This window comes from Streptomyces sp. NPDC048269 (assembly GCF_040652395.1).
Classification (GTDB): Bacteria; Actinomycetota; Actinomycetes; order Streptomycetales; family Streptomycetaceae; genus Streptomyces.
In genome coordinates this window covers 1-85,665 of the sequence record NZ_JBEZLW010000029.1, presented here as the reverse complement: position 1 = coordinate 85,665, position 85,665 = coordinate 1, and the positions used below count along the sequence as shown (strand labels likewise).

Below are 85,665 nucleotides of genomic sequence, written 5' to 3'. Positions count from 1 at the left end.
GGGGCACCGGACAGCGGCTACGGTGCCTGCGCCCGGTTTCCCGCGTACGAAGGTGCCCCCGGGGCCCGGCCTCCTGCGAGAGGGGTCAACCGCCGGGCACGTGGGGGTCATTCGCCGGGGGGAGCGATCCTGCGGGCCGTGCTGGCGCGCACGATGAGCTCGGGCGCCACCACCAGGTGGGTCGACTCGTCGGTCCTGCCCTCGATGTGGTCCAGGAGCAGCCCGATGCTGTCGCGGCCGAGCGAGGCGAAGTCCTGGCGGATCGTCGTCAGCGGGGGCGGGAAGAACTCCGCCTCGGGGATGTCGTCGAAGCCGGCGACCGCCACGTCCTCGGGCGTCCGCAGGCCCGCTTCCCGCAGGGCCCGTAGGACACCGAGGGCCATCTGGTCGTTGGCGACGAACACCGCGGTGAGGCCGGCTCCCTGCCCTCGTGATGCCAGGACCCGCCCCGCCAGCTGCTGGCCGGCCTGGTATCCCGACAGTGGACTCCAGTCGCCTCGCAGCACGGGCGGCACCTCGGCGCCGGCATCGCGCAGCGCGTCTTCCCACCCCTGTGTGCGGGCCTCGCTCTCGAGCCACTCGGGGGGGCCCGCCACGTGCCACACCGTGGCGTGGCCCGACGCGAGAAGGTGCTCCGTGATCATGCGGGCGCCGAGGTTCTGGTCCAGCGACACCCCCGGCAGGTCGAGGGTGTGGCCGCCTTCCACGGTGACCACGGGGCACGGTGCCTCCAATGCCGCCAGGGCGCGCACCGCGGCGCGTTGCGGAGTGACGGCGACGATGCCCTCCACGCCCCATCCGGCGAGGTGCTGCATGGCTTCGGCGAGAGCCGTCTGCGTGGCGGTCCGAAGCGTGACGGCGGACGTCAGGTAGCCCCGGTCCCGAGCGGCCTCCTGCACTCCCGCCACGGTGCTGGCGGGGCCGTGCAGAGTGGTGTTCACCGTGATGACGCCCAGCGTGTGGGTCCGGCGGGTGGCCAGAGCCCTGGCCGCCGAATTGCGGCGGTACCCCAGCTGCTCGATGACCTGAGTCACCGCGGCCCGGGTCTTGGCGCTGACGTTCGGGTGGTCGCTGAGCACCCGCGAAACGGTCTGATGGGACACGCCGGCGACGCGCGCGACGTCCGTCATCGTGGGCGCTCGCGAGACGTCTGGGAGCTGGGTCAACTCTCTTCCTTTCCTCATCGAGCGGCCTTCCCTCAAGGTACCGAACCAGCCGCGGCCCGCACACATCTCGGACCGACCGGAGGATTGTCGACCAGGTGTGATGTTTGCGTTCACATTATGCAGCGTTGATCGCATGCTGTGGGCAGGAATCTCCTCGTACCTCTTGAGATTGCTGCTTGTTAGCGCTCACAATCTGATCGGGGCGGCCGAGGTGGGCCAGCCGCGATGTGCTGCGGCCCCGATCAGTCCAGTCCACTCATGCGCGACCGCGGGGGCCTGCCGGGCAGCGGTCCCGGAGAAACCCGCCGCGCATGCCGGAGAGATGGTGAGAGCGTAGTGAGCGAGACCTTCCTGGGGGACCTCCGTCGTGAGGTCCTCGCGGCCAACCTGCGCATCCCGGAGGCCGGTCTGGCCACCCTCACCTGGGGAAACGTCAGCGGAGTGGACCGAGACGCGGGCGTCTTCGTCATCAAGCCGTCCGGCGTCTCCTACGCCGACCTCACCGAGGAGGACCTGGTGGTGGTGGCGCTGGAGGACGGGCGGGTCGTCGGGGGACGCCTCAGGCCGTCCACCGACACCGAAACCCATCGGTGCCTCTACCGGGCCTTCCCCTCCATCGGCGGCGTCACCCACACGCACTCGACGCACGCCGTCGCCTTCGCTCAGGCGCGCCGCCCGATCCCCGTACTCGGCACGACGCACGCCGACACCTTCAACGGGCCCGTTCCCGTGACGGAGGACCTCACCGCCGAGCAGTGCGCGCGGGACTACGAGTACAACACCGGACAGGTGATCGTCGCCCGGCTCGACGGGGACCCCCGGCTGGCCGACGAGGTCCCCGGAGCACTCGTTTCACGACACGGACCCTTCACCTGGGGTGCCACCGCGAAGGCGGCGCTGGAGAACGCCATCGTCTGCGAGGCCGTGGCGGAGATGGCGCTGCACACGCTGGCGCTGGGGTCCCGCCTCGGGGAAGCCTCCGAACCGCCGAAGCATCTGCTGGAGCGGCACTTCACCCGTAAGCACGGACCGGACGCCTACTACGGCAACGTCCCGCACACCCCGAGCGTCTGAAGCCGCGCACCGTCTCGCCGTTACCCGCTGCGGCGGCGCGGGACGGATCGCTTGCGTCGACCCTGTGCCGGGGCGCGACTTTGCCCGGGAGCCGGCAGCCTGGCCGGCGCCGCCTCTGATCGGCGATTTCGCGCCACCGGTTCAACGTGCGCCGACGCTGTGGTGGTAGTTGGCCTGTTCTCGGATGAAGAACTGTCAACCGGCGTCCCAGGCAGGTGACTTGACGTCCTCGTCAGGCGCCTGGCTTGATTGGGAGCGCTCCCACTCCGAGCCCCCCGAGGAAGGCTTCACCGTGCCTCCTGTCACCTCCGCCCGCGGCGTGCCACGTCGCGCGGCCGCTGCGCTCGCCGGCCTCGCGCTGGCCGTCGGCGGCCTGTCCACGACCGCCCTGACCGTTCCGGTCGCGGCTGCCGCCACCGTGGCGGCCGCTGCCGACACGCCTGTACGGGTCAACCAGCTCGGCTACCTGCCCGACGGCCCCAAGCGGGCCACCGTGGCCAGCTCCGCGACCGCCCCGCTCGCCTGGCAACTGCGCGACGTCTCCGGCACGGTGGTCGCCTCGGGTGCCACAGCGGTGCGCGGGGCCGATCAGGCGTCCGGCCAGTCCACGCACCTGGTGGACTTCGGTGCGCACACCGGCACAGGGGCTGGCTTCACCCTGGTCGTCGACGGCCGGACCAGCCACCCCTTCGACATCTCCGCATCGCTGTACGACGGACTGCGCGCCGACAGCATGTCGTTCTTCTACCAGCAACGCAGCGGTATCGCGATCGACGCGGCCCTGGCGGGCGGCAGCGCCTACGCCCGCCCCGCCGGGCACCTGGGCGTCGCCCCGAACAAGGGCGACACCAGCGTCCCCTGCCAGGCCGGGGTGTGCGACTACCAACTGGACGTGCGCGGCGGCTGGTACGACGCGGGCGATCAAGGCAAGTACGTGGTCAACGGGGCCATTTCCGTCTGGGAAATGGTCAACTCCTTCGAACGCGCCAGCCGTTCGGGCGGCGACGCGGCGCTCGGAGACGCGACGCTGCGGGTGCCGGAGCGTGGCAACGGGACGCCCGACGTGCTGGACGAGGCCCGCTGGGAGCTGGAGTTCCTGCTGCGGATGCAGGTTCCGGCCGGGAAGTCGATGGCCGGGATGGCCTTCCACAAGATGCACGACGCCAAGTGGACCGCTCTGCCGACCCGGCCCGAACTTGATGCCGAGCAGCGTGAGTTGCACAAGCCGTCGACCGCCGCGACGCTGAACCTGGCGGCCTCGGCCGCGCAGTGTGCACGGGTGTACGCGCCGTACGACGCCGCGTTCGCCGCGCGCTGCCTGGACGCGGCCCGCCGCGCCTGGACGGCCGCCAAGGCCAACCCGAACGTGCTTGCTCTCGCGACCGACAGCACCGGCGGTGGTGCGTACGAGGACGCAGACGTCTCCGACGAGTTCTACTGGGCGGCGGCGGAACTCCTGGCCACCACCGGCGAGTCACAGTACCGGGACTCCGTCACCTCCTCTGCGCACCACACCAAGCCCGTCGACGGGTTCTGGTGGGGCGGCACCGCGACGCTCGGCCGGATCACCCTCGCCACCGTCCCCGGGGCGGCCCTGCCCGCCGACGACGTGGCCCGGCTGCGCGGCCTGCTGACCACGGCCGCCGATGGCCACCTGACCACCATGGCCGGACAGGGCTACGCGGTGCCGCTTCCCGCCACCGCGTACGTCTGGGGCTCCAACAGCTCCGTCACCAACAACGCGATGGTGCTGGCCGTCGCATACGAGCTCACCGGGCAACAACGCTACCGGGCCGGAGCGTTGGAGTCCCTGGACTACCTGCTCGGCCGGAACGCACTCGACCTCTCCTACGTCACCGGGTACGGGGACCGCTACTCCGAGAACCAGCACCACCGGTTCTGGGCGCATCAGAACGACGCCTCGCTGCCGCACCCGCCGGCCGGTTCCTTCGCGGGCGGGCCGAACGCGGGGCTGGAGGACCCGGTGGCCAAGGAGAAGCTCGCGGGCTGCGCACCGGCGGCGTGCTACGTGGACGACATCGGCTCGTACTCCACCAACGAGGTGGCCATCAACTGGAACGCCTCGCTGGCCTGGCTGGCGGCCTTCGCGGCTGAGCGGCGCAGCGCTCCGGTGGTGCCCGTGGTCCAGGTCGCACCGGCGGCCGTGACGGTCCCGGAGGGCGGCTCGGCGCCGGTGGGCGTGCGGCTCTCGGCCGCGCCCGCGCAGAACGTGACGGTGACGGTGGCCCGGAACTCGGGCGACGAGGATCTGTCGGCAGCCGCGACCTTGGTGTTCACCCCGGCCGACTGGGCGACGGCGCAGCGGGTTTCGGTCCTCGCCGCGCAGGACCCCGACGCGTCGTCGGGCAGCGCGACGTTCGCTGTCGGTGGTCCTGGCGTGCAGTCGGCGACGTTCACGGCGACGGAGGCGGACGACGACGCTTCGGCGGCCTCCTGCGCGGTGGCGTACCGGATCGACAACGCCTGGGGCAACGGCTTCACGGCGACGGTGACGGTGAAGAACACCGGAACCTCGGCGGTATCCGGGTGGACCATCGGCTGGAGCTTCGCAGGTGACCAGCGGATCACCAACGCCTGGAACGCCACGGTGAGCCAGTCGGGCAGCGCGGTCACCGCCCGGGACACCGGATGGAACGGAACACTGGCACCCGGCGGCAGCGTGAGCTTCGGCTTCCAGGCGACGTATTCGGGTACCAACGCGATGCCGGCGCGCTACACGCTCAACGGTGCACTCTGCTCCTGAACGATCGTCACGCCCCGCCCACCCGGCGATGGACGACGGAGTGGAGCCAGGATCGTCCTGGCTCCACTCCATGGCAGGTCGTCAGGTACGGGTCCAGCGCTGGTTGCTGCCGCCCGAGCAGGAGTAGAGCTGGATCAGGGTGCCGTTGGCGGTGTTGTTGCCGGTGGCGTCGAGACAGAGGCCGGACTGGACTCCGACGATGGATCCGTCGGAGTTGAGGCGCCACTTCTGGTTGTCGCCACCCCAGCAGCTGTAGATCTGGACCTTGGTGCCGTTGCCGGTGCCGGCGGCGTCCAGGCACTTGTCGCCGTAGACCCTGAGCTCGCCTGCGGCGGTGTACGACCACTGCTGGTTGGTGCGGTTGTTGCAGTCCCACAGGTTGACCTGGGTGCCGTCGGTGGTGCCGGCACCGGGCACGTCCAGGCAGCGTCCTGAACCGACGCCCTTGATCTGCCCGGACCCGGGCGTGGGGGTCGGAGTGGGGGTGGAGGAACCGGCGTTGAGTGCGTTGAGCACGGAGGTGTAGGCGGGCTTCTTGTTGCCGTTGCCGTCGAACAGCAGCGGCGTTTGCTCCGATCGCCAGGAGTCGGTGTCGCGCACGCCCCAGACGGTGATGCCGAGGCAGCGCGGGACGGCCAGGCAGTCTTTGGTCACGTTGGCGTAGGTCGTGCCCGAGGCGCCCTGGATGTCGAGTTCGGTGACGGCAACGTCGACGCCGAGGGCTGCAAAACTCTGCAGGGTGGTGCGGAAGTTGCTGTTGTAGGGGCTGTCGCTGTTGAAGTGCGACTGGAAGCCGACGCAGTCGATCGGCACGCCGCGCTGCTTGAAGTCCCGGACCATGGCGTACATGGCCTGGGTCTTGGCCCAGGTCCAGTTCTCGACGTTGTAGTCGTTGTAGCAGAGCTTGGCGGCCGGGTCGGCGGCGCGCGCGGTGCGGAAGGCGGCCTCGATCCAGTCGTTGCCGGTGCGCTGCAGGTTGGAGTTGCGCCGGGCTCCCGAAGTACCGTCCTCGAAGGCCTCGTTCACGACGTCCCACTGGACGATCTTGCCCTTGTAGTGGGCCATCACGCCGTTGATGTGGTTGGTCATCGCCTGCCGCAGCGTGCTGCCGCTGAGGTTCTGCATCCAGCCGGGCTGCTGGGAGTGCCAGGCCAGGGTGTGGCCGCGCACCTGCTTGCCGTTCTGCACCGCCCAGTTGTAGACGCGGTCACCGGCGGCGAAGTTGAACTGGCCCTGCTGGGGTTCGGTGGCGTCGATCTTCATCTCGTTCTCGGGCGTCACCGAGTTGAACTCGCGGCCGGCGATCGTCGTGTACGCCGAGTCGCCCAGCCTGCCCGAGGCGATGGCGGTTCCGAAGTACCGGCCGCTCTGCGCCGCCGCGCCGCCGAGCGTGCTCTCGGCGGCGTGTGAGGCCGGCGGCGCCACCAGCGCGGCGGCCGTACCGAGGACGCCGACGACCAGGGCCGCACACAGGCCGCCTATTTTCCGGCGGACGGTGGATGGGGGAATGGCTTGTGAGCCCATGAATGAGCCTCCAGAAATAAATCACGGAAGGGTTGAATCGCGGCATTGTGAATCCGCGTGAACGACGCCCGCGTCCATGGGAAAGGGACGCTCATGAGCGCGTAATGATCCGAGGATGGTGCCCGGAACCGGACACGGACGGGCCACACCGCCTCGACCATCAGTCTGGAAACCCCGCCGAAACAAGTCAAGAGTTTCGAAATCATTTCGGGAATCTGTCTCGTGTTTGCTTGGTAGTCCTTTTCATTGAGTGGTCCCTCATCGAAAGTATTTCGATGAGGGACCACTCAAGCGGGATCTGTAGCGGAAAGCCGTAAACGAGCATTTCCTTCAGTCGGCATCGCCGGGAATGGCAGCCTGGTCACGGCGGCCTCGGTCAGTGCCCGACCGTGTTGAACCCCAGTGCGGGGTTTGCGTTCCGGACGAGGGACTTGGCCTGCTCCGGCCACCACGCGCCGGCCGCGGGATCGACGATGCCGTACTCCGGGTCGATGGTGCCGCCCGGGATGCCGCGGTTGCACTGGCCGTCGGACTGGCCGACGGTCTTGATCCACAGGTAGGCGTCGACGAGCGGGACGCTGGTGTTCGCGGTCGGCCGGGCGCCGATGCCGCGCCCGGGAGCGTTGCACCAGGTCTGAGGGTCGCCGCTGTACTTGCCTGCGGGCGGGGTCCAGGCGCCCCGGCCGTTGCGGCTGGTGTCGACGACCAGGTGGGTGAGCTCCTGCGCGGGCGGGGTACCGACGTTCTGCTGGAACCAGCGGTCGGTCCAGTGCCACGTGGACGGATCGTCCACGTTCACGGAGTTTCCCGGCTGCCCGTCGTTCGGTGCTGCGGGTGAGTAGTACTGGCTCGCGCACCAGTCGGCGTGCCCCCTGGCCCAGTCCGGGCCCTTGGTGGCGAACCACAGACACTGGGAGACCCAGGTGCCGTAGTGGGTGGACAGGTCGGTGGCCAGTTGGAGACGTTCAGCGAGAAGCCCTGGGTGCGGGTGACGCCGGCCTGGAGGAGGCGTTGTGCGATGTCGCCGACGCTGCGCCAATGGCTGTTGCCGGCGTCCAGGTAGACGACGCTGTTCGGCTGCCGCTCCAGGGCGTCGATCGCATGGTTGAGGTCGGCGAAGCGTCCTGTGGTGATCGCGCCGGTGGGGTCGCTGTCGGGACCGCAGTCGGAGGGGAGGTTGGCCAGCCCGTCCGGTTCGAGGATGACGACGGCCTTGTTCCGGCCGAGCCCCCGGGCGAAGGCGCTGATCCAGGCCTGGTACTCGGCGTCCGACTGCGCACCGCCGGAGGAGTACTGGGAGCAGTCGCGCAGCGGGATGTTGTAGGCCACCAGGACGGGAACCGTCCGGGTTCGCTCGGCTCGGCGCACCAGGTCGCGTACCCGGGACTCGACCTGCTCCGGGGTGCCGTCGGTGAACCAGGCGGCTTCCGGCCAACTGGCCAGCTTCGCCATGGACTTGGCGCCCTCGAGGTCCCGGTGGAGGAGGTCGGTGACGGCCTGGTGGGCTGCGTCGCCGTCGGGGTCGACGTAGAAGCGGGTGTTCGTCGGAAGCGTGTGGGAGACCGGCGCGGAGCTCGCCTCGGCAGTGATCCTGCTGCTGGCCAACACCCCGCGCGGCCGGGAGAGGTTCGAGCGGTTGCTCCGCTCCCGCCGGGCCGACGGCGTCATGCTGATGGCGCTGCGGGGCGACGATCCGCTGGGACGCCTGGGAGAGGAGGTCGATCTCCCCGTCGTCTTCGGCGGGCTCCCGCTCACCGGCGAGCCCACGTGGTACGTGGACGCCGACAACCGGGGCGGTGCCCGACTGGCCGCCGAGCACTTCGCGCGCACGGGCCGCCGACGGCCCGTCATGATCACCGGCCAGGTGGACGCCAGGGCCGCAGCCGCGCGGGAGCAGGGGTTCACCGAGGGTCTGGTCTTGTCCGGCCTGCCGCTTCTCGGGGTCGAGCCCGGGCAGTTCACCGAGGACGGCGGCGCGGAAGCGATGGAGCGACTGCTCCGGGCGCACCCCGATCCCGACGCGGTGTTCGCGGCCTCCGACGCGATGGCCATCGGCGCTCTGCGCACCTTGCGGGAACGGGGGCTGCGGGTGCCCGAGGACGTCGCGGTGATCGGCTTCAACGACCTGGCGAGCGCCCGGCACACCAGCCCGCCGCTGACCACGGTCCATCAGCCGGTGCGGGCGCTGGGCCAGGAGATGGCCAGGATGCTGGTCAGTGCCATCGAAGGACACCGCCCCACCCCGCTGATCCTCCCGACCCGCCTGACCGTGCGCGAGTCCGCCCCCGATCTGCCGACGGCCTAGTGTCCAGGCGGTTCCAGCCGGCCCGGGTACGTGATGTCGAACCACGTGAAGTGGGCTTGGCTGGTGGAGGGGCGGCCGTTGGAGGTGGCGTAGAGGCCCAGCTGGATACTGGTGAACAGCGGGGTGAGGAAGGTGGCTTCGATGGTGGCCAGATCCTCCCAGACACCGTTCGGAGCCGCGTGGGCGAAGGTGTGGCTGAAGCCGCGGATGCGGACCCCCAGACGAACGGGGCCCGGGGGGACGGGAACGCCGGCCAGGACCTCGGGCCCGTGGCGGAGGCTGAGTCCCTCCGCGGTGCGAAGGAAGAGGAGATGGGCGTCGTCGTCGAGGACTACGGCGAGGCCTGCCTCTTCGTCCGGTGCGGCGGGGGCGAAGTGCAGTTCGGTGGAGACGTCGCAGTCGGGCTGTTCCTGTGGGCGGGCCAGAAGGGACGGGGTGGTGCGTTCGCCGAGGCGGTCGGGGCGGAGCTGGAGTCGGAGCCCGTCACCGGTGGCCCAGAACCGTGCGGGTGGGGTGCGCAGGGTGCTCCAGTCGGCGGAGAGGGTGGCGAAGCCGTCGTGGAGGGGGCGGCGAAGGTCGGTGTGGACGACGGGGGAGAAGACCGGCCAGCCCTCTTCCCAGGTGATCCGGCTGAGGAAGGTCTCGCGGCCGAGGGCGGAGCCCGGGCGGACGCCCAGGAGGACGGCCCGCCAGTCGCCGTACGGGGTTTGCACGAGGTCGGCGTGCCCGGTGCAGGTGACCGGCCCCTCGGCGGGTGGGAGCACCGGGTTGCCGGGGGCGCCCTCGTAGGGGCCGGTCACGCGGTCGGCGCGGGCGGCCACCACGCTGTGGTCCACATCGGTGCCGCCCTCGGCGGTGAGGAGCAGATAGCTGCCGCCGGTCTTGTAGAGGTGCGGGGCTTCCGACCAGCGGGCGCCCGGGTGGCTTCCCGACCACAGGACGTGCTCGGGTCCCGTCAGCCGTCGTTCCTGGGGAAGGTATTCGCGCATCCAGATCTCGGTGTGGCCCGCGGCTTCGTCCACGACTCGTGCGGCGGTGAACCAGGCCCGGCCGTTGCGGTTGCCGTTGCCGTTGCCGTTGCCGTCCCCGTTGCCGTCCCCGTGCGCATCCCCGTCGTCCGGCCCGTCGTCGAAGAACAGCGACGGGTCGAAGCCCTCGCCGTCCAGCCAGTTCGGCTGCGACCACGGCCCCGCCGGGTCGGTCGCCGTGACGACGAAATGGCCGGGGCCGTCCATCAGCGTGCAGACGAGATGGAAGACCCCGTCATGGTGCCGGATCGTCGGTGCGAACAGCCCCCGTGAGGGCTCGCACCCGTCGAGATCGAGCTGAGAAGCCCGGTCGAGCGCGGAGCCGATGCGCCGCCAGTTCACGAGATCGCGGCTGTGGAACACGGGAAGGCCCGGGAACCATTCGAAGCTGGACGTCACCAGGTAGTAGTCCGCGCCCACTCGGCAGACGGACGGGTCGGGCCGGAACCCGGGCAGCACGGGATCACCGAAGACGGGATCATCGAACGACGTGGTCATGGAACCGGGACGATCTGGACCGGCACGGACAGCACCCGGTCGGCCGCCGGGTGGCGTACGGGGCCCTCCAGAGTGAAGGAGCCCTGGAGCGGAAGATCGGCGCTGGACCGTCCGACGGCCACGCCGATCTCCCCGGGCTCCACTCTTCTGCGCAGGTCGAGCCCGGTGAACGAGGTCCGGTCGGCGTGGACGGAGAAGGTGATCCGGGCGGCCGCGCCCGGCTGCAGCTCGACCCTGCCGAATCCCGCGAGCCACCGCTGCGGCCGGACGACGGACGCCACGGGGTCCGAGAGGTACAGCTGCACCACCTCCGTCCCCGCCACCTCGCCGACGTTGCGTACGGTGACCGAGACGGAGACGGCCCCGTCCGTCGCGGCCACGGGATCCACCGACAGTTCCGAGCAGCCGAAGCTGGTCCAGCTCAGCCCGTGTCCGAAGGGGAACAGCGGGGTCGGGTCCACCGAGCTCCAGTCGGTGTGCCCGCCGAGCCTCGCGTGCAGGTAGGTGCCGGGCTGGCCGCCGACCTGGCGGGGGATGGAGACGGGCAGCCGCCCGGACGGTTCCGCGGCCCCGCTGATGATCCGGGCCAGCGCCGTCCCGCCCTCCTCGCCTGGGAAGAAGGCCTGCACCACGGCCGATGCGCGCTCGGCCAGCGTTCCGAACGCGTAGGGCCGTCCGGAGACGAGGACCAGGACGGTCGGTACCCCGGAGTCCAGAACGGCGGAGGCGAGTGCGGCCTGGTCGCCGGGCAGGTCGAGGGTCTCGGCGTCGCAGCCTTCTCCGGAGGTGCCCCGGCCGAACATGCCGGCCCGGTCCCCGAGCACCGTGACGTTCACGTCCGGATCGTCCGCGGTGACCGTGAACCCGGCAGCGGTGAGCGCCTCGCCGAGCGTCGGGATGTGCAGTCCGAGGTCGCCGGGCAGCGCGACGTGGTTGGGGAAGGAGTAGCAGCCGAGGAAGGACTGGGGGTCGTCGGCGTACGGCCCGCTGATCGCCACGCGGCACGGCCGCAGCGGCAGGATGCCGTCGTTGGCGAGCAGCACGGTGGACCGTTCGGCAAGGAGCCCGGCCAGTGCCCGGTTCTCCGGCGGGTCGAGGTCGACCTGCTCGGCCTTGACGGGTTCCCAGTCGGGGTCGAGCAGGCCGAGTTCGGCTTTCTGCAGCAGGACCCGTTCCGCGGCCCGGTCGATGAGCTCCTCGGGCACGGCTGCCGACCGGACGAGTTCGGTCAGCGGTTCGCCGTAGCAGCGGGCCGTGGGCAGCTCGACGTCGATTCCGGCGGTCAGCGCCAGCGCGCCGGCCGCGCCCCGCGATCCGGTGACGCCGTGCCGGGTCTCCAGGAAGGAGACGGCGTAGTAGTCGGCGACGACCACACCGCTGAAGCCGAGTTCACCCCTGAGCAGCTCGGTCAGCACCCGTTCGTCGGCGGCCACCGGGACGCCGTCCACGTCGGTGTAGCTGTTCATCACCGACCGGGCCCCTCCCTCGCGCAGCGCCCGTACGAAGGGCTCGACCAGTACGTCGGCGAATTCGCGCGGCCCCGAGGAGACGGGGGCCATGTTCCGGCCGCCGCGCGAGGCCGAGTACCCGGCGAAGTGCTTGAGCGTCGCCACGATCCCGGCGCCTTCCAAGCCCTGCACGTAGGCGGTGCCGATCGCTCCGACGAGATAGGGGTCCTCGCCGATGCACTCCTCGGTCCTGCCCCACCGGTAGTCGCGGACCACGTCGAGCACCGGAGCCAGCCCTTGGTGTACGCCGACCCGCCGCATCCCCGCGCCGATGGCGGCGGCCATCTGGCGCACGAGTCCGGGATCGAAGGATGCTCCCCAGGCCAGCGGCCCGGGGAAGACCGTTGCCCCGAACGTCATGAACCCGGTCAGGCACTCCTCGTGAGCGACCGCCGGGATCCCGAACCGGCCGGATCCGGTCACCTGCCGCTGGAGCGAGGCGAGCCGCTCCATCCCGGCCTCCGCGGTGATCGGCGCGGTGCCGTACACCCGGGTGAGCTGGCCGAGCCCGTGGGCGACGATGTCGTCGAGGCCGGGCGCGGTCTCGCCGGAATCGTCCTCCATCGGCGCGACCGGTGTGCCCGGATTCGAGGGCAGCGCCCAGAAGCCGGTGAGCTGACCCGCCTTCTCTTCCAGCGTCATCCGTTTCAGCAGATCGGCGACTCGTACGGACGCGGGTATGAGGGGGTCACGCCAGGGCTCGGTCAAGGAGTTCTCCTAGAGACGGGGCGGGGCGGTGGAGAGCCGGACCTTGAGCTCGGTCGAGAGCTCCATCCGGGGGCTGACCAGGGGCTGTCCGTCCAGGAGCTGGAAAAGTGTGCGGGCGGCGAGCCGGCCCATCTCCTCCAGCGGCTGGCGCACCGTCGTCAGCGGCGGTGACAGCCACTCGCACATCGGCAGGTCGTCGAAGCCGACCACGCTGAGGTCCTGGGGGATGCTCCGCCCGCCCTGCCGGGCGGCTTCGTAGACGCCCATCGCCTGCTGGTCGCTACCGGCGAAGACGGCGGTCGGCGGCTCGGGGAGGGCGAGCAGTTCCCGGGCGCGCTGGAACCCGTCCTCGTGCTGGAAGTCGCCGAACCGGATCAGGTCGCGGTCGACCTCGATCCCGGCCCGCTCCAGCGCGGCGCGGTACCCGTCGATGCGGGCCTGACTGCAGAGCATCTCCTTGCGCCCGCCGATCGCGGCGATCCGGCGGTGCCCCAGCTCCAGCAGGTGCTCCGTGGCGGCGAGGCCGCCCGCCCAGTTGGTCGCGCCGATGCTCGGCACACCGTTGCCCGGCAGGTCGATCGGGTCGATGACCACCAGCGCCACCCCGGCCTGTTCGACCTGGGCACGCTGGGCTTGGGTGACCGAGGCGGTGACGAGGATGACGCCGTCGCTGTGGTGCAGGACCGGCAGCGCGGCCCAGCTCGACGGCGTGGCCTCGCCCGGCGGGACGAGCGACACGACGGTGCCGACGCTCCGCTGGGCGCACTCGGCCTCGACGCCGCGCAGTATCTCCACCGCCCACGCGCTGTCCAGACCGCCGATGATCAGGTCGACCAGGCCTGACCTGCGGGCCCTGGCCTGCCCACCGGGGTGGAGGTAGTTGTGGGAGCGCAGCAGGCCCTCGATCCGTTCGCGTGTCGAGGGTGCTACATCGGAGCGGCCGTTGACCACTTTCGACACGGTGGCCTGGGAGACCCCTGCCTCCGCGGCGATGAGGGCCAGGGTCGGACGCTGCTCGCTCAACTTCTCTCCTCTGCGCGAACGTCTTGGGCTGACGACAGGTATCGCAAACTTTCGAAGAGTTTCCGGTCGGCGCGACCAGGTTGTCAAGCTCCAAGTGCGATGAGGCATAGGGGAATTCAGTAAGAAGGCTTGACCGGGGGGCCGCGCGTTCCTAGTTTGTGGCAGCACCGAATCGAGGATGTTGCGAAACAGTTTCGAAATCGAACCGCATTCCCCACCCCGGAGGTCCCATGGCCAGCACACCCCCGAGCCGACGAAGCTTTCTCGCGCTCTCGGGCCTGACCGCTCTGTCCGTCTCGCTGACCGCGGCCTGTGGCGGCGGGGACTCCGGCTCGAGGCCGACGGCCGGCGGCAAGGTGACCTTCGCGTGGTGGAACATCGCCACGACGGAACCGGGAAAGTCCCTCTTCCCGCAGATCTCCTCGGCGTTCACGGCCGCCCACCCCAACATCACGATCAACACGACCTCGTTGGAGAACGAGGCTTTCAAGTCCAAGCTGACCGCCACCACCTCTTCGGGCAAGCTCCCCGACGTCTTCCAGACCTGGGGCGGCGGCGTGCTGCAGCAGCAGGTCGACGCGGGGCTGGTCGAGGACCTCACCGACGTGCTCGGCTGGTCTTCCGAGCTCACGCCCGTCTCGCTGCAGGCCTATCAGTTCGAGGGCCGGACCTACGGGGTGCCCTACGACGTCGGCATGGTCGGCTTCTGGTACAACAAGAAGCTCTTCGCCCATGCCGGGATCACCGCTCCGCCGGCCACCTGGGCCGAGCTCCTGGAAGACGTCAAGAAGCTCAAGGCGGCGGGCGTCACTCCGATCGCCCTCGCGGGCAAGGAGAAATGGCCCGGCCACTACTACTGGGCCTACCTCGCGATGCGCGTCGCAGGCCTCCCCGCGCTGGAGCGGGCCGCGACCACCAAGGACTTCACCGGCGCGGGCTTCGTCCAGGCAGGCACCCACCTCAAGGAGCTGGTCGACCTCCAGCCGTTCCAGACGGCCTTCCTCGGCGCCGGCTACGCCACACCCGGAGGCCAGGCCGCGACCATGGGCAACGGCAAGGCCGCCATGGAGCTGATGGGGCAGTGGGGGCCATCGGTGCAGAAGGACGCGGGCGCCGATCTCGGAGCGGACCTGGGCTTCTTCCCCTTCCCGACGGTCGACGGCGGGGTCGGTCAAGCCACCGACGTGTTCGGCGGTGGCGGTGGCTTCGCGCTGCGCAAGGGCGCGCCGAAGGAGGCGCTGGACTTCCTGAAGTTCTTCGTTCTGGAGAACGAGTCCAAGCTACTGGCCTCCAACGGCTACCTGCCGGTGGTCAAGGGCGCGGAGAGCCAGCTCACCGACCCCAACAGGAAGGTGGTGGCCGACAGCCTGGTCAAGGCGACGGGCTTCCAGCTCTTCCTCGACCAGGCCTACCCGCCGGCGGTCGGCCAGGAGGTCAACGACAGCGTCGCCGACCTCATCGCGGGCAAGAAGACACCCGAGCAGGTCACCCGGTCGATCACCGAGGCTGCGAAGGGTGCCTAGCTCCGTGTCCACCCTGACCAAGGAGCGGACGCAGGACGCCGGGCCGGTGCGCCCGCCCGCCCCGGCACGCTCGCTCCCGCGCCGGCTGGGAAGCTGGGCGTCGGTCGCCTGGTTCCTCGTCCCGGCTCTGGTCCTCTTCCTCGTCTTCGTCCTCGCCCCCATCGCGGTCGCCGTCTACACCGGCTTCTTCAAGTGGGGCGGGGTCGGCCCCCTGGAGGACTTCGTCGGCTTCGGGAACTACGCCAACCTCTTCCGGGACCAGGTCTTCCTCGGCGATCTGGAGCGCGGGCTGTACCTGATCGCGCTGTCGGTCACGGTCCAGTTGCCGTTCGCGCTGTTCACCGCTGTCCTGCTCAACCAGAGGCTGCGCGGCCGGGCCGTCTACCGGATGCTGTTCTTCGCGCCGTACATCCTGTCCGAAGTGGTCACGGCGGTCCTCTTCACGATGATCTTCCTTCCCGGTGGCGGCATGGCAGACCATCTCGCGGGCGCCCTCGGCCTGGAGGGGCTGCAGGGCAAATGGCTCGCGGACCCCTCGACGGTCATGCCGACCCTGTTCGTGGTCATGACCTGGAAGTACTTCGGGTTCCACATGATGCTCTTCCTCGCCGGGCTGCAAAGCATCCCGGGCGAGATCCTCGAGGCCGCCTCCATCGACGGCGCCGGCGCCTGGCAGCGCTTCCGGCACGTGACGCTGCCGTTGCTCGGCCCGACGATCCGGATCAGCGTCTTCCTTTCGGTCATCGGTGCCATCCAGCTCTTCGACCTCGTCTGGGTCATGACCGCGGGCGGGCCCAACCACTCCTCCGAGACGATGGCGATCTCGATGTTCCAGTTCGGGTTCAAGCGCTACCAGGTCGGCTACGCCAGTGCGATCAGCGTGGTGCTGTTCATGATCAGTCTGGTCTTCTCCCTCTTCTACCAGCGCTACGTACTGCGCCGTGACCTGAGCGGGGCCGTCACCTCGGGAGGTGGCCGATGAACGCACGCAGAACGGCACGCGGCCTGTCGCTGCACGCCGTGGTCTGGCTGATCGGCGCGTTCGTCGTCGTGCCGCTGGTCTACGCGGTGATCTCCGGGTTCAAGAGCACCGGCGAGCTGACGACCAACCCGTTCGGGCTGCCGGAGCACTGGAAGACCGGCAACTACGCCGGCATTCTCGGCGACGGAATGTTCTGGCGGCAGATCGCCAACAGCGCGGGCATCGCGATCGGCACGACGTGCTGCACGGTGGCGGCGTCCGCGATGGGGGCGTTCGTACTGGCCCGTTACGCCTTCCGGGGCAGGGAGCTGTTCTACACGCTGTTCACGATCGGGCTGATGTTCCCGTTCGCGGTGGCCGTCCTGCCGCTGTTCCTGCTGCTGCGCAACTTCGACCTGCTCGACAACCCGCTCGGAGTGATTCTCCCGCAGGCGGCCTTCGGGCTCCCCATGACGATCATCATTCTGCGCGGGTTCTTCCGGACCATCCCGGCAGAGGTCGAGGAGGCGGCCGTCATGGACGGCTGCGGCAAGTTCCGTTTCTTCTGGAAGATCCTGCTGCCGATGGCACGTCCGGCGCTCGGCACGGTCTCGGTGCTCGCGATCGTCGCGAGCTGGAACAACTTCTTCCTGCCGCTGCTGGTGTTCAACGACCCTCAATGGCAGACGATCCCGGTCGGCGTCCAGCAGTTCCAGGGTCAGTACTCGACCGACTACGCGCTCGTCCTCGCCTACATCGTGCTCGCGATGGTCCCCGCCCTCGCCTTCTATGCCGTCGCCGAACGGCAGTTGATCGGCGGACTCGCAGCGGGCGCCACCAAGGGCTGAACCGTCCCGCATGACCTCCACCCCCGAGGAGACGTCGTGAAACGCCTGAACGCATTGACAGCAATATTGTTAGCGCTAACAACACAGGCCGTGGCCGCCCCCGCGCGCACCGGCATCGACTTCCGCGCCGAGCTCCAGCCCATAGACGGATTCGGCTTCTCGATGGCCTTCCAGCGGGCCGACCTGCTCCACGGCGCACGCGGCCTCAGCCCGGCCAAGCAGCGCGAGGTGCTCGACCTGCTGCTCAGCAGGGACAAGGGCGCGGGCCTTTCGATCCTGCGCCTGGGCATCGGGTCGTCGACCGACAGGGTCTACGACCACATGCCCACGATCCTGCCGGCCGATCCCGGCGGGCCTGAGGCCACGCCGAAGTACGCATGGGACGGCTGGGACGGCGGCCAGGTCTGGCTCGCCAAGGAGGCCAAGCATTACGGCGTCACGCGGTTCTTCGCCGACGCCTGGAGTGCCCCGGCCTTCATGAAGACCAACGGAAGCGAGAACGACGGCGGCGAGCTGCGGCCCGAATGGCGTCAGGCCTACGCGAACTACCTCGTCCAGTACGCGAAGTTCTACCGGCAGGAAGGCATCGGGATCACCGACTTGGGGTTCACCAACGAACCCGACTGGACGGCGACCTACGCCTCGATGCGGTTCACCCCGCAGCAGGCCGTCGACTTCCTCAAGGTGCTCGGGCCGACCGTCCGCGCGTCCGGACTGAAGACCGGGGTGGTCTGCTGCGACGCCGCGGGCTGGGACCGACAGGTCGCCTACACCGAAGCCATCGAGGCGGACCCCGCGGCCGGCAAGGCCGTGCGGACCATCACCGGCCACCGCTACAGCGGTCCGACCGAGGTGGCACAGCCGACCGACAAGCGCGTGTGGATGTCGGAATGGTCGCCGGACGGCGCCACCTGGAACGAGAACTGGGACGACGGCAGCGGCTACGACGGTCTCACCGTCGCGGCCGACATCCAGAACACCTTGACCGTCGGAAACGCCAATGCCTACGTCTACTGGACCGGCGCGTCCCTCGGCGCGACCCGGGGGCTCATCCAGCTCGCCAACCCCGGTGACGGCTACCGGGTGTCCAAGCGGTACTGGGCGCTGGCCGCCTTCAGCCGGTTCATCCGCCCCGGCGCCGTCCGCGTGCCGGTCACGAACGCCGGCCCGGCACTGCAGATCACGGCCTTCCGTAACACCGACGGCAGCCGCGTGATCGAGATCCTCAACACCGCGACCACCGAAAGCTCCGCCGAGTTCTCCCTCCGCGGCGGGCACGACCGCCGCCCCGACGGTTACGTCACCGACGAGACCCGCTCGATTACCCCGGCCGACATCGTCTCCACGCACGGCACGACCCTCAAGGCGACGCTCGCCCCACGCGCGCTGACCACGATCGTCCTCGACTGAACCGCTCGTAGCCGGAGGAGTAGTCCGTCATGCCCATTCCCAGGTCCACGTCCCGGATTCTCACCGCTCTGTCCGCCGCCGTCTGCCTGGCGGCCGGTCTCGCCGCCGCGCCCGCAGCCGCCGAGCCCCGTCCCAGGACGCTCGGCGAACTGGCCAAGAAGCACCACAAGTACTTCGGCTCCGCCACCGACAACCCCGAGTTCACCGACACCGCCTATCTGAAGCTCCTCGGCAGCGAATGCATCCCGTACGCACGCTCGCCGGCGACGTGGTCACCGGGTACCGGCCGCACGACCACCGCTGGCACAAGGGCATCCAGATCACGGCGTCGTGGGTGTCGGGGCAGAACTTCTGGGGTGGCGGCACCTACCTGCGCGGCCAGGGCTACGTGGACCTGCCGAACCTCGGCACGATGCGCAGCCTCACCGTCTCCGCCGAAACGGGCCAAGGCCGCGCCGTGATCACCGAAGCCCTGGCCTGGCAGACGATGGCGGGGGAGCACTGGATCGACGAGCGCCGCACGCTGACCGCACACGACGTCGGGGCCGATTCCTGGACCCTGGACGTCACCACCTCGCTGACCAACGTCCGCGACACCGAGCTGATGTTCGGCAGCCCCGGCACGCAGGGCAGAAAGCTCGCCGGATACTCCGGCCTGTTCTGGCGCGGCCCGCGCGACTTCACCGGCGGCGAAGTGATCGGTCCCGCGATGGGCGAGCAGGGCGACTGGCTGGCCTTCACCGGGACGCACGACGAGGTCGACCGCTCCTCCACGCTCCTGTTCCTGGACGATCCCGACGCCCCCTGCCGCTGGTTCGTCCGCAGTGAGCCCATCCCCGCCGTCAACCCGTCCCTGGCGTTCGGCAAAGAACTGTCGCTGGCCCCGGGTGACACCCTGGCGCGCCGCTACCGGATCGTCGTGGCCGACGGAGCATGGACCCCCGGGCGACTGTCCCGCCACATCGCGGAATACCCGTGGTGACCCTGCTCCCCGGCGGCGTGGGGATCTCCGGGTTGACCGTGTACGACTGGGAGGCGGCCGACGGGCTGTGCGGCGGCACGCCCCACATGCACCTCGTCTGCTCCGAGGCCTATGTCGTCACCGGCGGCGCGGGCAGTGTCCAGACCCTCACCACCTCCGGCTTCGCCGACACCCCGCTGCTCCCCGGCGACGTCGTCTGGTTCACCCCCGGCACGATCCACCGCCTCGTCAACGACGGCGGCCTGCGCCTCGTGGTGCTCATGCAGAACAGCGGACTCCCCGAGGCGGGCGACGCCGTCTTCACCTTCCCTGCTCCGGTGCTGGCCGATCCCCACGCCTACCGGAAGGCGGCCGCCCTGACCGGCGACCATTCCGCGGCAGCGCGCCGCCGCCGTGACCTGGCACTCGAGGGTTTCCTGGCCTTGCGCGAAGGCGGGCTGCAGGAGTTCCACATCGCGGCCCACCGCCTGAAGAGCGCGCTCCTGGACGCCTGGTGGATCCGCTGGCGGGACGGCCCCCTGGCCGCAGCCGTCACGACAGGCCGTCAGCTGGAACGGCTGAAAGCCGGAGACCTCTCTCATCTGGACCACGGCGAAGTCTCACGCCTGGAGTGCCCGGAGCACCAACGCTTCGGCATGTGCGGCCGCCTTCACACCTATCCCGTCCCAGACCCCCTGACGCGGCCGCTCGGCGGTTCGTCGGGGTCACCTCACCCCCGCCCCCCAAAGGAGCTCTTCTGATGTGGTTTCGCCATCCGTCACGGGTCCTGAGACTCGTACTCGCGGTCCTTTCGTCCTTGCTGCTCGGGGCTGCTCTCCTCGGTACCCAGCCCGCCGTCGCCGCCGCCGCGGCGACCGTCGACCCCAACGCCTCGTACGCGCTGGTCAACCGCAGCAGCGGTAAGGCCCTGGACGTCTACAACCTGGCGACCAACGACGGTGCGCGCATCACCCAGTGGACCAGGAACGACCAGAACCAGCAGCTGTGGCAGTTCGTCGACTCCGGAGACGGTTACTACCGCATCACGTCCCGCCACTCCGGCAAGGTGCTGGACGTCTCCGGCCGGTCCACCGCCAACGGCGCCTCGATCGTCCAGTGGAGCGACGTGAACGGTACCAACCAGCAGTGGCGGCTGGCCGACAGCTCGGACGGCTACGTGAGGTTCATCGCGCGCCACAGCAACAAGGCCCTCGAAGTCCAGGGCGCCTCCACCGCCGACAACGCGAACATCGTCCAGTACGACGACTGGGGCGGCACCAACCAGCAGTGGCAGCTCGTCAAGGTCGGTGCCGGCAACCCCGGCCCGTGCGGTCTTCCGTCGACATACCGCTGGACCTCGACGGGCGCGCTGGCGCAGCCCAAGGCCGGGTGGGCCTCACTCAAGGACTTCACCGTCGCCCCCTACAACGGCAAGCAGCTCGTCTATGCGACGACGCACGGCGCGGGACCGGGAACGGGCTGGGGTTCGATGAACTTCGGCCTGTTCACCAACTGGCCGGAGATGGCCTCGGCCAGCCAGAACACGATGTCGAACTCCGTTGTCGCGCCCACGCTCTTCTACTTCGCGCCGAAGAACATCTGGGTGCTCGCCTACCAGTGGGGAGGTGGGAGCGCCTTCTCCTACCGGACGTCCAGCGACCCCTCCAACCCCAACGGCTGGTCGTCACAGCAGGTGCTCTTCTCCGGAAGCATCACCGGCTCCGGAACAGGACCCATCGACCAGACGCTCATCGGTGACGGCACGAACATGTACCTGTTCTTCGCCGGTGACAACGGCAAGATCTACCGTGCCAGCATGCCGATCGGGAACTTCCCGGGCAGTTTCGGATCGGCGTACACGACGGTCATGAGCGATACGACGAACAACCTGTTCGAAGCCCCGCAGGTCTACAAGCTTCAGGGCCAGGACCGCTACCTCATGATCGTCGAGGCGATCGGCTCGCAGGGGCGCTACTTCCGCTCGTTCACGGCCACCAGCCTGGACGGCTCATGGACACCCCAGGCCGCGACCGAGAGCGACCCCTTCGCCGGCAAGGCCAACAGTGGCGCCACCTGGACCAACGACATCAGCCATGGCGAACTGATCCGCACCAGCGCCGATCAGACCTTCACCGTCGATCCCTGCAACCTGCAGTTCCTCTACCAGGGACGCGACCCCAACTCCGGTGGTGACTACGGCCAATGGCCCTACCGGCCGGCTCTACTGACACGGCAGCGCTGACAACGTGACACCGCTCCGGCTCCGATGAGGAGCCGACCCTGAGCACCGGGTTCACGGGGTGGCCGGCCCACCCCGTGAACCCGTTCTTCGATTCACCAAGGAGCGATCTTCATGCGCAGGAAACGCAACCGCACGCTGCTGACCATGGCGGCCCTGGCCCTGGCCGTGGCCTCCACGCTCACCTCCGCCCCCCAAGCTCAAGCGCTCGACAACGGCGTGGGCCGCACCCCGCCGATGGGGTGGAACACCTGGAACACCTTCGGCTGCAACATCAACGAGACGCTGATCCGCCAGACTGCCGACTCGATGATCAGCTCCGGCATGCGTGACCTCGGATATCAGTACGTCGTCGTCGACGACTGCTGGTTCGACCCGACCCGCGACTCCGCCGGCAACCTGCAGGCCAATCCGTCGAGATTCCCCAGCGGCATGAAGGCGCTCGGCGACTACCTGCACACCCGGGGCCTGAAGTTCGGCCTCTACCAAGCACCCCTGGACCGGACCTGCGCCCAGTACTTCGGGTCCTATCCGGGCGCCACCGGCAGTCTCAACCACGAGGTCCAGGACGCCCGGCAGTTCGCCGCCTGGGGCGTCGACTATCTCAAGTACGACTGGTGTTCCCCCACCGGCACCATCGACGACCAGGTCCGCACCTTCGCGAAGATGCGCGACGCCCTGGCGGCCACCGGCCGGCCGATCCTCTACAGCATCAACTCCAACAGCATCCACGAGAAGACCGGCCCGCAGCGCAACTGGGGCGACGTCGCCAACATCTGGCGCACGACCGAGGACATCACCAACGTCTGGAACTCAGGTCAGACCAACGGCTATCCGATGGGCGTCCAGAACATCGTCAACGTCAACGCGCCGCTGTCGGGCTACGCCAAGCCGGGGCAGTTCAACGACCCCGACATGATGGTGGTCGGCCGGGGCGGCATGACGGACACCGAGATGCGCAGCCACTTCGCCCTCTGGGCGATGATGGCCGCTCCACTGATCGCGGGCAACGACATGCGGAACATGGACGCCACGACCGCCACGATCATGAAGAACCAGAACCTGGTCGCCCTCAACCAGGACCCGCTCGGCCTCCAGGCCACCCAGGTCAGCAACGACGGCACCCGCCGCATCCTGGCCAAACGGCTGAGCAACGGCGACGTCGCGGTCGCGCTGTTCAACCAGGGCGGCAGCGCGACGACGATCAGCACCACCGCCTCGGCGATCGGCATGTCCGGAAACTCCTTCAGCCTGCGGGAGAGCTGGACGAACGCCGTCACCTCGACCACCGGAGCCATCTCGGCGAGCGTGCCGGCCCACGGCACCGTGGTGTTCCGGGTCAGTGGCGCAATGCCCAACCCCGTGTCCACGATCCAGGGCGTGGGGTCGGGAAGATGCCTCGATGTCGCCGGAGCCTCCCCAACGAACGGAACCCGGGTGGACATCTGGGACTGCCACGGTCAGAGCAACCAGCAGTGGACCTCCACGGCAGCCGGTGAACTGCGGGTCTACGGAAACAAATGCCTCGACGTGAACCACAACGGCACCGCCGACGGCACCAGCGTGCTCATTTGGGACTGCAACGGCCAGACCAATCAGACGTGGCGTTTCAACACCGACGGAAGCATCACAGCCCTCGGCGCGAACAAGTGCCTGGACGTACCCAGCAACTCCACGGCAAACGGCGTCTACATCCAGATCTGGACGTGCCACACGGCCGCCAACCAACGGTGGAGCCGAGTCGCCGGGGCCCCGCACCACACCGTGCTGTCGAGCGCCGTGGGAACCGAGGAACTGGGAGACCTCGCCGACATGCTCGGCACGGAGCTATTGGTCATCGACGGGGACACCGGCATCCGCCGGTTCACGCAGGAGATGCGCTGGAACCAGGCCTACCACCGGCTGGCGCAGGGATTCTGACGCCTGCCACCACCGCGCCCGCCGTTCAGAAGGGACACACGTGATCCACTTCCGCTCGCGCCGCACCGCGTTACGCCGTACTGCCGCCCCCCGCCCCCGCCCCCGCCCTGGCGGGCCAGCATGCTCCGGCCGCCTACACCAACCCGCTGGCCGTGGAGCAGGCGGCCACCACCGAAGCCAGGGCCGACGCCACCTTCCGCGTGGAGTAGCCGCAGTACGGCCCGCGCCCACCCCGTCCGGAGGCGCGCCGTCAACCGCCACCGTCCAGCGGCTGTTCCGTCCAGATGGTCTTCCCGGCCGCCGTGTACCGGCTGCCCCAGCGGTGGGTGAGCTGCGCGACGAGGAACAGGCCGCGGCCGCCCTCGTCGGTGAGCTGCGCCCGGCGCAGATGAGGCTGCGTCTGGCTCGGGTCGGAGACCTCGCAGATCAGCACCTGGTCCTTGATCAGCCGTAGGCCGACCGGGCCGCCCGCGTACCGGATGGAGTTCGTGACCAGCTCGCTGACGATCAGCTCCGTGGTGAAGACGAGATCCTCCAGTCCCCACGCGGTCAGCTGGTCCGCAACGAGCGTGCGGGCCCGTCCCACGAGGGAGGGGTCGGCAGCCAGCTCCCACGCGGCGGTGGCGTCCCCGGGCACCTCCCTGACCCGCACCACGAGCAGTGCGAGGTCGTCCTGTGTCGGCTCGCCGGCCAGGTCACCCAGGAGGCCGCGCCCGATCTGGGTGACCGGCAGCCCGCTGTCGGCGCCCTTCCGGGCCCCCGCCCCGATCACCTCCCGCTGCCGCTCGGAGCGGTCGGTGCCCTTGGCGAGCGCGCCACCGCAGAAGACGAGCACGTCGCCGGGGCCCAGGCGCAGTTCCACCCGTTCGAACGGCTGCCCGCCCGTGCCCAGGACGGGACCCGGCCGGTAGGTCACCGTGCCGCTCCCGGCGCCTCCCCGGGCGGCCAGCACGGGCGGAGCGTGGCCGGCACCTGCGAGCGCGCAGGTGCGGGACACCGGATCGTAAGTGGCGTAGAGGCACGTGGCACCGGTCAGCGCGCTGGGCGCGCCCGTAGCCGGATCCTGGCGGTCGTCGTCCTCGATGAAGCGCACGACGAGGTCGTCCAGGTGGGCCAGCAGTTCGTCCGGACTGAGATCGAGATCGGCCAGGGTCTGCACCGCCGACCGCAGCCGTCCCATGGCGGCCGTGGCGTCGAGGCCGCGCCCTTCGACCGTGCCCATGACGAACGCGAGTCGCGTGGAGGGGAGTTGGATGACGTCGAACCAGCTGCTGCCGACGGCCGCGGTCGTGGCGCCGGCCACGTGGACGCCGGAGGTCTCGGCGCCGGTGACGTCCATGACCGGCCTGGGCAGGAGACTGCGCTGCAGGGCTTCCGAGGTACGGCGCTCACGGGTGTACCGGCGGGCATTGTCCATGCTGAGCGAGGCCCTGGAACCGATCTCCTCCGCGAGGACCGCGTCCTCCTGGTCGAAGGTGCGGCGCTCCGCGGTACGCCACAGGACCAGGGCGCCGAGCACCGCACCGCGTGCTCTCAACGGGACCAGCATGAGGGAGGCGGCCCGGGGCGGGAGGAGCAGCCGTACGCGCTCCTCCTCTCCGGCGAGCACCGCGCGCAGCTCGGTCAGGTCGGGGAGGAAGAACGCCGAGCCCCCGCGCAGGTGGGCGCTCTCGACGTTTCCGAGACGGATGGTGTCGCCCACGTGGTGGCTCTCGGTCGGCCACCGCCCGTCAGCGGCCCGCACGGCGACGCGACGCATCGGCGCTCCGGCGACCAGCTCTCCCGGCTCCTCGCCGTCCAGTACGGGTTCGGTGAGGTCGACGACCGCGAGGTCGGCGAAAGCGGGGATGAGCACGTCCGTCAGCTGCTCGGCGTCGCGCACCATGTCGAGGGAGCTGCCGATCTCCGCCGCGGCCGTGTTGAGCAGCGCCTGCCGTTCAGCGGAGCGCTGGTCCGCGGGGGGCGCGGGGGGCGACCGGCGGACGTCTCCGGCGACGGCGACCGGTACGGAGTCGGCCGGATCCGCGGGCCGCAGGCGCAGCAGGAACCGCGCCGACGAGCCCTCCATCAGGGTGATGATGTCGACGTCGGCATCCAGGTGCCCGGCGTCCGCCCGCCGCAGTCGCGCGCGTGCGCTGCGCCGGGCACCTCCGACAGCTCCGGCGATGAGCCGGGCCCACAGGTCAGCATCCTCGAAGAGCGCGTCCGCGCCGAGCTGATCGGTTTGGCGACCGCCGACCTGAGGAGCGCCCAGGAGCGCCGCCGCCGCACGTGTGCCGGTCAGGACCCTGCCGGCGGCGTCGAGTACCAGTACGGCCGTGGGGAAGTCACCTGATGTGACGGGCTCTCCGGGGCGGTCGCTCACTGGTTCTCACTCCGACAGGGATCGACGACACCCCTGCTCTCATTGAACACCTTGCACGCAGCGTGGGCGCGGCGGCCGAGGCGTTGGTTTCCGTCCGTCGTCGCGCGCGTCCCTCAGGAGCCGGCCTTGCGCTTGTTCCACACGTCGAAGCCGACCGCCGCCAGCAGCACGAGGCCCTTGATGACCTGCTGGTAGTCCGTGCCTATACCGACGAGCGACATTCCGTTGTTCAGTACGCCCAACACGAGACCACCGATGATCGCGCCGAGTACCGTGCCGACACCGCCGGACGCCGAAGCGCCGCCGATGAAGGCCGCCGCGATCGCCTCCAGCTCGAAATTGATGCCCGCTTGTGGCGTACCCGCGTTGAGGCGGGCCGCGAAGACCAGCCCGGCCAGCGCTGCCAGGACGCCCATGTTGACGAAGGCGAGGAAGACGATCCGCTTGCTCTTGACGCCGGACAGCCTGGCGGCGGGCTCGTTGCCGCCGATGGCGTACGTGTGACGGCCCAGGACGGAGTTGCGCATCACGTAGCCGAAGGCGACCAAGAGCACGCCGAGGATGAGCAGCACGATCGGGAAGCCGTGGTAGCTGGCGAGCAGCAGGGTGAAGACGGTCACCGCGGTGGCGATCGCCGCCAGCTTGACGAGGAAGAAGCCCATCGGCAACAGTCGCAGTCCGTAGGCGGCGGCCTGGCGGCGGCCTCGCACCTCCTGTACGACGGCCACCGCGAGCACGCCGAGCCCGAGCAGCAGGGTGAGGTTGTGGTAGTTCGTGTGCGGGCCGGCCTCCGGCAGGAAGCCGCTGCTGATCTGGCGGAAACCCTGGGGGAAGGGGGCCACCGACTGGCCCTGGAGCAGGATCTGCGTCCCGCCCCGGAAGAGCAGCATCCCCGCGAGGGTCACGATGAACGACGGGATGCCCACGTAGGCGATCCAGAAGCCCTGCCATGCTCCTGCCGCGGCCCCGATGAGGAGCGCGGCGCCGGCGGCCACTGGCCAGGGGATGTCGTGGTGCACCATCATCACCGCGGCCGCGGCGCCGACGAAGGCCGCCAGGGACCCCACCGACAGGTCGATGTGGCCGGCGATGATGACGATCATCATCCCGATGGCCAGGATGAGGATGTAGCCGTTCTGCTGGATCAGGTTGGTGACGTTGAGCGGTTTGAGCAGTGTTCCGTCGGTCCAGATCTGGAACAGCACGATGATCAGCGCCAGGGCGACCAGCATGCCGTACTGCCGGATGTTGCCGCGCAGGAGGTGCACGAGGAGGACGCGCGGACCTTCCGGCGCACCGGTGCCCTTGTTCCCGCCGGGGGCGGTACCCGCGGCATCGAAGGCGGGGCTCTGGATCTGGGTCATGCGTCACACCTGCTCGTTCTGGATTGCGGCGCCCACGGTCATCAGGCGCATGAGGGATTCCTGGGTCGCGTCCGCTCGAGTCGTCTCGCCGGTGATGCGCCCCTCGGCCATGGTGTAAATGCGGTCGCACAGGCCGAGCAGCTCCGGCAGTTCCGAAGAGATCACCAGGACGGCCTTGCCCTGGGCCGCGAGCTCGGCGATCACCGCGTAGATCTCGGCTTTCGCACCGATGTCGATGCCCCGGGTGGGCTCGTCGAGGATGAGCACTTCCGGCTCTGAGAAGATCCACTTGCTGAGGACGACCTTCTGCTGGTTTCCGCCGCTGAGCTTGCCGGTCTCCGCGAACACCGAGGGAGCCTTGATGTTCATGGTGCGGCGGTACCTCTCCGCGACGCGGGTCTCTTCGTGCTGGTTCACCCAGCCCCCGCGGGAGACCTTGCCGAGCGCGCTCAGCGATATGTTGCGGCGGATGTCCTCCGAGAGGTTGAGCCCGAGGTGCTTGCGGTCCTCGGTCACGTAGGCGAGGCCGTGGGAGATCGCCTCGGGGACCGTGCGCGTACGGATCTCCTTGCCGTCGAGCAGGACCCGGCCGCTGGTGTGGCGTCCGTAGGAGCGCCCGAAGACGCTCATCGCGAGCTCGGTCCGGCCTGCGCCCATCAGGCCCGCCATGCCGACGATCTCACCGCGCCGTACCGTGATCGACGCTCCGTCGACCACCTTGCGGTGCACGTCGATCGGGTGCAGGACGGTCCAGTCCTCGACGGTCAGCGCGACCTCGCCGATGTCCGGGGTGCGCTCGGGATAGCGGTGCTCCAGGTCGCGGCCGACCATCCCGCGGATGATGCGCTCCTCGGAGATCCCCTCGGCTTCGACCGAGATGGTCTCTATGGTCCGGCCGTCGCGCAGGATGGTCACGGCGTCGGCGACGTGCGCGATCTCGTTCAGCTTGTGCGAGATGACGATGCAGGCGATGCCCTGGGCTTTGAGCTCGAGGATGAGGTCGAGCAGCTTGCGGCTGTCCTCGTCGTTGAGCGCGGCCGTGGGTTCGTCCAGGATCAGCAGCTTGACCTCCTTCGCGAGCGCCTTGGCGATCTCGACGAGCTGCTGCTTGCCCACGCCGATGTCCGCGACGCGGGTCTGCGGGTTGTCCGGCAAGCCTACGCGTTCGAGCAGGGCCCGGGCGTGGGTGAGCGTCCGGTGCCAGCTGATGAAGCCGTGCGAGGCGTGCTCGTTGCCGAGGAAGATGTTTTCGGCGATGGACAAGTAGGGGATGAGCGCCAGTTCCTGATGGATGATCACGATGCCGCGGCGCTCGCTGGCCCGGATGTCGCCGAAGGCGCACGGTTCGCCCAGGAACCGGATCTCGCCTTCGTAGGAACCGTGTGGGTGCACGCCGCTAAGCACCTTCATCAGGGTGGACTTGCCTGCCCCGTTCTCGCCGCAGACGGCGTGGACCTCGCCGGCGGCGACGGTCAGGTTGACGTCCGACAGCGCCTTGACGCCGGGGAAGGACTTGCTGATCGAACGCATCTCGAGGACGGGTCCGGCCATGGTGGTGAGTCCGTTCGACTGGGGTGATGCGGCGGGCCGGTCGGGGCGGCGCCGCATCACCGGCTCTTCGGCCCCGGTGGGTGGGCCTGGTGGCGACTACTTCAGCTGGTCAGCGGTGTACTGCCCGGAGTCGACGAGCACCTTCTGGTAGTTCTCCTTGTCGACGCTGACCGGCTGCAACAGGTAGGAGGGCACGACCTTCACGCCGTTGTCGTACTGCTTGGTGTCGTTGACCTCGGGCTGGTGGCCGGTGAGCAGTGCGTCACCCATCTGCACGGCCACCTTGGCGAGTTCGCGGGTGTCCTTGTACACGGTCTGGGTCTGTTCGCCGGCGATGATGGACTTCACGGAGGCGAGTTCGGCGTCCTGGCCGGTGACGATGGGCAGCGGCTTGCCCGCGCCGCCGTAGCCGACTCCCTTGAGGGACGAGACGACGCCGATCGAGATGCCGTCGTAGGGCGAGAGCACCGCGTCGACGGTGGCGGACGTGTAGGCCTTGCTGAGCAGGTTGTCCATCCGGGACTGGGCGACGCCGCCGTCCCAGCGCAGGGTGGCTGCCTGGGTGAATTCGGTCTGGCCGCTCTTGACCACGAGCTTCTTGGCATCGAGGTGGGGCCGCAGGACGCTCATGGCGCCCTGGTAGAAGAACGCGGCGTTGTTGTCGTCCGGTGATCCGGCGAAGAGCTCGATGTTGAAGGGGCCCTTGCCGGCCTGGAGACCGAGCCGGTCGGCGATGTACGTGGCCTGCAGGACGCCGACCTTGTAGTTGTCGAAGGTCGCGTAGTAGTCGACGTTCCCGGTGCCGCGGATCAGGCGGTCGTAGGAGATGACCCGGATCTTCGCGTCGGCGGCCTTCTGCAGTACGTCGCTGAGCGACGAGCCGTCGATCGGAGCGATCACCAGGAGCTTGGCCCCCTTGGTGATCATGTTCTCGACCTGGGCGACCTGGTTCTCGACGACGTTGTCGCCGAACTGCAGATCCGTCTTGTAGCCCTTGGCCTGGAACTGCTTGACCATGTTGGCGCCGTCATTGATCCAGCGCTCGGAGGACTTCGTCGGCATGGCGATCCCGACCAGACCCCCCACGGCGTCGCCCGCGTCCGCCTCGCTCCCGACGCCGTTCGCGCTCTGCCCGCAGGCCGCCAGGGTCAGGCCGAGCACTGTCACGACCACGCCTGTCGAAATTCTTCGCACGTTTCCTCCAGTGGAGCGCCGGGACGCGGCGCGATGAGGGGCCCGGCTCGGGGCGGCCCGGCGGTTTCCCGGGCGGCGGGGCTGGCGCCGGCCGCTGGGGTGCACTGCCCGACCGCGCTGTTCCGGCCTGGCGTGAGACGAGTGTTAACGCTCACAACTGTGCCGTCAAGCCCCCTGGGGTCACCTTTGCGAACCCATCGCAACGACCTCTCCGGGGCCCCTGCGCGCCAGGCCCGGGCCGCCCCGCCGCCGCTCCCGGCTCCCCGATCGGTCGTACGCACTGCGCCGGCGTCCAGGCGTTCCTCGTTCGTGCAGGAGGGTCCCGGTCACGGCCGTGTGACGCACATCGCACGACTTCCTTCCCGTTCCCCGGCAACTCCGGCGGCTGCGGCGGCAACTGAAGGGCGACAGAGCAGTACTCCGCTCCCCTCCGCACAAGGAACGCCACCCGATGCCCCCTTCCTCTCATCGCCGCTTCCCCGCCCGTCGCCGTCTCGCCCTGGTCACCACGGGACTCGTCACCGCGGCGGGTCTCGCCGTCCTGCCGTTCGCCACGCGTGCCGACGCGGGTGCCGTCGATCTCGCGCACGCCGCCCTGGCCGCCCAGGACGGCTGGGCGTCGAGCGGCTCCGGCACCACCGGCGGACAGGCTGCCGACGCCAAGCACGACGTCACCGTCACCACGCGGGCAGAACTGGTCAAGGCGCTCCGCGCGGGCCCGTCCGGCGCCCCGCGGATCATCCGGGTGAAAGGCCGGATCGACGCCAACACCGATGACCAGGGCCGCCCGCTGACCTGCGCCGACTACGCCAAGGGCACGGGATACACGCTCGCCGCCTACCTCAAGGCCTACGACCCCGCGGTCTGGGGACGGTCCAAGGTGCCGTCCGGCGCGCAGGAGTCCGCGCGGGCGGCGGCGCAGGCGAAGCAGGCCGAGCGGGTGGGCATCACCGTGCCGTCGAACACCACCGTCATCGGCGTGCCCGGCACCGACGCGGGCATCAACGGAGGCAGTCTTCTGGTGCAGAAGGCGGACAACGTCATCATCCGCAACCTGACCTTCGCCGACACCCGTGACTGCTTCCCCCAGTGGGACCCCACGGACGGATCCGAGGGCAACTGGAACTCCGCGTACGATGCCGTCACCCTGCGGGGGGCGACCCACGTGTGGGCCGACCACAACTCGTTCACCGACAGCCCCCACTTCGACGCCTCGAACCCGCGCCATTTCGACCGCGAGTACCAGGTCCACGACGGAGCCCTCGACATCACCAACGCCTCGGACCTGGTCACCGTTTCGTACAACCGGTTCGCCGACCACGACAAGACCATGCTCATCGGCAGCAGTGACAAGGACACGAAACTCCGTGTCACGCTGCACCACAACGTCTTCCAAGGCATCGTGCAGCGCGCACCGCTCGCCCGGGTCGGACAGATCCACCTCTACAACAACCACTTCGACACCACCCCGCGCAACGGATACACCCACAGTTACAGCGTGAACGCGCGTGCCGGCGCCCAGATCGTGGCGCAGAACAACCATTGGACGCTCTCCTCCGACCGCAAGGCGTCCCAACTCCTGTCGGGTGACGGCACGGGCGCCTTCGCAGGCAGCGGGAACATGGTCAACGGCTCGGTCACCGACCTCGTCGCCGCCCACAACGCCGCGAACAAGAAGAAGATCAAGCCCGAGGCGGCGTGGAAGCCCGCCCTCGCCAGGGGACTGGAGTCCTCTGCTGCGAGCCTGCCCACGTCCCTCGTCCGCCGTGCGGGCGCGGGCGTCCTGAAGTGATCCACCGCCCCGATGCCCGGGCGGGCGCGCCTGTCCCGCCCGGGCATTGCGGCGCGCCGCCGAAGACGCAACGACCACCCCGCCCCACCAGGAATGAGCTGACCGAACGGTTGGTGTGCTCGCCGCCCCCGTCCCGACCGGCGCGCACGGACACCGGCACTGACTGGGGCAGGAGCACGGACAGACCACACGGAGACTCCGCAATGGCCCTCGACGACGCGTCCGCGGAGTTCCACGACTTCTTCGAACGTCACCACGCCGAACTGGCGCGCCTGGCCCACCTGCTGACCGGTGAGGCGGACACCGCCGACGACCTGGCCGCCGACGCCTTCGTGGCGCTCTGGCACCGCTGGGACCGCGTCCAGCGCGCCGACCACCCGGTGGCCTACGCCCGCGGCGTGGTCACCAACATGGCCCGCGCCCGCATCCGTTCTCTCACCCGCGAACGACGCCGCATTCATCTCTTCTGGACGGCCCTCCCGGGCCGCGCGCAGCACCCCGACGTGGATGCGGTCATGGACGTGCGCCGCGCGCTGGCGCGGCTGCCGTTCCGCAAACGCGCGTGCGTCGTGCTGCGCCACGCACTGGACCTGTCGGAGAAGGACACCGCCCTCGCCCTCGGGACATCCGTCGGTACGGTGAAGAGCCAGACCTCCAAGGCCGTGGCCGAACTGCAGCGCCTCCTCGGTGCGCAGGCCGCCGAAGAACTGACCGGAACGAGGAACTGATGGAGGACCTGAAGCGCCGGCTCCGGGATGCGGCGGCGGCTCACGCGCCCGACAGGGACCAGATGCTCGAGCGGGTCCGGCACGGCATGTCCCGCACCCCCGGGCCCGACCGCCGTGCGGACCGGCCCCTGTCCTGGCCCCGCGTCACGCTCGCCACCCTTGCCTCGACGGCAGCGCTCGTGGCGGGCGGATACACGATCGCCACCACCGTCCATACGAACAACCCCGGACGAGCAGCCGCCACGGCCCCCGCAGCGCCGCCGCCCCCGTCCGCACCACCCCGCACACAGGACGGGCCGCTCCGCTCCGACGGCTCCGTCGACCCCCACCTCAACGCCTACTGGTCCCAGAGCAACATCACCCTCCAGGCCGGTGCGCCCCTGGATGCGCTCACGCTGGAGGTCCGCATCGCCCAGACGGGCGGCGTGGCGTCCACCGGCGCCTGGCGGACCCTGCCCGAGGGCGATTTCACGCTGACCACCATCGACGAGGGCGGCGCCCTCATCTACCGGTGGACCCTCAAGCCGGGCCGGACCGTGCCCCCGGGACAGCACGTCTTCGCCGTCCAGTACAACCATGCCCCGGGCTCGCGAGCCGCGACCGGCGATGCCTACGCCGCGACGGCCACCACGACGAGGGGACAGCAGCACATCGTCACCGGAACGTTCCGCCCGGCGGCGGGCGCAACGGGCTGACGGGGCCTCGGGTCACGCCGGGCACCGCGTCGGACGGGCGCGTCCCGGCGGCCGAGGACCCAGTGCGGGGCGTCGAGGGGCCGCCATCTGCCCGCCGTTGAGGGGGCCCGGGAGTCACGCGATGACGCGTCTGCCGGGCCCCCTTCTCCCACCGGGCTACGGGGTCCAGCCACCCAGCCAGTCCGAGACCTCCTGGGACGCGGCCTGGGGGTCGGTCAGGTGCGGCCGGTCGGTGCTCTTCGGACCGGCACCCGGACCGACGTTCATGTACTCGGCGAAGCGGTCGTCCTTCCAGGAGAAGCCGCCCATGTCGGTCCAGGGAGTGCGCTTGATCGCGCCGCTGAGGGTGGAGTTGCGTACGGTGGCCTGCGGGTCGACGGTCTTGTCGCCGCCGGGGTGCCAGTTCCGGCCGAGATGGAAGGAGGACGCGTCCACGTCACCGTTGACCGTGGAGCGGTTGATGAGGATGCCGTTGCGGCCCGCCGGGGTGCTCGGGGCGGTGACGTAACCGGCCGAGGTGCCGTTCCAGCGCTTCTTGAGGGTGATGACCGACTGGTCGATCACCGCGGTGGCACGGCCGAAGATGAAGTCGACGTTGCCGACGATGTAGGAGTTGGTGACGTAGACGCGGCCGGGCTCGTCCTTCGCCGCAGTTTCCAGCTCCAGGGTGTCCTGGTCGCCGGTGACGATGACGCCGTCCAGCACGATCTTGTCCGCGGTCGTGAGCAGGGCGACTGCCTGGTGGCCGTCCAGGGACTGGTTCGCGGCCTCGTCGAAGTCGTTGGAGACGGTGAGGTTGCCGAGCCGGGAGTCGTCCGACCGGATGGCGACCGTGGTGCTGCCCGGAGTGCCGTACGTGCCCGAACCGTCCGGCTTCTGCATGCCGGCCGCGTTGCCGTACACGATCACCGTGTCCTTGCGGCTCGCGCCCGAACCCTGGATGGTGACGTGCGGCTTGTTCGCCGGAACGTTCACCGTCTCACGGTACGTACCCGGCTTGACCGAGATGACCACGCGGGAGGGATTGCCGGCGGGTACGGCGTCCACCGCGGCCTGGACGGTCTTGTACTGGCCGGTGCCGTCCTTGGCGACGGTGAGGGTCCTGGTGGCGGCAGCGATGCCCTGGGCCGCCGTACCCAGGGAACTCCTCGGGCCGGCTCCGGACTTCACCAGCGCCGGAACCTTGCCGGCGGCGTCCAGGGTGTAGCCGTAGTACGTCTTCGGGTCGAAGGCCGTACCGCCGCCGCTCTCGTTGCGTCCGCTCGTGCCGGAGAAGACGTTGCCGCGCTGGACGAGGGTGGCAGTGGCGTCCCTGATCACGGGGTTGCCCATGCCCTGGAAATAGGAGTTCTCCAGCAGCATCCGCGTCCTGCCGCGTGCGTAGTTGCCGTAGGAGGACTTGACGGCCGTGCCAGGGGTGTCTTCCATGAAGTTGTTGTAGAGGTGTGCGTGGGCGGCGTTGTCCGTGGACGGGTTGCGCTGCTCGGTCTCGCGGATCCAGTTGTGATGGATCGTGATGTCGGTGACGAGGTTGTCGGTCCACCCGATGCCGAAGGCCTTGTTGGCGTTGCTCAGCCTGTTCCAGGACACCGTCACGTACGTGCTGTCCTTGCGGACGTCGATCAGTCCGTCGGCGGTGTGCCGCAGGTCGTTGTGGTCGATCCACACATGGTGGGCGCCGTCCATCTGGATGGCGTCGAAGTCGTGCTCCTTGTCGTTCCACACGCCCTGGTACGAGTCCCTGATCGTCAGGTTCCGGATGATCACGTTGTGAACGCCCTGGCCGAGGAAGAAGCCGCCGCCGACGATGTGCCCCAGGGTCCCGGAGCCGATGATCGTCTTGTCCGAAGCGACCTTGATCTCCTTGCCTACGGGGGCCATGTCGATCGTGCCGGCGACGACGATGACGTACGGCTCCGGGGCAGTGGCGTACTTCTCGAGGTCGGCGAGCGTCCTGACGGTGACGCTCCTGCCACCCCGACCGCCGTACGTACCGTTCTGTCCGAGAGCGTTGACCGAGGCGAACCCGTCGGCGGCAGCTGTTGCCCAGGCCGAGGGCTCCGCCGCTGCGGCCCTCTCACCCAGTCCGAACGCGGACCCGTACGCCACGACTCCGGAAGCGGCCAGTGCCAGCGGCACACCGATGGCCAGGACCCTTTGCGGTCTGCGATGACGGGCTGTGCGGCGGGTCGAACTCATGGGCGGTTTCCGTTCCGTGAAGAGGGGACGATCGGTGTGTGGTTGCCGCCGGGGGTCGAAAGGGTTGCCGTGCTCGTCGAGAAATCCGCAAAGGTTGCCGGCGCCGGCGCGAGCCGGCCGGAGGACCGGGTACGTGGGACCGGCCGGCCCGGCCAGGCAGGTGCCGGGCCGGGCCGGGTCGGGTCGGCCGGACGCGTCAGCGCACGGGGGTGAAGTCCTGCGAGGCGATGTACGCGGGGCGTCGCACCGGGGCGGCGAAGGGCTTCGCCGGGCGGTTCTCGACGCTGTTGAATACGAGGAACACGTTGCTGCGCGGGAAGGGCGTGATGTTGTCACCCGAGCCGTGCATCGCGTTGCAGTCGAACCAGGTGGCCGAGCCCGCATTGCCGGTGAAGAGCTCGATGCCGCAGGCCGAGGCGAACTTGGTCAGCGCTTCGTCCGACGGGGTGCCGGCATCCTGCATCTGGAGGGACTTCTTGTAGTTGTCCTTCGGGGTCGCGCCGGCACAGCCCAGGAAGCTCCGGTGGGAGCCGGGCATGATCATCAGGCCGCCGTTGGTGGTGTGGTTCGGCGTCAGGGCGATGGACACCGACACGGTGCGCATGTGCGGCAGGCCGTCCTCGGCGTGCCAGGTCTCGAAGTCGGAGTGCCAGTAGAAGCCGCTGGCGCCGAAACCGGGCTTGACGTTGATCCGGGACTGGTGCACGTACACCTCGGAGCCCAGGATCTGTCGCGCGCGCCCCACGACGCGCGGATCGGCGGCGAGGGCCGCGAACACCTCGCTGATCCGGTGGACCTCGAAGACGGAGCGCACTTCCCGGGACTTCGGCTCCACGATGGACCGGTCGTCGGCCAGCGTCGAGGGGTCACGGAGCAGCCGGTCCAACTCGGCCCGGTAGACGTCCACCTCGCCGGGCGTGATGAGCTCGTCGACGGACAGGAAGCCGTCGCGCTCGTAGGTCTCCAGCTCGTGGGCCCACATCGGGCCCGGCGTGCCGGGCTCGGACCAGACGACGGGGTCCACGCGGCCGGTGAGCACCTCCTCGGAGCCCCGGGTCGGATACAGGTCGTTCACAGTGCGTGTGGATGCGTGGGTCATGGTGGTGCCTGCCTCTCCTCTCTGTGCGATTCCGTACGTCAGCTGTGGTCTGGTTCGGTGAGCAGTGGGTACACGCCGTTCTCGTCGTGGTCCTCCCGGCCGGTCACGGGCGGGTTGAAGACGCACAGGCAGCGGAAGTCCCGCTTCACGCGCAGGGTGTGCCGCTCGTGGCCGTCGAGGAGGTACATGGTTCCCGGCGTGATCGTGTAGGTCCGGCCCGTCTCCTCGTCCGTGAGTTCGGCGGCCCCCTCCGTGCAGACCACGGCTTCCACGTGGTTCGCGTACCACATGGACGTCTCGGTGCCGGCGTACAGGACGGTTTCGTGCAGGGAGAACCCGACGCGTTCCTTGGCCAGGACGATGCGCTTGCTCTCCCAGGTGCCGGATGCCGCCCTGACGTGGCGGTCGGTTCCCTCGATGTCCCGGAACGATCGGACGATCATGGTGGTGCCCTTCGTGGTGTGTGTGGGCCGGTCAGGCGGTTTCGCGGACGGAGCGGGCGAGGACGGCGAGGCCCTCGTCGAGTTCGTCGCCGGTGACGGTGAGCGGCGGGAGCAGCTTCACGACCTCGCCCTCGGGGCCCGAGGTCTCGACGAGGAGCCCGTGCTCGAAGGCCCTGCGGCACACCTCCGCGGCACGCTCCTTGTGGGCGAACTCGATGCCCCAGACCAGTCCACGGCCCCGGTACGTCGCGCCCAGCCGGGTGTGTTCTGCACACAGCTCGCGCAGCGCGCTCTCGATGCGGCCGCCCTGGACGAGGGTCCGCTCGCGCAGGACGCCGTCGCTCCAGTACGTCTCCAGGGCCGCGGTCGCGGTGACGAAGGCCGGGTTGTTGCCGCGGAAGGTGCCGTTGTGCTCGCCCGGCTCCCAGAGGTCCAGCTCGGGCTTGAACAGGCACAGGGACATGGGGAGTCCGTAGCCGCTGATGGACTTGGACAGCGTGACGATGTCGGGGGTGATGCCCGCCTCCTCGAAGGAGAAGAACTCGCCGGTCCGGCCGCAGCCCATCTGGATGTCGTCGACGATCAGCAGCATGTCGCGGCGCCGGCACAGGTCCGCGAGGGCGCGGAGCCATTCCGCGCGGGCCACGTTGATCCCGCCCTCGCCCTGGATCGTCTCGACGATGACCGCCGCCGGGTGGTTGAGACCGGAGCCCTGGTCCTCCAGCAGGCGCTCGAACCAGAGGAAGTCGGGGACCCTGCCGCCGAGGTAGTTGTCGAAGGGCATCGGGGTGCCGTGGACCAGGGGGATGCCGGCGCCGGCCCGTTTGAAGGCGTTGCCCGTGACGGCGAGGGAGCCGAGCGACATGCCGTGGAAGGCGTTGGTGAAGGACACGACCGACTCGCGGCCCTTGGCCTTCCGCGCCAGCTTGAGCGCCGCTTCGACGGCGTTGGTCCCGGTGGGACCGGGGAACATCACTTTGTAGGGCAGTGCGCGGGGTTCGAGGACGTGGGAACGGAAGGTCTCGAGGAAGGCCCTCTTGGCGGTCGTCGACATGTCGAGCCCGTGCGTGATGCCGTCCCGCTCCAGGTAGTCGAGCAGGGCCCGCTTCAGGACGGGGTTGTTGTGGCCGTAGTTCAGGGACCCGGCGCCCGCGAAGAAGTCCAGGTAGCCGCGGCCGTGTTCGTCGTACAGCCGGCTTCCCGTGGCGCGCTCGAAGACGGCGGGCCACGCGCGGCAGTAGCTCCGCACCTCGGACTCCAGGGTCTCGAAGACGGACAGGACCGGCTCGGTCATGGTCAAGGCAACTCTCCGATGAGCGTGGGGGTGTTCGGTCTGGCGTGTTCGGTACGGGGTGTTCGGGGCGGTGGCCCGGACGGCTGCCGGCGCGGCTCGCGGACAGCGGGTGCCGGACGGAACCGGGATCAGAAGTGGAGCGGCCCGATGCGGTGCAGGACCTCCGGGGCGTGCCCGCCGTCCGGGAAGTCCTCGGCGGCGAACAACGCTTCGCGCGTGAGCGTGGCGCCGTGCCGTGCGGCGTACGAGCCGAACAGTCGCTCCGACGCGAGGTTTCCGGGGGAGATGGTGGTCTCCAGGGAGCTCAATCCGTGTTCTGCCGCCACACGGGCGGAGAGGCCGTCGAGCAGGGCCCCGGCGATTCCCAGACCGCGGACGGATTCGTCGACGGCGATCTGCCAGACGAGCAGGGTTCCGGGGCTGTCGGGACGCAGGTATCCGCTGACGAATCCGACGGCACGCCCGGACGAGTCGCGCGCCACCGCGGACGTGCCGGCGAAGTCGCGGCACCAGAGGAGATAGCTGTAGGCCGAGTTGAGGTCCAGCGTCCTGGAGTCGCGAGCGAGGCGCCACAGCTCGGGGCCGTCGCCTGGGCGGGGGCGGTCGATGTGCGTCGCCGAGTTGGCCGGAGTGGACGGCAGGGTCTTCCTGTAATGGGCGAGTTCTGCATGAGCAGTCATGCGGGCCGAAGTTACCCAGGGATGGAGCAAATTGCATGGCCCCAAGGGGTTACGGAGCTGGCGCGATCCGTGATAGGTGCAAATGCCTTCCCGGGGTCGCGAAGCGCTGATGATGTGCCCGCATCTCTACGGAAAATGCTGACATTTCCACCCCACCTGTGACTGCATAACGAGCGGATAACGTCTTTGTCCTGTCTCATATTTGCCACTTGAATGTGATGTCTTCGTCGGCAGGCCGGGGGTTTCGTTCGCAGCTGTGCGGTTATAGGCGACGGGGCGAACGTGACGCGACGGATTTCGCGGGATGCAGACCGCGGGTGATTTCGGACGGAGCGCCCCGGACGGCCGCGGACCCGCTGCGCGCCCCGCACCCCCGATCGCCCTCGGCTGTCCGGCGAAACAGGCGGTTCAGCTGAGGATCCGGCTCTTCTGGGCGGCGAATTCCTCGTCGGTCAGCACGCCCTGGGCCCGCAGGTCGCCCAGTTCCTTGAGCTGCTCGATCTTGGTGCTCATGGGGTCTTCCGGGGCGGCGGCCTGCGGAGGCGTGGGGGGAGGGGGAGGGGCCTGCTGCGGCTGCTCGTATCCCTGCTGCACTCCGGCATCTTGCTGCGCCCAGCGGCCGGCCTGGCGCCGGGACACCCGATTGGACACCGCGGTGGCGGTGCCGGCGACGACGGCAGTGCGGGCGATGCCGCGCAGTAGTCCGGGCATGGTGCTCATCTCCAGGCTGTGCGGACAGGTGCGCGTGTGGCGTCCCGTCAGGGTTGGTGTGGGGGCAGTCTGATCCGGCGCCGTCTCACCCCTCCGCGGGCGGGTCACCCATGGCGTCGAGCGATGCCAGCAGCGCCTGGACCGGAATCCGTCCCGCCGCCACCAACTGCCCGCCGCCGCGCCGCAGGGCGCGAGCCAGGGGCGCCGCCCACGTGTTCTCGTACACGATGATCCCGGCCGAGCTTCCCGGTTCCAGCGCGACTCCTGCGTCGTCGATGTCCTCCTGGTCCAGCAGGCCGGAGGAAGCCCCGTCGAACACCGACAGATCGACCTCGTCGCCGAAGTCCCGGAGCTCGACCGACCTCACGGAGCCGTCCGTTTCCTTGCGGACGAACACGAGGTCGAGAATGCGGATGATGCCCCGGTCGACGAGATCCACGAGCAGAGGCAGTCCCTCGCCCGTCATCCGGTTGCCGGGAAACTCGATCACCAGGTAGTCGACGGGGCCCATGTCCTCGACAGCCCCGGAACCGGTACTTTCCTCGACTTCGCTGCTCATGGCGTCTCCAGTCGGGCGTAAGGGAGGAGAGCGACGCTCCGCCGCGGTTGCCGTTCGCGGTTACCGCCCGGCGCGGCGCGGACGTGGGCGCCAGACGTCACTCAGACTCATTCAAACATCGCGGTCACGCCTTCGCATGTTGCGTCCTGCGGGCGCTGGCCTGCTCGCTCGGTGCCTGATGGGGCGGCCGCAGGTCGGACTTCGCGACTCCGGGAACAGCAACTCGAGAGGAACCGCCGTGCACGAGGCAGGTCGACTGATCATTTTCGCCAACTTCCTGTCCGATCTGGCGCTGGATCTCGACCAGGGGCAGGTACTGGCGCAGTGGGCGCAGCAGGCGCCGCGGAAGGCCTGGCTGCTCCGCCCGGGGGACGTGCTGGTGACCCCTGAACCCCTGAGCCGGGAGTTCCTCCGCTACGTGGGCGACCTGACGGGGGTACCCGGCGAGCAGGCGGCGGTCATCGAGGTGCCGCCCGCCGGAGTCGTCCCCCTCGCGCAGGCGGTGCGCCAGGCCGGGCTCGTCGAGCAGGTGCGGGCGCTCGCCGGCGGACCGGGTGCGGCCCTGCTGCCCACAGCGCTCGACGCGTCCGCGATCGCGTTCGCGAGGGAACTGGGGCTCACCGTGCACCCCTATCCGACGATCGAGGACGCCGCGGCCGCCCTGCGCACGACCATGCTGCTGAACACGAAGGCCGGCTTCCGCGCGGCGGCGGAGCGGGTGGGCATGAGGCTGCCGGAGGGACGGGTCTGCCGGCGCCCGGGGGTGGAAGGGGCCGTGCGCGAGCTGCTCCAGCGGTACGAGCGGGTGGTGGTCAAACCGGACCGCTCCGCGGGGGGTCATGGCCTGCGCTTCCTCGCACGCGGCGACATCAACGGAGCGGAGCTGAGGCTGGACGAGGTCGGCGGCCCCCGGGGCACGTGGGTGGTGGAGGAGTGCGTGGACGTGGCCGCATCGGTCAGCATCCAGCTGGAGAACACCGTCGCCGGAACGCGCGCCCTGTTCAGCGGTGCCATGCGCACGGTGCGGGGCTCCTTCACGGGATACGTCTCCCCCCTCCCGCCGTCCTGCGCGCACGTGGCCGCCGAGCTGGAGGAGTGGGGGATGCGGCTGGGCCGCCACCTGTCCGACCGGGGTTACCTCGGCCCGTTCGGGGTGGACGCCCTGGTCGCCGCCGACGGCGTGGCGTACGCGAGTGAGAGCAACGTCCGCCGTACGGCCACCACGACGCCCCAGGCGATGGTCACCCGGCTGACAGCGGCGTCGGCGGTCGCAGATCCGGCATGGTCGATGTCGAAGGGGTGGACCCGAAGGCCCTTCGGCTTCGAGGAAGCCCTCGACCGGCTGCGGGAACACCGCCTCGCCTTCGACCCGGCCCGAGGCGAGGGGGTCGTGCTCTACGCGGACGCGCCGCCGGACGGCCGTTCCTGGCGTTACGTCGTGATCGCCGCGCACGAGGGCGGCGTGCGGGATCGAGAAGACGGAGTGGCCGAAGCCCTGGAATTCGAGCCGCCCATCTGAGTCGGGCCGGCCACCCGATCGCCCTTCTGGGGCGACATGTCTGCCTCCTCGCAGCAGCTGGCCGGCCGGGCGTGGACTCTCCGGCGACGGGGGCGGCGCAGCGGCGCTTCGCAGCGATCGTTCGAAGATGCGCCGTGAGGCGTCTGCCCCACCGGGGGCACCACCATGCCGAACGGCGTCCCGGCCGAGAAAGCCGGTCACCGTTCCCGGTGCGGGATCACTGATCAGGAGTAGCCCGGGGGGCAGGGGGGAAGACGGCCTCCCGCAGGGACCGTGCGCGGCCTTCGCTCGCGGCCTGCCGAACCCGGAGAACGGTATGACCCAGTCCACATCGCGGCGGCCACGCGGACGTGGCACGCCCCGGCCGCCCGGCGACCAGGCGTCCGGTACGAACACCCCCGGGCCCGAGTCCGGCACGAATACCCCTTGGCCCGAGTTCATCGCAGTGACCCGCCGGATGGTGGCCCTGCTGGAGAAGGCCCCCGTGCCTGTCCGTGTCCGCCCTCGGCCGTCCGCCGCGGCTTCCGACGCGGCGGGAGGGGAAGCGGACACGCCCGGCGCGGCAACCGCCGCCGAGCGCTCATGAGGCGGGCGGCCGAGGCGGGCCGGGGCGGAGGGGCTTCGCGCATGCGTGATCCCCCGGGCTGCCGCACGGGTGAAGACGGACGCCTTCCCGGCCGCGTTCAGCCGCCCCTCCGTCGGCGACGGCCCCAGGATGGGGGGCCGCAAGGCTGATCGGACGGTCCGGGAGCCTCGGCCCCCGACGGCAGGCCCGCGGCGCCGACGGGGCCGAGGCCCCCGTCGGACGGGGTGCCTGTCCTGCTCTGCCCGTGGTACCGCAGGTCCAGGGCTTAAGGGGCAGGCGGGCGGGCAGGCGCTCCACAAGTCGATCGCCCGTCCGGCCGGGCCGCACGGCGCGGGCGGACGGGGGTACAGGAGCGAAGAATCATGGTGTACGTGGCGGGGCCCTCTGAGGTGAGGGTCGTCGAAGGACGGCGGCTTCGGCGCGGCGGCAGATCGGGAGGTGCCCCGTGTGCGGCCTGAGCGGTGAGGTGCGCTTGGACGGCGGCCGCCCCGATCTCGCCGCCGTGGAGCGCATGACGGATTCACTGGCGCAGCGCGGGCCTGACGGCCGAGGGTCGTGGTCGCTGGGGGCGGTCGCGCTGGGGCACCGGCGGTTGAAGATCATCGACCTGTCGGAGCGCGGTGCCCAGCCCATGACCGACGCGGGGCTGGGCCTGACGGCGGTCTTCAACGGCTGTGTCTACAACTACCGCGAGCTGCGCGGCCGGCTCGAAGGCATGGGACACCGCTTCGTCTCCGAGTCCGACACCGAGGTACTCGTCAAGGCTTACGCCCAGTGGGGCCGGCAGTGCGTCGAGTTCCTCGTCGGCATGTTCGCCTTCGCAGTGGTGGAGCACGGCACGGGCCGCGTCGTGCTGGGGCGTGACCGGCTGGGCATCAAGCCCTTGTACGTGACCCAGGACAGCGACCGTCTCCGCTTCGCCTCCTCCTTGCCGGCCCTGCTGGCGGGTGGGGGAGTGGACACCTCCCTCGACCCGGTGGCGCTCCACCACTACCTGAGCTGGCACGGCACCGTGCCGGCGCCCCGGACCGTACTGGCGGGCGTGCGCAAGATCCCGCCCGCCACCGTCCGTGTCGTGGAGCGGGACGGATCCCACCAGGACCACTGCTACTGGCAGCCGTCGTACACCCGCCGTCCCGAGCTCGGCGAGGACCCGGCACTGTGGCGGGAAGCGGTGCGCGACGCGCTGCGAACGGCGGTACGGCGGCGCACGGTCGCGGACGTCCCCTTGGGCGTGCTCCTGTCGGGAGGACTGGACTCCAGCCTGATCGTGGCCCTGCTGGCCGAGGAGGGGCGGGAGAACCTCGCGACCTTCGCTATGGGCTTCGAATCGGAGAACGGAGAGGACGGCGACGAATTCCGGTACTCGGACCTGGTCGCCCGCCAGTTCTCGACCGACCACCACTCCTTCATGATCCCGTCCGACCGGCTGCCGGCCGCGTTGGAGGCCGCGATCGGCGCCATGAGCGAGCCGATGATCAGCCACGACGCCGTGGCGTTCCACATGCTGTCCGAGCAGGTCGTCAAGGACGTCAAGGTGGTGCTCTGCGGCCAGGGGGCGGACGAGGTGTTCGCCGGCTACCACTGGTACCCGCCGATCGCCGCGGCCGCCCGGGAGGGAGCGGCCGACGCGTACGCCGCCGCGTACGTCGACCGGACGCACGACGATCTCACCGCCATGCTGCACCCCGACGCCGCCGCGGCCCGTGACGCCTCGATGGACTTCGTCCGTGCCCACATGGCGGCCCCCGGCGCCGAGACCGCCCTGGACGCGGCCCTCCGGATGGACGTCCACGCGCTCATGCCCGACGATCCGGTCAAGCGGGTCGACAACATGACGATGGCCTGGGGCCTGGAGGCCAGGGTGCCGTTCCTGGACCACGAGCTGGTCGAACTGGCCGCCGCCTGCCCGCCGGAGCTCAAGCTCGCGCAGGGCGGCAAAGCCGTGCTCAAGGACATCGGACGCAAGGTCCTGCCCCCGGAAATCGTGGACCGGCCCAAGGGCTACTTCCCGGTGCCGGCGGTCCGGAACATGGCCGAGCCCGTGCTGACGCGCGTACGGGAGGCCCTCACCGCCCCGGAAGCCCGCCGGCGCGGGATCTTCGACCAGCGGCACGTGGCCGAGCTGCTGGCAGCACCCGACCGTCACCGCGCCAAACGCGGGGCCAACACCCTGTGGCAGGTGGCTTCGCTGGAGATCTGGTTGCAGGTGCACGGCATCCACTGATGCACGGCATCCACTGATCGGCGACAGCCCCTGGAAGCGGAAGCCCTGGAGAGGCGGCCATGCCCCTGGATCGCACCAAGCCCACGGCACACCCGGCCGATCACGCCCGCCGGGACGGACCGGACGGCAAGGCCCTTCTGCAACCGGACGGCGTTCCGTACGGACCCCTCCCGTCCGGCGGCGTGGCGCAGGCTCCGCCGTCCGGCGGACCCGTACCGGCCCCTGCACCGGCTCCCGCGCCCGTCCAGGTGCTGGACGACCACCATGCCGATCCGCCGACCCTGCTCACCGCCCACGGGTGCTGGTACCCCTCGGCCGACCCCACGGGCGAGCACGTGGCCTTCATCTGTGACCGGGCGGGCGTCCCGCAGCTGTGGAGCGGGCCCGCCGGGAGCGCCGAGGCCCATGTCCTCGACGCCAGTCCCGACCCGGTGACGGAAGTGTCCTGGTCCCCCGACGGGCGGTGGATCGCGTACACCTCGGCGCCGGGCGGCAGCGAGCACTCCAGGGTCCTGGCGGTGCGCCCGGACGGCACCGGTCGCCGGGTACTGGGGGGCGCCGAGCAGGGCGCCTCGGCCCACCTCGGATGCTGGACCCGCGACGGTGCCGCCCTGGCCGTCACGGTCGCCCAGCCGTCCGCGGCGGGCTCGGAGCACAGCGGGTCCGGGCACCTGCCGCAGGACGCCGCCGGGGCGGGTGGCCGTGAGCCGGCATGGACCGAACGCGGCGGCCCGGCGACCCTCCTCGGCGGCGGGGTCGCGCCCCGTCCCGCCCGGGGGAAGTCCACACCGACGTCCCCGGGCGCGGCGGGCCCCGACCCGAGCACCGGACGGCCCCCGGACGCGGGCTCGGGCACCGGACTGGCCGCCTACCTGGTCGACCCGGACGGTACGAGCGCCCCGGTGCTCCTGTTCAGCGAGCCGGGCGCCGCCTCCCTGCGCGTGTGCGATGTGAGCGCGGAGGGCCGCTTCGCGCTGGTCCGCCGCGGCCCGCGCGGCCACCGGGAGGCCCTCGTGCTCGATACGTCGTCGGGCCGCACCGCTTTCTCGCTGCGCGTCGCCGACGGAGACCCGTGGATCGGCCGGTTCTCCGCCGACGGGCGCACCCTGTGGCTGCGCAGCGACTCCGGACGGGAGTTCGCGGCCCTCATGAGGGTGCGGCTGGACGAGGACGGGGCGGCCCGGGACGTGTCCGTCACCGCCGAGCGGGAGGGGTCCGCCCTCGACCTGCTGGCCCTCCCCGACCACGGCCGGTGGGCGCTCCTCGCCTGGAACGTCCACGGCGCCAGCGAGCTGGAGAGCGTCGGCCTGCCCACCACGGACGCGGACGGCGACATCGGGCCGCACCACCGCCCCGACCTGCCCCACGAGGTGGTGACCCGCATGGCGCCGGTGGGGCGGGGCGGACTGTTCGCCGCCCTGTCGGGTTCCCGACGGAGGCCCGGCATCTGGGAACTGGACGGCGGCTTCGCCCCCGTGCGCGCCGGCTGGTCGGCGCGCGACGAGGACGCCGCCCCACCCGGCCGGCCCCCCGTACGCCCGGTACCCCTGCGCTGCCACGCCCGGGACGGGCTGATGCTGGGAGGCTGGTACTACCGGGCGCCGGACCACGATCCGGGCCGGCCGGCCCCGTGCGTGATCCACCTCCACGGCGGTCCGGAGGAACAGGAACGGCCGGTGTTCAGCCCGCTGTACCACGAGCTGCTCGGCCGTGGCCTGGACGTCTTCGCCCCCGACGTCCGCGGCTCGTCAGGGTGGGGCCGGTCCTTCGTGGACGCCGACCTCGGAACCGGACGCTTCGCCGCGATCGACGACGTCGCGGACTGCGCCGCACACGTGGTGTCGCTCGGGTACGCCGACCCCCTGCGGCTCGGAGTGATGGGCCGCTCGTACGGCGGCTACCTCACCATGGCCTCGCTGGTCTGGCATCCGGAACTCTTCCGCACCGGCGTGGCCGTCTGCGGGATGTCGGATTTCGCCACGTTCTTCGCCGGGACGGAACCCTGGATCGCGCAGTCCGCCGCCGCCAAGTACGGGCATCCCGAACACGACCGCGAGCTGCTGCGCGCCCTGTCCCCGATGAGCCGCGTCGACCAGCTGCGTGCCTCAGTGCTGGCGATCCACGGCGAGCACGACACCAACGTGCCGCCGACGGAGTCGGAGCAGTTCGTCCGCGGGGCCCGTGACCGGGGGGTGCCGGCGGAGCTGCTGACGCTGCGCGACGAAGGCCATGACTTCCTGCGCGCCGACAACCGCCGCACCTACCGGCGTGCCGCCGCGGACTGGCTGGAGCGCCATCTCAACGCGAGCCCGGCCTCATGACTTGCTTCCGCGCCGCCGCCGGCCAGGCTATGGCCGGCGGCCGGGTTGTTCCGCGGGTGGCTGTCCGTGCTCGCTCGCGTCGGCAGCGCTCCGACGTCACTGACCGGGGTCACTGACCGGGCAGGTCTGTATGTCCGTCTGCCGGTGGTGTGCGCAGGGCCGACCTGCCCTGGTCCCATGCGGCGCGGATGTGTGCGGCGAGACGGTCCTCCAGCAGGATGGTCGCCGCGCAGCCGAACGCGACGTCCGGCTCCAGGCCGGGCTCGTCGGCGAGCAGGCCGCCGATGACCTCGTGGCGCACGACCTGCTCGTGGACGGCGTCGGCTTCCACGTGCTCGGCGTAGAAGTACTCGGCCGCCGGGCCGGCGCCGCACCTGCGCATAGCCTTGGCGAGGCGCCGCGAGCCGGGCGACGAGGTGACCTCCACGCACGCGAAATGGCCGACCAAGGCCCCGCGCAAGGCCCGGTGGAGGCCCAGGAGGGACATCAGGTTGACGGTGGCGAGCAAGGGTGCCGGGGCCCGGTCCAGGTAATGGCCGTAGGTGACGTCCAGGCCCAGGTCGACCATGAGGTCGGCGAAGAGCCGGGCGTGGATCCGCTCGGGATGGCCGGCGCCGAACTCGTCGTACTCGATGGCGACCATCGCGGCCTTCGCCCGGCCGGTCAGCCGGGGGATCACCCAGGCGTGCGGGTCGGCCTCCTTCAGGTGGTAGAGGGAGCGCAGCGCCGCGTACTCGCGCAACTGCCACAGCTCGCCCTCGGTCTCCAGGTGGTGGCTGAGGCTGCCGCTCAGGTCCACGGGCTCGACGAGCAGCGGCCCGAACGCTTCCGCCACGGTGTCGGGCGCGCCGGCCGTGGCCGTTCGCAGGGCGTGGAGGAAGCGGTCCTCCAGGGACCGGCGCAGCCGGAGGAGTTCCGGATTCCATTCGAGGGAGTCGTCGACGTCCGCGAAGCCGCGGTAGTGCAGTTCGTACAGCAGGTAGAGGGCGAGTTGCAGGTCCTCACCCCACGGGTCGGCCTTCAGGACCTCCGCAGTGGTGGCACGCGCGGGAGCCCGGCCGCTGCGCAGGGCGTCCACCACGGCGCGGGACAAGATCCCGCGTCCCTGAACCAGCGCGGGCTCGGCCGTGTGGGTCGGGACCGTGGGGGTGGGGGTGTGGGCGGGCGGGGTCATCGCTCGTTCCTGTCCTCGGGTGACGGGGTCGCGCGTTCGCGAGGGCGGTGGCTGGTGTCGCACCAGGGGTAGGTACGGCTGCGCCGGCAGGTGCACACGGCGACCATGAACCGGTCCGACCTGGCGATCGTCCCGTCGTCGAGGACGATCTCGACCGGGCCCTCCACCATGACCGGCCCGGAGCGGTCCACGGACACCCGCCGGGCCGCACGGCACTCCCCGGCGGTCGCCTGGCGAACCCGATCAGAGGTACTGGCCACGGATGATCACCAGCTCTTCCCGCTCGTCACCGTCTTCCGCCAGGCCCTGCTTCTGCAGCCAGTCCCTGCGGGAACGCAGTACGGGCCCCCACGGCACCGAAGCCCATGCCGTGACCTGCGCGGACAGTCCCTGCCGGGCCAAGAGCCCAAGGGTTTCCTGCGCGCCGCACATCGCCGAGTGGACCATCAGGAGGACTCCTCCGGGGCGCAGCAGAGTCGGGGCGGCAGCGCAGATCCGGTCGATGACGGCCCGCCCGTCGGTACCGGCGTCCCAGGCCCGCTGGGCCCCGCGGGTGGGCAGCCGGACGTCGGGGCAGGGGACGTACGGCGGGTTGGCCAGGACCAGGTCGAAGCGGAGCCCTCGGGTCTGGGTGGCGAAGTCGCCGTGCAGGACGCGCAGGGGAAGGCGGTGACGCCATCCGTTCAGACGGGCGGCCAGTACGGCGGGCCACGCGACGTCGACCGCGGTGACCTTGGCGCCCCTGGCCGCCGCGTGCAGCGCGAGGGCGCCGGTGCCCGTCCCGATCTCCACCACCTCCGCGTCCGTGCGCAGGGGCTCGCGTGCGAGGGCGTCGGCCAGCAGCCGGGTGTCGTCCTGCGGGCGGTACACGCCCGGAAGCGTGATCAGCCGCGGTGTGAGGTCGGCGTACGTCAAAGCGGTGTTCGGCACTGTGTACCTCCTGCTCGGCCAGGCTCGGTCGGCGGCGGGGGTCAAGGACGCCCCTGGGCGTCGGGGTCGGTTCCGGAATCGTCCGGCGTTCGCCAGGACTCCTGCCGGGCGCGTGAGGGTGGACTCTGGTCCGACGGTCGCGCGCCGGGATCCTTGCGGGTCGCGGCACGCCGGGTGCCGTACCAGAAGGCGCCGATCAGCAGCGCGACGACGACCAGGCCGACCACGATCAGGAAGAGGGACGGGAAACCGGAGGCTGCGAGGGAAACGGAGGCGATCATGGCGAGCGCCTACCCGCTATCCCGTGCTTTGCACATGCGGGGCGCACGTCCCTCCGAGTCACTCCGGCCGGCAGCGTCCGTACCGGCCGTTGCGGATCCCGGCCACCCGGACGCCCGTTCCGCGGACCCGGCGACGACGGCGTGCCACGTGGGGCGGCCCCGTCGGCGCTCCGTGCCGTTTTCGCCCGACGCCGTGGGGCAGGCGGCGAGGCATGGATCAGTCGAAGACTCCCGTACTCGACGCGTTGGCCGCGTACCACCAAGCCGGCCAGACCCCGTTCACCCCTCCGGGCCACAAACAGGGCCGCGGTGCCGACCCCCGGGTGCGGGCCGTGCTGGGCGACGCGGTGTTCCGTTCCGACGTGCTCGCCACCAGCGGCCTGGACGACCGGACGTCCTCCCAGGGCGTCATCGAGGAGGCCCAGGCACTGATGGCCGACGCCGTCGGCGCCGACCACGCCTTCTTCTCCACCTGTGGGAGCTCGCTCTCGGTGAAGTCAGCCATGCTGTCCGTCGCCGGGCCGCACGAAAAGCTGCTCGTCGGGCGGGACGCCCACAAATCCGTCGTCTCGGGCCTCATCCTCTCGGGCATCCGACCCGTGTGGGTGGACCCCCAGTGGGACGCCGGACGCCACCTGGCCCACCCGCCGTCCGCCGACACCTTCGAGGCGGCCTTTGCCAAGCATCCCGACGCCCGGGGCGCGCTGGTGACCACGCCGACCCCTTACGGAACCTGCTCGGACCTGGCCGCCATCGCCGAGGTCTGCCACACGCGGGGCAAACCCCTCATCGTCGACGAGGCGTGGGGCGCCCACCTGCCCTTCCACCCCGACCTGCCCACCTGGGCCATGGACGCCGGGGCCGACGTGTGCGTCACCTCCGTGCACAAGATGGGCTCGGGCCTGGAACAGGGTTCGGTCTTCCACCTCCAGGGCGACCTGGTGGAGCCGGGGGTGCTCAAGAGCCGCGAGGACCTGCTGGGCACCACCAGCCCCTCTGTGCTCGTGTACGCGGCACTGGACGGCTGGCGCCGGCACATGGTCGAACACGGAAAGGCCCTCTACGACGACGCGCTCGCCCTCGCCGGGCAGGTCCGCAGCCGGATCTCCCGGATCGACGGCATGCGGGTGCACGGCCGCGAGGACTTCTGCGCGCCCGGCAGGGCGGCGGACATGGACCCCCTCCAGGTCATCATCGACATCAGCGCGTGGGGGGTCACCGGCTACCGGGCCGCTGACTGGCTGCGCAGCAACCACCGGATCAACCTCCACCTCGCGGACCACCGCCGCATCAGTGCCCAGCTCACCCACGCCGACGACGCCGAGACGGCCGGCGTCCTCCTCACGGCCCTCACCGACCTGGCCGCTCACGCGCCGGAACTCCGTACGGGACAGCCCGTCCACGTCCCGTCGCCGTCCGGGCTGCGGCTGGAGCAGGCGGCGCTGCCCCGCGACGCCTTCTTCGGGCCGACGGAACAGGTGCCCTGGGCCGAGGCGGAGGGACGGATCGCCGCCGAGATGCTGACCCCCTACCCTCCGGGCATCCCGGCCGTGCTGCCCGGCGAACGGCTCAACCGTGACGTCCTGCGCTACCTCCGTTCCGGAGTCGAGGCGGGCATGGTCGTACCCGACGCGGTCGACACCCAGGTCACGAGCATCAGGGTGCTCCGCGAGGACCGGTGATGTCCGGCGGGGGTACGCCAGCCCGCCAGCCCGCCAGCCCGCCAACCCGCCGGCCCGGCCCGTCACCGCCGGAGCCGGGCGAACGCCGCGTTTCGCGCCGACGTGCAAGGAGAAAGGGTTCATTCCGGGACAGCGGGTAGGCGAACCGCAGCCGCAGCTCCAGGCAGCAGCTCGACGGCATCGGGCAGATGCCGCGAACCCCTGCCGATGAGGGTGAGGACCACCCGGACTCCGTTTGGCCCAGGTGGCTTCCCGGTCATGGCTGAGGCGCCCAGCAAACCGTCCCTTGGGAGAAACGATGACCACTGAGCACTCCGACGCGACTCCGGAGACGGGAGACGGCGGCCTGCCGGGGAAGCCCGGGCCGGTGTCCCCGTCCGTGGCCGAGCCCACGCAGCCGGCGCAGCCGCTTCCTCCGAAGCCGGACCAGACCGGCCCGGAGACCGTGAGCCCCACCGGGCAGCCCACCGGGGCGGAGCAGGCACGTACGGCGCAGAGCGGCGCGTACCTGACGACGGCCCAGGGGGCACGGCTGTACGACAGCGACCATTCCCTGAAGGCCGGAGCGCGGGGACCGGTCCTGATTCAGGACCACCATCTGCGCGAGAAGATCATGCACTTCGACCACGAGCGGATTCCGGAGCGGGTGGTGCACGCCCGTGGCGCCGCGGCACACGGCGTCTTCCAGGGGTACGGGACCGCAGGGGAGGTGTCCAAAGCCGCCTTCTTGGCGAAGGACGTGGAGACCCCCGTGTTCGTCCGCTTCTCCACCGTGCTCGGCTCCCGGGGCTCGGCGGACACGGTGCGCGACACCCGCGGGTTCGCGACCAAGTTCTACACCGACGAGGGCACCTTCGACCTGGTCGGGAACAACATCCCGGTGTTCTTCATCCAGGACGCGATCAAGTTCCCCGACATCATCCACGCGGGCAAGCCGCACCCCGACCGCGAGATCCCGCAGGCCCAGAGCGCCCACGACACCTTCTGGGACTTCGTGTCCCTGCACACCGAAGCCACCCACCACACCTTGTGGAACATGTCCGACCGCGGGATTCCCCGCTCCTTCCGGATGATGGAGGGCTTCGGCGTCCACACCTTCCGCCTCGTCAACACCGCCGGGGACACCGCGCTGGTCAAGTTCCACTGGAAGCCGAAGCTCGGCGTGCACTCCCTGGTCTGGGAGGAGGCCCAGCTGATCAACGGCATGGACCCGGACTTCCACCGACGGGACCTCTTCGACGCCATCGAATCGGGCGCCTTCCCGCAGTGGGAGCTGGGCATCCAGGTCTTCCCCGACACTCCGGAGCAGACGTTCGAGGGAATCGACCTCCTCGATCCCACCAAGATCGTCCCCGAGGAGCTCGCCCCCGTGCAGCCCATCGGCCTGATGACCCTGAACGCCAACACGAAGAACTACTTCGCCGAGACCGAACAGGTCGCCTTCCACCCCGGCCACCTGGTTCCCGGGATCGACGTCACTGACGATCCGCTGCTCGCCGGCCGGTTGTTCTCCTACCTCGACACCCAGATCAGCCGCCTCGGCGGCCCGAACTTCGGGCAGATCCCGATCAACCGGCCGCAGGCGCCCGTCAACGACATGCTCCGCGACGGCATGCACCAGACCGCCGTCCACACGGGCGTGGCTCCGTACCGGCCCAACAGCCTCGACGGCGGCTGCCCCTTCCTCGCCGGCGCCGACATGGGCGCGTACATCGAGACACCCGTGAAGGTGCCCGAGGCGAGCAAGGTCCGCGAGGCACCCGCCTCCTTCTCGGACCACTTCAGCCAGCCCCGGCTCTTCTGGCTCAGCATGAGCCCGCCGGAGCGCGAGCACATCATCGCCGCCTACACCTTCGAGCTGAACAAGTGCTTCGAGCAGGCGGTCAAGGAGCGCACCCTCAACGTGCTGGCGAACATCGATCCGCAGCTGTGCGAACACGTCGCGGCGGGCCTGGGCTTGCCGGCTCCGGCCGCCAAGGAGTCACTCGTCGCGGTCGACCCCAGCCCCGCCCTGTCCCAGCTGGGCGGGACGTGGCCGACGGACGGCCGGGTGGTCGGGATCGTCGCCGACGATGCCGCCGACCTGGCGGGCGTTCGCGCCGCCCGGCAGGCCGTCCTCGACCGCGGCATGGTGCCGCTCGTCATCGCCCCGGCCGGTGGCACGCTCGACGCAGGCGGCGATCCCATCGCCGTCCAGCGGACGTTCGCCACCGCCCGCTCCGTCGAATTCGACGCGCTCCTGTTCGCCGGCGCACCGGGTCCCGGCTCCGACGCTTACGGGGCTCGCGACGCCAAAGCCGGAGCTCCTGCACCGCAGGGGCCCGACCCCCGAGTACTGCTGCTGCTCACCGAGGCCTACCGCCACGGCAAAGCCGTCGGCGGATGGAACGAGGCCTCGGCGGTCCTCGAAGCGGCGGGCATCGGAACGGACGTGCCCGGTGTCATCGTCGGCGACAGCGCTACGGGGGCCGTGGAGGCGGCCGCCGCAGCCCTGGCCGCGCACCGTGCCTGGGACAGGTTCCCGCCCGCACTCTGACCTCCCGGAGGCGTCTGGGCACCGGCGCGGCGTGCGGGACCGGCGCTCCGCATAGCCGAGGCCAGGGAGGGCAGGCGCAGGTGGACGTGACGGGTCGATCTCGGGTGGCGACATGCGCAGCGTAGGTGTGGAAGAAGAACTGCTGTTGGTGGACGCGCGCAGCGGAGCGCCCCTCGCCGTCTCGGGGACGGTTCTGGCAGCCGCGGATCGCCGGGGGTGGCAGGAACCGGACCGCAGGGGCGGGAAGTCCCACGAGTTCGAAAAGGAGCTGCAGAAGGAGCAGTTGGAGTTCGCCACCAAGCCGGTGACCGAGATGGGCGAACTCCAGGAGGAGATCACCCGGATCCGCGGCGAGGCGGGCCGCCACGCGGCGAACGCCGGCGCGGTGGTGGCGGCCGTCGCGACCTCGCCGCTCCCGGTGAAGCCCTCGCTGAACGTGGGCAAGCGGTACCAGTGGCTGGGGGAGCAGTTCGGGCTGACGGCCCAGGAGCAGCTGACATGCGGCACGCACGTCCACGTATCGGTGGCTTCCGACGAGGAAGGCGTCGCCGTCCTGGACCGGATCCGTCCCTGGCTGGCCGTGCTGACGGCGATGAGCGCGAATTCGCCGTACTGGCAGGGCGAGGACAGCGGTTACGGCAGCTACCGCAGCAGGGTGTGGAACCGGTGGCCGTCGGCGGGGCCGGTGGATGTCTTCGGCTCTGCCGACCACTACCACGAACAGGTCCGCACCATGATCGGGACCGGGGTGCTGCGGGACGAGGGCATGATCTACTTCGACGCGCGCCTGTCGGCCACGTATCCCACCGTGGAGGTGAGGGTCGCCGACGTATGCCTGCACGCGACGACCCCCGTCCTGCTGGCCGCCCTCATCCGCGGCCTCGTGGAGACCGCCGCCCGCGCCTGGCGGGACGGCGAGCCACCGGCCAGGATCGGCACGAGCCTGTTGCGACTCGCGTCCTGGCGCGCCGGCCGCTCGGGACTGGACGGCCCCCTGCTGCACCCCGAGACGATGCGGGAGACCTCCCCCGCCCACGCCGTCGACGCCCTGTACCAGCACGTGCGCCAGGCATTGGTGGACCACGGCGACGACGAGCGGGTCCGCGAGGGAATCGCACACCTCCACGAACGCGGGAACGGCGCCCGTGTTCAGCGGCAACTCTTCCGGAGCGAAGCGAGCCTCGCCCGTGTGGTGACCGAGTGCGCACGGATGACCAACGAGGGTTGAGGCGGACCCCGTTCGCGGAGACCGGCCCCTTTCGGACCCCTTCAGGTCCGTTCCGCAGAGGCCGACGCTCCTGCGGAGATCGTTCCGACGGAGTGGCGAGGCGACCGTGCCCGGCCCGTGCCTCTCACGCGCTACTGGCTGCTGGAGCGTGCGGCACCGCGGCAGCCGCGCTCGGCACTGCCCCGTGGCGGGCCTGCTCGAAGGTCCGGAGCAGGTCTGCCGCGACGCTCACCGCGATCGTGGCGGGTTCCTTGCCAGTGATCTCGGTCAGGCCGATCGGGGTCTTGATCCGGTCGATGGTGGCGGCGTCGTGGCCGCCCTCGGCGGCCAGGCGTTGCCGGAACCGCGCCCATTTGGCGGACGAGCCGATCAATCCGACCGAGCCGAGACCGACGGTGCGCAGGGCGGCGTCGCACAGGGCCGCGTCCTCGGCGTGATCGTGGGTCATGATCAGGACGTGGGTGCCGGGCGGCAGCTCCGCGAGCACCTCCTCCGGAAGCAGGAGCGTGTGGTGCACGTGGATCTGCGCCACCGCATCCGCGAGCACACCGAGCCGTTCGTCGGCGAGCATGTCGGGGCGGGTGTCGATCAGGTGCAGATCGAGGTTGTGGCGGGCCAGGATGCGCGCCAGCTCCAGCCCCACGTGCCCGACGCCGAAGATGGCCACCGCTTCGACCACCGGAAGCGGTTCGAGAAGTACGCTGACGGCTCCGCCGCAGCACTGCACGCCGTGCCGGCCGGTGACCTTGTCGTTGAGGGCGAACTCCATCAGCTCCGCTTCCGGATCGGGCGCGCCGATCAGCTCGCGGGCCCGGTCGATGGCGACGGCCTCGATGTTGCCGCCGCCTATCGAACCCCACGTTTCGGTCTGGCCCACAACGAGTTTGGCACCGGCCTTGCGGGGCGCGTGGCCGCGCACGGTCGCGACGGTCACGAGCACGCCGGTTTCCCGGCGGGCCCGCAACCGCGCGACCGCGGCCACCCACGTCATGTCAGGCATTGCTCAAAGCGGTCGTGCCGGTGAGGATCTCGCTGCCATCGGGCTTCACGTCACCTCGGCGGGCCGCTTCGATCGCCCAGTACACCGCTTCCGGTGTCGCGGGGGCGCCGAGTTCCACGCTGACCCCGGCGGGTCCGAACGCCGCGGCGGCCTGCCGCAGCGCCTCGCGCACCGAGAACGCCAGCATCAGCGGAGGCTCACCCACCGCCTTGGACCCGAAGACCGCGCCCTCCTCGGTGGCGTTCTCCAGCAGCCTGACGTGGAACTCCTCGGGCATCTCCGAGAAGCTCGGCAGCTTGTACGTGCTCGCGGCCTGGGTCAGCAGCCGGCCGCGGTTCGGCCCGTCACCGGTGTCCCAGCGCATGTCCTCGAGCGTCAGCCAGCCCGCGCCCTGAACGAAGCCGCCCTCGACCTGCCCGATGTCGATCATCGGGGAGAGGCTGTCGCCGACGTCGTGCACGATGTCCACCCGCCGGATGCGGTACTTGCCGGTGAAGCCGTCCACTTCCACCTCGGTCGCGGCGGCGCCGTAGGAGAAGTACTTGAACGGCGAGCCCCGGAACGTCTTCGCGTCCCAGTGCAGACCCTCGGTCCGGTAGTAACCGGCCGCCGACAGCTGGACCCGCTGGAAGTACGCGGTGCGCACCAGGTCGTCCCAGGTCAGCTCCTTGTCACTGCCGAGGACACGCGCGACGCCCTCGACGATGCGCACGTCCGATGCGTTCGCACCCAGCTGGGAGGCGGCCACCTGCAGCAGCCGTACGCGCAGCTGCTCGCAGGCGTTCTTCACCGCTCCACCGTTGAGGTCCGCTCCGGAACTGGCCGCGGTGGCAGAGGTGTTGGGCACCTTGTCCGTACGCGTCGGGGCAAGCCGCACCTTGTGCAGCGGGATGCCCAGTGTGGTCGCGGCCACCTGCAGCATCTTGGTGTGCAGGCCCTGCCCCATCTCGGTGCCGCCGTGGGTGATCAGGACCGAGCCGTCCTTGTAGATCAGCACCAGCGCGCCGCCCTGGTTGAAGGCGGTGAGGTTGAACGAGATGCCGAACTTGATTCCGGTGATCGCCAGCGCCCGCTTGGTGTTCGGGTGCGCGGCGTTGAAGGCCGCGATCTCGCGCTTGCGATCGGCGATGCCGCCGTCCGCCTGCACCTGCTGCCAGATGGTGGAGATCCGTTCGGCCTGCGTGACCGGCTGTCCGTACGGCGTCGTCTGACCCTGCCCCGGCTGGTAGAAGTTGCGCTCCCGCAACTCCATCGGGTCCAGGCCGAGCAGCGGCGCGCACCGGCCCAGGATGTCCTCGATCACCAGCATGCCCTGCGGTCCGCCGAAGCCGCGGAAGGCGGTGTTGGAGACCTTGTTGGTCTTGGCGATGCGACCGGCGACGCGGGCGTTGGGAATCCAGTAGGTGTTGTCGATGTGGCACAGCGCGCGGGCGACCACCGGCTCGGACAGGTCCAGGCTCCAGCCGCCGTCCGCGGTCAGGGTGGCGTCCAGGGCCTGGATGCGGCCGTCGGCGTCGAAGCCGATCTTCCACGTGGCGTGGAACCCGTGGCGCTTGCCGGACATGGTCAGGTCCTGGGTCCGGTTGAGCCGTACCCGGACCGGCCGGCCGGTCAGCTTGGCACCGAGCGCGGCGATGGCCGCGAACCCGTGCGGCTGCATCTCCTTGCCGCCGAAGCCGCCACCCATCCGCAGGCACTGCACGGTCACCTCGTGGCTGTGCAGGCCGAGCACGTGCGCGACGATCTCCTGCGTCTCCGAAGGATGCTGGGTGCTGCTCTGGATGAAGATCTGCTCGTTCTCGTCGACAAGGGCCAGCGCCGCGTGCGTCTCGAGGTAGAAGTGCTCCTGATCGGAGAACTGGAACTCGCCGGTGAACACGTGCGCGGAGTCGGCGAAGCCGGCGTCGATGTCGCCGGTCACCATCACGGGCCGGGCGCCGTGGAAGCTCTCGGCCGCGATCGCGTCCTGCAGCGTGATCAGGGAAGGCTGTGCGTCGAGCTCCACCTCGACGGCCTCCGCACCGAGCCGGGCAGCCTCCAGGGTCTCGCCGAGCACCCAGGCGACGGCGTGGCCGTGGAACATGACCTCGTCGGGGAAGAGCGGTTCGTCGTGCTTCATTCCGGCATCGTTGACGCCGGGTACGTCGGCGACGGTCAGCACGCGGACCACGCCGGGCACGGCGAGCGCGGGCCCGGTGCGCAGTGCGGTGATCCTGCCGCGGGCCTTCATGACCTGGACCGGGTAGGCGTGCAGCACGTCCTTCGTGCGGTGGACCAGGTCGTCGGTGTAGAGCGCGGCGCCCGTGACGTGCAGGCCGGCGCTCTCGTGCGGCAGGGAAACGCCGACGACGGGCTTTTGGGGACGCTCGGACAGATGGCTCATGACGACACCGCCTCGGTGGTCTCGGCGTACAGCTTCAGCAGGCTCTGGCCGAGCATCGCGGAGCGGTACTCGGCGCTGGCGCGGTGATCGTTCATCGGCGTGCCCTGGGCCCGCAGCACCTGGGCCGCGGCCTCGACGGTCTCCGCCGCCCATGGCTTGCCCTCCAGGGCAGCCTCGGTGGCGAGGGCACGGATCGGGGTGGCGGCCACGCCGCCCAGGCCGATGCGTGCCTTGCGGACGATCCCGCCCTCGATGTCGAGCGCGAAAGCGACCGCCACGCTGGAGATGTCGTCGAAGCGCCGCTTGGCGATCTTGTGGAAGGCCGTGACCGGCGACAGTGGCAGCGGGATGCGCACCGCGCGGATGAGCTCGCCGGGACGGCGCACGCTCTGCCGGTAGCCGGTGAAGTAGTCCGCCAGCGGGACCTCGCGTTCACCGTCGGCGCCGGCGAGCACCACCGACGCCTCCAGCGCGAGCAGCACGGGCGGGCTGTCACCGATGGGGGAGCCGGTACCCAGGTTGCCGCCGAGGGTGGCACTGTTGCGGATGAGCCGGGACGCGAACTGCGGGAACAGATCCGCCAGCAGCGGGACGCTGCCGTCGAGGCGGCGTTCGATCTCGGTGAGCGTCTGTGCCGCCCCGATCTCGATGTGGTCGGATTCGACGCGCAGCTCCCGCAGTTCGGGCAGCCGGTCGATGGCGACCACGCAATTCGCCCGGCGGGAACGGATGTTCACCTCCACGCCCCAGTCGGTGCTTCCGGCCACCACCACCGCGTCGGGCCGCTCGCGGAGCAGCTCCAGCACCTCGGTCAGGGTCCCCGGCCGCAGGAACGTGCTGTCGTCCTGGGCGTATTCGGTGGCAACCGGCTCGGGCGGGGATTGCTCGCGACGCTGCGCCAGTGGGTCGTCCTCGGTGGGCGCACCGACGGCGTACGCGGCATCGCGGATCGGGCGGTAACCGGTACAGCGGCACAGGTTTCCGCTCAGCGAGTGCAGGTCGAAACCGTTCGGACCGTGCTCGGGGTCGGTGCTGTCGGCCGAGTCCGCGTCCGAGTCCGCGTGCGCGCAGCGGTCGGGTCGGTAGTACTCGGAGGCCATGCTGCAGATGAATCCCGGTGTGCAGTAACCGCATTGGGAGCCACCGCGGACGGCCATCTCCTCCTGCACCGGGTGCAACGTGGCCGGCGTGCCGGGCTCGCCGGCGGTGGCGAGACCTTCGGAGGTGATGACCTCCTGACCGTCGAGCGCCGCGACCGGGACCAGGCAGGCGTTGACCGCCACCCAGTCAGTGGGCTTGTTCACCCCGGGACGGGCCACCAGGACCGAACAGGCGCCGCATTCACCCTCGGCGCAGCCCTCCTTGGTGCCGGTGAGGCCACGCTCGCGCAGAAAATCCAGCGCAGTGGTGTGGGGTGCGGCCGGTGAAATTGGTGTTTCTTTCCCGTTGACCGTGATCCGCGCCGCTACCATGGCACGTCCTCATTTCGGCGCGTGGTCGATGTGACTATCCTAGTCGCCATTTCAGAGCTTTCTATTTCAGTGGCGCAGCTCGAGTACCCGGAGCGCAACGAATCGGCACGCAAAGAAGTGCCGTAAGCGGTGAAAGAGATGGAGAGGTGCCGGGGCCGCAATGGGGCACGCCGGCGAGGGGGCTGCTCAGCAGCCGTGTGCTACACGACCCGGAGCCCAGGCGATCTCGTGAGCGAGGCGAATCAGTTCGGAGATGATCGACATCCGACTTCGCCTCCTTCCAGTAGCTCACGAGTCGGTACGTACGGTCGAAGTTACGTTGCCGCAGGTTCATCGGTCAAGCCGACGTGGGTCGATTCCGTGAAGGCCGGCCGCTTCGTGTGGCGGGCTTTTCGTACGCGACACCAGTTGTGTCCCGCCGCGCTACGTACCCGGGACGCGACCCAACGCGCCCTCCCTGACGTGAGGTCGGGACCGGTCCAGTGCCGACGGGCTGTGCGAGCGGCAGGATGGGCGAATCGCAGGGACCAGGCCCCGCAAACGACGGTGGTCCTCAAGATCACGGCTCACGAGACCGCTGACGAACCTGGAATGCGGGGTTGAGGACGTCAGTGAACGCAAAATCCTGGTTCTGCGGCTTTGAATCAACCCTCACTGACATGCCCTCACCGTTCCGTGCGGAAGGCGAATTGCCTGTGATCGCTCTGAACTTCAGGTACGGAGTCAAGCCGGGCGTGATCTTTCTCGTCAAGCATTGGATTGATCTTTCTCAAGTTCTGGGATCGATCAGATCGGGTGCGTGGCCGGGGCGTGACCGGTAGTGACCGGCAGTGGCGGCGACCCTAGGCCGGCGTCCGAAGTTCCTGCCCGGCAGGTCCGGCTGCGCTCTCCGTATCAACTCCCGTGGGTCGGCGAGGGGGTTCGATGCGTGCGGAAGTGCCGGTGATCCGGCCCGTCAGGTCTTCAAACCCCTCCCGCCGACGGGCGGGGCCGGCGCAGTGGCAGAGCGGGCGCCGCTTCATCTTCGTCCGTCCTCACACCATGTGGGGATCACCGGTGGCCGCGGCCGTCCCCGCGCCGTTCCCGACCAGGCCGTTCACGAACTACGGCTGCAGCAGCAGGAGCTGGGGGACATCACGCGTGGAACAGTTCTCGTAGAATTCTACGAAAAGCCGGTCTCAGCCTGCGGATGTCTTCATGTCTTCCATCCCTGGCTGATTCCACTCGGTTGGCTGTGTACTCCTCAACACAGGGGGCAACGAAGTAAGTTGCGACGAAGCAAGGGATGAGCGCCGTGGACTTACTCGGATCCGCCAGATGGGCGGAAGGGCTGGACGCAAGGGTCCAGCATCCGGACGCGGCGCCGATCGCGGCCGGTGCTGCCGCATCCAGGACAGTGGGTTCGCCGCCAAGCCGTGGCCGGGGCACCGTCGGCGGCAACCTGGCTACGGCGTCTCCCGCCGACGACAGGAACCCATCCCTGGTTTCCCCCGACGCCCAGATCGGGGTCGCCTCCCTTCACAGCAGCCGCATGATCCCGCCCGGCGCGCCGTTCACCGGCGTCAAGCACAACGCACCTGCCGAGGGCAACGGATCGGCCGCGCCCACCCCGCGCCGAGCGGACTCGCAGACAGTGGAGGTTTCCTGATGGCCGACCCGACTTCTCCTGCCCGCACCCCACAGGACCTCGATGAGTTGATCGGCGGACCGCCCACCATTTCCGCGACGCCCGAGGTCGTGAACGCCATCCGCAATGCGACGGGTTTGAACCTGACCCGCACCCCCGTCGCTCCAGAGCACATCGTCGGCGTCCAGCCGTGATGATCTCCCGCGGGTTGCCGCCGAACGAGCCGGTCTCGAGGCGGCACCCGCGGGGCCAAGTTGCCCCGGGTGCGGTGACCCGCACGGGCAGAGCATCCGGGAAGTCCCCCACCATCTCCGAAAAAGGAGTGACCGTGACCGCGTACACCCATGAAACCAGCATCCAGGAACTCGAGCGCGCCTGGATGGACGAGGCGATCAGACTGGCCACCAACAGCGTGGCGAACGGCGGCGGTCCGTTCGGCGCACTGGTCGCCAAGGACGGCGAGATCGTCGCCGTCGGGAACAACCAGGTCACCGCGACCCTGGACCCGACGGCGCACGCCGAGGTCAGCGCGATGCGTGCCGCCTGCAGGCAGCTGGGCACCTTCTCGCTCGCGGGCTGCGTCCTGGTCACCTCGTGTGAGCCGTGTCCGATGTGCCTTTCCTCTGCGCTGTGGGCGCGAGTCGACCGGATCCTCTACGCCGCCGATCGGCACGATGCCGCGGTGGCCGGTTTCGATGACCGCAAGTTCTACGACCTGTTCGAAAAGAAGCCCGAGTCGATGTGGCCGACGTCGGTCAAGCAGCTGGACCTGCCGAACCGTACGGCGCCGTTCGACGCGTGGCTGGCCAAGTCCGACCGCATCGACTACTGAAAAACCCGGTTCGGTTCACCGTGCCCCGGCATGAGTGAACCGAACCGGCCAGACCTCTGTGGGTCCCACGGGTCGGGGGACGGGCGGATCGACCCCCTGTGAGCCGTCGACCAGTTCGCTGCGCCACGACGAGACGTCGGTGACGCCGCAGAAGCGCTTCTCCGGCAGCGGCGGCTCCGACGCCACCGTCGCGGTGGAACTGCCCGGCCTCACCGATGGCTACGGCTACGCCTGTGTGGCCGCGCACGACCGCCCGTACCAGGCGGGAGACCGGCAGCTCGCACTGACCGGCGACAACAACTCCGAGCGTGTGGATCCGCCCTTCCCGGTGCCGCTGTACGGAAGGACGTACAGGCAGGCCCGTATCAGCACGAACGGAGTCGTCCACTTCGGCGGACCCGAACGACGGCTTCCTCGACGCCAATGACGGCGTCGGGAAACCTTCCGACGGGCGCGGGCAGGCCCTGCTCACGGTGTCGGTGGAGACCACGGGTCTGCCCCCCGGGCGCCGTCCTCACGGCGGGCTCGTCGATCACGTCGGCCAGCGGCACCCCGGTGCTCACCGTCCCCGTCACCGGCGGGGCGTCCTCGGACGCCCCGCCCCGCCCCTCGGCGTCGCCGCCCCTCCCCCTCGGCGTCGCAGGCACGCCCCTCCCCGTCGCCGGCACGCCCCGCGGCGCGCCTGCGCGCCCCGCGGTCGGTCAGGGCCGTGAGGCCCAGGCCGTCGTCAGCCCGTCCAGCCATGCGGGCGGGAGTTCAGCGGCGTCCCACTCCTCCCGCAGCGCCGACGGCGTCGCGGCGAGTCGTTCCAGTACGGCGACGCTGCTGGGGGAGTGGAGGAGGGAGTAGCGGCCGTGGAGCGCGATGGCGCTGCCGGGCCCGTACTCCACGTACAGCCGTTCCAGGCGTACGCGGTGGTCCGAGACGAACTCCGTCAGCCGCCCTGCGTACCCGGCCCGTTCCCTGTCGTTCATCGTGCCGAGTACGGCGGTGAGCACCTGCTCGGAGACTTCCGGATCGAGGTCGGAGAGGGTGGTGAACGAAAGGTAGAGGGGCATCACCACCACCTTCGCCCGCTCAACCTCCATCCTCCCGACGGGGGGACGCGCGTCCGGAGATAGGGCCGACGGACCGGGGCCGACGATGTTCCGCAGAGTCCGTTCGGCGATCCCGCCGAGTTCCTCGGTGACTGCCCGGGTGCCGTCGAGCCAGCCGGACTCGTACAGCTGACCCTTCTCCGTCGGGGCGTTCTCCGCGATCCCGCCGATCTCCCTGATCGCGAGGGCAAGGGCACCGGCCTCGACGAGCCCGATCAGCTCCTCCGCGTCACTGGAGATGATCCCCGCCCGGCCGAGGAGCTGGACGAGCGTGATCTTCACGTTGAGGACGCTGACCGTGTCCAGCTCCTGCCAAGCCGCATCGGCGGCGTTCATGGGTCCTCCTCCTTGTCGCTGGGTCGCCGAGGTGAGCCTACGTTCCCGGTACTCCGGCTTTCAGCAGCCGAGTCTCCCCGGCTCGGCGCGCTTGTCCTGCGGTCTGTCACTCCCCGGGGCCGCGGCGGGCCGTTGAAGCCTTGCGACCGGGGCGTGGAGGCGACGAGGAACGGCTTGGCGGGCGCGACCGAGGTGCACCGGGGACGTGGAACCGTCGTTTCCCCGTTCTCCGGAAATTCCATGGAGGTTCGACGAGGAGGCGACGCGAGGAACGCGACTCTGTCCGACGCGAGTTGCCCGTCGGATCTCAGGGGGCCCCAGGCCCCGCCCGCCGTGCGCCCGCGTGTGTCAGCGGTATTGGCGTCGGTGAAGCGCAGCGGGGTCGTCCGGCCATCGTCCGGCAGGCCGATGTGGTGGCGAGTGCGCCACGAGAGGTGGAGCCGCGCGCGGTCATCGGCCGCGCAGATGGCGCCCGATGACCCCGGCGATGGACCGGACCGTAGTGGTCACGCCCTCGTCACCGGCGGCGTGCCGCGACCGCGCCCGGGCTTTGATCAACGTCGACCGAGGCGGCTCGGCCGGACAGCACGGCTCGGACGGTCCGGACCTCCCGGGCTCAGCTGCGGACCGGGGTGAGGACGACGAAGTCGGCGTTCGACGGGTCGAGGCAGACGGCGAGCCGGCCGACGCCTTCCGCGTCCTCCGGTCCCATCTGTACGCTGCCGCCGTTCCCGGTGACCTTGGAGACCGTGGCGTCGCAGTCGGCGACGGCGAAGACGGGGTGCCAGTACGGCCGTCCGTTCGTGAGCGCGAGGTTCTCCTCGGGCAGCTCCATGAGGCCGCCGTGCATCCGCTCCTCGGGAAGTCCGGCCGGGGTGATGAGGGAGTACGTCCCCCCGCCGCCGGGCAGCTCCATGTCGTTGAACTGCCAGCCGAAGACGCCGCCGTAGAACTCCTTGGCGGCCGCGGCGTCGCTCGTGTACAGCTCGGTCCAGGACAGGGAGCCCGGATCGTCCACCAGCTCTGCGCCCTTGTTCGTGCCCGGCTGCCAGACGGCGAACTGTCCCCCCGACGGGTCGCTGTACTGCGCCATCCGGCCCCAGTCGTCGAGATCCATCGGAGCCACCCGGACCGTGCCGCCCGCGCGCTCCACCGCCTGGGTGGTGGCGTCCGCGTCGGGGACGCTGAAGTAGATCATCCAGGCCGAGCGCGCGCCCTCCTCGGTGAGCTTGCCGAGCCCGGCGACGATCTTGCCGTCCTTCCGGAACATCCCGCCTTCCATGTCCTCCCCCTCGCCCATGGACTCGTATTCCCACCCGAGGACGGTTCCGTAGAAGGCCGCGGCGGCACGGACGTCGGGGGCGCCGAGATCGAGCCAACAGGGGGAGCCAGGGACAAAGTCAGTGGTGATCATGGCGATTGCCTTTCGCAGGTCCTGTACGACCTCAGCGTGGCACCGGATACCGGCGGTCGCCCGTCGACCGTGCCCGCTCCCGGAGGGCAGCCGGGCCGCATGCCGGCCCCGGGGGAGCGGGCCGCTCGCCCGCGTGTGAGGTGGCGTTACCTACACCGGGTAGCCACGATCCGCAGGGTGGACAGGGCTACTGCTTGGCGCTGGGGACGGCGAGGGGCTCGTCCGGAGCCTGCTTCTTCGCCTTCTCCATCTGCTCGCCGAGTTCGGTGAGGCGGTTGCGGCCCATGGCCTTGCGGACTTCGGGGAACCACTCCTTCTCTTCCTCCTCGACGTGGTGCCGGACGTTCTCCATCAGGACGGACATCTTGGCGTCGAACCGCTCGTCGCTCGGGTCGAGGTCCTTGAGTTCGGAGAGCATCCACAGCACGACGTGGTGCTCCTCCACGCTTTCCAGGACGTGGTCCTTGGTGTCGGGGGCAGCCTCGCGGGCTGCCGGGTAGAAGATCTGTTCCTCGATCCAGGTGTGGGTGGTGAGCTCGTCGATCACCTGGTCCGCGATCTTCCGTTTCTCGGCGTGGGCACCGTCGTCGGCCTTCTCGAACTGCTTGAAAAGCTTCTCGACCGTCTTGTGGTCTTCCTTGAGCAGTACGATCCCGTCCACCGGATCTCCTTCGATCGTCCATCGGGCGGTCAGCCGTCCACCCTGACCCCGTGTACCCGGTGGGGCGGCGGAGACACTGCCCAGCGGTGGGGATGGCCCGGACAGGCGACCATGCCTACGCCGAACGCTGACGTTCCTCCGGCCTTTCGGGGTGCACCCGGCCCCGCCCGAGGCGGGGGAGGGACCGGCCGGCGGTGGTCACCGGCGGCGGTTCCCGGTCTCGGGGGCGCTGTGCGCAAGGGGGCGAGCCGCAGGTCAGCTCGCCGGGTACGGCGCGGCCTTGAGACGGCGGGCGAGGTGGGCGGTGTTCGCGGCGAGGGTGGCCGTGGTGCCGGCCGTCTTCTCGGGCGTCTTGTCGAGGTCCTGGTAGTCGGTGCCCTGCATGGCCTCGCCGACCCAGTAGGTCACGGCGTTCGGGGCGAGGGAGAAACCGACGTCGTTGAGTCCCTGGAAGAGGTCGGCGCTGACCTTGTGGGCGCCGTCCTCGTTGCCCACGACACAGACCGCGGCGACCTTCCCGTACGTGAGCATGCGGCCCTCGTCGTCGGTCTCGGAGACCTCCGCGTCCAGACGCTCCAGGACCCGCTGGGCGAGGCTGGACGGGTGGCCGAGCCAGATGGGCGTGGACAGGACGAGGATGTCGGCGCCCATGATCGTGTCGCGGATCTCCGGCCAGGCGTCCCCTCCGCCCATGTCCTTCTCCACGCCGGGCCGCACGTCGTGGTCGGCGATCCGGATGGTCTTGCCCGTGACGCCGTGGTCGGCCAGGGCGGCCATGGTCTGCTCGGCGAGCAGTTGGGAGCTGGACGGGGCGGGGGAGGGCGAAAGGGTGCAGACGAGGGCGACAGCACGGAGCGGGGTGTTCTTCAGGGGATCCATGGGGCCCGGCTACCCGCGCACCCGGCTTTGATGTCGTCGGCGGAGCGGAGTGCTTCCCCTTTTCCGCGGGCCGCACTGACATGACTGGCGCCGGGCTGGAAAGCCGCTGCGTATGACACTCCCACCGAAACGAGGCCGCGGCAGCGACCACGAGCGTCCCGACCGCGAGCGTCCTGACCGCGAGCGTCCCGACCACGAGCGTCCCGACGACGAGAGCGTTGCCGGCGAGGGGCCGGATGCGCAGGTCGAGGAGCGGGCCCCGGACCAGCCCTCGGAGCTGCCCGCGCGTTCCTGGCGGGCGGTGCTGCGCGGGACGGTCAAGGAGTTCCGGAACGACGAGCTGGCCGACCGCGCCGCTGCCCTGACGTACTACGGGGTGCTGGCACTCTTTCCCGCCCTCCTGGTACTCGTGTCCCTCCTGGGCGTGGCCGGGGAGTCGGTGACCGAGCAGGTGCTGGACAACTTGCGGAGACTGGCCCCCGGCTCCGCCCGGGACGTGATCAGCGATGCGGTCCAGCAGCTGCAGGGCCGCAGCGGCGTCGGATCGCTGCTGGCGGTCGTGGGTCTGGTCGTGGCCGTGTGGTCCGCCTCCGGCTACATCGCGGCGTTCATCCGCGCCTCGAACGCCGTCTACGACATCCCCGAAGGCCGCCCGGTCTGGAAGGTGCTGCCGCTCCGCCTGGCGCTCACCGTGACCCTGATGGTCCTCACGTGCGCCAGCGGGCTGATCGTCGTCTTCACCGGTGGCCTGGCCCGCCAGGCGGGCAGCGCCCTCGGGATCGGCGACAGCGCCCTGACGGTGTGGTCGGTCGCGAAATGGCCGGTCCTGGTGCTCCTCGTCACGATCATGATCGCGCTCCTGTACTGGGCCGCCCCCAACGCCAAGGGCCGCGGATTCAAATGGGTGACACCCGGCAGTCTCCTGGCCCTGCTGATCTGGATGATCGCCTCGGGAGGATTCGCCGTCTACGTCGCGAACTTTGCCTCCTACAACAAGACGTACGGCACGGTCGCGGGCGTGATCGTCTTCCTGGTCTGGCTGTGGATCACCAATCTCGCGATCCTCCTCGGACTGGAGTTCGACGCCGAAATGGCCCGGCAGCGCGCGATCGCCGGCGGGATGCCCAAGGACGAGGAACCGTATGTGCGGCCCCGCGACACCCGCGCGTGGAGCGAAGAGGACCGCCACCGCATGGAGCAGTGATCGTTCCCTCTGGGGGACGGGTGTCCGGGCGTTTGCTGGGTAGTCGCGCCGTGACAGAGGTCCGCAATTCAGCGAGGAGCGAGCGCCTCACAGGCTCCACGGCAGAGGAGAAGGCAGGGTGACGCGCCATGAGCACAGTAGAGCGGCAGACCCGGAGCACCGATGAATCCGTGAGCGTGCTGGTTTCGCGCGCTTCCCAGCAGATGTCGGAGCTGGTGCGCGAGGAGATGCAGCTGGCCCGGGCCGAGATGGCCGAGAAGGGCAGACTTTTCGGGAGGGGCGGCGGCCTCTTCGGAGCCGCGGGCCTGATCGGAATCCTGGCGGCGCAGGCTCTGATCGCCGCGTGCATCGCAGCGCTCGCGCTGGTCCTGCCGGTGTGGGCCTCGGCTCTCATCCTCGCGGTGGTGCTGGCGGTCGTTGCCGCCGTCGCTGCCGTGGCCGGAAGGAAGCAGATCGCCAAGGCCGGCGCCCCCGCCCCGGAACAGACCATCGACAGCGTCAAGGCAGACCTGGCCGAGATCAAGGAGAAAGCGCACCGATGACGAACGAACCGCGATCCGATATCGGCACGCCCACCCCCGACGAGCTGCGTGAGCAGGTCGAGCGCACCCGCGACGAACTCGGGCAGACCGTCGAGGCGTTGGCCGCCAAGGCCGACGTGAAGGCACAGACGAAGGAGAGGGCAACCGCTGTGAAGGAACAGGTCGCCGAGAAGACCGCCGTGGTCACCGACCAGATCCGCGCGAAGGCCCAGCAGGCCGCGCAGGTGGTGAAGGGGAGGACGCCCGAGCCCGTACTGGACCGGGCCGCTCAGGCATCCGGGCTGGTCGTTCAGGCCACGACCCGTGCCGGCCGGCTGGCGGCGGACAAGACCCCCGGCCCGGTACTCGACAAGGCCGGCCGGGCCGCGACGGCGGCACGCGCCCACCGCAAGCCGCTGCTCGCCGTGGGCGTCGCTCTGGTCGTCCTCCTGCTGGTGCGGCGCGGCCGCGGACGCCGATGAAGGCGTCCAAGATCGCCTACAAGCCGGTCGGGCTGGCACTGGGCGCCGTCAGCGGCATGATCGCGGGCGCCGCGTTCAAACAGGCCTGGAAGGTCATCGAGGGCGAAGGTGACGCCCCCGACGCCACGGACGAGGACCGCTCGTGGAAGGAGATCCTGATCGCCGCCGCCGTCCAGGGCGTGATCTTCGCCGTGGTCAAGGCTGCTGTCGAACGCTCGGGCGCCGTGGCCACCCGGCGCGTGACGGGCACTTGGCCGGGCTGACCGGCCGCGATGCACGGCCCCTGCGGGGCTGACCGGCGCTGCCCGCCGTAGTGGCCGCGGATGCACGGCCCCTCCCGGGCTGACCGGCCGCGATGCACGGCCGGACCTCCGCGATGAACGGCCGGCCCTGCGGGGCTGACCGGCGCTGCCCGCCGTAGTGGCCGCCTCCACGGCGGTTCATACGGCCGAGGGGCTAGGGCCGACGGCCGAAGGCCCCGAGCTTGAGCACGTGGCGCGATCCCGGACTGCGCCCACCAGCCGCCGGGGCCGGCGGCGCGGGCACGTCCTGACGCCGCGCTGCTCCTCGGCGCACCGTCACCTCGCCAGGACGGCGCGCGCGAGGAAGTGCCGTGCGGCGTCCTCGTAGACCGTCAGCCGCCATCCGGTGGGGTCGAGGACCGGCCGCAGGTTGGGTCCGGCGAGCGGGTCGGCGGGGCTCAGAGGGCGACCGTGGCGGGCAGCCCGCTCGGCGCGGCCCGCCGGGTGGAAGGATGCCGCGAACAATGCTGCATATGCCAGACCCTCAGAGAGGTGTGGCGCGGGAAAGGGCCGGGTGGCATGGCGCAGCCCCTGCTCGCCGAACACCGCGATCGGCGCGCAGGGGCTTCCTTCACCGCGCCCGCTGTGGCAGCGAGAGCCGCAAGCGGCCCAGGGGGCGGGTGTCCGCGGTCAGGGAACCAAGGGTCGACCCAGTGGGGCGACTGGTTCCGGACGCGGAATCCGGACAGGCGGGCCTGTCTGGTCACAGTGAATCATTCAAGAGGTCACTCTGCAATACGGCCAGCATCTGCAAGGAAAGAAGGCGAATTAGTCTCGCAGATGCAGATTTGAAGGCTCGGAGGGGAGGAAGGGGTCCCATCGGCTGGTCGTACCGGGGGTTAGCCCCACCCGGAGCCGGGCGGCTAGCGGGATCGTCCCCGGCGGTCGCATCCGGACATGCTGGGCTCCGTACCTACCGCTGATTTCCCAATGATTCCACAGGAGTTGGCTCGTGCGTGAGCAGGCATGGCAGAGGTTTCGTTCTTCCGGGCGGCAGCGGGTCGGTCGGCGCAGCGCCGTGCGGGCCGTGGCCGCGGTGGCCGCGGGAGCCATCGCGGTGGGTGGCCTGGCGCCGGCCGCGGCGTCCGCCACCGCCGGGCAGGACACCGTCCAGCAGGGCCTGAGCGCGCTGGTGGTCGCTGACGGCCTGCCCGCCGCGCTGGCGAGCGTCAAGGACCGGGAGGGCCGTACCCGTACCTACACCGCAGGGGTGGGCGACCTGGCCACCGGTGCGAAGGTGCCCAAGGACGGTCAGGTACGGATCGGCAGCAACACCAAGACGTTCACCGCGGTGGTCGTGCTGCAACTGGTCGGTGAGGGGAAGATCGGCCTCGACGCCACGGTCGACACCTATCTGCCGGGCCTCGTCCGCGGGGAGGGGATCGACGGACGCCGCATCACCGTCCGTCAGCTCCTGCAGCACACCAGCGGGCTTCCCGAGTACGAGGAAGACGTCACCGACGGCATCCTTCAGCACCGGTACTTCGAGCCCCGCGACCTCCTGGACATCGCGCTCCAGCGCAAGGCCGACTTCGCCCCCGGGCAGAAATGGGCGTACAGCAGCACGAACTACGTGGTGGCGGGCCTGATCGTCCAGAAGGTCACCGGCCGGCCCCTCGCCGAGGAGGTGGACCGGCGCGTCATCAAGCGCATCGGGCTGCGCCACACCTCTTTCCCGGCCCCTGGTGACATGGCCATCCGGGAACCCCACCCCCACGGCTACCACAGGGACGCGGCAGGCGGGCCGCTGCGCGACGTCACGGAATTGGATCCCTCCGCGGCCTGGGCGGCAGGCCAGATGGTCTCCACCAACTCCGACCTCAACCAGTTCTTCACCGCCCTCCTGGCCGGCCGTCTCCTCCCGGCGGCCCAGCTCACCCAGATGCGCACCACGGTCCCCATCGGTGACACCGGCGCCGGCTACGGCCTGGGGCTCATGAGCAGGCCACTGTCGTGCGGCGGTGTCTACTGGGGCCACGGCGGAGACATCCCTGGATACGAGACCCGCGGCGGAGTCACCGACGACGGCCGCGCCGCCGGCGTCGCGGTCACCAGCATCCCGGCCGGCGGGCCGGCCACGAAGCATCTCGAAAGTGTCGTGGACACGGCCCTGTGCCGCTGAACCGCTCCATCGGTGAACGCTGGACCGGGCAACGCCACTCCCACCGGCAGGAGGAGAGCTCACAGGTGCCCTCGGGGTGCGTGAGCGAGCCGGTGCACAGCCGCAACCGATGCCCGCGGGCATCGGAAAAGCCCGACCGCAGGCTGCCGTCATGCTTCTGACGTCCGGTACCACCACCGTCCCCACCGCAGCCGCCCAGGAGACCACCTGGGCGCGGGCCCGGGAGCCGGCCCACGAGGTCATCGTCGTCACGGGTTCGACTTCGGTCGGAGCCACCGACCAATTGCGCCGGCTGCTGCACGACGCCGGGGCGCGGATGGTCGTCGACACCGTGGCCTGCCGCCCCGGGCACCCGCAGCTGCTGGCCGGATTCGGCGGCGGGCGCCGGCTGGCTGGTGGCGTCCATGTCCGCGCACCGGGTCCCCCTGGGGCATGTCGCGATGGTGTTCCGGTCGGCCGATGAGCGGCCGACCGGAACAGCCGGGCTCAGGCGAGGTCGAACCTGTCGAGGTTCATCACCTTGTCCCACGCCGCCACGAAATCACGCACGAACTTCTCTCCCGCGTCCTTGGACGCGTAGACCTCCGAGATGGCTCGGAGCTGGGAGTGCGAACCGAAGACGAGGTCGACGGCGGTGGCGGTCCACTTGGCCTCGCCCGTGGCGCTGTCCCGGCCTTCGAACACGTTCTCGGCCGAGGTCGAGGCCTTCCACTCCGTACCCATGTCCAGCAGGTTGACGAAGAAGTCGTTGGTCAACGTCTCCGGCCGGTGGGTGAATACGCCGTGCGGGGACCGCCCGAAGCCGGTGTTCAGGGCCCGCATGCCGCCCGTCAGAACCGTCATCTCGGGTGCGGTCAGGGTCAACAGGTTGGCGCGGTCCAGCAGGAGGGTCTCCGGCGACAACTTCTCTCCCGCCCGGAGGTAGTTGCGGAACCCATCTGCCCTGGGTTCGAGTACGGCGAACGTCTCCACGTCGGTCTGCTCCTGCGAGGCGTCCGTGCGCCCCGGTGCGAACGGCACCGTGATGTCGTGTCCGGCGTTCTTCGCGGCCTGCTCGACGGCCGCGCACCCGCCCAGGACGATCAGGTCGGCGAGTGAGATCTTCGTCCGGCCGGTCTGTGAGCGGTTGAAGTCCTGCTGGATCCCCTCGAGGGTCTGCAGCACCTCGGTCACCTCGGGCTGGTCGTTGACCTCCCAGTCCTTCTGCGGTGCGAGCCGGATCCGCGCCCCGTTGGCCCCGCCACGCTTGTCGGTGCCGCGGAAGCTCGCCGCCGACGCCCAAGCGGTGGCGACCAGCTGGGAGATGGACAGGCCGGAGGCGAGGATCGTGCCCTTGAGAGCAGCGATGTCGCCGCCCGCGACCAGTTCGTGATCGACCTCGGGGACGGGGTCCTGCCACAGCTGCGGCTCGGGAACCCACGGGCCGAGGTACCGCGAGAGGGGTCCCATGTCGCGGTGCAGCAGCTTGTACCACGCCTTGGCGAACGCTTCCGCGAGCTTGTCCGGGTTCTCGTGGAAGCTCTTCGAGATCGGCCCGTAGACCGGATCCAGCTTCAGCGAGAGGTCCGTCGTCAGCATCATGGGAGCGTGCCTCTTCGACGGATCATGAGCATCGGGCACTGTGTCCTTGGCCGAGGGATCCGTGGGAGTCCACTGCTTCGCACCGGCCGGGCTCGTCGTCAGCTCCCAGTCGTACCGGAACAGGTTGTCCAGGTAGCCGTTGTCCCACTTCGTCGGCTCGGTGGTCCAGGCGCCCTCGAGCCCACTGGTGAGCGTGTCGGCGCCCATCCCGCTGCCGTGCGTGTTCCTCCAGCCGAGGCCTTGCTGCTCGATCGGGCAGGCCTCGGGTTCCGGACCGATGTACTCGGGGTCGACCGCACCGTGGCACTTGCCGAACGTATGGCCGCCGATGATGAGCGCGGCCGTCTCCTCGTCGTTCATCGCCATACGCCCGAACGTCTCGCGAATGTCGCGGGCGGCAGCCATCGGATCCGGATTTCCGTCGGGTCCTTCCGGATTGACGTAGATCAGTCCCATCTGCACGGCACCGAAAGGACCGGCGAGTTCCCTCTCGCCGCTGTAGCGCTCATCTCCGAGCCACGTGTCCTCGGGGCCCCAGAAGATTTCCTCGGGCTCCCAGATGTCCTCTCGCCCGAAGCCGAACCCGAACGTCTTGAACCCCATCGACTCCATGGCACAGTTACCGGCGAAGACCAGAAGATCGGCCCATGAGATTTTCCGGCCGTACTTCTGCTTGACCGGCCAGAGCAAACGGCGCGCCTTGTCGAGGCTCGCGTTGTCCGGCCAGCTGTTGAGGGGGGCAAAGCGCTGAGCGCCGGATCCGCCACCACCGCGGCCGTCTTCGATGCGGTACGTTCCCGCGGCGTGCCAACTCATCCGGATGAAGAGCGGCCCGTAGTGGCCGTAGTCGGCAGGCCACCAGGTCTGCGACGTCGTCATCAGCTCGAAGACGTCCTGCTTCAGCGCGTCGAGGTCCAGGGTCGCGAACTCTTCCGCGTAGTCGAAGTCCTCACCCATCGGATTGGACCGGGACGAGTGCTGGTGGAGAACCTGAAGGTCCAGCTGATTCGGCCACCAGTCCCGGTTCGTCCTGGGGCGAGTCGGCGCCGGGGCCGGGGAGGGGATTACTGGGTTCTCGCTTTCGCTGCCGGACACGTCCGTCCTTCTTCCTGTGTCGTGATTCCATCTGCTGGCTGCTGGCTCTTGAGTCGGCGTCCGTATGGTCGCGCACCGCAGACCGCACTGCTGCGAGAACACGCAGAGCACCCCGCGTAACAAGCGGTCAAAGTCCGAAGCCGTCCGGAAACTCGCTCAATTGGTCGACGGCCCCACCGGCCTTTGAGACGTGTGAGAAAAGTGATGCCTGCTGATCGCTTCCGGAAGGTCGCCTCATCCGCTTCCCGCCGGAACCCGGATGCATGGCGGTAAACTTCTGTTGTCCCGCCGAGTCTGAACAGGTGAATGCAAATGAGTGACCTGCTGGAACGACTGCGAGGGCGTGGCTGGCGCATGACGTCACAGCGGCGTGTCCTCGCGGAGGTCCTCGACGGTGAGCACGTGCACCTCACGGCCGACGAGGTGCACGCCCGCGCGGCACAGCGGCTGCCCGAAATCTCCCGGGCGACCGTCTACAACACCCTGGGTGAACTGGTCCTGCTCGGTGAGGTTCTGGAGGTCTCCGCCCACGGCCGCGTGAAGCGCTACGACCCCAATGCGCACGACTCGCACCAGCACCTGGTGTGCTCCGGCTGCGGCATGATCCGCGACGTCCACCCGACCGGCGATCCGCTGGCCGGCCTCCCGGCGGAGGAGCGGTTCGGCTTCACGGTGTCCGATGTCGAGGTCACCTACCGGGGGCTGTGCCCCTCCTGTGTTCCCGGTCCGCCGCACGTGTGACCTTGGCCGGTGATCACGGGGAGGTCTGCTCGAAGGGCGCGCCCCGGTATCCACAGCCGCGACACGTTGTCCGTGCGCGTCGTCCTGCGCTCGGCCGTACGGCATCGGCCGGGGCCGCCACGTCGGTGTGACGGGTGTCGACTTCCCCGGCCCCTCCCGCGCCTGAGGGTCACGGGCGCCGTACACCTTGCCCGGGTCCGAGCTCGGCCCCAAGTGTGCGCTCGGACCCGGGCTTCGCGGCGTGGGCGTACCGGTGGGCCGCGATGCCCCAGCACAGACCGAACAGCAGCCAGTACGGCGACCACAGCAGCAGGTCCCAGTACGCGAGCGTGCGCGCGAGTTCCGGGTCGGCGGGCGCTACGGAGGCCAGCCCGGTCAGCAGGCGCAGGTCACCGATGAACCCGTAGCCGAGGATCCCGACCGCGCGCGCCACCATGAACACGCATCCCGCCCAGGCTCCGCAGAGCAGCACCGCGCGGCGGAGCCTTCCGTGCGGCCGGAAGCGGCCGGAAAGGTGGAGCGCGGCGGCCGTCCCGACCAGGGCGAGCGCCACCGACTCCCAGTGTGCGGTCACCGTGCCCCCGGAGCGGGCGAGCAACTCGGCCCGGGCCTCGGGCGGCAGGGGGGTCTGGCGGACGAGGAATTCGCCGCCCAGGGCCCAGTCGAGCTTCATCGCGCCGTACGCCAACGCGCACCAGAAGGCCCCGTGGGCCGCGACGGCCGCACGGCTCCGCCTCCTCGTTCCCCTCCCCGTCCGGCGGATCATCGCCCCACCGCCTCGCGCGGTGCGCGCGTGCGCAGGAAGTACGACACGCCGACGACGCACCAGGCGGCGAGCTGGGCCGCCGACGCCACCCCGTCGGCCACCACGCCCCACCCGCCGGACGCCGGGTCGAGACCCTCGCGGCGCAGGGTGATCACCACTCCGAGCGCCTGCATCACCAGGGCGACCGCGAGGGCGCCCAGCAGCATCCAGCGCGGAATCCCCGCGCCCCGGCGGGTGACGGTCGCCAGCGCCACGCCCGCCGCCAGCGCGCCCAGGAGTGCGTTCCCCGCCTGTGCGAGCGCGGGGTGCTCGAAGCGTGCTTGCACCGCCTCGGGCGCGGGATGGCCGGGCATCCCTATCTCGCCGCGCGCCGCCATGTACACCTTGAGCCCCGAATACACCAGCATGGACGCGACGGCGAGACCTGCGGCCAGCCACACGAAGCGCCCTGCGGGCGCGGGCCGCGCGGGTGCGAACAGCTTCCGGCGGGCCAGGTGTGCGTACCTCTCAACGGTCATGTTCCCGATGCTGTCGGGAACCGTCGGGTGGCGCGTCCTGCCCGAGGAGCAGCGGCCTCCCCCGGGTGGGGGAGGAGCACCTGCTACTCGCGTGCAACGGGCCTCACTCCCACCGCTCCAGGGCCGTGAGTACCTGCGCCGCGCCGTCCTCTCCGGCGATGCCGGTGGCCAGGCGCCGGGAGCGGGCGGAAGTCCGGCAGTCGCGGGTCGGGTTGCCGGCCGGGAGGTGTTACGGGCCACCAGTGGTCGCAGACCCGGTGGCCTTCGGGCCAGTCGGCGGGGCGCCGGACGACCCGCGGACTGAAGCCGTGCGGGACGAGGCGGTCGCGCGGCGGACCCAGCGGACCCCCGAACCTCCGTGGCGTACGCGCCGTGCCGAGGACGCGCAGAACCGGGCCGGTTTCCGCCCGAGCCGGTCGTCGGTCGCGCCGTGCGCCGGGTTGCCGGGTCCGGCGGTGCCGCGTTGCACGCGCTCACCGCCCACGAGCACCCCTGTCACCTCGCGGGGCCCGTGCCGGGGAGGAGGAATGCGCGCCGCTCCTCGGCGGTCAGTTCGTGGAAGAGGCGGGACCGGGTACGCCGCAGAAGGGTGTCGGACTCGGCGGCCGACACGTCCCAGATCCGCACCGTGCGGTCGCGCGACGCGGTCACCAGGCGGGAGCCGTCCGGGCTCCAGTCCAGGCCGTTGATCCAGTCGGCGCCCACCGCCACGACCGCGAGCTGGGTGGCCGCGCCGGGGTCCCAGAGGCGGACGGTGCGGTCCCGGGAGGCGGAGGCGATCCGGGTGCCGTCCGGCGACCAGACCACGCGCTGTACCCGGTCCTCGTGGCCGGTCATGACCGCGAGTTCGGTGCCGGCGAAGGGGTCCCAGAGGCGAAGCGTACGGTCGCGGGAGCCGGTGACGAGCCGACGGCCGTCCGGCGACCAGTCGATCTTCCAGGCGTGGTCCTCGTGGCCGCGCAGGACGGTGACCGTCTCGCCGGAGCCCGTGTCCCAGACGATGACCGCCCGCCCGGTGCCGGAGGTGGCGAGATGGCGGCCGTCCGGGGACCAGGCCGTGCCGGTGAGCCAGTCGTCCTGGCCGCGGGCGCGGCGGCCGGCCGGCAGGACGTGACGGACGTCGCCGGTGGCGGCGTCCCAGATCCGTACCGTGCTGTCGCGCGAGGCGGTGGCGACCCGGGTGCCGTCCGGCGACCAGGAGACGTCCGACAGCTCGTCCCGGTGGCCGCGCAGCGTCGTACGGGCGGTCCCGTTCCCGGGACGCCACAGGAGGGCCCGGCCGTCGCGCAGGGCCGCCGCCACCCGGGCGCCGTCGGGCGACCAGGCGACGTCCGCGACCTCTCCGGCGGGGCGCAGTACGCCCGCGGGCCGGCCCGAGTGCGCGTCCCAGACGCGGACCGTGCCGTCCTGGGAGGCGCTGGCGATGCGCGCGCCGTCCGGGGACCAGGCGGCCTGCCACACCGAATCCTCGTGGCCGTACAGGGCGTTGGTGGCTTCGCCGACGTCCCAGACGGCGAGGACGCGGTCGCGGGAGGCGCTGGCCAGCCGCTCCCCGTCGGGCGACCAGGCGAGGTCGTACACGGTGTCGGTGTGGCCGCTCAGCCAGAGTCCGGCGTCGGCCGTCGTGCCCTCGCCGGCCGCGTCCTCGGTCTCGGCGCCCTCGGGAAGTCGCCAGACGCGCACGGTACGGTCCTGGTCGCCCGCGGCGAGCCGCCGTCCGTCCGGGGACCAGGCCAGGCAGTTGAGGCCGTCCATGCTGTCGAGCCGCTGTCGTACGGTCCAGGAGGCGGTGGACCAGATCCGCACCGTGCGGTCCTTGGACGCGGAGGCGAGGCGGGACCCGTCCGGGGACCAGCGGACGGATTCGACCGTGTCCTGATGGTCCCGCAGCACCCGGAGGGTCTCACCCGTGGCCGCGTCCCAGATGCGTACGATCGCGTCCTCGCCCGAGCTGGCGATCCGGCTGCCGTCGGGGGACCAGGCCACGCTCCACACCGTACGGGTGTGCCCCCGGAGGGCGGAGACCTCGGCGTACGGGGCCGCCGGACCGGTGTCCCACACCCGCAGGACGCGGTCGCTGCCCGAGGAGACGAGGCGGCTTCCGTCGGGAGCCCAGGCGAGGCTGGTGACGCCCTCGGCGCGGCCGCCCGCGGGCTCGGCGTGCCGCAGTTCGGCCAGGAGCGCCCAGGTCTCGGTGTCCCAGACGCTCACCGTCCCCTCACGGGCGCCGCACGCGATCCGGCGGCCGCCGGGCGACCAGGCCATGGCGCGGATCCAGCCGCCCTGTTCGATGTGGACGGCCGGCTCGGCCGTGTCGGCTTCGGCGCCCGTCGTGTTCCACACCCGCAGGCCGCCTTCGCCGGAGGCGGCCGCCAAGCGGCTCCCGTCGGGCGACCAGGCCGTGCCCGTCACGGCGCGCGCGAAGCACCGGTGGGCGGTACGGAGGCGGGAGGCGCCCAGTGCGGTCCGCAGCGCCTGGGCGAGCGCCGGCGTGAGCCCGCACTCGTCGGCCGCGGCGAGTCCCGCCGCGATGGCCAGCTCCGGTTTGTGCTCCGCGCTTTCGAGCACGCGCAGGGCGACCGCGTCCGCCGTGCGCGCCATCGTGGCCCGGTCCGCCCGCGCCGAACTGTCGAGGAACTCCGCGACCAGCGGCGCCGTGCCCAGCGACCGGGCGGCGCCGTCCAGCCACTGCCGAGCCAGGGCCAGCCGTTCGCCGGTCAGCAGGTAGGCGTCAGGGCGTCCGGCGTGCTCCCAGTCCTGGGACCAGCGCTCCAGTTCGGTGCGCCGGCGCAGCTCCTCGGTGCGGGCGGCGACCGCCTGGCTGAGCGGCGGCCAGCGCCGGAACAGGGCCTCGTGGGCCACGTCCAGCGTGCCGCCGTCACCGGTCAGCAGCCGGCCGGCCACGAAGGCTTCGGCGACTTCCCGTTCCGCCGGTTCCAGGTCGGCGCGCGGCACCCGGCGGCGGGTGGGCTCGCTGCGGTCGACGGTGACGAACCGCAGGAGGGTGGGGAGGACGGGAGCGGCCGCACCCAGCTCTGCCGTGATCCTGTCCGCCCGGTCGGACAGGGCTCCGGCCACGCCGCCGAGGGCCCGGTACGTCTCGTCGGTCACCGTACCGCCGGATCCGCCGGCCCGCAGGTAGAGCTCTTGCAGGGTGTACGCGAGCAGCGGGAGCGCGTCGCCGCCCCCGCATTCGTCGACCATGCGGGCGACGACCCCGGGAGCGAAGGTGAGGCCGGCCTGTTGGGCGGGCCGCTCGATGACCTCGTACAGCTCCTCGCGGCCGAGCGTGCCGATGGCCACGGGGTCCCGTACCAGCTCGGCGCATCCGGTCTCCTCCAGGAAGGCCGTGAGGAAGTCGGAGCGCAGGGTGGCGACCACCCACAGCTGCGGATCCCGGCCCAGGGCGTCGCGCAGGGCGGCCAGGAAGGCGGTGCGCTCCTGGGGGCCGGACAGGGTGAGCAGCTCCTCCAGCTGGTCGACCACGAGCAATGCTGGCCGGGTGTCGGGCAGTTGGTCCAGCCGCCGGTGCAGTGCGCCGACCGGGTCCACACCGGGCGAGAACGGCTCGGCGACCGCCCAGCGCCTGCGCCGTCGGGCCAGCGCGGGCAGCAGGCCGGCCCGTACGAGGGAGGACTTGCCGCTGCCGGACGGCCCGATGACGCTCACGCACCGGCCCGCCCGGCCGGGCGCCACCGGGTGCAGCCGGCCGACCAGCTCGGCGACCTCACGGTCACGGCCGAAGAACACGGCCGCGTCGGCCTCGGTGAAGGCTTCCAGCCCGGGATACGGCGGCTGGTCGGACTCCCAGGTACGCCGGACGGCGACGGGCCGGTCGAGGTAGTGCAGCCAGACCTGTCCGACGACGAGGACCAGCAGTGCGACGCCGATCAGCGGCACGGACCACGTCCGCAACAGACGCAGCGGGAGCGGGACTTGGCCCTCTCCGCTGGTCGCGTAGTTCGTCGCGATGGCCAGCAGGGCCCCGACGAGGACGAGTAGGACATCGAGTACGAGTTTGAGCGGCCGCCGATCCACGGCACCAACGTAACCGGTGGGTCCGGGAAGCGGATCCGGGCCCCCGACGTCGTGACGCCGGCGCCCTTGACGCCCTGGCACCGACCCCCGCGACGGGTTCGCGCCTCACTCTGCCGTGGAGAGGACGGGTGAAGGCTTGAAGCCCTTGGCGATGAGCCGGACGGCGAGGGCCACTTCCCAGGCGAACACGGGGACGGCCGCGAGCGACCCCGCCACGGAGACCTGCTCGTAGAGCCCGAACATCACGGCCGTCGCCGATACGCAGATCAGCGGGCCCCCGACCAGACCCAGTACGGCGATGAACCGGGGCACGAGACCCGAGCGGTACATCAACCACGCCAGAACCAGAGTGTTGGCGCCCAGAATGAAGTTCGGCCCGAAGAGGAAGGTCCAGTCGTGGATCGCCGTCAGGGTCTCGCCGGCCGTGGCGAGGGACGCCGCATCGCCGCCCGAGCCGCCCGAGCCGCCCGTGAAGTTCCTCCGCAACGTCACCACCGACAGCAGGCTGATGGTGCCGACGAGGATGACGGCCGCTTCGAGGAGGCGGGCGCAGACGTAGCCCAGTGCGGCCCCTTCGTTCTGCCGCTTGACGACCGGGAACAGTGTGACCCCGGTGCCGATGACGGCCATCGCGAGGACGATCTCGAACAACGCCCCCAGGAACACCCGGGTGTCGGCGCCGGAACCGACCACGTAGTCCGCACCCTCGAGAACGGGACCGTACAGCGCGAGCCCGCCGATCGCGCTGACCTCCGTCACGAGGAAGAACGCACCCGCGACGACGGCGATTTTTCTAGCTGAGTCCATCGGGACCCTCCCCCTGTGCTGGTGTACGGCGTACACCTGTCGCTCACGTTAGGTGTACGCCGTACACTCGTCAAGGCCGGATGCCGGTCCACGGTTGATCACAGGGAGCTGATCGATATGGCGCAGCAGACGGACGCGGGACGCCGGACCCCGCTCAGCAGGGACCGGGTGCTGCACGCCGCCGTCGCGCTGGCCGACGACATCGGGATCGAAGGGCTCAGCATGCGCAAGCTCGCGCAGGAGCTGGGCGTGGTGCCGATGGCGCTCTACAAGCACGTCGCCAACAGGGAGCGGCTCCTGGACGGCATGGTGGACGTCGTCGTCGGCGGGATCGACCCTCCGGCTCCGGGCGCCGACTGGCAGAGCGCGGTCCGGCAGCGGATCCTCTCGGCGCGGCGCGCCCTCCTGGGGCACCCCTGGGCCGCTCAGGTGATCCGGTCGCGGACCAGTCCCACACCGGTCCTGCTCGCATACATGGACTCGGTGATCGGGATGTTCCGGACCGGCGGCTTCTCCGTCGATCTGACGCATCACGTGATGCACGCCCTGGGCAGCCGCATGCTGGGGTTCGCCCAGGAGCTCTTCGACGACGCGCCGAGCCCCGACCCGGGCGCCGAGGCCGCCCCGCCCCCGGAGGCCGCGCCCCCGTACCCGTACGTGACGGAGCTGGCCATGGCGGTGGCCCACGACGGGGAGTCCGTCGTGGGCCGAGGCTGTGACGACCAGTTCGAGTTCGAGTTCGCCCTGGACCTCCTCCTGGACGGCTTCGAACGGCTCCGGCGGCAGGGGTGGACTTCCGGCAGGTGATGCAGTCGCCGCCCGCGCCGGGCGGTCGGCCCGGCGGGGCATGTGTGGTTTCAAGAGGTGACGGCTGGGAGAGCCGCCCGGGGGCCTTCCGTTCTACGAGGCGGCCCGCCCGCCCCGTCGAGGGGGCGGGCGGGTTCCGGTCACCGATTGCCGGAAATCAGGGGGACGGGCTGATCTGTACCGTCGTGAGCGCGCCCCCTGCGGCCTCCTTGACCACCGCGATCCGGGTACCCGTGTCCGGCACCTTGACCCCGACCTGCGGCAGCTCGGGGTTCCAGTACGCCCCCTTGCGGTCGTCGAAGACGGAGACGCCCGGCCGGGCCGGGATCACCGTCGGCGTGCCCGCCTTGTGCAGGACGATCCGCTCGCTCGCCCGCAGCGAGAACGGCGCGTCGAACGTCTGCGCGCGGGCACCGAGCAGTGAGCCGTCCGCGTGCCGCAGTGGATCGGGACGGGCGTCTACCGGCAGCAGCATGCCGGCCCCCGGGTGGGCCTTGGTGGTGTTGTCGCTGTAGGCCGTGTCCCACAGCCAGATCAGCACGCCCTGCTGGTAGGGGAAGAATTCCACCTGGTCGCCGGTGAACCCGAAGTTGTACGGGCCCGTCTTCAGGTAGGTGCCGTACCCGGTGTAGCGCCGGTTCTCGACCAGGTAGGCGCGCGGGTGCCGCTCGCTGCCGGTACGGCCCTCCGTACGCGACCACTTGACGGTGCTCCAGCCGTTCATCCCCTGCTCCGCGCCGTCGCGCAGCACCTCGCGGTCGTCCGCGGTGATCCGGATGTCGTCGAAGGTGACGCCCTTGCCGTGGGTGTTGCCGTCGGACGTGACGCGCAGCCGCAGCTGGAAGCTCCGTCCCGCGAACCGGTCCAGCGGGACACCGAGTTCCGCCCAGCCGGACGAGGTTCCCGACACCCCCTTGGCCGGGATGGCCGTCGCGTTCACCGTGCCGGGGAGCGCGGCCCAGGTGGCGCCGCCGTCCGTGGAGGCCTCCACCGTCAGGAAGTCGAAGTCCTGCTCGATGTCGTACCAGACCCGCGCGTCCAGCCTGGCGGGTCCGGCCGAACCGGTGAGGTCCACCGTCCGGCCGAGAACGTTGTCCATGAAGTCCCCGGTGCCGCTCCACCACTGGCTGCCTCCCTCGTACGGGTCGGTCAGCTCGGTCCGGGTCTCCGAAGGCGGCAGGTGTACCAGCAGGGCTTGCGGATCCTCGGTGTTGTAGGCGGAGACGCCCAGCACCGCGCGCGTCTTGCGGCCCGCGTCGGCCTCCGTGTACTCCAGCCAGCCGAGCTGCAGCTTGCTCCACGGGTCGAGGTCGCCGGGGAACGCCCCGGTGGTGTTGCGTCCCTTCGCGAGGTACGAGCCCGAGGACATCAGCGACCAGAAGTTGACGCTGTTGTCCCCGTCCGAGCTGTACAGGTCCGGAAGGCCCAGATCGTGGCCGAACTCGTGGGCGAACAGGCCCGCACCGCTGTTCTCGCCCCCTGTCAGGTAGTCGCCGGCCCAGATACCGGTGTCGCCGACCGGGGTGCCGCCCGCCTTGTTGCCCTCGGGGCCCGCGCTGCCGGCCTGGTTCCAGTACGCGAACCAGCGGTGGGCCCAGACGGCGTCCTTGCCCTGGGTTCCGCCGCCCCAGGTCTGGTCCTTTCCGGCGTGCACGACCACGAGGTGGTCGAGGTAGCCGTCCGGCTCGTCGAAGTTCCCGTCGTGGTCGGCGTCGTAGCGGTCCCACACGTCGTACTCGGCGAGCTGCGCCTTGATCTGCTCGGGCGTACGGCCCTTGGCCCGCTCGGCGGCGTACCAGGAGGTCGTGGCGTCCCGGATCATGTCCCAGTTGGTGCGGCACTGGCCGGGCTCCGAGCAGTTGTCGGTGCCGTAACGGGCCTCGTTCCAAGGGAGCTTGACCCAGTCCGAAACCGTGCCGTCCATGTCGTAGCGGCCGGAGGACTGGAGCCGGTAGTAGGCGCGCATGGACCCCGACTCCGGATCCGTGGAGAAGAACTGGCGCTGGTAGAAGGAGCGGTCGAAGTTCCGGCGCCACAGGGTGTGGTTGTCGTCGGAAGCAGGCCTGCCGATGGCGTCGTGCCGGGGGCCGGGGGCGCCGCCGAAGCGGGGCTTGCCCTCGAACTCGGTCGTGTTGTCCACCTGGTCGCCGAACTCGGCGAGGATGACGAAGACCTTGTCCTTGCGTTCCTGGGCGAGCTCGACGTACCGGTCGCCGACCTTGGCCCGGCGCGGCAGCGTCCCGGGCGCGCCCGCCCGCAGGCCGGCCGGTCCGCCGGCGGCGACTCCTTCGAGCGCCTGGCGCCGCAGGGCCTGGCGCTGCAGTTCCAGCGGTGCGGGCGGTGGGGCGGGGGCGTGCTCGGCCTGCCGTGCTGCGCCCGGCGGAGGGGGCGGCGGTGTGGTGGCGGCGAGCGCGGGGGTGGTGAGCAGGGCGAACGATATCGCCGCTCCCACCAGGGCGAGTCTGCGCAACGTGGCGGCCCTTTCACGAAGTTGGGGCGAATGGGTGCATGAGCGCAGGTAATATTTCACATGTGACAGGTCATGGGTAGATGTGGATCGGGATCGATGGTGCACCGCGCACGCGGGCGGCGAGGGGGGCGAGGGGTCGATCATCAGCGCCCGTCCGCCGAGGCGGGCCGACACCTCCGGGCCGATCCGATCAAGAGTGCTGCCGATCATCCGGGCGGCGTCCGCCCGAGTCGCGCCCGGTGGTGCCGACGGCTGGCGGAGGCAGCGGGGCCAGACCTGGAGACCCGGCTTGACCAGGGATTATGCGGCCGAGGGGGGTGGTGGGGTGCACACAGCTGGCACCCCCTGAGTGATCAGAACGACGGCGGGTTAGCATATGAGCGCCGCCTAGCTCGAAAGATAAACCTGTGACTGTCAAAGACGACTCGTTCACCAACTGGAAAAACCGCGAGGAGATCGCGGAGTCGATGATTCCGATCATCGGGAAGCTGCACCGGGAGCAGGACGTCACCGTCCTCCTCCACAGCCGCTCCCTGGTGAACAAGTCGGTGGTCAGCATCCTCAAGACCCACCGGTTCGCCCGGCAGATCGACGGTGAGGAACTCTCGGTCACCGAGACGATGCCGTTCCTCCAGGCGCTCGCCGCGCTGGACCTCGGACCTTCCCAGATCGACATCGGCATGCTCGCCGCGAACTACAAGGCCGACGACCACGGTCTGTCGGTGGAGGAGTTCACCGCCCAGGCCGTCGCCGGCGCCACCGGTGAGAACAAGCTCGAGCGCGGCGCCGGCCGCGACGTCGTCCTCTACGGCTTCGGCCGCATCGGCCGCCTCGTCGCCCGCCTGCTGATCGAGAAGGCCGGCTCCGGCAACGGCCTGCGGCTGCGTGCCATCGTCGTCCGCGGTGGCGGCGAGCAGGACCTCGTCAAGCGCGCCTCGCTGCTGCGCCGCGACTCGATCCACGGCCAGTTCCAGGGCACGATCACGGTCGACGAGGCGAACAGCACGATCATCGCCAACGGCAACGCGATCCGGGTGATCTACGCCAACGACCCGTCCGAGGTCGACTACACGGCGTACGGGATCAAGGACGCCATCCTGATCGACAACACCGGCAAGTGGCGCGACCGCGAGGGCCTGTCCAAGCACCTGCGCCCCGGCATCGACAAGGTCGTCCTGACCGCCCCGGGCAAGGGCGACGTCCCGAACATCGTGCACGGCGTCAACCACGACACGATCAAGCCGGACGAGCGGATCCTGTCCTGCGCCTCCTGCACCACCAACGCCATCGTCCCGCCGCTGAAGGCCATGGACGACGAGTACGGCGTGCTGCGCGGCCACGTGGAGACCGTCCACTCGTTCACGAACGACCAGAACCTGCTGGACAACTACCACAAGGCCGACCGCCGCGGCCGGTCCGCGCCGCTCAACATGGTCATCACCGAGACCGGTGCCGCCTCGGCCGTCGCGAAGGCGCTGCCCGACCTCAAGGCGCCGATCACCGGCAGCTCGATCCGCGTCCCCGTCCCGGACGTCTCGATCGCGATCCTGAGCCTGCGCCTGGGCCGTGAGACCACCCGCGAGGAGGTCCTCGAGTACCTCCGGGGCGTCTCGCTGCACTCGCCGCTCAAGCGCCAGATCGACTTCACCACCGCTCCTGACGCGGTCTCCATGGACTTCGTCGGCTCGCGCCACTCCTCGATCGTCGACGCCGGCGCCACCAAGGTCGACGGCGACAACGCGATCCTCTACCTCTGGTACGACAACGAGTTCGGCTACTCGTGCCAGGTCATCCGCGTCGTCCAGCACGTGTCCGGGGTGGAGTACCCGACCTACCCGGTTCCGCTGGTCTGATCCGCGCCACCGACCGCCGGCTGCCGCTCAGAGCGGCAG

General features: G+C 70.4%; 69 protein-coding genes. 33 read left to right on the top strand and 36 right to left on the bottom strand.

Annotated elements, in window-relative coordinates:
- Positions 1-107: 107 nt before the first annotated feature.
- Positions 108-1,166 carry a LacI family DNA-binding transcriptional regulator gene (locus tag AB0D48_RS26275; protein WP_362401727.1) on the bottom strand — a complete coding sequence of 353 codons (1,059 nt, stop codon included), beginning with the start codon at positions 1,164-1,166 and terminating at the stop codon, positions 108-110.
- 336 nt (positions 1,167-1,502) lie between these two features.
- On the opposite strand from AB0D48_RS26275, the gene araD reads away from it, so the two are divergent.
- Together araD and AB0D48_RS26265 are read left to right on the top strand one after the other, a co-directional pair.
- The gene (gene araD, locus AB0D48_RS26270; RefSeq protein WP_308296938.1) at positions 1,503-2,240 is read left to right on the top strand and encodes an L-ribulose-5-phosphate 4-epimerase AraD; all 738 of its coding nucleotides are present in this window, start codon (positions 1,503-1,505) and stop codon (positions 2,238-2,240) included.
- 292 nt (positions 2,241-2,532) lie between these two features.
- A complete protein-coding gene (locus tag AB0D48_RS26265) occupies positions 2,533-5,004 on the top strand; it encodes a glycoside hydrolase family 9 protein (RefSeq protein WP_362401723.1) in 2,472 nt (823 codons plus the stop codon).
- 81 nt (positions 5,005-5,085) lie between these two features.
- Here the strand turns inward: AB0D48_RS26265 and AB0D48_RS26260 are convergent, their stop codons facing one another.
- The 3 genes from AB0D48_RS26260 to AB0D48_RS26250 form a co-directional block, all read right to left on the bottom strand.
- Positions 5,086-6,528 (bottom strand): endo-1,4-beta-xylanase, encoded by a 1,443-nt coding sequence (locus AB0D48_RS26260; protein WP_362401720.1) that lies wholly within the window; start codon positions 6,526-6,528, stop codon positions 5,086-5,088.
- Positions 6,529-6,904: 376 nt separating this feature from the next.
- Entirely contained in the window at positions 6,905-7,327 is a 423-nt protein-coding gene (locus AB0D48_RS26255) for a glycoside hydrolase family 6 protein (RefSeq protein ID WP_362401717.1), read from the bottom strand.
- Positions 7,324-8,133: a glycoside hydrolase family 6 protein gene (locus tag AB0D48_RS26250; protein WP_362401714.1), complete on the bottom strand. Its 810-nt coding sequence runs from the start codon at positions 8,131-8,133 to the stop codon at positions 7,324-7,326. Before AB0D48_RS26250 ends, AB0D48_RS26255 begins: the two co-directional genes overlap by 4 nt.
- Here AB0D48_RS26250 and AB0D48_RS26245 point away from each other — a divergent pair.
- Entirely contained in the window at positions 8,114-8,833 is a 720-nt protein-coding gene (locus tag AB0D48_RS26245) for a substrate-binding domain-containing protein (protein WP_362401711.1), read from the top strand. The two genes, AB0D48_RS26250 and AB0D48_RS26245, sit on opposite strands and share 20 nt — an antisense overlap.
- Here the strand turns inward: AB0D48_RS26245 and AB0D48_RS26240 are convergent.
- The 3 genes from AB0D48_RS26240 to AB0D48_RS26230 are packed head-to-tail and all read right to left on the bottom strand — an operon-like array spanning position 8,830 to position 13,598.
- A complete protein-coding gene (locus AB0D48_RS26240) occupies positions 8,830-10,359 on the bottom strand; it encodes a glycoside hydrolase family 43 protein (protein ID WP_362401708.1) in 1,530 nt (509 codons plus the stop codon). The two genes, AB0D48_RS26245 and AB0D48_RS26240, sit on opposite strands and share 4 nt — an antisense overlap.
- Complete coding sequence (locus tag AB0D48_RS26235; RefSeq protein ID WP_362401705.1) at positions 10,356-12,575, bottom strand: glycoside hydrolase family 3 N-terminal domain-containing protein; 2,220 nt, start codon at positions 12,573-12,575, stop codon at positions 10,356-10,358. The genes AB0D48_RS26240 and AB0D48_RS26235 overlap by 4 nt, the downstream gene beginning before the upstream one ends.
- Before the next feature lie 9 nt (positions 12,576-12,584).
- Positions 12,585-13,598, bottom strand: coding sequence for a LacI family DNA-binding transcriptional regulator (locus AB0D48_RS26230; RefSeq protein ID WP_362401703.1), 1,014 nt, complete (start codon positions 13,596-13,598; stop codon positions 12,585-12,587).
- A gap of 230 nt (positions 13,599-13,828) precedes the next feature.
- Between AB0D48_RS26230 and AB0D48_RS26225 the strand changes: the two genes are divergently transcribed.
- The 8 genes from AB0D48_RS26225 to AB0D48_RS26190 all read left to right on the top strand — a co-directional run bounded on the left by AB0D48_RS26225 (position 13,829) and on the right by AB0D48_RS26190 (position 23,460).
- Positions 13,829-15,121 carry an extracellular solute-binding protein gene (locus AB0D48_RS26225; protein ID WP_362401700.1) on the top strand — a complete coding sequence of 431 codons (1,293 nt, stop codon included), beginning with the start codon at positions 13,829-13,831 and terminating at the stop codon, positions 15,119-15,121.
- 85 nt (positions 15,122-15,206) lie between these two features.
- Complete coding sequence (locus AB0D48_RS26220; RefSeq protein WP_362401740.1) at positions 15,207-16,103, top strand: sugar ABC transporter permease; 897 nt, start codon at positions 15,207-15,209, stop codon at positions 16,101-16,103.
- Positions 16,100-16,930, top strand: a complete 831-nt coding sequence (locus tag AB0D48_RS26215; RefSeq protein ID WP_362401698.1) for a carbohydrate ABC transporter permease — start codon at positions 16,100-16,102, stop codon at positions 16,928-16,930. The genes AB0D48_RS26220 and AB0D48_RS26215 overlap by 4 nt, the downstream gene beginning before the upstream one ends.
- 90 nt (positions 16,931-17,020) lie before the next feature.
- Positions 17,021-18,340, top strand: coding sequence for a glycoside hydrolase (locus tag AB0D48_RS26210; protein ID WP_362401695.1), 1,320 nt, complete (start codon positions 17,021-17,023; stop codon positions 18,338-18,340).
- A gap of 238 nt (positions 18,341-18,578) precedes the next feature.
- On the top strand, positions 18,579-19,322 hold the full coding sequence (locus AB0D48_RS26205) for a PmoA family protein (RefSeq protein ID WP_362401692.1): 744 nt from the start codon (positions 18,579-18,581) through the stop codon (positions 19,320-19,322).
- A complete protein-coding gene (locus AB0D48_RS26200; RefSeq protein ID WP_362401689.1) occupies positions 19,274-20,062 on the top strand; it encodes a cupin in 789 nt (262 codons plus the stop codon). Before AB0D48_RS26205 ends, AB0D48_RS26200 begins: the two co-directional genes overlap by 49 nt.
- Positions 20,062-21,543: a non-reducing end alpha-L-arabinofuranosidase family hydrolase gene (locus AB0D48_RS26195; RefSeq protein WP_362401686.1), complete on the top strand. Its 1,482-nt coding sequence runs from the start codon at positions 20,062-20,064 to the stop codon at positions 21,541-21,543. Before AB0D48_RS26200 ends, AB0D48_RS26195 begins: the two co-directional genes overlap by 1 nt.
- 111 nt (positions 21,544-21,654) lie before the next feature.
- Complete coding sequence (locus AB0D48_RS26190) at positions 21,655-23,460, top strand: ricin-type beta-trefoil lectin domain protein (RefSeq protein ID WP_362401683.1); 1,806 nt, start codon at positions 21,655-21,657, stop codon at positions 23,458-23,460.
- A gap of 250 nt (positions 23,461-23,710) precedes the next feature.
- On the opposite strand, the gene AB0D48_RS26185 is transcribed toward AB0D48_RS26190, so the two are convergent.
- The 4 genes from AB0D48_RS26185 to chvE form a co-directional block, all read right to left on the bottom strand.
- Positions 23,711-25,825, bottom strand: coding sequence for a SpoIIE family protein phosphatase (locus AB0D48_RS26185; protein WP_362401680.1), 2,115 nt, complete (start codon positions 25,823-25,825; stop codon positions 23,711-23,713).
- Between the two features lie 113 nt (positions 25,826-25,938).
- Complete coding sequence (gene mmsB / locus AB0D48_RS26180) at positions 25,939-27,189, bottom strand: multiple monosaccharide ABC transporter permease (protein WP_362401677.1); 1,251 nt, start codon at positions 27,187-27,189, stop codon at positions 25,939-25,941.
- A gap of 3 nt (positions 27,190-27,192) precedes the next feature.
- The gene (mmsA, locus tag AB0D48_RS26175) at positions 27,193-28,740 is read right to left on the bottom strand and encodes a multiple monosaccharide ABC transporter ATP-binding protein (protein ID WP_362401737.1); all 1,548 of its coding nucleotides are present in this window, start codon (positions 28,738-28,740) and stop codon (positions 27,193-27,195) included.
- A 96-nt stretch (positions 28,741-28,836) separates the two neighbouring features.
- Positions 28,837-29,913 carry a multiple monosaccharide ABC transporter substrate-binding protein gene (gene chvE / locus AB0D48_RS26170; RefSeq protein WP_362401674.1) on the bottom strand — a complete coding sequence of 359 codons (1,077 nt, stop codon included), beginning with the start codon at positions 29,911-29,913 and terminating at the stop codon, positions 28,837-28,839.
- Between the two features lie 472 nt (positions 29,914-30,385).
- Here chvE and AB0D48_RS26165 point away from each other — a divergent pair, with 472 nt between their 5' ends.
- The 3 genes from AB0D48_RS26165 to AB0D48_RS26155 all read left to right on the top strand — a co-directional run bounded on the left by AB0D48_RS26165 (position 30,386) and on the right by AB0D48_RS26155 (position 33,149).
- A complete protein-coding gene (locus tag AB0D48_RS26165; protein ID WP_362401671.1) occupies positions 30,386-31,726 on the top strand; it encodes a pectate lyase in 1,341 nt (446 codons plus the stop codon).
- A gap of 203 nt (positions 31,727-31,929) precedes the next feature.
- Entirely contained in the window at positions 31,930-32,454 is a 525-nt protein-coding gene (locus tag AB0D48_RS26160; protein ID WP_362401668.1) for a SigE family RNA polymerase sigma factor, read from the top strand.
- On the top strand, positions 32,454-33,149 hold the full coding sequence (locus AB0D48_RS26155) for a hypothetical protein (protein ID WP_362401665.1): 696 nt from the start codon (positions 32,454-32,456) through the stop codon (positions 33,147-33,149). The genes AB0D48_RS26160 and AB0D48_RS26155 overlap by 1 nt, the downstream gene beginning before the upstream one ends.
- Positions 33,150-33,305: 156 nt before the next feature.
- Here the strand turns inward: AB0D48_RS26155 and AB0D48_RS26150 are convergent, their stop codons facing one another.
- The 7 genes from AB0D48_RS26150 to AB0D48_RS26120 all read right to left on the bottom strand — a co-directional run bounded on the left by AB0D48_RS26150 (position 33,306) and on the right by AB0D48_RS26120 (position 40,134).
- A complete protein-coding gene (locus tag AB0D48_RS26150) occupies positions 33,306-35,348 on the bottom strand; it encodes a pectinesterase family protein (RefSeq protein WP_362401662.1) in 2,043 nt (680 codons plus the stop codon).
- 196 nt (positions 35,349-35,544) lie between these two features.
- Entirely contained in the window at positions 35,545-36,447 is a 903-nt protein-coding gene (gene thpD, locus AB0D48_RS26145; RefSeq protein WP_362401659.1) for an ectoine hydroxylase, read from the bottom strand.
- A 38-nt stretch (positions 36,448-36,485) separates the two neighbouring features.
- Entirely contained in the window at positions 36,486-36,890 is a 405-nt protein-coding gene (locus AB0D48_RS26140) for an ectoine synthase (RefSeq protein ID WP_362401656.1), read from the bottom strand.
- A 31-nt stretch (positions 36,891-36,921) separates the two neighbouring features.
- Positions 36,922-38,190, bottom strand: coding sequence for a diaminobutyrate--2-oxoglutarate transaminase (gene ectB, locus AB0D48_RS26135; protein ID WP_362401653.1), 1,269 nt, complete (start codon positions 38,188-38,190; stop codon positions 36,922-36,924).
- Between the two features lie 122 nt (positions 38,191-38,312).
- Positions 38,313-38,864, bottom strand: coding sequence for a diaminobutyrate acetyltransferase (gene ectA, locus AB0D48_RS26130; protein WP_362401650.1), 552 nt, complete (start codon positions 38,862-38,864; stop codon positions 38,313-38,315).
- Between the two features lie 408 nt (positions 38,865-39,272).
- Positions 39,273-39,575 carry an SHOCT domain-containing protein gene (locus AB0D48_RS26125; RefSeq protein WP_362401733.1) on the bottom strand — a complete coding sequence of 101 codons (303 nt, stop codon included), beginning with the start codon at positions 39,573-39,575 and terminating at the stop codon, positions 39,273-39,275.
- 85 nt (positions 39,576-39,660) lie between these two features.
- Complete coding sequence (locus AB0D48_RS26120; RefSeq protein WP_362401647.1) at positions 39,661-40,134, bottom strand: DUF6325 family protein; 474 nt, start codon at positions 40,132-40,134, stop codon at positions 39,661-39,663.
- A 238-nt stretch (positions 40,135-40,372) separates the two neighbouring features.
- On the opposite strand from AB0D48_RS26120, the gene AB0D48_RS26115 reads away from it, so the two are divergent.
- The 3 genes from AB0D48_RS26115 (at position 40,373) to AB0D48_RS26105 (ending at position 46,787) form a co-directional block, all read left to right on the top strand.
- The gene (locus AB0D48_RS26115) at positions 40,373-41,653 is read left to right on the top strand and encodes a peptide ligase PGM1-related protein (RefSeq protein ID WP_362401644.1); all 1,281 of its coding nucleotides are present in this window, start codon (positions 40,373-40,375) and stop codon (positions 41,651-41,653) included.
- Positions 41,654-42,684: 1,031 nt separating this feature from the next.
- On the top strand, positions 42,685-44,466 hold the full coding sequence (locus AB0D48_RS26110) for an N-acetylglutaminylglutamine amidotransferase (protein WP_362401641.1): 1,782 nt from the start codon (positions 42,685-42,687) through the stop codon (positions 44,464-44,466).
- A gap of 59 nt (positions 44,467-44,525) precedes the next feature.
- Positions 44,526-46,787: a prolyl oligopeptidase family serine peptidase gene (locus tag AB0D48_RS26105; protein WP_362401638.1), complete on the top strand. Its 2,262-nt coding sequence runs from the start codon at positions 44,526-44,528 to the stop codon at positions 46,785-46,787.
- Between the two features lie 109 nt (positions 46,788-46,896).
- On the opposite strand, the gene AB0D48_RS26100 is transcribed toward AB0D48_RS26105, so the two are convergent.
- Genes AB0D48_RS26100 through AB0D48_RS26085 form a run of 4 tightly spaced genes read right to left on the bottom strand, consistent with a single transcriptional unit; the run spans position 46,897 to position 49,172 of the window.
- Positions 46,897-47,961, bottom strand: a complete 1,065-nt coding sequence (locus AB0D48_RS26100) for an iron-containing redox enzyme family protein (RefSeq protein ID WP_362401636.1) — start codon at positions 47,959-47,961, stop codon at positions 46,897-46,899.
- Positions 47,958-48,221: a CDGSH iron-sulfur domain-containing protein gene (locus AB0D48_RS26095; RefSeq protein WP_362401633.1), complete on the bottom strand. Its 264-nt coding sequence runs from the start codon at positions 48,219-48,221 to the stop codon at positions 47,958-47,960. The genes AB0D48_RS26100 and AB0D48_RS26095 overlap by 4 nt, the downstream gene beginning before the upstream one ends.
- Positions 48,205-48,891 carry a HemK2/MTQ2 family protein methyltransferase gene (locus AB0D48_RS26090; protein WP_362401630.1) on the bottom strand — a complete coding sequence of 229 codons (687 nt, stop codon included), beginning with the start codon at positions 48,889-48,891 and terminating at the stop codon, positions 48,205-48,207. The genes AB0D48_RS26095 and AB0D48_RS26090 overlap by 17 nt, the downstream gene beginning before the upstream one ends.
- A 41-nt stretch (positions 48,892-48,932) precedes the next feature.
- On the bottom strand, positions 48,933-49,172 hold the full coding sequence (locus AB0D48_RS26085) for a DUF6479 family protein (protein ID WP_362401627.1): 240 nt from the start codon (positions 49,170-49,172) through the stop codon (positions 48,933-48,935).
- Positions 49,173-49,384: 212 nt separating this feature from the next.
- Between AB0D48_RS26085 and AB0D48_RS26080 the strand changes: the two genes are divergently transcribed.
- From AB0D48_RS26080 to AB0D48_RS26070, 3 genes are all read left to right on the top strand, one after another.
- Positions 49,385-50,854 (top strand): ornithine decarboxylase, encoded by a 1,470-nt coding sequence (locus AB0D48_RS26080; RefSeq protein WP_362401624.1) that lies wholly within the window; start codon positions 49,385-49,387, stop codon positions 50,852-50,854.
- Between the two features lie 298 nt (positions 50,855-51,152).
- Positions 51,153-53,390 carry a catalase gene (locus tag AB0D48_RS26075; protein ID WP_362401621.1) on the top strand — a complete coding sequence of 746 codons (2,238 nt, stop codon included), beginning with the start codon at positions 51,153-51,155 and terminating at the stop codon, positions 53,388-53,390.
- Between the two features lie 112 nt (positions 53,391-53,502).
- Positions 53,503-54,618: a glutamate--cysteine ligase gene (locus AB0D48_RS26070; protein WP_362401618.1), complete on the top strand. Its 1,116-nt coding sequence runs from the start codon at positions 53,503-53,505 to the stop codon at positions 54,616-54,618.
- A gap of 124 nt (positions 54,619-54,742) precedes the next feature.
- On the opposite strand, the gene xdhC is transcribed toward AB0D48_RS26070, so the two are convergent.
- Genes xdhC through AB0D48_RS26055 form a run of 3 tightly spaced genes read right to left on the bottom strand, consistent with a single transcriptional unit; the run spans position 54,743 to position 59,473 of the window.
- Positions 54,743-55,609, bottom strand: a complete 867-nt coding sequence (gene xdhC / locus AB0D48_RS26065) for a xanthine dehydrogenase accessory protein XdhC (RefSeq protein ID WP_362401730.1) — start codon at positions 55,607-55,609, stop codon at positions 54,743-54,745.
- A 1-nt stretch (position 55,610) separates the two neighbouring features.
- On the bottom strand, positions 55,611-58,001 hold the full coding sequence (gene xdhB / locus AB0D48_RS26060; protein ID WP_362401615.1) for a xanthine dehydrogenase molybdopterin binding subunit: 2,391 nt from the start codon (positions 57,999-58,001) through the stop codon (positions 55,611-55,613).
- Entirely contained in the window at positions 57,998-59,473 is a 1,476-nt protein-coding gene (locus AB0D48_RS26055) for an FAD binding domain-containing protein (RefSeq protein ID WP_362401612.1), read from the bottom strand. Before AB0D48_RS26055 ends, xdhB begins: the two co-directional genes overlap by 4 nt.
- Positions 59,474-60,758: 1,285 nt before the next feature.
- On the opposite strand from AB0D48_RS26055, the gene AB0D48_RS26050 reads away from it, so the two are divergent.
- The 4 genes from AB0D48_RS26050 (at position 60,759) to AB0D48_RS26035 (ending at position 62,359) form a co-directional block, all read left to right on the top strand.
- On the top strand, positions 60,759-61,121 hold the full coding sequence (locus AB0D48_RS26050) for an FAD binding domain-containing protein (protein WP_362401609.1): 363 nt from the start codon (positions 60,759-60,761) through the stop codon (positions 61,119-61,121).
- The gene (locus AB0D48_RS26045; RefSeq protein WP_362401606.1) at positions 61,121-61,294 is read left to right on the top strand and encodes a hypothetical protein; all 174 of its coding nucleotides are present in this window, start codon (positions 61,121-61,123) and stop codon (positions 61,292-61,294) included. Before AB0D48_RS26050 ends, AB0D48_RS26045 begins: the two co-directional genes overlap by 1 nt.
- 134 nt (positions 61,295-61,428) lie before the next feature.
- Positions 61,429-61,932, top strand: a complete 504-nt coding sequence (locus AB0D48_RS26040) for a nucleoside deaminase (protein ID WP_362401603.1) — start codon at positions 61,429-61,431, stop codon at positions 61,930-61,932.
- 139 nt (positions 61,933-62,071) lie between these two features.
- On the top strand, positions 62,072-62,359 hold the full coding sequence (locus AB0D48_RS26035) for a hypothetical protein (RefSeq protein WP_362401600.1): 288 nt from the start codon (positions 62,072-62,074) through the stop codon (positions 62,357-62,359).
- A 274-nt stretch (positions 62,360-62,633) separates the two neighbouring features.
- Here AB0D48_RS26035 and AB0D48_RS26030 read toward each other — a convergent pair whose 3' ends face one another.
- The 4 genes from AB0D48_RS26030 to AB0D48_RS26015 form a co-directional block, all read right to left on the bottom strand.
- Entirely contained in the window at positions 62,634-63,365 is a 732-nt protein-coding gene (locus AB0D48_RS26030) for a hypothetical protein (RefSeq protein WP_362401597.1), read from the bottom strand.
- A 616-nt stretch (positions 63,366-63,981) separates the two neighbouring features.
- Complete coding sequence (locus AB0D48_RS26025) at positions 63,982-64,779, bottom strand: VOC family protein (RefSeq protein ID WP_362401594.1); 798 nt, start codon at positions 64,777-64,779, stop codon at positions 63,982-63,984.
- A 187-nt stretch (positions 64,780-64,966) separates the two neighbouring features.
- Positions 64,967-65,440, bottom strand: coding sequence for a hemerythrin domain-containing protein (locus AB0D48_RS26020; RefSeq protein ID WP_362401591.1), 474 nt, complete (start codon positions 65,438-65,440; stop codon positions 64,967-64,969).
- A gap of 255 nt (positions 65,441-65,695) precedes the next feature.
- Positions 65,696-66,319, bottom strand: coding sequence for an NAD(P)H-dependent oxidoreductase (locus tag AB0D48_RS26015; protein WP_362401588.1), 624 nt, complete (start codon positions 66,317-66,319; stop codon positions 65,696-65,698).
- A gap of 112 nt (positions 66,320-66,431) precedes the next feature.
- On the opposite strand from AB0D48_RS26015, the gene AB0D48_RS26010 reads away from it, so the two are divergent.
- From AB0D48_RS26010 to AB0D48_RS25995, 4 genes are all read left to right on the top strand, one after another.
- On the top strand, positions 66,432-67,523 hold the full coding sequence (locus tag AB0D48_RS26010; RefSeq protein WP_362401585.1) for a YihY/virulence factor BrkB family protein: 1,092 nt from the start codon (positions 66,432-66,434) through the stop codon (positions 67,521-67,523).
- Positions 67,524-67,651: 128 nt separating this feature from the next.
- A complete protein-coding gene (locus tag AB0D48_RS26005) occupies positions 67,652-68,065 on the top strand; it encodes a phage holin family protein (RefSeq protein WP_362401582.1) in 414 nt (137 codons plus the stop codon).
- The gene (locus tag AB0D48_RS26000) at positions 68,062-68,526 is read left to right on the top strand and encodes a DUF3618 domain-containing protein (protein ID WP_362401578.1); all 465 of its coding nucleotides are present in this window, start codon (positions 68,062-68,064) and stop codon (positions 68,524-68,526) included. Before AB0D48_RS26005 ends, AB0D48_RS26000 begins: the two co-directional genes overlap by 4 nt.
- A complete protein-coding gene (locus AB0D48_RS25995) occupies positions 68,523-68,789 on the top strand; it encodes a DUF4235 domain-containing protein (RefSeq protein ID WP_362401575.1) in 267 nt (88 codons plus the stop codon). The genes AB0D48_RS26000 and AB0D48_RS25995 overlap by 4 nt, the downstream gene beginning before the upstream one ends.
- A 315-nt stretch (positions 68,790-69,104) precedes the next feature.
- On the opposite strand, the gene AB0D48_RS25990 is transcribed toward AB0D48_RS25995, so the two are convergent.
- Positions 69,105-69,293, bottom strand: coding sequence for a hypothetical protein (locus AB0D48_RS25990; protein ID WP_362401572.1), 189 nt, complete (start codon positions 69,291-69,293; stop codon positions 69,105-69,107).
- A gap of 487 nt (positions 69,294-69,780) precedes the next feature.
- On the opposite strand from AB0D48_RS25990, the gene AB0D48_RS25985 reads away from it, so the two are divergent.
- Both AB0D48_RS25985 and AB0D48_RS25980 read left to right on the top strand, forming a co-directional pair.
- The gene (locus AB0D48_RS25985) at positions 69,781-70,950 is read left to right on the top strand and encodes a serine hydrolase domain-containing protein (protein ID WP_362401569.1); all 1,170 of its coding nucleotides are present in this window, start codon (positions 69,781-69,783) and stop codon (positions 70,948-70,950) included.
- A gap of 151 nt (positions 70,951-71,101) precedes the next feature.
- Entirely contained in the window at positions 71,102-71,413 is a 312-nt protein-coding gene (locus AB0D48_RS25980; RefSeq protein WP_362401566.1) for a molybdopterin-binding protein, read from the top strand.
- Positions 71,414-71,436: 23 nt separating this feature from the next.
- Here AB0D48_RS25980 and katG read toward each other — a convergent pair whose 3' ends face one another.
- Positions 71,437-73,626, bottom strand: coding sequence for a catalase/peroxidase HPI (gene katG, locus AB0D48_RS25975; protein WP_362401563.1), 2,190 nt, complete (start codon positions 73,624-73,626; stop codon positions 71,437-71,439).
- A gap of 312 nt (positions 73,627-73,938) precedes the next feature.
- On the opposite strand from katG, the gene AB0D48_RS25970 reads away from it, so the two are divergent.
- Positions 73,939-74,367, top strand: coding sequence for a Fur family transcriptional regulator (locus AB0D48_RS25970; protein WP_362401560.1), 429 nt, complete (start codon positions 73,939-73,941; stop codon positions 74,365-74,367).
- Positions 74,368-74,536: 169 nt separating this feature from the next.
- Here AB0D48_RS25970 and AB0D48_RS25965 read toward each other — a convergent pair whose 3' ends face one another.
- The 4 genes from AB0D48_RS25965 to AB0D48_RS25950 form a co-directional block, all read right to left on the bottom strand.
- On the bottom strand, positions 74,537-75,040 hold the full coding sequence (locus AB0D48_RS25965; RefSeq protein ID WP_362401558.1) for a hypothetical protein: 504 nt from the start codon (positions 75,038-75,040) through the stop codon (positions 74,537-74,539).
- 89 nt (positions 75,041-75,129) lie between these two features.
- Complete coding sequence (locus AB0D48_RS25960; RefSeq protein WP_362401555.1) at positions 75,130-75,651, bottom strand: hypothetical protein; 522 nt, start codon at positions 75,649-75,651, stop codon at positions 75,130-75,132.
- Positions 75,652-76,146: 495 nt separating this feature from the next.
- On the bottom strand, positions 76,147-79,689 hold the full coding sequence (locus tag AB0D48_RS25955) for an AAA family ATPase (RefSeq protein ID WP_362401552.1): 3,543 nt from the start codon (positions 79,687-79,689) through the stop codon (positions 76,147-76,149).
- A 105-nt stretch (positions 79,690-79,794) separates the two neighbouring features.
- Entirely contained in the window at positions 79,795-80,496 is a 702-nt protein-coding gene (locus tag AB0D48_RS25950; protein WP_362401549.1) for a DUF4386 domain-containing protein, read from the bottom strand.
- A 117-nt stretch (positions 80,497-80,613) separates the two neighbouring features.
- On the opposite strand from AB0D48_RS25950, the gene AB0D48_RS25945 reads away from it, so the two are divergent.
- The gene (locus AB0D48_RS25945; protein ID WP_362401546.1) at positions 80,614-81,303 is read left to right on the top strand and encodes a TetR/AcrR family transcriptional regulator C-terminal domain-containing protein; all 690 of its coding nucleotides are present in this window, start codon (positions 80,614-80,616) and stop codon (positions 81,301-81,303) included.
- A 157-nt stretch (positions 81,304-81,460) separates the two neighbouring features.
- On the opposite strand, the gene AB0D48_RS25940 is transcribed toward AB0D48_RS25945, so the two are convergent.
- Positions 81,461-83,755: an immune inhibitor A domain-containing protein gene (locus AB0D48_RS25940; RefSeq protein ID WP_362401543.1), complete on the bottom strand. Its 2,295-nt coding sequence runs from the start codon at positions 83,753-83,755 to the stop codon at positions 81,461-81,463.
- A 425-nt stretch (positions 83,756-84,180) separates the two neighbouring features.
- On the opposite strand from AB0D48_RS25940, the gene AB0D48_RS25935 reads away from it, so the two are divergent.
- Positions 84,181-85,626, top strand: coding sequence for a glyceraldehyde-3-phosphate dehydrogenase (locus tag AB0D48_RS25935; RefSeq protein WP_362401540.1), 1,446 nt, complete (start codon positions 84,181-84,183; stop codon positions 85,624-85,626).
- The last annotated feature ends 39 nt before the right edge of the window (positions 85,627-85,665 follow it).

Coding starts and splice junctions, on each gene's coding strand:
- AB0D48_RS26260 (WP_362401720.1), bottom strand. CDS start 6,528: ATGGGCTCACAAGCCATTCCCCCATCCACCGTCCGCCGGAAAATAGGC.
- AB0D48_RS26240 (WP_362401708.1), bottom strand. CDS start 10,359: ATGACCACGTCGTTCGATGATCCCGTCTTCGGTGATCCCGTGCTGCCC.
- AB0D48_RS26225 (WP_362401700.1), top strand. CDS start 13,829: ATGGCCAGCACACCCCCGAGCCGACGAAGCTTTCTCGCGCTCTCGGGC.
- AB0D48_RS26215 (WP_362401698.1), top strand. CDS start 16,100: ATGAACGCACGCAGAACGGCACGCGGCCTGTCGCTGCACGCCGTGGTC.
- AB0D48_RS26205 (WP_362401692.1), top strand. CDS start 18,579: ATGCATCCCGTACGCACGCTCGCCGGCGACGTGGTCACCGGGTACCGG.
- AB0D48_RS26200 (WP_362401689.1), top strand. CDS start 19,274: ATGGACCCCCGGGCGACTGTCCCGCCACATCGCGGAATACCCGTGGTG.
- AB0D48_RS26195 (WP_362401686.1), top strand. CDS start 20,062: ATGTGGTTTCGCCATCCGTCACGGGTCCTGAGACTCGTACTCGCGGTC.
- AB0D48_RS26190 (WP_362401683.1), top strand. CDS start 21,655: ATGCGCAGGAAACGCAACCGCACGCTGCTGACCATGGCGGCCCTGGCC.
- mmsB (WP_362401677.1), bottom strand. CDS start 27,189: ATGACCCAGATCCAGAGCCCCGCCTTCGATGCCGCGGGTACCGCCCCC.
- mmsA (WP_362401737.1), bottom strand. CDS start 28,740: ATGGCCGGACCCGTCCTCGAGATGCGTTCGATCAGCAAGTCCTTCCCC.
- AB0D48_RS26165 (WP_362401671.1), top strand. CDS start 30,386: ATGCCCCCTTCCTCTCATCGCCGCTTCCCCGCCCGTCGCCGTCTCGCC.
- AB0D48_RS26160 (WP_362401668.1), top strand. CDS start 31,930: ATGGCCCTCGACGACGCGTCCGCGGAGTTCCACGACTTCTTCGAACGT.
- AB0D48_RS26155 (WP_362401665.1), top strand. CDS start 32,454: ATGGAGGACCTGAAGCGCCGGCTCCGGGATGCGGCGGCGGCTCACGCG.
- AB0D48_RS26150 (WP_362401662.1), bottom strand. CDS start 35,348: ATGAGTTCGACCCGCCGCACAGCCCGTCATCGCAGACCGCAAAGGGTC.
- thpD (WP_362401659.1), bottom strand. CDS start 36,447: ATGACCCACGCATCCACACGCACTGTGAACGACCTGTATCCGACCCGG.
- AB0D48_RS26140 (WP_362401656.1), bottom strand. CDS start 36,890: ATGATCGTCCGATCGTTCCGGGACATCGAGGGAACCGACCGCCACGTC.
- ectA (WP_362401650.1), bottom strand. CDS start 38,864: ATGACTGCTCATGCAGAACTCGCCCATTACAGGAAGACCCTGCCGTCC.
- AB0D48_RS26125 (WP_362401733.1), bottom strand. CDS start 39,575: ATGCCCGGACTACTGCGCGGCATCGCCCGCACTGCCGTCGTCGCCGGC.
- AB0D48_RS26120 (WP_362401647.1), bottom strand. CDS start 40,134: ATGAGCAGCGAAGTCGAGGAAAGTACCGGTTCCGGGGCTGTCGAGGAC.
- AB0D48_RS26105 (WP_362401638.1), top strand. CDS start 44,526: ATGCCCCTGGATCGCACCAAGCCCACGGCACACCCGGCCGATCACGCC.
- AB0D48_RS26100 (WP_362401636.1), bottom strand. CDS start 47,961: ATGACCCCGCCCGCCCACACCCCCACCCCCACGGTCCCGACCCACACG.
- AB0D48_RS26085 (WP_362401627.1), bottom strand. CDS start 49,172: ATGATCGCCTCCGTTTCCCTCGCAGCCTCCGGTTTCCCGTCCCTCTTC.
- AB0D48_RS26080 (WP_362401624.1), top strand. CDS start 49,385: ATGGATCAGTCGAAGACTCCCGTACTCGACGCGTTGGCCGCGTACCAC.
- AB0D48_RS26075 (WP_362401621.1), top strand. CDS start 51,153: ATGACCACTGAGCACTCCGACGCGACTCCGGAGACGGGAGACGGCGGC.
- AB0D48_RS26070 (WP_362401618.1), top strand. CDS start 53,503: ATGCGCAGCGTAGGTGTGGAAGAAGAACTGCTGTTGGTGGACGCGCGC.
- xdhC (WP_362401730.1), bottom strand. CDS start 55,609: ATGACGTGGGTGGCCGCGGTCGCGCGGTTGCGGGCCCGCCGGGAAACC.
- xdhB (WP_362401615.1), bottom strand. CDS start 58,001: ATGAGCCATCTGTCCGAGCGTCCCCAAAAGCCCGTCGTCGGCGTTTCC.
- AB0D48_RS26055 (WP_362401612.1), bottom strand. CDS start 59,473: ATGGTAGCGGCGCGGATCACGGTCAACGGGAAAGAAACACCAATTTCA.
- AB0D48_RS26050 (WP_362401609.1), top strand. CDS start 60,759: ATGAGCGCCGTGGACTTACTCGGATCCGCCAGATGGGCGGAAGGGCTG.
- AB0D48_RS26045 (WP_362401606.1), top strand. CDS start 61,121: ATGGCCGACCCGACTTCTCCTGCCCGCACCCCACAGGACCTCGATGAG.
- AB0D48_RS26030 (WP_362401597.1), bottom strand. CDS start 63,365: ATGAACGCCGCCGATGCGGCTTGGCAGGAGCTGGACACGGTCAGCGTC.
- AB0D48_RS26025 (WP_362401594.1), bottom strand. CDS start 64,779: ATGATCACCACTGACTTTGTCCCTGGCTCCCCCTGTTGGCTCGATCTC.
- AB0D48_RS26015 (WP_362401588.1), bottom strand. CDS start 66,319: ATGGATCCCCTGAAGAACACCCCGCTCCGTGCTGTCGCCCTCGTCTGC.
- AB0D48_RS26010 (WP_362401585.1), top strand. CDS start 66,432: ATGACACTCCCACCGAAACGAGGCCGCGGCAGCGACCACGAGCGTCCC.
- AB0D48_RS26005 (WP_362401582.1), top strand. CDS start 67,652: ATGAGCACAGTAGAGCGGCAGACCCGGAGCACCGATGAATCCGTGAGC.
- AB0D48_RS26000 (WP_362401578.1), top strand. CDS start 68,062: ATGACGAACGAACCGCGATCCGATATCGGCACGCCCACCCCCGACGAG.
- AB0D48_RS25995 (WP_362401575.1), top strand. CDS start 68,523: ATGAAGGCGTCCAAGATCGCCTACAAGCCGGTCGGGCTGGCACTGGGC.
- AB0D48_RS25980 (WP_362401566.1), top strand. CDS start 71,102: ATGCTTCTGACGTCCGGTACCACCACCGTCCCCACCGCAGCCGCCCAG.
- AB0D48_RS25970 (WP_362401560.1), top strand. CDS start 73,939: ATGAGTGACCTGCTGGAACGACTGCGAGGGCGTGGCTGGCGCATGACG.
- AB0D48_RS25965 (WP_362401558.1), bottom strand. CDS start 75,040: ATGAAGCTCGACTGGGCCCTGGGCGGCGAATTCCTCGTCCGCCAGACC.
- AB0D48_RS25960 (WP_362401555.1), bottom strand. CDS start 75,651: ATGACCGTTGAGAGGTACGCACACCTGGCCCGCCGGAAGCTGTTCGCA.
- AB0D48_RS25950 (WP_362401549.1), bottom strand. CDS start 80,496: ATGGACTCAGCTAGAAAAATCGCCGTCGTCGCGGGTGCGTTCTTCCTC.
- AB0D48_RS25945 (WP_362401546.1), top strand. CDS start 80,614: ATGGCGCAGCAGACGGACGCGGGACGCCGGACCCCGCTCAGCAGGGAC.